The 115,057-nt window shown below is 64.0% G+C and carries 108 protein-coding genes and 1 pseudogene (1 of these 109 cut by a window edge); 38 read left to right on the top strand and 71 right to left on the bottom strand.

What is annotated here, in order from left to right:
* The 5 genes from ACAG26_RS19575 to ACAG26_RS19555 all read right to left on the bottom strand — a co-directional run.
* Window positions 1-620, bottom strand: the 5' portion of a protein-coding gene (locus ACAG26_RS19575; RefSeq protein ID WP_370484725.1) for an HAD family hydrolase. 55 nt of this gene lie to the left of the window's left edge; 620 of the gene's 675 nt are visible here — the first part of the coding sequence; it begins with the start codon at window positions 618-620; its stop codon lies beyond the left edge, outside the window.
* Window positions 621-726: 106 nt separating this feature from the next.
* Window positions 727-1,647 carry a hypothetical protein gene (locus ACAG26_RS19570; RefSeq protein ID WP_370484724.1) on the bottom strand — a complete coding sequence of 307 codons (921 nt, stop codon included), beginning with the start codon at window positions 1,645-1,647 and terminating at the stop codon, window positions 727-729.
* Complete coding sequence (locus ACAG26_RS19565) at window positions 1,644-2,207, bottom strand: LLM class flavin-dependent oxidoreductase (protein ID WP_370484723.1); 564 nt, start codon at window positions 2,205-2,207, stop codon at window positions 1,644-1,646. Before ACAG26_RS19565 ends, ACAG26_RS19570 begins: the two co-directional genes overlap by 4 nt.
* 128 nt (window positions 2,208-2,335) lie before the next feature.
* Window positions 2,336-2,857, bottom strand: a complete 522-nt coding sequence (locus ACAG26_RS19560; RefSeq protein ID WP_370484722.1) for a TetR/AcrR family transcriptional regulator C-terminal domain-containing protein — start codon at window positions 2,855-2,857, stop codon at window positions 2,336-2,338.
* 197 nt (window positions 2,858-3,054) lie between these two features.
* Window positions 3,055-4,059 (bottom strand): LLM class flavin-dependent oxidoreductase, encoded by a 1,005-nt coding sequence (locus ACAG26_RS19555; protein WP_370484763.1) that lies wholly within the window; start codon window positions 4,057-4,059, stop codon window positions 3,055-3,057.
* 249 nt (window positions 4,060-4,308) lie between these two features.
* Between ACAG26_RS19555 and ACAG26_RS19550 the strand changes: the two genes are divergently transcribed.
* From ACAG26_RS19550 to ACAG26_RS19530, 5 genes are all read left to right on the top strand, one after another.
* Window positions 4,309-5,373, top strand: a complete 1,065-nt coding sequence (locus tag ACAG26_RS19550; protein WP_370484721.1) for a hypothetical protein — start codon at window positions 4,309-4,311, stop codon at window positions 5,371-5,373.
* Window positions 5,374-5,420: 47 nt separating this feature from the next.
* Window positions 5,421-5,924: a limonene-1,2-epoxide hydrolase family protein gene (locus tag ACAG26_RS19545; protein ID WP_370484720.1), complete on the top strand. Its 504-nt coding sequence runs from the start codon at window positions 5,421-5,423 to the stop codon at window positions 5,922-5,924.
* A 57-nt stretch (window positions 5,925-5,981) separates the two neighbouring features.
* Complete coding sequence (locus ACAG26_RS19540) at window positions 5,982-6,413, top strand: limonene-1,2-epoxide hydrolase family protein (RefSeq protein WP_370484719.1); 432 nt, start codon at window positions 5,982-5,984, stop codon at window positions 6,411-6,413.
* Window positions 6,414-6,651: 238 nt separating this feature from the next.
* Window positions 6,652-7,656 carry a cytochrome P450 gene (locus tag ACAG26_RS19535; RefSeq protein WP_370484718.1) on the top strand — a complete coding sequence of 335 codons (1,005 nt, stop codon included), beginning with the start codon at window positions 6,652-6,654 and terminating at the stop codon, window positions 7,654-7,656.
* On the top strand, window positions 7,653-9,578 hold the full coding sequence (locus ACAG26_RS19530; protein ID WP_370484717.1) for an NAD(P)-binding protein: 1,926 nt from the start codon (window positions 7,653-7,655) through the stop codon (window positions 9,576-9,578). Before ACAG26_RS19535 ends, ACAG26_RS19530 begins: the two co-directional genes overlap by 4 nt.
* 46 nt (window positions 9,579-9,624) lie before the next feature.
* On the opposite strand, the gene ACAG26_RS19525 is transcribed toward ACAG26_RS19530, so the two are convergent.
* From ACAG26_RS19525 to ACAG26_RS19470, 12 genes are all read right to left on the bottom strand, one after another.
* Window positions 9,625-10,101, bottom strand: coding sequence for a 3,4-dihydroxy-2-butanone-4-phosphate synthase (locus tag ACAG26_RS19525; RefSeq protein WP_370484762.1), 477 nt, complete (start codon window positions 10,099-10,101; stop codon window positions 9,625-9,627).
* On the bottom strand, window positions 10,064-10,462 hold the full coding sequence (locus ACAG26_RS19520; RefSeq protein ID WP_370484716.1) for a 3,4-dihydroxy-2-butanone-4-phosphate synthase: 399 nt from the start codon (window positions 10,460-10,462) through the stop codon (window positions 10,064-10,066). Before ACAG26_RS19520 ends, ACAG26_RS19525 begins: the two co-directional genes overlap by 38 nt.
* Window positions 10,463-10,542: 80 nt before the next feature.
* The gene (locus ACAG26_RS19515) at window positions 10,543-11,199 is read right to left on the bottom strand and encodes a TetR family transcriptional regulator (protein WP_370484715.1); all 657 of its coding nucleotides are present in this window, start codon (window positions 11,197-11,199) and stop codon (window positions 10,543-10,545) included.
* A 57-nt stretch (window positions 11,200-11,256) separates the two neighbouring features.
* Window positions 11,257-12,108, bottom strand: a complete 852-nt coding sequence (locus tag ACAG26_RS19510) for an alpha/beta fold hydrolase (protein ID WP_370484714.1) — start codon at window positions 12,106-12,108, stop codon at window positions 11,257-11,259.
* Entirely contained in the window at window positions 12,105-13,694 is a 1,590-nt protein-coding gene (locus ACAG26_RS19505; protein ID WP_370484713.1) for a class I adenylate-forming enzyme family protein, read from the bottom strand. The genes ACAG26_RS19510 and ACAG26_RS19505 overlap by 4 nt, the downstream gene beginning before the upstream one ends.
* Before the next feature lie 17 nt (window positions 13,695-13,711).
* Window positions 13,712-14,719, bottom strand: coding sequence for an LLM class flavin-dependent oxidoreductase (locus ACAG26_RS19500; RefSeq protein ID WP_370484712.1), 1,008 nt, complete (start codon window positions 14,717-14,719; stop codon window positions 13,712-13,714).
* Window positions 14,720-14,830: 111 nt separating this feature from the next.
* Window positions 14,831-16,027 (bottom strand): alpha/beta hydrolase family protein, encoded by a 1,197-nt coding sequence (locus ACAG26_RS19495; protein WP_370484711.1) that lies wholly within the window; start codon window positions 16,025-16,027, stop codon window positions 14,831-14,833.
* A 216-nt stretch (window positions 16,028-16,243) separates the two neighbouring features.
* The gene (locus ACAG26_RS19490; RefSeq protein ID WP_370484710.1) at window positions 16,244-17,437 is read right to left on the bottom strand and encodes a cytochrome P450; all 1,194 of its coding nucleotides are present in this window, start codon (window positions 17,435-17,437) and stop codon (window positions 16,244-16,246) included.
* 79 nt (window positions 17,438-17,516) lie between these two features.
* Window positions 17,517-18,626 carry an NDMA-dependent alcohol dehydrogenase gene (locus ACAG26_RS19485; RefSeq protein WP_370484709.1) on the bottom strand — a complete coding sequence of 370 codons (1,110 nt, stop codon included), beginning with the start codon at window positions 18,624-18,626 and terminating at the stop codon, window positions 17,517-17,519.
* Between the two features lie 92 nt (window positions 18,627-18,718).
* Window positions 18,719-19,924 (bottom strand): cytochrome P450, encoded by a 1,206-nt coding sequence (locus ACAG26_RS19480; RefSeq protein ID WP_370484708.1) that lies wholly within the window; start codon window positions 19,922-19,924, stop codon window positions 18,719-18,721.
* Window positions 19,925-20,209: 285 nt separating this feature from the next.
* Window positions 20,210-20,638, bottom strand: a complete 429-nt coding sequence (locus ACAG26_RS19475) for a hypothetical protein (RefSeq protein ID WP_370484707.1) — start codon at window positions 20,636-20,638, stop codon at window positions 20,210-20,212.
* Complete coding sequence (locus ACAG26_RS19470) at window positions 20,601-21,365, bottom strand: phytoene desaturase family protein (RefSeq protein WP_370484706.1); 765 nt, start codon at window positions 21,363-21,365, stop codon at window positions 20,601-20,603. Before ACAG26_RS19470 ends, ACAG26_RS19475 begins: the two co-directional genes overlap by 38 nt.
* A 341-nt stretch (window positions 21,366-21,706) precedes the next feature.
* Here ACAG26_RS19470 and ACAG26_RS19465 point away from each other — a divergent pair, with 341 nt between their 5' ends.
* From ACAG26_RS19465 to ACAG26_RS19445, 5 genes are all read left to right on the top strand, one after another.
* A complete protein-coding gene (locus ACAG26_RS19465) occupies window positions 21,707-22,354 on the top strand; it encodes an NAD(P)-dependent oxidoreductase (RefSeq protein WP_370484705.1) in 648 nt (215 codons plus the stop codon).
* Between the two features lie 251 nt (window positions 22,355-22,605).
* The gene (locus ACAG26_RS19460; RefSeq protein ID WP_370484704.1) at window positions 22,606-22,758 is read left to right on the top strand and encodes a hypothetical protein; all 153 of its coding nucleotides are present in this window, start codon (window positions 22,606-22,608) and stop codon (window positions 22,756-22,758) included.
* Window positions 22,755-24,770 (top strand): FAD-dependent oxidoreductase, encoded by a 2,016-nt coding sequence (locus tag ACAG26_RS19455; RefSeq protein WP_370484703.1) that lies wholly within the window; start codon window positions 22,755-22,757, stop codon window positions 24,768-24,770. Before ACAG26_RS19460 ends, ACAG26_RS19455 begins: the two co-directional genes overlap by 4 nt.
* Before the next feature lie 137 nt (window positions 24,771-24,907).
* Window positions 24,908-25,348 (top strand): hypothetical protein, encoded by a 441-nt coding sequence (locus ACAG26_RS19450; RefSeq protein ID WP_370484702.1) that lies wholly within the window; start codon window positions 24,908-24,910, stop codon window positions 25,346-25,348.
* A gap of 25 nt (window positions 25,349-25,373) precedes the next feature.
* Window positions 25,374-26,633, top strand: a complete 1,260-nt coding sequence (locus tag ACAG26_RS19445) for an NAD(P)/FAD-dependent oxidoreductase (RefSeq protein ID WP_370484761.1) — start codon at window positions 25,374-25,376, stop codon at window positions 26,631-26,633.
* Here ACAG26_RS19445 and ACAG26_RS19440 read toward each other — a convergent pair.
* Together ACAG26_RS19440 and ACAG26_RS19435 are read right to left on the bottom strand one after the other, a co-directional pair.
* Window positions 26,596-27,996, bottom strand: coding sequence for an aldehyde dehydrogenase family protein (locus tag ACAG26_RS19440; RefSeq protein ID WP_370484701.1), 1,401 nt, complete (start codon window positions 27,994-27,996; stop codon window positions 26,596-26,598). The genes ACAG26_RS19445 and ACAG26_RS19440 overlap by 38 nt on opposite strands.
* 91 nt (window positions 27,997-28,087) lie before the next feature.
* On the bottom strand, window positions 28,088-28,690 hold the full coding sequence (locus ACAG26_RS19435) for a VOC family protein (RefSeq protein WP_370484700.1): 603 nt from the start codon (window positions 28,688-28,690) through the stop codon (window positions 28,088-28,090).
* 216 nt (window positions 28,691-28,906) lie between these two features.
* Between ACAG26_RS19435 and ACAG26_RS19430 the strand changes: the two genes are divergently transcribed.
* The 4 genes from ACAG26_RS19430 (at window position 28,907) to ACAG26_RS19415 (ending at window position 33,091) form a co-directional block, all read left to right on the top strand.
* The gene (locus ACAG26_RS19430; RefSeq protein ID WP_370484699.1) at window positions 28,907-30,463 is read left to right on the top strand and encodes an AMP-binding protein; all 1,557 of its coding nucleotides are present in this window, start codon (window positions 28,907-28,909) and stop codon (window positions 30,461-30,463) included.
* A 100-nt stretch (window positions 30,464-30,563) separates the two neighbouring features.
* A complete protein-coding gene (locus tag ACAG26_RS19425; RefSeq protein ID WP_370484698.1) occupies window positions 30,564-31,013 on the top strand; it encodes a nuclear transport factor 2 family protein in 450 nt (149 codons plus the stop codon).
* Window positions 31,014-31,163: 150 nt separating this feature from the next.
* Window positions 31,164-31,829: an EthD domain-containing protein gene (locus tag ACAG26_RS19420; RefSeq protein WP_370484697.1), complete on the top strand. Its 666-nt coding sequence runs from the start codon at window positions 31,164-31,166 to the stop codon at window positions 31,827-31,829.
* A gap of 167 nt (window positions 31,830-31,996) precedes the next feature.
* Entirely contained in the window at window positions 31,997-33,091 is a 1,095-nt protein-coding gene (locus ACAG26_RS19415) for a hypothetical protein (RefSeq protein WP_370484696.1), read from the top strand.
* A 158-nt stretch (window positions 33,092-33,249) separates the two neighbouring features.
* Here the strand turns inward: ACAG26_RS19415 and ACAG26_RS19410 are convergent, their stop codons facing one another.
* Both ACAG26_RS19410 and ACAG26_RS19405 read right to left on the bottom strand, forming a co-directional pair.
* Window positions 33,250-34,422 (bottom strand): cytochrome P450, encoded by a 1,173-nt coding sequence (locus tag ACAG26_RS19410; RefSeq protein ID WP_370484695.1) that lies wholly within the window; start codon window positions 34,420-34,422, stop codon window positions 33,250-33,252.
* On the bottom strand, window positions 34,419-34,751 hold the full coding sequence (locus ACAG26_RS19405; protein ID WP_370484694.1) for a hypothetical protein: 333 nt from the start codon (window positions 34,749-34,751) through the stop codon (window positions 34,419-34,421). Before ACAG26_RS19405 ends, ACAG26_RS19410 begins: the two co-directional genes overlap by 4 nt.
* Before the next feature lie 558 nt (window positions 34,752-35,309).
* Between ACAG26_RS19405 and ACAG26_RS19400 the strand changes: the two genes are divergently transcribed.
* Window positions 35,310-36,566, top strand: coding sequence for a cytochrome P450 (locus ACAG26_RS19400; RefSeq protein ID WP_370484693.1), 1,257 nt, complete (start codon window positions 35,310-35,312; stop codon window positions 36,564-36,566).
* Here ACAG26_RS19400 and ACAG26_RS19395 read toward each other — a convergent pair whose 3' ends face one another.
* The 4 genes from ACAG26_RS19395 to ACAG26_RS19380 all read right to left on the bottom strand — a co-directional run bounded on the left by ACAG26_RS19395 (window position 36,567) and on the right by ACAG26_RS19380 (window position 40,807).
* Complete coding sequence (locus ACAG26_RS19395) at window positions 36,567-37,361, bottom strand: enoyl-CoA hydratase-related protein (RefSeq protein ID WP_370484692.1); 795 nt, start codon at window positions 37,359-37,361, stop codon at window positions 36,567-36,569. It abuts the gene before it with no gap.
* On the bottom strand, window positions 37,352-38,377 hold the full coding sequence (locus ACAG26_RS19390; RefSeq protein ID WP_370484760.1) for an NAD(P)H-dependent flavin oxidoreductase: 1,026 nt from the start codon (window positions 38,375-38,377) through the stop codon (window positions 37,352-37,354). The genes ACAG26_RS19395 and ACAG26_RS19390 overlap by 10 nt, the downstream gene beginning before the upstream one ends.
* Window positions 38,378-38,406: 29 nt before the next feature.
* On the bottom strand, window positions 38,407-39,519 hold the full coding sequence (locus tag ACAG26_RS19385) for an epimerase (RefSeq protein WP_370484691.1): 1,113 nt from the start codon (window positions 39,517-39,519) through the stop codon (window positions 38,407-38,409).
* A 121-nt stretch (window positions 39,520-39,640) separates the two neighbouring features.
* Window positions 39,641-40,807 carry a CaiB/BaiF CoA transferase family protein gene (locus tag ACAG26_RS19380; RefSeq protein WP_370484759.1) on the bottom strand — a complete coding sequence of 389 codons (1,167 nt, stop codon included), beginning with the start codon at window positions 40,805-40,807 and terminating at the stop codon, window positions 39,641-39,643.
* A gap of 254 nt (window positions 40,808-41,061) precedes the next feature.
* On the opposite strand from ACAG26_RS19380, the gene ACAG26_RS19375 reads away from it, so the two are divergent.
* The 4 genes from ACAG26_RS19375 to ACAG26_RS19360 all read left to right on the top strand — a co-directional run bounded on the left by ACAG26_RS19375 (window position 41,062) and on the right by ACAG26_RS19360 (window position 44,267).
* Window positions 41,062-41,538, top strand: a complete 477-nt coding sequence (locus tag ACAG26_RS19375) for an SRPBCC family protein (protein ID WP_370484690.1) — start codon at window positions 41,062-41,064, stop codon at window positions 41,536-41,538.
* A gap of 8 nt (window positions 41,539-41,546) precedes the next feature.
* Entirely contained in the window at window positions 41,547-42,731 is a 1,185-nt protein-coding gene (locus ACAG26_RS19370) for a cytochrome P450 (RefSeq protein ID WP_370484689.1), read from the top strand.
* Complete coding sequence (locus tag ACAG26_RS19365; protein ID WP_370484688.1) at window positions 42,671-43,528, top strand: SDR family NAD(P)-dependent oxidoreductase; 858 nt, start codon at window positions 42,671-42,673, stop codon at window positions 43,526-43,528. Before ACAG26_RS19370 ends, ACAG26_RS19365 begins: the two co-directional genes overlap by 61 nt.
* Window positions 43,529-43,637: 109 nt before the next feature.
* A complete protein-coding gene (locus ACAG26_RS19360) occupies window positions 43,638-44,267 on the top strand; it encodes a TetR/AcrR family transcriptional regulator (RefSeq protein WP_370484687.1) in 630 nt (209 codons plus the stop codon).
* On the opposite strand, the gene ACAG26_RS19355 is transcribed toward ACAG26_RS19360, so the two are convergent.
* Together ACAG26_RS19355 and ACAG26_RS19350 are read right to left on the bottom strand one after the other, a co-directional pair.
* Window positions 44,260-45,093, bottom strand: coding sequence for a mycofactocin-coupled SDR family oxidoreductase (locus tag ACAG26_RS19355; protein WP_370484686.1), 834 nt, complete (start codon window positions 45,091-45,093; stop codon window positions 44,260-44,262). The two genes, ACAG26_RS19360 and ACAG26_RS19355, sit on opposite strands and share 8 nt — an antisense overlap.
* A gap of 63 nt (window positions 45,094-45,156) precedes the next feature.
* Entirely contained in the window at window positions 45,157-46,350 is a 1,194-nt protein-coding gene (locus ACAG26_RS19350) for a cytochrome P450 (protein ID WP_370484685.1), read from the bottom strand.
* 136 nt (window positions 46,351-46,486) lie between these two features.
* Between ACAG26_RS19350 and ACAG26_RS19345 the strand changes: the two genes are divergently transcribed.
* Window positions 46,487-47,242: an alpha/beta fold hydrolase gene (locus ACAG26_RS19345; protein ID WP_370484684.1), complete on the top strand. Its 756-nt coding sequence runs from the start codon at window positions 46,487-46,489 to the stop codon at window positions 47,240-47,242.
* Between the two features lie 118 nt (window positions 47,243-47,360).
* Window positions 47,361-48,086, top strand: coding sequence for a tyrosine-protein phosphatase (locus tag ACAG26_RS19340; protein WP_370484683.1), 726 nt, complete (start codon window positions 47,361-47,363; stop codon window positions 48,084-48,086).
* 136 nt (window positions 48,087-48,222) lie between these two features.
* Here the strand turns inward: ACAG26_RS19340 and ACAG26_RS19335 are convergent, their stop codons facing one another.
* Together ACAG26_RS19335 and ACAG26_RS19330 are read right to left on the bottom strand one after the other, a co-directional pair.
* Complete coding sequence (locus tag ACAG26_RS19335; protein ID WP_370484682.1) at window positions 48,223-48,960, bottom strand: glucose 1-dehydrogenase; 738 nt, start codon at window positions 48,958-48,960, stop codon at window positions 48,223-48,225.
* Window positions 48,961-49,060: 100 nt separating this feature from the next.
* Window positions 49,061-50,098, bottom strand: coding sequence for a hypothetical protein (locus tag ACAG26_RS19330; RefSeq protein WP_370484681.1), 1,038 nt, complete (start codon window positions 50,096-50,098; stop codon window positions 49,061-49,063).
* Window positions 50,099-50,282: 184 nt separating this feature from the next.
* Between ACAG26_RS19330 and ACAG26_RS19325 the strand changes: the two genes are divergently transcribed.
* Window positions 50,283-50,918 carry a TetR/AcrR family transcriptional regulator gene (locus ACAG26_RS19325; RefSeq protein WP_071019393.1) on the top strand — a complete coding sequence of 212 codons (636 nt, stop codon included), beginning with the start codon at window positions 50,283-50,285 and terminating at the stop codon, window positions 50,916-50,918.
* A 51-nt stretch (window positions 50,919-50,969) separates the two neighbouring features.
* On the opposite strand, the gene ACAG26_RS19320 is transcribed toward ACAG26_RS19325, so the two are convergent.
* From ACAG26_RS19320 to ACAG26_RS19310, 3 genes are all read right to left on the bottom strand, one after another.
* A complete protein-coding gene (locus ACAG26_RS19320) occupies window positions 50,970-52,286 on the bottom strand; it encodes an NAD(P)-binding protein (RefSeq protein WP_370484680.1) in 1,317 nt (438 codons plus the stop codon).
* A gap of 90 nt (window positions 52,287-52,376) precedes the next feature.
* On the bottom strand, window positions 52,377-53,477 hold the full coding sequence (locus ACAG26_RS19315; protein ID WP_370484679.1) for a homogentisate 1,2-dioxygenase: 1,101 nt from the start codon (window positions 53,475-53,477) through the stop codon (window positions 52,377-52,379).
* A gap of 29 nt (window positions 53,478-53,506) precedes the next feature.
* A complete protein-coding gene (locus tag ACAG26_RS19310) occupies window positions 53,507-54,055 on the bottom strand; it encodes a MarR family winged helix-turn-helix transcriptional regulator (RefSeq protein WP_370484678.1) in 549 nt (182 codons plus the stop codon).
* A 54-nt stretch (window positions 54,056-54,109) separates the two neighbouring features.
* On the opposite strand from ACAG26_RS19310, the gene ACAG26_RS19305 reads away from it, so the two are divergent.
* Complete coding sequence (locus tag ACAG26_RS19305; protein WP_370484677.1) at window positions 54,110-55,270, top strand: CaiB/BaiF CoA transferase family protein; 1,161 nt, start codon at window positions 54,110-54,112, stop codon at window positions 55,268-55,270.
* Window positions 55,271-55,297: 27 nt separating this feature from the next.
* Here the strand turns inward: ACAG26_RS19305 and ACAG26_RS19300 are convergent, their stop codons facing one another.
* From ACAG26_RS19300 to ACAG26_RS19290, 3 genes are all read right to left on the bottom strand, one after another.
* Window positions 55,298-55,492, bottom strand: coding sequence for a ferredoxin (locus ACAG26_RS19300; protein ID WP_083341491.1), 195 nt, complete (start codon window positions 55,490-55,492; stop codon window positions 55,298-55,300).
* Between the two features lie 137 nt (window positions 55,493-55,629).
* Window positions 55,630-57,192, bottom strand: coding sequence for an aldehyde dehydrogenase family protein (locus tag ACAG26_RS19295; RefSeq protein WP_370484676.1), 1,563 nt, complete (start codon window positions 57,190-57,192; stop codon window positions 55,630-55,632).
* A gap of 89 nt (window positions 57,193-57,281) precedes the next feature.
* The gene (locus ACAG26_RS19290; protein WP_370484675.1) at window positions 57,282-59,603 is read right to left on the bottom strand and encodes a pyruvate dehydrogenase; all 2,322 of its coding nucleotides are present in this window, start codon (window positions 59,601-59,603) and stop codon (window positions 57,282-57,284) included.
* 129 nt (window positions 59,604-59,732) lie between these two features.
* Here ACAG26_RS19290 and ACAG26_RS19285 point away from each other — a divergent pair, with 129 nt between their 5' ends.
* Window positions 59,733-60,254, top strand: a complete 522-nt coding sequence (locus ACAG26_RS19285) for an Lrp/AsnC family transcriptional regulator (protein ID WP_370484674.1) — start codon at window positions 59,733-59,735, stop codon at window positions 60,252-60,254.
* Between the two features lie 16 nt (window positions 60,255-60,270).
* Here ACAG26_RS19285 and ACAG26_RS19280 read toward each other — a convergent pair whose 3' ends face one another.
* A complete protein-coding gene (locus tag ACAG26_RS19280; protein ID WP_370484673.1) occupies window positions 60,271-61,050 on the bottom strand; it encodes an SDR family NAD(P)-dependent oxidoreductase in 780 nt (259 codons plus the stop codon).
* A 111-nt stretch (window positions 61,051-61,161) separates the two neighbouring features.
* Here ACAG26_RS19280 and ACAG26_RS19275 point away from each other — a divergent pair, with 111 nt between their 5' ends.
* Together ACAG26_RS19275 and ACAG26_RS19270 are read left to right on the top strand one after the other, a co-directional pair.
* Entirely contained in the window at window positions 61,162-63,513 is a 2,352-nt protein-coding gene (locus ACAG26_RS19275; protein ID WP_370484672.1) for an acyl-CoA dehydrogenase, read from the top strand.
* 148 nt (window positions 63,514-63,661) lie between these two features.
* Window positions 63,662-64,396, top strand: a complete 735-nt coding sequence (locus ACAG26_RS19270) for an enoyl-CoA hydratase-related protein (protein ID WP_370484671.1) — start codon at window positions 63,662-63,664, stop codon at window positions 64,394-64,396.
* Window positions 64,397-64,401: 5 nt separating this feature from the next.
* Here ACAG26_RS19270 and ACAG26_RS19265 read toward each other — a convergent pair whose 3' ends face one another.
* Entirely contained in the window at window positions 64,402-65,304 is a 903-nt protein-coding gene (locus ACAG26_RS19265) for a hydroxymethylglutaryl-CoA lyase (protein ID WP_370484758.1), read from the bottom strand.
* A 158-nt stretch (window positions 65,305-65,462) separates the two neighbouring features.
* Here ACAG26_RS19265 and ACAG26_RS19260 point away from each other — a divergent pair, with 158 nt between their 5' ends.
* Window positions 65,463-65,993, top strand: a complete 531-nt coding sequence (locus ACAG26_RS19260) for a flavin reductase family protein (RefSeq protein WP_370484670.1) — start codon at window positions 65,463-65,465, stop codon at window positions 65,991-65,993.
* Window positions 65,994-66,142: 149 nt separating this feature from the next.
* Here the strand turns inward: ACAG26_RS19260 and ACAG26_RS19255 are convergent, their stop codons facing one another.
* From ACAG26_RS19255 to ACAG26_RS19240, 4 genes are all read right to left on the bottom strand, one after another.
* Entirely contained in the window at window positions 66,143-66,877 is a 735-nt protein-coding gene (locus ACAG26_RS19255) for a cytochrome P450 (RefSeq protein WP_370484669.1), read from the bottom strand.
* Window positions 66,878-66,941: 64 nt separating this feature from the next.
* Entirely contained in the window at window positions 66,942-67,184 is a 243-nt protein-coding gene (locus tag ACAG26_RS19250) for a hypothetical protein (RefSeq protein WP_370484668.1), read from the bottom strand.
* Between the two features lie 24 nt (window positions 67,185-67,208).
* Entirely contained in the window at window positions 67,209-68,417 is a 1,209-nt protein-coding gene (locus ACAG26_RS19245; protein ID WP_370484667.1) for a cytochrome P450, read from the bottom strand.
* A 56-nt stretch (window positions 68,418-68,473) separates the two neighbouring features.
* Window positions 68,474-70,414, bottom strand: coding sequence for an FAD-dependent oxidoreductase (locus tag ACAG26_RS19240; RefSeq protein WP_370484666.1), 1,941 nt, complete (start codon window positions 70,412-70,414; stop codon window positions 68,474-68,476).
* Between the two features lie 171 nt (window positions 70,415-70,585).
* Between ACAG26_RS19240 and ACAG26_RS19235 the strand changes: the two genes are divergently transcribed.
* Entirely contained in the window at window positions 70,586-71,284 is a 699-nt protein-coding gene (locus ACAG26_RS19235) for a TetR/AcrR family transcriptional regulator (RefSeq protein WP_370484665.1), read from the top strand.
* Window positions 71,285-71,422: 138 nt separating this feature from the next.
* Here ACAG26_RS19235 and ACAG26_RS19230 read toward each other — a convergent pair whose 3' ends face one another.
* The 7 genes from ACAG26_RS19230 to ACAG26_RS19200 all read right to left on the bottom strand — a co-directional run bounded on the left by ACAG26_RS19230 (window position 71,423) and on the right by ACAG26_RS19200 (window position 77,815).
* Complete coding sequence (locus ACAG26_RS19230) at window positions 71,423-72,070, bottom strand: NAD(P)-dependent oxidoreductase (protein ID WP_370484664.1); 648 nt, start codon at window positions 72,068-72,070, stop codon at window positions 71,423-71,425.
* Between the two features lie 16 nt (window positions 72,071-72,086).
* A complete protein-coding gene (locus ACAG26_RS19225; protein WP_370484663.1) occupies window positions 72,087-72,893 on the bottom strand; it encodes an SDR family NAD(P)-dependent oxidoreductase in 807 nt (268 codons plus the stop codon).
* A gap of 89 nt (window positions 72,894-72,982) precedes the next feature.
* The gene (locus ACAG26_RS19220) at window positions 72,983-74,185 is read right to left on the bottom strand and encodes a CaiB/BaiF CoA transferase family protein (RefSeq protein ID WP_370484662.1); all 1,203 of its coding nucleotides are present in this window, start codon (window positions 74,183-74,185) and stop codon (window positions 72,983-72,985) included.
* A gap of 205 nt (window positions 74,186-74,390) precedes the next feature.
* Window positions 74,391-75,461: a phosphotransferase gene (locus tag ACAG26_RS19215; RefSeq protein ID WP_370484661.1), complete on the bottom strand. Its 1,071-nt coding sequence runs from the start codon at window positions 75,459-75,461 to the stop codon at window positions 74,391-74,393.
* Window positions 75,462-75,465: 4 nt separating this feature from the next.
* Entirely contained in the window at window positions 75,466-75,954 is a 489-nt protein-coding gene (locus ACAG26_RS19210) for a nitroreductase family deazaflavin-dependent oxidoreductase (protein WP_370484660.1), read from the bottom strand.
* Entirely contained in the window at window positions 75,951-76,961 is a 1,011-nt protein-coding gene (locus ACAG26_RS19205) for a hypothetical protein (RefSeq protein ID WP_370484659.1), read from the bottom strand. The genes ACAG26_RS19210 and ACAG26_RS19205 overlap by 4 nt, the downstream gene beginning before the upstream one ends.
* 41 nt (window positions 76,962-77,002) lie before the next feature.
* The gene (locus tag ACAG26_RS19200) at window positions 77,003-77,815 is read right to left on the bottom strand and encodes an SDR family NAD(P)-dependent oxidoreductase (RefSeq protein WP_370484658.1); all 813 of its coding nucleotides are present in this window, start codon (window positions 77,813-77,815) and stop codon (window positions 77,003-77,005) included.
* A gap of 73 nt (window positions 77,816-77,888) precedes the next feature.
* On the opposite strand from ACAG26_RS19200, the gene ACAG26_RS19195 reads away from it, so the two are divergent.
* The 3 genes from ACAG26_RS19195 to ACAG26_RS19185 all read left to right on the top strand — a co-directional run bounded on the left by ACAG26_RS19195 (window position 77,889) and on the right by ACAG26_RS19185 (window position 82,197).
* Complete coding sequence (locus ACAG26_RS19195) at window positions 77,889-78,509, top strand: TetR/AcrR family transcriptional regulator (RefSeq protein ID WP_370484657.1); 621 nt, start codon at window positions 77,889-77,891, stop codon at window positions 78,507-78,509.
* Window positions 78,510-78,853: 344 nt separating this feature from the next.
* A complete protein-coding gene (locus ACAG26_RS19190) occupies window positions 78,854-79,294 on the top strand; it encodes an MmpS family transport accessory protein (RefSeq protein WP_370484757.1) in 441 nt (146 codons plus the stop codon).
* Complete coding sequence (locus ACAG26_RS19185) at window positions 79,291-82,197, top strand: RND family transporter (RefSeq protein ID WP_370484656.1); 2,907 nt, start codon at window positions 79,291-79,293, stop codon at window positions 82,195-82,197. The genes ACAG26_RS19190 and ACAG26_RS19185 overlap by 4 nt, the downstream gene beginning before the upstream one ends.
* A gap of 50 nt (window positions 82,198-82,247) precedes the next feature.
* Here the strand turns inward: ACAG26_RS19185 and ACAG26_RS19180 are convergent, their stop codons facing one another.
* From ACAG26_RS19180 to ACAG26_RS19150, 7 genes are all read right to left on the bottom strand, one after another.
* Window positions 82,248-82,925: a TetR/AcrR family transcriptional regulator C-terminal domain-containing protein gene (locus ACAG26_RS19180; RefSeq protein ID WP_370484655.1), complete on the bottom strand. Its 678-nt coding sequence runs from the start codon at window positions 82,923-82,925 to the stop codon at window positions 82,248-82,250.
* Window positions 82,926-82,982: 57 nt separating this feature from the next.
* Window positions 82,983-84,089 (bottom strand): TIGR03857 family LLM class F420-dependent oxidoreductase, encoded by a 1,107-nt coding sequence (locus tag ACAG26_RS19175; RefSeq protein ID WP_370484654.1) that lies wholly within the window; start codon window positions 84,087-84,089, stop codon window positions 82,983-82,985.
* Between the two features lie 79 nt (window positions 84,090-84,168).
* Entirely contained in the window at window positions 84,169-86,706 is a 2,538-nt protein-coding gene (locus ACAG26_RS19170; protein ID WP_370484653.1) for a bifunctional FO biosynthesis protein CofGH, read from the bottom strand.
* Window positions 86,707-86,721: 15 nt separating this feature from the next.
* Window positions 86,722-87,597 (bottom strand): alpha/beta fold hydrolase, encoded by an 876-nt coding sequence (locus tag ACAG26_RS19165; protein WP_370484652.1) that lies wholly within the window; start codon window positions 87,595-87,597, stop codon window positions 86,722-86,724.
* 64 nt (window positions 87,598-87,661) lie between these two features.
* Window positions 87,662-88,807 (bottom strand): LLM class flavin-dependent oxidoreductase, encoded by a 1,146-nt coding sequence (locus tag ACAG26_RS19160; protein ID WP_370484651.1) that lies wholly within the window; start codon window positions 88,805-88,807, stop codon window positions 87,662-87,664.
* Window positions 88,800-89,918: a TIGR03857 family LLM class F420-dependent oxidoreductase gene (locus ACAG26_RS19155; protein ID WP_370484650.1), complete on the bottom strand. Its 1,119-nt coding sequence runs from the start codon at window positions 89,916-89,918 to the stop codon at window positions 88,800-88,802. The genes ACAG26_RS19160 and ACAG26_RS19155 overlap by 8 nt, the downstream gene beginning before the upstream one ends.
* Window positions 89,915-90,901, bottom strand: coding sequence for a phosphotransferase (locus ACAG26_RS19150; protein ID WP_370484649.1), 987 nt, complete (start codon window positions 90,899-90,901; stop codon window positions 89,915-89,917). The genes ACAG26_RS19155 and ACAG26_RS19150 overlap by 4 nt, the downstream gene beginning before the upstream one ends.
* 210 nt (window positions 90,902-91,111) lie before the next feature.
* Between ACAG26_RS19150 and ACAG26_RS19145 the strand changes: the two genes are divergently transcribed.
* Window positions 91,112-91,756, top strand: coding sequence for a TetR/AcrR family transcriptional regulator (locus ACAG26_RS19145; RefSeq protein ID WP_370484648.1), 645 nt, complete (start codon window positions 91,112-91,114; stop codon window positions 91,754-91,756).
* 44 nt (window positions 91,757-91,800) lie between these two features.
* Here ACAG26_RS19145 and ACAG26_RS19140 read toward each other — a convergent pair whose 3' ends face one another.
* The gene (locus ACAG26_RS19140) at window positions 91,801-92,259 is read right to left on the bottom strand and encodes a nuclear transport factor 2 family protein (RefSeq protein WP_370484647.1); all 459 of its coding nucleotides are present in this window, start codon (window positions 92,257-92,259) and stop codon (window positions 91,801-91,803) included.
* 34 nt (window positions 92,260-92,293) lie between these two features.
* The gene (locus tag ACAG26_RS19135) at window positions 92,294-93,919 is read right to left on the bottom strand and encodes a PEP-utilizing enzyme (RefSeq protein ID WP_370484646.1); all 1,626 of its coding nucleotides are present in this window, start codon (window positions 93,917-93,919) and stop codon (window positions 92,294-92,296) included.
* Between the two features lie 189 nt (window positions 93,920-94,108).
* On the opposite strand from ACAG26_RS19135, the gene ACAG26_RS19130 reads away from it, so the two are divergent.
* On the top strand, window positions 94,109-95,134 hold the full coding sequence (locus ACAG26_RS19130) for an AraC family transcriptional regulator ligand-binding domain-containing protein (protein WP_370484645.1): 1,026 nt from the start codon (window positions 94,109-94,111) through the stop codon (window positions 95,132-95,134).
* Here ACAG26_RS19130 and ACAG26_RS19125 read toward each other — a convergent pair.
* The gene (locus tag ACAG26_RS19125; RefSeq protein WP_370484644.1) at window positions 95,116-95,805 is read right to left on the bottom strand and encodes a TetR/AcrR family transcriptional regulator; all 690 of its coding nucleotides are present in this window, start codon (window positions 95,803-95,805) and stop codon (window positions 95,116-95,118) included. The genes ACAG26_RS19130 and ACAG26_RS19125 overlap by 19 nt on opposite strands.
* Window positions 95,802-96,569 carry a TetR/AcrR family transcriptional regulator gene (locus ACAG26_RS19120; protein WP_370484643.1) on the bottom strand — a complete coding sequence of 256 codons (768 nt, stop codon included), beginning with the start codon at window positions 96,567-96,569 and terminating at the stop codon, window positions 95,802-95,804. The genes ACAG26_RS19125 and ACAG26_RS19120 overlap by 4 nt, the downstream gene beginning before the upstream one ends.
* A 229-nt stretch (window positions 96,570-96,798) precedes the next feature.
* Here ACAG26_RS19120 and ACAG26_RS19115 point away from each other — a divergent pair, with 229 nt between their 5' ends.
* The 5 genes and pseudogenes from ACAG26_RS19115 (at window position 96,799) to ACAG26_RS19095 (ending at window position 103,783) form a co-directional block, all read left to right on the top strand.
* Window positions 96,799-98,499, top strand: a complete 1,701-nt coding sequence (locus ACAG26_RS19115; protein ID WP_370484642.1) for a phytoene desaturase family protein — start codon at window positions 96,799-96,801, stop codon at window positions 98,497-98,499.
* Window positions 98,500-98,653: 154 nt separating this feature from the next.
* The gene (locus ACAG26_RS19110) at window positions 98,654-99,865 is read left to right on the top strand and encodes a phosphotransferase (protein WP_370484641.1); all 1,212 of its coding nucleotides are present in this window, start codon (window positions 98,654-98,656) and stop codon (window positions 99,863-99,865) included.
* 596 nt (window positions 99,866-100,461) lie between these two features.
* On the top strand, window positions 100,462-101,490 hold the full coding sequence (locus ACAG26_RS19105; RefSeq protein ID WP_370484640.1) for an ABC transporter ATP-binding protein: 1,029 nt from the start codon (window positions 100,462-100,464) through the stop codon (window positions 101,488-101,490).
* Between the two features lie 125 nt (window positions 101,491-101,615).
* Window positions 101,616-102,683, top strand: a pseudogene (locus ACAG26_RS19100) (lytic transglycosylase domain-containing protein); the annotation flags it as partial.
* Window positions 102,684-103,261: 578 nt separating this feature from the next.
* Entirely contained in the window at window positions 103,262-103,783 is a 522-nt protein-coding gene (locus ACAG26_RS19095) for a hypothetical protein (protein ID WP_083341623.1), read from the top strand.
* Window positions 103,784-104,052: 269 nt separating this feature from the next.
* Here ACAG26_RS19095 and ACAG26_RS19090 read toward each other — a convergent pair whose 3' ends face one another.
* The 12 genes from ACAG26_RS19090 to ACAG26_RS19035 form a co-directional block, all read right to left on the bottom strand.
* Window positions 104,053-104,436 carry a hypothetical protein gene (locus tag ACAG26_RS19090; protein WP_370484639.1) on the bottom strand — a complete coding sequence of 128 codons (384 nt, stop codon included), beginning with the start codon at window positions 104,434-104,436 and terminating at the stop codon, window positions 104,053-104,055.
* A 143-nt stretch (window positions 104,437-104,579) separates the two neighbouring features.
* Window positions 104,580-105,092, bottom strand: a complete 513-nt coding sequence (locus ACAG26_RS19085; protein ID WP_370484756.1) for a hypothetical protein — start codon at window positions 105,090-105,092, stop codon at window positions 104,580-104,582.
* A 132-nt stretch (window positions 105,093-105,224) separates the two neighbouring features.
* Window positions 105,225-105,806, bottom strand: coding sequence for a hypothetical protein (locus tag ACAG26_RS19080; protein ID WP_370484755.1), 582 nt, complete (start codon window positions 105,804-105,806; stop codon window positions 105,225-105,227).
* Window positions 105,807-106,004: 198 nt separating this feature from the next.
* Entirely contained in the window at window positions 106,005-106,766 is a 762-nt protein-coding gene (locus ACAG26_RS19075; RefSeq protein ID WP_370484638.1) for a hypothetical protein, read from the bottom strand.
* A gap of 33 nt (window positions 106,767-106,799) precedes the next feature.
* A complete protein-coding gene (locus ACAG26_RS19070) occupies window positions 106,800-107,753 on the bottom strand; it encodes an MlaD family protein (protein WP_370484637.1) in 954 nt (317 codons plus the stop codon).
* Window positions 107,750-108,751 (bottom strand): MlaD family protein, encoded by a 1,002-nt coding sequence (locus ACAG26_RS19065; RefSeq protein WP_370484636.1) that lies wholly within the window; start codon window positions 108,749-108,751, stop codon window positions 107,750-107,752. Before ACAG26_RS19065 ends, ACAG26_RS19070 begins: the two co-directional genes overlap by 4 nt.
* Window positions 108,748-109,869 carry an MlaD family protein gene (locus ACAG26_RS19060; RefSeq protein WP_370484635.1) on the bottom strand — a complete coding sequence of 374 codons (1,122 nt, stop codon included), beginning with the start codon at window positions 109,867-109,869 and terminating at the stop codon, window positions 108,748-108,750. The genes ACAG26_RS19065 and ACAG26_RS19060 overlap by 4 nt, the downstream gene beginning before the upstream one ends.
* Complete coding sequence (locus ACAG26_RS19055) at window positions 109,869-110,840, bottom strand: MlaD family protein (RefSeq protein WP_370484634.1); 972 nt, start codon at window positions 110,838-110,840, stop codon at window positions 109,869-109,871. Before ACAG26_RS19055 ends, ACAG26_RS19060 begins: the two co-directional genes overlap by 1 nt.
* Window positions 110,828-111,889 carry an MlaD family protein gene (locus ACAG26_RS19050; protein ID WP_370484633.1) on the bottom strand — a complete coding sequence of 354 codons (1,062 nt, stop codon included), beginning with the start codon at window positions 111,887-111,889 and terminating at the stop codon, window positions 110,828-110,830. Before ACAG26_RS19050 ends, ACAG26_RS19055 begins: the two co-directional genes overlap by 13 nt.
* The gene (locus tag ACAG26_RS19045) at window positions 111,889-112,974 is read right to left on the bottom strand and encodes an MlaD family protein (RefSeq protein WP_370484632.1); all 1,086 of its coding nucleotides are present in this window, start codon (window positions 112,972-112,974) and stop codon (window positions 111,889-111,891) included. Before ACAG26_RS19045 ends, ACAG26_RS19050 begins: the two co-directional genes overlap by 1 nt.
* A gap of 22 nt (window positions 112,975-112,996) precedes the next feature.
* Complete coding sequence (locus ACAG26_RS19040) at window positions 112,997-113,803, bottom strand: ABC transporter permease (protein ID WP_370484754.1); 807 nt, start codon at window positions 113,801-113,803, stop codon at window positions 112,997-112,999.
* 65 nt (window positions 113,804-113,868) lie between these two features.
* Window positions 113,869-114,795, bottom strand: coding sequence for an MlaE family ABC transporter permease (locus tag ACAG26_RS19035; RefSeq protein ID WP_370484631.1), 927 nt, complete (start codon window positions 114,793-114,795; stop codon window positions 113,869-113,871).
* Between the last annotated feature and the right edge of the window lie 262 nt (window positions 114,796-115,057).

Here is a 115,057-nt window from a genome sequence, read left to right as displayed (position 1 = left end):
GCCAAGGCAGGGTCGGCTTCCACTAGGACGGCCTCCATCCCGTAGGTCCTAGCGGCAGCCAGGTTCACTTCCAGATCGTCGAATAGGATGGCCTCGCCGGGGGCGACTTCAAGCCGATTCAAGGCGATCTCGAAGATTTCAGGCTCCGGCTTGCGGGCGCCGACGGCACTGGAATCGACCACCACGTCAAACAACTCGCCGACGGGCAACATCGTCGGCCACACCGTGGCAAGCTCTCTGACGTTGTTGGTCACCAGTGCGGTGCGATACCCGCGCTCGCGCAAACCGCGAACCCGGCCGACCATGCCGGCTCGGACCGGCGCCGCGATGGCGGCGTAGATCAGGGGAACGAAGTCGAGCGTCCAACCGCGGGCCGCACCTTCTGCGCGGCCCCATGCAACGACTTCATCCATGGTGAGTTCGCCGCGTTCGAATCGGCACCAAGGGTGATCCGAGCCGACACCGCCCCCGGCCACCATCTCGGTTAGCTCAGCCGGATCAGCGCCGCTCGCGTCGGCGAACTTGAGGATCTGTTCCCCGACATTCTCGGTCATCGTGCCTACATAGTCGACCAGGACAGCTCGGATCACCTTGGTGCCCCCCGAGTCACGCCGTTGCATTCCTCGCCCAGCCACGTTAGCGGGGCCGCAACCCCGCGCCAGACGACGCTGGTGGCCTCCGCGCTCCCAGCTTCCGGTTGGCTCGATCTCTCCATCTGCATGAGGGTCAGCTCACGTTTCGGATGATGCCATGCTCCACCAGAGCGCTTGCCGGTGCATCGGCATCGGTGCGGAGTTCAAGGAACTCGTCGTAAACACTGCAGGTTGGGCCGTCGTGGCGGTCTGGACCGAGTGGGTTCCAAAAACCTCCGAGCGTTCGAGTGGTCGTCACGGTTGCCTGACCGCTGACAGTCTCCCACGCGGCCTCCGCGAGGAGCCCACTCGCGTTCCGCACGAAGCTGAACTCTCCCAACTCATGTTGACCGCCATCGTCGATTTGCCAGGCGCGCGAACGTATCCGGCCCGATGGATCGATGACCCTGTACAGCACAACGGCATGGTCGTCGAGGGTGATGCACGCGCACGTGTAGTCGACCCAAGAGACCGATTCGTCGCGAAACCCCCAGGTCCTATCCCGCCAGCCAAGACCGTTGAAATTGTGGCTCTCACCGGCCACGGTGCATGTTCCGCTAGCCCGGACCACGTGTTGGTAGTGATTCAACGGGTACTCATCGGAGAGCCCCGGGACCGCACGGCTGGTGGTGAAGTCGATCGGCGAGTACAGCGGCTCTTGCCGGAGTGTGACGCTGAGCTCCGGATGGTGAACGTACACTTCGCCGTCGAGGTCGAGGTCGACCGAAGGACTGTCGAACGAGCCGGCGTCGAGTGGCTCGATGATTTCGTGCACACGTCCTGGAATCGACACACTTACCCGTGCCCTGCGGCCGCCGCTGTTCGGTGAGGTCGAGAAATGCGCGATCCCGCAAACCCCCGAATCCACGTCCCACCAGCTCAAAAATGCGTTATCCCGCCAGGGATAGGCCGCCGAGTCCAATTCCGGGATCACGGTGTGAACCGGCGTCGACAGCGGTCCCCATTTCGCATCGGCACGGTTGCACGGTGCGCCGGCGTAGCCGTCGGACGTCATACCGGAGCACCTTCATGGGCCGACGCCCGGCTGCGCCAGGTCTGGATGAGGCCTTCGCACTGCTTCGGAGTCGCGGCGTAGAGCGCGATCTCGTCGACACCAACAGCGCGGTAGTCGCTCAGACGATCGACGCAGTGTTCGACCGTTCCAATCGCACACGACTCTTCCATCCATTCGTCGGGGACCAGCTCGGCAGGCCCGAGGAGCTCTGCCCGGTGGAAGTCCTGATCGGCGTTCTTACCGACGAGCTGCTTATGGGCTCGGAGCCGGGTGAGGACGGAGGGGTCCCGGCCCCGGCCGTTGGAGCCGGTGAGCGCCTCGCCGTGACCGGGCCACTCGAGATACGTCACCGCACGCGCGTGCGCGTATGCACGTGTGGTGAAGTCGTCGAGTTCGGGAGCGACGACGATCGGGTGGCAGATGTGTATCGAGTCAGGGTCGCGCCCGCGATCGGCGCAGGCGTTGCGAATCCGCTCGCGACCGGCGATCAAATAGATACTGAGGTCGTCGACGACTGGAGACAGTTCCGTGTCATCGGTGCTGGCAGAAGAGTTGTGCATGATGGCCTCGTTTCCCTAGTCGGTAGGCTCGAACCGCCACCGCGGCAGCGTCCGCGTACCAGGAGTCGCAGTCAGATTTACCACGTTGAGTACATGTACGCAACATGTCCCGCTCAATCGGTTCCGGGTCAGGCCGATGGTCCGGCGGCGCGGCGACTCAGCGCGTCGATCAGGATGTCCAGCCCGGCTTCGAAGTACTGGTGGGTGCCCAGCGCGGTGACCGCGTCGCCCAGCGACGCCAGCGTGGGGAACTCCACCTCATCGAGATGCCGGATGCGCGCAAGCCGCTCCTCTTGGACGGCGGCGTTGCGGCGACGCTCTGCCCTGCGCCGGACATAACCCGTCGCGTAGGCCGTCAAAACGGCGAGGCCGGACACCACCTCGTCATCGCCGAGACCGCCCCGACGTAATGCGCTGGCGCACAACTCCAGCGCCGCAAGGACCGCCGCAGCCTCAATCGGCTGCACCGACATGATGTCCGCCAACCGCGGGTGGGATTCGAATTCTTCGTCGAGCACCAAGATGACGCGCTTGATCGTCTCGTCCCACGACAGTTCGTCGACGACCGGAAACTGTACGTCGGTGAGATAGGTGTCGGGGACGGCGCGCAGCAGCTCTTGTTGGGTGGCGATGTGGCGGTAGAGCGACATCGGCGCCGCGCCAGCTTGCGGATCGACAACGATTCGACGCCGTCCTCCTCGATCATCTCGATCGCGGCGGCGACAATCGTGGCGCGACTCAACTGTCCGCCCGATTTCAGTTCAGCTGGCACAGCTTCATACTGCCGGCTTCCTCGGAACTCCCCGGCGTCATGCGGCCGGCGGGGTCCCGTCCCGGGTGAACGGTATCAGCGCGCGAAGGTCTCGATAATGTTCCGGTAGGCGTCGGCGCTCTCCTCCTGTCCGAGGGGAGTGACGTAGGGGGTATGGAAGATCACGTGGGGCAGCGTGTCGCCGAAGTCGCGTAGCTGTCGACGGCACTCGTCGGGAGTTCCCGTGATGGACAATGCCTCGACCAGCTTGTCATCCACCACGCGCTCGAAGCACCCGGGCCCTTCCTTCATCAAGGCGTCGAGCACCGCCAGGCGCTCCTTCTGCAGACCGTGTTGGGCGACGAGGGGCTCGCTGACCGGGTAGGAGGCATAGACCCCGACCTGGATCTTCGCGCGGCGCAATGCTTCTGCTCGATCGTTGCTGACCGAGCAGATGGTTTCGGAGGCGATGGTCAGCCGTTTGGGGTCGCGCCCGGCGCGTTGCGCACCGGTGCGAAGGTTAGGCCACACCACCTCGTCGAGGTAGCGACTGCTCATCATATAGCCGATCACGCCGTCGGCGACTTCCCCCGCGAGTTTGAGCATGGTGGGGCGCAGCGCGGCCAGATATATCGGGATCTCCGGGCGGACCACCGTGCGGGTACCGAACGGGTTGAACGGCGGGCTGGCAAAGTGCTGGTATTTGCCGTGGAACTCCACCGGTTCCCCGGTCGCGAAGTGCTTCCAGCACAGCTTCACCACCTCGATGTACTCGCGCAACCGGGCCGCCGGATGGTCCATCGGCGCACCGGTGTAGGCGTCGGCGAACCCGGCGGCGCCGATGCCCATACCAGCGACCAACCGACCGCCGGAGACCTCGTCGACGTCGGCGGCGGCGTTGGCGAACTCGAAGGGCGTGCGACTGGCCGTGATCGCCAGCCCCGTTGCCAGCTGAATCCGCTCGGTAGCATCCGCGGCCAGTGCGTGGATCAAGAACGGATTGCGGTAGAACTCGTAGTTCCACACCGCATCGAACCCGGCATCCTCAGCCGCCCGCGCCATCGCCGGGAATGCCGACAGCGGCTGGTTCAACATCGGCATACTCACGCCAAGTCGTGGCATCGTGGGCCCTCGCGATCCAAACAGTGGGATATTTCATGGTTACGACCGCAGCCACCACTAAACCATCGATGTTTGGTTAATGCAATGGCAACTCTGTCGAGCGACAAGGGTTGTCCGGGATGGTCGCCCCGGCGTCCGTTTCGGTCAACGCCGGCAGGTCCATCCGCCCCTAGTGTCTGCCCGTGGCCGGCATGGCGCGCGTCCAACCACAGGGAGAGCACTCATACGATGAGCTACAAAGTAATCCAATGGGCCACTGGTGAAGTCGGCTCACTATGCCTGCGGGAAATTCTGCGCCGTCCCGATTTGGAGCTGGTTGGGCTGCGCGTCTATAACCCCGATAAGGCCGGTCGGGACGCCGGCGACCTGGTTGGTCTGCCACCGTCCGGGGTCACGGCGACGACCAGCCGGGATGAGATTTTGGCCTTGGAGGCCGATTGCGTGATCCACTCCCCGCTTTCGCAGTCCATGACCGAACTCGACGATGACGTCACCGCGTTGCTCGCATCCGGAAAGAACGTCATCTCGACCGCCGCCTACTACGCGCCCGAGTTCCGCGGCGCCGAGGTGGTCGCCCGGCTACAACACGCGTGTGCAGCGGGCTCGACGACGCTACTGGGTACCGGTGTCGAACCCGGGTTCATGTTCGAGCGGGTCATGCCGACCATCACCGGCATGTGCACCGACATCGACCACATCACCCTCACCGAAGTGATCGACGCCGCCGATCACCCGGCCGCCGTGATGGTCACCGAAGCGCTCGGCATCGGCAAACCTCTCGATTCGGTGAGCAAGGATTCTCCGTTCGGTCAGTACTTCACCAGTTTCTTTTCCGAAATGACCACCGCGGCGGGCCGAGCGATGGGCGTCAGATTCGACAGCCTGGAAAGCGGCCTCGACGTGGCCCCCGCCTCACGCGACCTGGATATCGCGGTGGGACATGTCGCCAAGGGCACCGTCGCTGGGAACAAGTACTGGGTCAAGGGCCTGGTCAACGGTGCCGTCTTCATGACCGTCGAGGTCTACTGGCTGGTCGAACCCGGTGTCGCCGGCTGGCCCTCCCCCAGGCACCGGTACCAATGGCACATCAACATCGAAGGTCGCCCCGCGGTGAACACGACCCTCGACGCCCTACCGCCAGCTGGCGATTCCACGGGCACCTTCGACCCCGGCTTCTACGCCACGATGGCCACCGCGATCAACGCGATCCCGTTTATCTGTGATGCAGAACCAGGCATCTTCCACCAGCCGGTGTTCGCGCCTTGGCGTCCGGGTACCACCAGCGCCGGCTGATCGGATGGTGGACTGCTCCCGGCGCGAGCTCGCGCGGGGTGGTTGGCTTGCAGCCGGTCGCGATCACCGCTAATCTAACATCATTCGGTAATGGCCGCGCCGAGCTCGATGACTGCGCCCCGCATCCGGGGTGCAGCGAAAGAAAGGCAGGCACCATGCTCGAGGAAGAGCGCCTGACGCGTCAGATGATTGCGCTGTGGGAATCCGGTGTGGACGGCATCATCGAGGCTTTCCAATGCTATTGCGCACCCGATGTCAAATGGATCAATACCGGCATCCCCAGCGTCGAGGGGCTCGACAACTGTGTTGAATTGCTGCGCGTGCAGGCGCGAGCATGGAAGTTTCACAGCACACGGGTGGACATCCGGTCGCTGCTAGCGGCACCCGGCCTTGTCATGATCGAGCGTGTCGACCGCGTTTTCGACGCCGACGGCACAGAGATTTTCGGTGCACCGGTAGTCGGAGTCCTGGAATGGGCAGACGGGAAGATCACTCAGTGGCGCGACTACTTCGACCCCGGCCCACTTCTGAGTATCGGCCAGCTTGAATGACCCTCATGCGTCCCGGCATTCGGCCCGGGTATGTGGAGCTCAAACCGACGAGAGTTGATGACCGTGAGCGGTGAAGAAGCGATCGTGCGAGACGTTCTCGCGATGTGGAGCACGGGCGTCGAAGGGGTCAAGGAGTCCTTCCGACAGCACGGCAGCCGGAATCTCGTGTGGTGGAACAGTGCCCGTGGTGCGCTAACTGGTCTGGATGTGTGCCTGCAGGCACTTGACCAGATGTTCGACGGCCTGGAGATCGCCGCCGTTGCCGTTCCGATTCATACCTTGTTCACCGCACCGGGTCGGGCAGTCGTCGAGAGATCCGACAACCTTTATCGTGGCGACGGCACCCTGATCGCTGAAATTCCAGTCACCGGAGTCATCGGGTTCGACGGCGCCAAAATGGTCGTTTGGCGAGATTACTGTGACGACTGGATGACGAAACTTTCGCTTGGCCAACCCGTCATGCCGGTGCCGGCGTCGGCCGTACTGTGATAGGGGAAATCCGATGAGTGATCGTGCGACCAGATCCGCCGACCGACCTCCGTCGACCGGATTCGATCATGGTGATCCGGAGTCGCCGTCGCGGATGCATCAGACACTGGCGGCACTACGAACTCGGTGCCCGGTCGGCTGGAGCGACAACTATGGCGGATTTTGGACACTAACCCGCTACGACGACGTAGTCGCCGCCGCCCGCGATCACACCATATTCACCACGACGCAAGGGATCATGATCCCGCCGACCGGGACGTCAATGCGGTTGGTGCCGGCAGAGTTCGACCCACCCGAGCATTCCGCATACCGCAAGATGGTGATGCCGTTCTTCACCAACAAAGCGATTGCGCTCAAGCAGGACATGATCACCGGTCTGGTTCGGGAGTGCTTCGACAGCTTTGCCGCCGAAGGACACGTCGACTTGGTTCCTGCTGTCTCCGACGCCGTACCACCGGCGATTCTGGCGCATTACCTGGGGCTGGACCCCGACCGAGCCGATGCCATGCGTCGGCTGATGATGGAGTATCTGTCGTCGGCGCGGACCAGCCACGATGTGAAGGTGGCCAGCGCCCAGCGGTTTGAGGCATTCGTACAGCGGGAAATCGACGAGAGAATCGACAATCCCGGTGACGACACCTTGAGCCAGATCATCCGCGTCGCACTGTCCGACGAGAACGGTGGCCCGCTGACACCCATCGCCATCCTGGGAATGATTCGGCTGATTATCTCGGCCGGTCACGAAACCACGGTGCACGGGATCAGCAGTTTGTGCTATCGGGTGCTGGCCGAACCGGGCCTGCGGGATCGTCTACTGCAGGATACATCACTGCGTACCACGGCGGTCAACGAGGCGCTGCGGCTGGACGCCCCCGTGATGCACATGGCCAGGACCGTGGTCGACGACCACGACATGCGCGGGCAACACCTTCGCGGCGGTGACAAGGTGATGCTGTGTTTCGGTGCCGCTAACCGCGACGACGAGATGTTCCCCGAACCTGACGCGTTTAGCCTGGAACGTCCACGCACACCCGCTGACGTCACGTTCGGCACCGGACGGCACCGCTGCCTCGGCGAGCACCTGGCCATGGCCGAACTCTCCGCTGTGCTCGACGAACTACTGACCAGGTTGCCTGATGCCACGATCGCTCCGGGCACCGAGATCCGCTGGACAGGTGGCGGCAACACCAGGGGGGTCGAATCGTTGCCGGTGATTTTCACACCGGAGAAATCCACTCCGTGACCGGGTTCCCTACTCTCCTGTCCCCGCTGCGGGTCGGGAAAGTAGAGTTGCGTAACCGCGTCGTCATGACCGCAGCGAGCATTAGCGAGCCGTGGCGCAACCCACTGCTGCCCGCCGACCCGTATATCGAATTCGCCCGGCGGCGGGCTGCAGGTGGCCTGGGACTGCTGATCACTCACCCCTTCTACGTCAACCCGTTCGGCGAATACCCCACCGAGCTTTTGGACCGACATGCACGGTTGGCAGCAGCTGTACACAGTGCGGGGACGCCACTCATCGTGCAGCTGATCCACTTTGGCGCCACCTTCCGTACCGATAACGACGTTCGGCGTCCGGCGCTGTGGGGCTTCGGTAATACCCAGACGCCCGAGGGCGAGCCCGTCCACAAAATGACCGGCGACGAGATCGAGCAAGTCCTCGATGCATATCGACGTGCCGCGCGACTGGTCGTGGATGCGGGCTGCGATGGCGCGGAAATTCATGGTGCGCATGGGTATTTGGTTCAGCAATCACTCACCCCGTGGAACAATTCGCGTGACGACGAGTGGGGGCCCACCGACACCGGCGACCGGACTCGGTTTGCGCGATGCTTGATCAGCCAGGTTCGCGCGGAGATCGGCCCTGACCGGATCCTCGGATACCGGACCGCGACCGACGACTTACGGGCCGTCGACGACGGGGGCCAAGGCCGCCAAGGCCTCACCACGGCTTTGCGGAGCCTGCTCGACACCGGCGAAATCGATTTGCTCAACACCACAGTCGGCTACGGAGGACCGAGCTACGACCGGGCGATCCCCAACTACCGGCAGCCCGAGGGCGCGAACATTCCTTACCTGCGGCGGCTGCGCGAAACACTGAACACGACGGTCCCGATGATCGGAACGGGGCGAATCGTCTCTCCCGGCACGGCCGAGGCGCTGCTCGCCCGAGGCGACTGTGAGCTGGTGGCAATGACCCGTGCGCACATTGCGGAACCCGATCTGGTGCGCAAGCTGCAGACCCAACAAGCGCACCGCATCCGCCCCTGCGTCGGAGCGAACGTCTGTGTCGACCGCAAACTCGGCGGTTCGCCCACCACGAGTTGCTTTCACAATCCGGAGGTTCTACGCGAAGAAGAACTGCGTGTACAGCCCAGCGCACACCACAAACGGGTTCTGGTCGTCGGTGCGGGACCGGCCGGTCTCAAAGCCGCCGAGGTCGCGGCGCGGCGCGGACACCATGTGCGCATCGTCGATGCTGGAACACGCACCGGGGGGCGATTGCGTGCGGTCGAACTCACCGCAGCAGCTGACCTGGCCAGCTCGCTGGATTATCTTGTCAACGAGTTAGCCGAGGCGCATGTCACGGTCGAGTTGGGTGTCGAGGTCACCGATGCCATGCTCACCGATCTCTGGCCAGATCACGTCATCCTGGCCACTGGTGCGACTTTCGCGCCGGATCTTGTCGGTGCCGCGCACATGATTAGCACTACTGCCGCGCTCACCGGCGACGTCGAGGACGATGTGCTGGTCTATGACTCGCTCGGCACCAATGAGGCTGCACTGGTCGCCGAGGCATTGGCCGTGCGCGGAAAGCGCGTCACCTTTGTCACTTGCTACGAGACTGTGATGCCCTTCGGGGGAATGCTTCATCGGTTCGAAGCTCCCCGCACTTGGCATCGGCGACTCACACGCATCGTCACCCAAGGAATACTCGGCGACCTCGACAATGGCGTGGCCACGATCGTGCGGCCAGACGGGCACACGATCACCGAACTCGAGGTCGGCTCGGTAGTTGCCGCGGTGCCGCTGCGCCCGGCGATAAGTTTGCTTCCGGTCGTGCGGGCACTGAAAATTGCGCACTCAATGGTCGGGGACGCCGTTGCCCCGCGGACGGCATTCGACAGCTTCAAAGAAGCTCATCAGGCTGCGATGGCGATATGATCTTGAATGACCTGCCAAGCGATCAAGCGGTACTGCCACGAAGTGTTCATCGGCTGCCTGCCGGCGCTAACGGCCCTCGCCCCCGCCCAGTCGCCCGGCCACGCCGACGCGAAGCGTTGATAGTCACCGCGTCGGACAGTTCGATGCATTCGACGATGTCCAGGCCGAGGTCACGCGCGATGGCACCGGATACCGGCGCGGACACCAGCGCCCGGAACCGCTGCACCCCCAGGTCTCGCAGGATCGCGGCGGCAACGGAGAAGTCGTGTTCGCCGCGCGCAGCAACGGTGTGGGATGCCCCGCGGCGATGGGCGAGCACCTGATCGATCGTCACCACGGGGAGCCCGTGCTCGACGGCGAAGTCGAAGACCTGCGCATCCCGGGCGAGATCGCCGTGCGGGCCAATGAGTTCGGCGAGCACCGCGGCCGGCCGGAGGCCAGCCAGCGTACACAGGTCCATGCCCGCCTCGGCTGGGCCGACATGGTCAAGCACGCCATGCGGTCGTGCCCGCAGCCGCAACACATGTCCGGGCCGGCGCAGGTCCACCGGACCGGATCTGCAGGTCAGCCAGGATGCGGATCGCCCGGGCACGGTCGGCGGCAGAAATACCCGTCGTGACACCGACGGCCGCGTCCACGGCGACGGCGCTGGCCTCACTGCGCGGCAACGTCGCCATTGGCGGCAGGTCCAGTTCGTCGCACCGGTCCGCGGTCAGCGCCGCCTGGATCATTCCGGAGGTGTGGCGGACGTAGAAGGCGATTCGACCGGTCCTCGCGTGTTCACCCGACATCAGCAGATCGGCGGCCCCATCGGGTAGCAGCAACACGACGATGCCACCTGACTGCAGCTGCCGCAGGGCGGGGTTGAGGTCCGGGATGCTCACCCAGCCATATTATCAAACGCTGTTTGGTAACGCCATGTCCAATAATTAGCCCCGCATGGCAAACCGGCGTTTCACAGCCGCTAAGTCGTGCCGGCCTCCACCACCGCTGGCAACCAGCGCGCCTGGCGCTCCTGCACCGCTGTGTCGATCGCATCCAAGATGCTGGTGATGACCAGGTCGTAGATCTCATCGGAGGACAGACCCCGCTCGGACATCGCCTTGGCCAGCGCCGGATACTGGCCGGTGTCGATATCGTGGCGGAGCTCGGGCGTGTAGCCCTGTGTCTCGTGCAGCACGCTACCGATGGCGAACAGTTCGAGTGCATCCAACAATGGCATCACCGCCGCACTGGGAACACCTTCCTGCATCAAACGCTCCGCGGAAGTGTCCAGCATGTGCGCACCCATCCCCAGCGAGCGCTTGCCGACGATTAGCGGGACCAGCGCCGGATGCTGCAGTAGCGCTGCGCGCAGCTTGCGGGCATTCTCGGGCAGCCAGTGACGCCAGTGCTCCTCAGACTTCTCTGGGGTGCGCACGTCGGCCAGGGCGAATTCCGCAGCGCCGATGAGGATCTCGTCCTTGTTTTCGAAGTGGTGGTAGAGGGATGCGCCGTTGACGCCGAGCTCGCTGGCCAGCCGACGGATACTGAGTGCCTCGAGTCCGTCCTCGTCGATGATGGCCAACGCCGTTTCTAGGACGTTCCGCCGCGAGATCAGCGCCACCTTCGGCCGGCCCATACGTACCCCTCCCGTGGTTCGCTACCAGAGTAACCAAACGCGGTACGCCACCGCCACTCAACACAGCCTGCAGATAAAGTCGAGGATGGCTGATGTGAATGGGTCGTTCGCATCGCCAGCAACCATGTGTCCGGCCCCGGGTATCTCCGCATACTCGGCATGCGGTACCGAGTCACAGAAGTCGGCCACTCCGGTTCGGCTCACCACGTCACTGAGTTCGCCACGCAGAAGCAGTGTCGGTACCCGGACACCGGCGGCCGCCCGTGTCGCCCGCCCGGTCAGCTCCTTCCGCATATCGGCAGATGGGGCAGTGTCCATGATGGCCGGGTCCCAATGCCAGTACATTCGCCCGTCGGAGCCTTTCCGAAGGTTCTTCGCCAGCCCCGACGTTTCAGTACGACGCGGCCTTCCGGGTAGGTAGGCGGCCACCGCCTCGGCGACGGCGTCCACGTCATCGAACCCGTCCGGGTTCGCCCGCATGAACGCTGCGATCCGGTCCACGCCGTGGTCCTCGATCCGCGGCACCACATCTACCAAAACCAGAGCCGCGACGGTGGAACGACCACCGTCCGGTTGTTCGCCGACGTGGGTCAACGCCGTTATACCGCCCAACGACGCGCCAATCAGGGTCGCGGGGCGACCCAGCTGTGCCGTCAGGGCAGCCAGGTCCGACACATGCGCATCGATGCTGTAGTCGCGGTCGAGCGCACGATCACTATCGCCGTGCCCGCGCAGATCCACACAGATGGCCTCCATGCCGATGGCCGCGATTCGCTCCGCGGTCATTCCCCAGGAATGGCGCGTCTGCCCACCTCCGTGCAGCAGCACTACCGGCGGGCCGTTGCCGAGCCGCTCGCCGACCAGGCGGATGCCATTCGCACCTATCCACCCGAACCGTCGGGCCGTCATTGCTGCGACGTCACGGTCGGTCGATCCGACCCGTACTTCCTCTTCAGCTCGGCCTTGGGGAGTTTACCGGTGACGTTGCGTTCGAATGGCTCTACCACCACAAAGTCGGCGGGCACCTTGTACTTGGCCAACCGCGTTCGACAGTGCTCGGCGATGGCCACGGTGTCGACGACCACGCCGGGTTTAGGAATGATTAGTGCGCGGCCCACTTCGCCCCAGCGCTCATCGGAGATCGAAATTACCGCGGCGTCCGCGACGTCAGGATGCTCTTGCACAACACGTTCGACCTCGGCCGGATAAACGTTTTCCCCACCGGACTTATACATGTCCTTGAACCGGTCGACCATGGTCAAAAAGCCGTCCGCGTCCTGCGTGAGCGCGTCTCCGGTACGAAACCACTCCCCGACGAACGCTTCGTCCTCGTCACGGTTGCGTCGCCAGTAGCCCGGCGTGACAGCCGGCCCGTGCGCCCACACCTCACCGGTCTGGCCTGGCTCGACATCCTGGCCGTCCGGACCGACAAGCCGAAGAGCTGTGTATTGCACCGGAAGTCCGCAGGAACCGAATTTCGTCAGGCTAGCCGCAGGCGGGACCACACTGACGATCGGACCCATCTCGGTGGAACCATAGCCTGTACTCAGCGGCCAACCCCGATCGTGGAACGCATTGAGAACCTCCCAATTGAGGGACCCACCGCCAATCTGGCCATGCCGCAGGTGACTGAAGTCGGCGTCGGCGAATTCAGAAACCGAGCTCATCACCTGGTACATGACGGGCGCCGCGGAGAAGTGCGTGATACCCCTGTCAGGGTCGGCAAGCAGCTCGACAACGTGAACAGGATCGAAACGGTGCGCCACCACCACCGTACCGCCCAGCGCCAGAACAGGATTCGTCATACTGTTGAGTCCGGCGGCATGGAAGAACGGCAGTACAGCGAGGTAGCAGCTTGTCGAAGACAATTCGTAGGGCTGTAACGAGTTCAACGTCTGGTAGTGGAGCGTCTGGTGGGTGCAGATCGCGCCTTTAGGTCGGCCAGTTGTTCCCGAAGTGTAGAGCAACTGAACGGGGTCGGTGAGGCGGCCGACCGAAGCCGCGGCGCGGGGGGCGGCAATGGCCGCACCAGCGACGAGGTCGTAACAGGTATCGAGCGCAGCCCCAGTTGCAGCCGCACCTACCGCACCGTGAAACGAGGCCAGCTGCCGCACACCCGCGGCAGCGGCAACATCGACCGCGACCTCGCGCATGCCGACGTCGTAAATCAAAACAGCCGGTTCCGAGTCAGTGCACAAGAATTCCAATTCGGCGCGCGCCAGCCGGAAATTCAATGGCACGAAGATAGCGCCGAGGCGCATGCAGGCGAACTGCACGATCAGCACCCAGGGATCGTTGTTCGCCAGTACGGCCACCCGGTCGCCCTTGCTGACGTCCAGGTCGTCGGCCAATGCACCGGCAAGCCCGGCAACCCTCTCTTCGAGGGCACGCCACGTCAGCACCGCACCGGTCTGGGCGTCCTCAATCGCGGGCGCATCGGGTCTGCTGCGGCGGTGATAACTCACGACATCGGCGGCAAAATGATCAATGCTCATTATTCGTCCCATACGTTTCACTGCAGCTGCGGAATCACCGCGCTACCAATAAGTTCGACCATATCGCGGTACTCGCCGGCGGGCTGGCCCCCCATGTCTATGTAGACCAGGTTGGTGTCGCTGGACAGTAACTGCGACCACGCGTTCAGCCGGTCGGCGACCTCAGCGGGACTGCCCACAATCGCGGGGCCACGAGTGGTGAGAAACTCGAAGTCGAAAGGCTTCTTGATGAACGGCGGCGGGTCGGGGTTAACGCGAGAAATGATTGTCATCATCAACTCGAAGTAGTTGCGGTAGCGTGGTTCCCACCGCTCCCTGGCCGCCTGGCTGGTGTCGGCTACGTTCACATGCCAGCAAGCGCCGATCCGGGGCGGACGCGGATGGCCGTAGGACGCGAATTTCTCCCGATAGCTGTCTACCACCGGCTTGAACATCTCGGGGTTGCCGAATGCCGAGGGCAGCATCAGGTCAAGGCCGAGCCGGGCCGCCAGTTCCGTCGAAGACTCCGATGCGCCACCGCCGATCCACACCGGCAGTGGACCCACCGGCGCGGGTTGCACCGTGAAGTCGCTAATCGGCGCACGATGCCGCGACCCAGGCCAATTGATCTCCTTGCCAGCCCACAATTGGGTGAGCAGCTCGACGTTCTCGGCAAACAGCTCATGGGAGTCGGCCAACTGCTGGCCAAACAACGTGTAGGTGGAGACGAAGAAATTGCCGCGTCCCACCACAACCTCACAACGCCCACCCGACAGGGCATCCACGGTCGCGTAGTCCTCGGCCACCCGGATCGGATCAAGGTTTGCGGCCAACGTCACCGCGGTGGACAACCGCAGCCTGGTGGTCCGCTCCCCGATCGCCGACAGGATCACCGGTGGAGCCGACGTCGTGTAGTCCAACCCATGATGTTCCCCGACGTGCACACCGTGGAAGCCGACTTGGTCGGCCGCCACTGCTGCCTCCACAATCGCACGGTGTCGTTCCGCCGCGGTCTCGGTCCTGCCGGTGACCGGGTCGGTGACCACATCTCCCAACGACATCAAGCTCAGTTTCATCTCGCCCTCCTGTGAAATCAGATCGATAGCGGTTTCGTTAACGCGAGCACGGCCCCGGCGCGCACGGTATGCCAAGGGCGTTCACAAAGCCGCGAACCCGTGCCGTTCCATCCAGTCGTAGACGTGGTCGACGGCATCCGACAGATGCGATCGCTGGTCCTGACCGCTGAAATAGTGGTTGGCCTCCGGCAGATCGACGCGTTCCTTGTCCTGATGAGCGACGGCGTCAAACACCTGCGACTGGTGGCTGGTGGGAACGGCGTCGTCGGCGCCGTTGCACATCAACAGAACCGGGATCGATACCCTCGGCGCGGCGTCGCCCGCGTCGACCTGGGCGGTGTCCAGCCCCCACTGGGACAGCCAGCTACGCGCGGTGGTGAAACGCATCAGCGCGCCCGGGCTGGTGTTGGCGACTTCGGGGTCTCCAAGGTAGCTCCAACGGGGCCTGCGCCCATTGGGTTCGATCGTGGGGTCCAACCAGCGCGGGTCAGCCATCGTGCCATGGACCACGAACGCATGCTCCGCGTGCGGGCGGCCCGCTCGACCGAACTCGTCCAGCTTTTCCTGGGCGAACGCGGTGATCCGGCGATTTCGCTCCCGCTGCCGCTCGCGGTAGGCGGCTAGGAAGTCTGCCGAGTACGGCGGCTGGTTCGGGTTGGCCGGATCGTACAAGTCAAATTCGACATCCCGATTGCGCTCGGGCGCCAGCTCGTCGGTAACCGAAGCATCCAGGAACTCCGTCAGCAGGCGGTGGCGGCTGCGCGGGGCGGCCAGCAACAGCACCCCGTCAGCGGGTGCAAGCGCTGTCTCGGCCAGCGGCGTCGGCTCGCCGGCGGCAGTCTCGGCGATGGCCGGCTTCTCCGCTTCGGCCTGATAGCCCATCATCGGCGAGCCACCACCACTCCAGCCGGCCAGCACAACCTTGGCGTATCCCAGCCGTTCCTTGGCGTCGCGGACGCAGGCCCCGACATCGAGGAGGTGGTTCTCCATCTGCAGCGCCGAGTCTCCTAACGAGTACCGGTTGGCGCACCCTATGACGTGGACCCCGGTGCGAGCCAGTTCCGAGAAAAACGGTAGGTAGCCCGGCGAGCCGATGGGGTGGGACGCCACGACCACCGTGTCGGAGTCATGTTGCCCACGCAGCAGTTGAGCCTGACGTACCACGTTGTCGCCGATGGTCCCGTACACGTCTTTGCGGACGGACTGCTCCTTTGACACCACTAGGTACGGGGTGCGCCGGTAGCTGGTCCGCGCGACCCGGACTGGTTGGGCGCTCATGCACCCCTCGCTTCCACAACGCTGCGCATCCGATCACCTCAATCTTTCGCTACGACCGCTCGGCTAATCTTAACCATACATCGTTTGGTTTGGGAAGGCCGCTACCGCTCCGCCGCCCCCTCATCCGGGCGCTTGTCGAGAAAGTCGCGCACCACCGCGCGGAGCTGCCCGGCACCCTTCCCCGGCAGCAAACGTCACATGCTCACCTACATCTCGTCAGCCGATAACGTCGAAAGTCAGCTCCAGACTTTCGGGGCCGTTGGCAATGCCTGGGGCCCAACGGACCTCGGTATCGGGGTTGGCAAAGCGCAGGTTGGTGACTCTCTTGAAGAGCTCTTCGAATGCGACAGCAATCTGGATCCGCGCGAAATGAACTCCCAGGCAACGATGCAACCCTAGCCCGAACCCGGCGTGTCCACCGCGCCGCAGGTCGAACCTCAGGTTTGCGGGATCGTCGAACTGCGCCTCGTCGCGGTTGGCCGAATCGTACCGAAGGAGTACCTGTTCGCCCTGTTTGATCTGCACCCCGCCGAGTTCGACATCCCGGGTGGCCCGTCGCCCAAGACAGCCGACGGGCGACTCCAGCCGGATGAACTCATCCATGTCCTGGCGGATCCAGGCAGGGTCCCGCACCCGTTTTTCCAGCTCGGGCTGCTTGGCGAGGTGGTAAGCGATCGATCCCAACGCGCCGCGCGTGGTGTCGAGGCCACCAAGGAACAGGACGGTCACTACCCCGAGCCGCTCCGCATCCGTCAGGTGCCTGCCGCCCTCCACCGTGCCCGTGGAAATAGCGTTCAACACGTCGTTGGCATCGGTAGGGTTTTGCGCACGTTCAGCGAGGTACTGTCCGGACAGAACAACAAGCTCGAAGTAGGCCTCGTCGGTACCCTCGATCGCCACTCGGACCACGACCTCGGCGGCATGCGCCATCTTTGCCGGATCGTCTTCGTTGAAAACGGCTCTCGACAACGCGTTTCCGACGAATGGGCCGGCAAACTCCTGGATAAAGTCGAATCGGCCGTTGCGAATGAAGGACTCGATGAGGTCGACGGCATTCTTCCGTAGTTCGGGCTCGAACTTCAGCAGGAAGTTGCGGCCGAACAGCGGGTTGAGGATCTTGCGCAGATCGGGTTGGTAGGGCGGATCGGAGTCCAGCGGATTCAGTCCCACCGGAGACGGCCGGGGCGCGACGCCGGTCGACGAGAACAGCTCCGGGTCTTCGAGGACTCGCCGCACGTCCTCGTAGCGGGTTACGGTGTACTGTCCACCGCCATCACCATCGGTATGCGCGACAGGGCATTTGCTGCGAGCATACGCGAAGACGTCCCACTTGATCTGCTCGTGCTCCGGGTCCCACATGTTGTAGTGCGGAAGGATCTCGGCGGGGTTGACACCAAAGTTGGACTGCATCTGCCTACTCTTTCCTTCACTTGAGAGATGAACATGCGGCTCGCCAGCTAGCCATCGTTGTTCGGTTAGGGCAATATCCTCAGAACGTGATCATGCCGCGCATGATGGTTCCACTGAGCAGGTCGTCATAGCCCTCGTTAACCTGGTCGAGGGTGTAGGTCTTGGTGACTAGCTCCTTGAGTTTGAGTTGCCCCCGTTTGTACAACGAGAGCAGCCGGGGCAAATCGGCGTGCGGATTACACCCGCCGAATACGTTGCCGACGATCTCCTTTTGACTGAGGATCACATCCACCAGCACGACATCGACGTTAGTGACGTTTGGATTCGCGACCGATGTGAGGCATGCCCGCCCGCCCTTGCGGGTCAGCAGCATCAGCGGCAGCAACATGTCGCCGGTCATCAGACTCGCCGTCATGATGGTCTTGTCGGCCATCACACCGTTGGTCAGCTCGCTGACCAGTGGCATCGCGTCCTCCATGGACGCGGCCGAATGGGTGGCGCCAAGCAATTCAGACTGTTGTCGGCGGAACGGAACAGGATCGACCGCGACGATGATCTCCGCGCCGGCGATCCGTGCCCCCTGGACCGCACTCGACCCGAGTCCACCGCAACCGACCACAACCACGGTATCTCCCGGACCGACCTGGGCGCGGTTGACTGCCGCCCCGAATCCCGTTGCCACACCGCACCCCACGAGCGAAGCCAACTCCAGCGGGATGTCATCATCGATCTTTACGCACGAGTCTTGGTGGACGACGGCATACGGGCTGAAGGTTCCCAGCAGCGACATCCGACCCAGTCCCTGCCCGCGGGCATGGGTGCGTGGTTTGCCGTCCGCGATGGGCAATCCAGCCATAATGACGGCGCCGTGGTCGCACAACACAGAGTTGCCGCTGGCACACCAACGGCAATGCCCACACGCCGGCATGAAGGCCATCACCACATGATCGCCCGGCTTGAGCCGTGTCACCCCGGCCCCAACCTCCTCAACTACCCCCGCACCCTCGTGGCCGCCGACGAGCGGGAGACCGATCGGCATGTCTCCCTTCACCCCATGGTCGTCGGAATGGCACAGGCCGCTGGAGGCCAGCCTGACACGCACCTCGCCGGGCATCGGATCGTCGAGTTCGACTTCCTCGACACTCCACCTCTGTCCGACCTCCCACAGGATCGCCGCCGTTGTCTTCACTGGTTCTCCTTATATGAGTAGGGAAGCCAAGAGCGCCAAGCAACTGCAGACCGGCGGTGGCCGGCAGGTGAGAACACCTTCCAATGCTGGCTCTACCGGGCATCGAACTCGATCGGCAGTGCATTGAGGAGACGACTCATCCCGGGCCGTCTGGACAGTTCCGTCCCAGGAGCGAGCCGGATGTTCGTGATCCGTTCGAGTAGCGTGTCGATCGCGATGCGAATCTGTTGTCGCGCAAGGTGCATCCCGATGCAGCGGTGCACGCCCATTCCGAACGCGACATGCGGATTTCGTTCGCGGTCGAAGCGGACTTCGTCTGGGCGCTCGAAAACGTCAGCGTCCCGGTTGGCGCTGGCGAAGTGCACGAGTACCCGGTCACCCGCGTGCAGCTGGGCACCGTTGAGGTCCACATCGCGAGTCACGATGCGTCCCATCGCGCCCACCGGTGAGCTGTGGCGCAGAAATTCGTCCAAGACGGTGCGCTCCCATCCGGGCCCACGAAGTCGCTGCTCGAATGAAGGATCGACAGCGAGTTGTAGCAGCATGTCACCGATCGCGACCTTCGTGGTATCCAAGCCGCCGATGAACAGAACTTGCACCACGCCGACGCGTTCGGCATCGGTCAGCGGACGGCCCGCCACCGTGCCGGTCGTGATGGCTTCGACGATGTCTCCCGGCCGCGAACTAGCGGTGCGTTCTTCGACGAACCCGACCATGAGCTGATAAAAATCCAGAACCCCTGAAATGTCGCCGGTGATGAAGCGCTCGTTGCAGGCTGCGGCCTCGCGGAAGAGTCCCCCATCGTGATCTTCGAAGATCACCGATGCCAACACGTTCGTGACGTAGGGATTGGTGAAGTCCTGCATGGCTTCGCACCGGCCCGACCCGATCCACGTCTCCATCGCAGCGACCGCGATATCGCGTACCCGCTCATCGTTGGCCGCGAGCTGCTTCGGATGGAAGAACGGGTTCAGCAACTGCCGGAAGTCGTGCTGCAGGGGCGGGTCCGTGTCGAGAGGGGGCAGCAGCACGCCGCCGTTACCGGTGATGTTGGTGTACTCCGTGGAGGAAAAGGTCTCGGGGTCGGTGAGTACCCGCCGAACGTCCTCGTACCGGGTCACGATGTAATAGCCACCGGTGGCCGAGGTGTGTGGCACCGGGCAGTGCTGGCGCGCGTAGCCGAGTATCTCCTCCCACCGGTCGCTCTGTTCCTGCTGGAAGAAGTCGAAGTCGGGCAAGAGGGCAGCGATCCCACCTTCGTCGGGCGGCTGAGCATCGCGGCTGGTCGTGTCGGCCATCGCGCGTCCTCCCTGATGTGCTGTACCGCCGGTGTCTCTACGAAGCCCATGAGCTGGCTGTGTCGCATCCTTGCGAACCGAGTAACTGGGATCACATAGGCGATTAATCTAACGATGATTGTCTACATGCACAACCCGCCCCCGCCTCGGCTGGTGGTCGCGTGAACCGGCCCGGCACCTACGAGACACTTCGAGCGGCTCGTCCGCGGCGGAACGCTCGCCAGCCACCGCCCCGACGCAGGTCGCGCAATATCGCTCGGGCACCAAGCAGGCCCGGCGTACCGGTCACCGCGGCACCGGGATGGGAACCGGCACCGCCCAAGTACAGGCCCAAGACGGGCGTCCGGGAGCCGCTAGACCCGCGGCCGGGCGCAGTGGTCCCATTCGGTTGAGCGTCCAGGCTACGTGGCTCTGGGACTCGGCTCCGATCTCGGCAGCCATCTCCTGGTTGGTAAAGCTCGAGCGCCCGAGTTCCAGCTCCAGCAGGTCGCCATAGAACACCGCGGCACGGTCGACCGTGTCGGTGACCGCCCGTTGTCGCAATTCGGCCGTCCAGCCGCGCTCCGGGTGAGCGGGGGTAGTGATGTTGATGAGGTAGACGGCATCCTCGCCCGGAGGCGCCTGAGTGGGGTCCGCCGCGGTCGGGATCGCGTTGTAGAAGCCGATGTCGGCGACGTCAGGCAGCAGGCCCGCCGCGGCACGCCGGTAGCGCATCGGGGATCCGTTGGGTGCCGCTGAGGGGGCGCAGGCAGTCAAAGCGGTGCACGAACGCGAGGATCAGCATCTGCACAGCGGAGCCTGGATACGACGACGGGTACAGACAACCCGACGCGACATGCAGCGCGCTGCGCACGACTGGGTGCTCGAAGTCGGCGATGACATCGCGCCCGGAGCCGACGAGGAACGCCGCGACGTCTGCCAGCCGCCGACGGTGGCGCAGTGCGCCGCGGGCCGCGCCCGCTAGCGCCGTTACATCGGGCCGCGGTGGGTTCGTCGCGAACAAGGGCAGTGCAATATCACAGGCCGCCGTAAAGAGTGCGGCCAGCTCGAGATAGGCGTCGGCATCGGCGCGCGAAAAGCGGCGGATGTCGGCTACGGTCCGTTGCGGATCGCGCCAAAAGGCGATCGAGGCACCGTCGGGATGCAGGTAAACGAAGGCTGGATCGATCGTCACCCAGCGCAAGCCGTGCTGGTGGAGCGCCAGCTCGGCGGCCGGGACGCTATTGCACCAGAAGATGGGGTCGACTGCGCAGTGGTTAATCAAGTGGTGCGGCGCCGTCGGTATCGCGTAGTCGGAACGTGTCATGCCGCCGATCACTGGCCGCCGCTCCAGGACGACGACGTCGAGCCCGGCGTCAGCCAGGTAGTTGGCGGCGACCAGCCCGTTGTGCCCGGCCCCGATCACCACCACGTCGCAATCCGGTGACGGCGCAGCATCCATCGGAGCGACCCCACCCGGTGCCGCGCTCACGGGCCGCCCCCCAGGTCGGACAGCAGTGCGCGGCCGCGCAACAGATCAACGTCGATACCCGGATGCAGTTGCCGATCCAGTCGTCGGCCACCATAACGAGGACTCCCAGGCTCGCTTGGGCCCCGCAACCGGCGAAGACGAAGGCGTTTGTCTCCGTAGCGGATCACAATCGCCTCAAGACTGCGCGCACCGCTCATTTGACGAGTACGATTGATACTCTACGTTACCGTCAATCATGGGTCGGCTAGCTGTTGGCCCTGCAGTTTCAAGCGGCGTTAGGTTGAAAGCTCGGCGACGGGATAGGGGCCTCTATGCATGTGCTGCTGTTAGGTGCAACCGGGAAGGTCGGCGCGCCAATTCGAGAAGAGTTACGTCAGCGTGGCCATGAGGTGACGGCGGTGGCACGGGACGGATCCAGCCTACCTGCTGCTGACGCGGCACTACATCACCGGATCGGAGACCTCTTCAATAGCAGTTTCCTCAAGGACGCCGCGCAGGGCACGCAGGTCGTGCTGTGCTCAGTGGCACTGCGTGACGCCGCCCAGCGTAACCGGACCCCTCTAACGCTGATGCACACGGCGGCTTGCGCCGCCCTTGGCGAGGGCGCACGGCTCGTCGCCCTCGGAGGTGCCGGCAGCCTCCGGGGTGCCGCAGGCATCGACCTGGTAGACACCCCAAATTTCCCCGAGGCCGCCAAGCGGGAGTCGCTCGGATTCCGTGCGGCGCTGCGCGATTTGATCGACGTGGCCCCGGCGGAACTGGAGTGGACCGTCGTCTCGCCCCCCGCCTCGATCGAGTTCGACAGACCACGCACCGCCAACTATCGAACCGCCGATGACGACCTCATCGTCGATGCGGCAGGTGTCTCGCACATCTCCGCCGCCGACCTTGCCGTCGCCGTGGTGGATGAGGTGGAGAATCCCAAACACCCACGCCGACGCTTCACCGTCGGATACTGAACCAGCCATAGCCTGAGTATCCGCGTGGGGTTGACTTGTCCTCTTGACTCCGCAGGCCAAACATCGTTAGATTACTGCCATCCGGATCATGGGCAAAGTGCTGAACCCCACGATGTCGTAGCCGTCGATGATTGGCGGTGACGCGTTCGGCGGATGTCTCGATCGAGATCGGTGCTCACGTCGCCTGGCCCGAAACCGGCCTAACTCAATCACGCGTCCCAGCTGGAGTATCGCAGCCCGAGGAGAAATTGATGACAGCTGACGACCCGATGACCGTTCGCTGTCCGACGATCGACTACGCCCTCTCCGGCGAGGGTCGCGCCACAGCTACCGAATGGAGTGGCGGCGGCAACACCCGTGGGCCCGCGAAGCTCGAGGTGGTGTTCACTCCGGTTCCCCGATGAGCGCTTACCAGCATGTCCTGAGCCCAATGCGGATCGGCCCCGTGCAGCTACGCAATCGGGTGGTGCGCACCTCCCAGGGCAGTGGACTCGCAGTGGACCAGTTGGTGAGCGACGACATGATCGCGTTCTTGGTCGCCCGTGCTCAGGGCCGGGTCGCGCTCGCGTTCGCCGACGTCGCGCAGATCCACTGGAGTTCCCCCGCGATGCTCGACCTGAGCAGTGACCGCGTCCTGCCAGGGTTAACGAAGCTCACCACTGCAGTTCATGCGAAGGGGATGCGGCTGTTTCAGCAGATCTGGCACGGCGGTCCGACGCAGATAGCGTTGGATAGCTCGGCGCCCTGGGCCGCGTCGCATGTCCCCGACCCGGGGCTGGGCATGCTGCCGATGCCAATGACCCACTGCATGATGGACGAGTTGACTGAATCCTTCGTTGGCGCCGCTCTCCGTGCCCGCGAAGGAGGGATCGACGGCATCGAACTGCACGCGGGGCACGGCTACCTCTTCTCCAGCTTTCTGTCGCCTGCGACCAATCTGCGTAACGACGACTACGGTGGTCCGTTGGAGAATCGCGCGCGCTACCTGGTGGAAGTCCTCGAGGCGGTACGGGCCGCGGTTGGTCCGGATTATCCGGTTGGCCTGCGGATATCCCCCGACGGTCCGAAAGACCAAACCACTCCGTCGGATCTGATCACACTCATCTCGATGCTGGAACGTGACGCCCTGATCGACTTCGTGGACGTGTCGCTCGGGTCGCATTACGCACGCGACCTGCTGATCGGCGGCGCCCATCTGGCCCCGGGCTACATGCTGCCCATCAGCGAGCAGATGACCCGCGCTACCTCCCTGCCGACGATCGTCGCCGGCCGGATCACCACCTTGCAACAAGCCGATCAGATAGTGGCCTCCGGCGTCGCTGACCTCGTTTCGATGGTCCGCGCCACCCTGGCCGAGCCCGAATTGATCACAAAGACGATCAGCGGTCGTAGCGCCGAGATCCGCCCCTGCATCGCATGCCTGCAGAGCTGCGCCGGAGGACTCAACACCCGTGGGCGGGCCATGTGCACCATCAACCCCGCCGCCGGCCGTGAGTTGACGCACGGTGACAATGCCATTTCACGGCACGCGCCGGGCCTGCGGGTGGTCGTGGTCGGGGGCGGCCCGGCGGGCCTGGAGGCGGCGCGCAGCGCGGCGATCGCGGGTCACCGCGTGACTTTGCTCGAAGCGGACGACGCGCTGGGTGGGCAGCTGCGGCTAGTGCCGCCCACCCGACCCGAGGTCGCCGGCTTGCTCGCCTTCTACGCCAACGAAATGCGGTTACACGCCATAGATGTCCGGCCACGCACCCGCGCCGACGTCCAGACGGTACGGGGGCTGTCACCCGACGCAGTGGTCGTCGCGACGGGCATTACCCCCCGCCGTGATGGATTCCAGACTTTGCGACCCAACCTGCCACTTCCCGGGATCGACCAGGTCACTGTGCACACCGGCGGCGACGTCCTCCGTGGAGCCGACCTCGGACATACCGTCTTGCTGCTCGACGAGAACGGCCACTACGAAAGTACCGACGTCGCACAACGGCTCATCGACACCGGTCACCGCGTGCTGATGGTGAGCCGATACGCCGTGGTGGCGGCAAATCTGGAGATGCGCTGGGAGATGATCGGCAGCCCACTTCTAGCGAAGCTGTTGCAGGGCGACTTCACGTTTTTCCCACGAACGGTGCTCCACCAGCTCGCGCCCGGATCGGCCCAAGTGGCCCCAGTTGAGGCCCCGCACCGGATGCAGGCGCTCGCCTTCGATGATGTGGTCCTGATGAGCGGAGGGATCCCAGATCGGAAACTGCAGCAGGAGCTGGCGGGGATTTGCCCTGTGGTGCGAGTGATCGGCGATGCAAACTCGCCGCGGCGGCTGGAGATCGCCATCGTCGAAGGGCGTCAGTCAGTCGATTCGCTGCACCTCGACTGGGTCCGCCCCGTCGCGCGCTACGGCTGGGGCGGAAGCGCCACATGAAAGATGCTGCCGGGACCCAAAACCACCATAACCGAGCACCGCTTGGTAAGCTGCTGGAACGGAGATCCGCACACCGGTGTGACCATTCGGTCGCGTGTCCGCGATCTTGGACCAGATAGTCCGAAGGTGAAGTCGGTGTGGATCATCCGACGATCCACAGACAATTTACCCCGCATCATGTCGCGCGCGGAGAGAAGGAACTCAGCATGCCTACCCCTACAGTGAACGCCCTGGCCATCATGCGATCGGCGATCGGGGCCAGTAGTTGGCTAATGCCGATCACCGTCGGCAAGCTGTTCGGCATCGACGCGTCAAAAGACGTCAGTGCGGCGTTGTATCTGCGCCTGGGTGGTACGCGTGACTTCGCTTTGGCCGCAGGCCCCCTTGTCACCAATGGGCTGCATCGACGCAAGATGCTGGGAGTCGCCGCGGCCTGCGATGTCGCCGACATCGTGGCCACCGGGATCGCGAGGCGGCGCGGCAAGATCTCGTCGTTGGGTGCGGTCCTGATGGTCAGTGCCTCGCTGGCATGTCTGGGATCAGCGGCGAAGGCGATCACCGAAAAGGGACCGGCCTGAACCAACCCGGGATGGAGGCGACCAAGTGGTACAGCGATACGATCTGGTGGTTGCTGGCGGTGGCCCGGCGGGTTCGGCGGCGGCATGGCAGGCCGCCCAGGCCGGGGCTCGGGTGGTTGTTCTCGACAAGGCCAGCTTTCCGCGTGACAAACCCTGCGGTGACGGCCTGACCCCGCGCGCCGTCAGCTATCTGCAGAAAATCGGCCTCGCCGGCGAAGTCGCCAAGTTCCACCGCGTTAACCGAGCCAAGATTTTCAGCCCGACCGAATGGGATTTGTCGTTCCCGCGTCGCCCGGGAATGCCCGACCACGGTCACGTCGTCCGTCGCAGCGCGCTGGACGCTTTGCTGCTCAACAACGCCGAGTCCGCGGGTGCGACAGTGCGCCAGTCCGCTGAGGTCATCGGACCGATCGTGGATGGCGAAGGCAGGGTCAGCGGGGTGACGCTCAAGAGTGGGGAGAGGGTGGCCGCCGACGCGGTGATCGCCGCCGACGGCGCCTACTCACCCGTCCGGCGGGCGCTCCGGTGCGACTCACCGCACAAGAGCTACACCGCGATCGCGATCCGCGCCGAGATGTCGGCCAACCGGCCCGACGCTGACAGCCTCGACATCTATTTGAAGCTGAGGTTCCAGGGCGATCAGCTCCCCGGATACGGCTGGGTGTTCCCGCTCGGCGGGGGCCGCGTCAATATCGGGCTCGGCTACGTCAACAGCTACAAAAACTGGCAGGCCATTAACGCCACCGAATTTCTGGGTGATTTCCTCGACACTCTGCCCACTGAATGGGAGCTGCCGCCGATCGAGGAGCTGAAGAAATCTAAAGTCCTGCAAGCCTGGCGGCTGCCGATGGGCTTCACCACGTGGCCGCCGTGGCGACCGGGTGTGCTGTTCGCCGGCGACGCGCTCGGTGCTGCCAGGCCGGTGTCAGGCGCAGGTATTTCCAAGGCGCTGCAGTCCGGGCTGGCTGCCGGTGAGTGCGCTATCGCGGCGTTAACCAACGGCGGGCCCGACGACTTCACCAACTATCAGCAGCGCGTCCAGGCGACGTGGGGTCGTGAGTACCGGCGCGGTCGGTTCTTCCACAAGCTGGTCGGCATCCCGGCGATCGCCAACGCAGGGCTCACGGCGCTGGATCGGGTGAGCCACCCCGGTTTCCGTGCGCGCCTGCTCTTCTGGGAAGAATGGCGTGACCCCGACCAGCGGTTCGACGAGAACTCCAAGACCAACCCCGCCGATACAGACCGCATCAGACGCGATCGGTATGAACCACCTGCGACTCCGTGAACGCCAACAATCCTTCCACCCCGTTCTCCACACCGACGCCGCTCCACTTGGCGCCGCCAAAAGGCACTGTCGGCAGTAATGCCGCATGGGTGTTCACGAACGTTGTACCGCATTCGAGGTTCTCAGCGATATCGCGCGCCGCATCCTCGTCCGCGCCCCACACCGAACCGCACAGGCCGTACATCGTGCTGTTCGCCCGCTCGACCGCATCCTCAATCCGCGAGTAACGCAGGATCGGCAACACCGGGCCAAACTGCTCCTCATCGACGACGGGCACACCCTCGGTGACATCTGCCAGGATGGTGGGCTGAAAATAGTAGCCCGGTCCGTTGATCGCGCTACCGCCGGTGACGACGCGTGCCCCCCTTGCGACGGCGTCCTGCGCTAGGCCCTTTACTCGTTCGTATTGCGGCCGGGTGGAAAGTGGCCCCATCTGCGTGTTCGCATCTGTCGGATCGCCCACGGCGATCGCGGAGGCCCCCGCGCCAAACGCCTCGACCGCCGCGACGTAAAGCGAGTCAGGTACGTAGACCCGTTTGGGCAGCGCGCATGCCTGACCCGTGTTGAAGAAGGCGGTGCCGAGAATCTTCGGGACCACCGATGCCAGATCAGCATCGGGCAGGACGATAGCCGCGTCGTTGCCGCCAAGCTCCAACGTCACTCTCTTGAGGTCGGCGCCCGCCGTTGCCGCAACACTCTTGCCACCGGAGACCGAACCAGTGAAGGTGATCTTGCGGGGAAGTCGGTGGGCGACCAGTGCACGTCCAAGATCGTCTCCACCGGAGACCACATTCACCACGCCCGGCGGCAGCACTTCGCCCATGATCTCACCCAACAACAGAGTGGCCATCGGCGTGAAGGGTGAGGGCTTGACGACGACAGTGTTGCCGGCGAGTAACGCGGGTGCGATCTTCCACATCGCCAGGCCTAGTGGGAAGTTCCACGGCGTGATCGCACCAACAACACCGATCGGTCGATATGCGACTTCGATCAATGCCTTGCTGTCGTCCTGCAGTACGCGTCGCGGAAATTCCATTCCGGCGAACACCTGCAACCAAGCAACACATACGTCCGGCTCAGTGACTGCCAGCGATGCAGGCTTGCCCGTCTCTGCGATCAGCGCCGTCGTAAGATCGTCGCTCGCGGCAGCAATCGCGTCCGCAAGCCGCAGCATCGCTTTGCGCCGCTCGCCTTCGCTCACCCGCCATGAATTCCCGGCGGCTTCCGCAGCTTCGAGCGCTTCGTTGAGTTGTTCCGCCGAGCAGTCCGGCGCTTGAGCCTGCACTTTGCCTGTCGCAGGATTGATGACATCGTAGGTCGACTGAGCGCGGACTCTGTTCCCGTTGATCGTCATCGTGACCATGTTTCGCCGTCTCCTTACTGGATTCGTTGCCAGGCAATCCGGAACCAGCCGAGCTAGCTGACCTCGGGGGCCCACCGACCTCGCAACTAAGCTAATGTTGATTAATTTTTGGGGAAGATTCGGCCGCGGCCAACTCTGCGTCCCGCTTCTCCAGTTCGAGGCGCGCGGCGAAATACGGCGACCGGTGATTCACGCTCTCGTAATCGGGAACCTGGGCCGGGGTGTCGTCCGCAAGCAGCTTGACGGCCTCCTGCTCATCCGCCTCAGTCAGCGGCTGCGTGTCGAAGGTCCACTCGACCAGTGTGCCGTCAGGGTCCCGAGTGTAAATGGAGTGAATGAACTCGTGCTTGACCTCGGCCACGTTGTAGCCGTAGTCAAGCCAGCGCTGCTTGCGTTCCTCCAGGGCGCCGATGTCGCCGCAGTCAAAAGCAATGTGGTTGATCCAGTAGGGCAGGCCGCCGCCCATGCCGCCCTGCCACTGGCCTGCTTCGACGACGACCCCCTCGATGCCCCGGAGGTCCCAGATCGCGAACAGTTCACCGTCCCCGGTGTCGTAGAAGATGTGCTTGGTCCAGCCGCCCTCCGGAGTCTGGCGCTTGACCACTTTCTTCAGCGTGAAGCCCATTACCTCGGTATAGAACTTATGGGATTTCTTGACGTCCTTCGACGCGACGGCGACATGATGAAATGCCATGACGAGATCCTTATCCGTGTTGGCGACGCTCGGGTGCTACGGCGGGCAACGAGGCGTTTGCGACAGCTTCGATCCCGGTCCTGCATCCCGCCCGCGAACGCAGCCGCTAACCAGGCGACGCCGCTAGGCAAACCTAACAACATTAGGCTAGTTTGAGCAAGGGGAAGTGAGCCCGTCGGCGCTGGACGTTCGTCTAGTGAAACCTGCCAAACACAGATGATCGGAGAACAGGGCATGGGATTCGGTGGTCACGACTGGGTCTCCTATCACGCCGACCACCGACCCGACGCACTGGTCTTGGGCTGCGTCGAGGACGGCCGGCGTATTACGTGGAGCGAGCTGGATGCCCGCGTCGGCCGCATCGCCGCGGTTCTCCGCGATCTCGGTGTCGGCAAGGGAGACCGTGTCGCCGCCATCGCCGAGAATGACCCCCGCGTCTTCGAAGCCCAGTTCGCGGCGATGCGGCTTGGAGCACTCTTCGTACCGCTGAATTGGCGGCTGACGGCCCACGAGATGGCGGAGATCTGCGTAGACGCCGAACCCACCGTGATGATCCACGACGCTGTCTGGGCCGAAACCGCCGCGGCGGTGGCCGACAAGGCACACATCCGGCAGCGGCTCGCGTGGTGCACGGCCTCACGCGCCGGGATCGTCGATTTCGAGGACGCCGTCGCGACCGCCCATTACCTGCCGCCGCGCGCCGATATCAACCTCGACGATACGACTCATATCCTCTATACGTCCGGTACCACCGGCAAGCCGAAAGGCGCCTTGTCCACCAACGGCACACTCGCTTGGCAAGCGCTAAACGGCGCCCACACCACCGGTTTCTCCCAGCCGGACTGCCACCAACTGAACCCCATGCCGCTGTTTCACGCCGGCGGTCTGAACGTGCTGGCTAACCCGATCCTGTACTTCGGTGGTGCAGTCACGACGATGACCAGGTTCGTACCCGACCGGGTGCTAGCTGCGCTTACCGGTTCCACGCCGCCGGTCACTCACTTTGCCGCGATCCCACTAATGTACGAGGCGATGGCGGGTCTGCCGGAGTTCACCGAGGCCGACTTCAGCCATGCGCGTCACTTCCTCATCGCCGGAGCAATCGCAACGCCCCAATTGCTCCAGACCTGGGCCGACCGTGGCATCCCACTCCAGCCCCAGTACGGCGGCACCGAGATGGGGCCCTTGGCAACGGCACTGGACGACGAGGCGGCTTCCTTACCCAAAGCATTGCAGGGTTCCACGGGTCGTGGCGCGGTCCACACCGATATCCGCTTGGTCGACTCGTCGGGCAACGATGTGCCCGACGGCCAGACCGGTGAGATCTGGCTGCGCGGACCGAGCATCACGGTGGGTTATTGGCGTAAGGATCGCGAAGACTTTTTTACCGGCGACTGGTTCCGTACCGGTGACGCAGCCTGGCGTGATACCGATGGCTTCTACTATCCGGTCGGTCGCACCAAGGAGATGTACAAGTCAGGCGGGGAGAACGTCTACCCGGCCGAAGTGGAGGCCGTCCTTGGCCTGCATCCCTCGGTGGCCGAGATCGCTGTCGTCGGCGTACCCCACGACAAATGGGGCGAGGTCGGATTGGCGGTGGTTGTGCCGGTCGCCGGTACCACCCCAACCCTTGCGGATCTGCATACCTTCGCCGGCGACAAACTGGCGCGGTTCAAATTACCCAAGCAGCTCACGCTCGTTGCTGAGCTTCCCCGCAACGTCACCGGCAAGGTCTCCCGGCAGCGGTTGCGCGACGCCTACCTCGACAACTAACGCTGAGGTGAGGAATGCACGCGGCGCGGCGGCCGGGCCAATTACCTCGTGTGCGCCGACGATCGCCGCCCGCACCGCACACAATGATGAATGAGGAACCATGACATTACCGATCCAGGACCGAGTTGAACTGCGAGACCTCATCTCCGACTACGCATTTGCCATCGACCTCAGGCAATGCGACGCTTTACGCGACGTCTTCACCGTGGACGCCCGGATCGAATACGACGGCTCGACCCCCCATCATGGCATCGACGCCATTGTGAACTTTTTCCGGACGTCGGCATCGTCCTGCCAAGCGACCCAACACTTGATTCACACCTACCGTTTTCGCGGCATCAATGCCGATCAGGCCGACGGCCTGATACACGTGACCGCACACCATGTCGCGAACGAAGTAGCACTTCCTGTTCTGGAAAACGACACGTTCACCGTGACAGGTACCTACACCGACCATTATGAGCGAACGGAGGCAGGATGGCGTATTGCGTCTCGGAAGCTTGTGCTCATCACCCGCGCCGGAAACCCAGCGGTAATGACGGTTTACTGAGGTCTCCTCAACCGGGCCCCTTCGCGGCAGCGGGCGCCACTGCTCCGATCGTCGCCTCTGCAACACGGCACCTACTGGACAGCCTCACTGAAACTGGCCATGCCCCGATGACCACAAGGCCTTGGGCATAATGGAAACTACGGTGGTGATATGAAAAGTCCTACATCAATCGGTCGGTTATTGATTTCTCCTGTTGATGATCGCAAGGATCTGATCGCCTCGCTCAGCACAGTCGTACAGCAGCGAAGCAAGACCCAATTGCAAGCGTCGGTTCGATTAGCCGATGACCCCACCAGAACTGACCACCGCTCTGGTGGCGGCGCGGCCCCATCGTTTGAAGCGGTCGTTGACATCCTCGAAGGAGATCCTGACGTGACGGCAGCCGTTCTCGCCGACATCGACGGCGTTGACCTCGCTCGCTCTGCGGTGATTGTCGGGCACGAACATCGGTTGCTTTCCGAAGAACCTGACGCCCGACTGAGGCTTGTTCTGGCACTTCGACGACAACCGACGCTGTCGCGAGGACAATGTCACGACTATTGGCTGAATCACCATGCACCCTTGGCGATCACGATGCCCGGGCTGGCAGGCTACCGGCAACTGCACACTGACCCGGATGCCACCGCCCAGGTGGCAACAAGATCCGGAATCGGGCACGCGGACTTCGATGGCGCTGCTTCCATTTCCTTCACTTCCCTGGCGGCGTTCACCAGCACGATGGCCCAACCGGAGATCGCCGAGACCGCCTACGAGGACGAGAAGCGATTCATCGATCACAGTCGATCGTCACTCGGCCTGTTCGAGCTCCTCATCTGAGCCATACGGCACAATGCCGCCGCGCTCCCGACCAGCGCGCTGCATGGGCCACAATGATTTTCACCCCCGCTACACGTCGAGGAACAGTATTGAATCATCCTTCGAAAACACTTACACTCTTCCCCGAGTCCGGATCCGCGCTGTAGCAGCTACGAGGGGGGTATGTCATGCGAGCTCCGTACCGGGTCGCAGTGTGGGGACCAGGCGATGTCGGGTCTATTTGCGTGCGTGAGGCGATCCGGCTTCCGGAGTTGGAGATTGTCGGCGCATTCGTCTACTCCGATGCCAAGAGTGGGCGGGACATCGGCACCGTTGTCGGCGTCGAGCCAATCGGCGTGACGACCACCACGAACCGCAAGGAGTTCCTTGACTTGGGTTGTGACGTGGTCATCCACACGGCGCTGGACTATCCCGGCGCCAACACCATCGACGACTTGGTCGATTTGCTCGAAGCCGGCCACAACGTGATCACTTCGCACCCGTATAACAACCTCAAGGCGCGTGACCCCGAGTTTGAGAAGCGAATTCAGCAGGCCGCTGAGAGCGGTGGTGGCACCTTCTATGCCGGCGGAGCGAACCCAGACTTCGTCACCCACCGCCTAGCGATGACGCTGACCGGCTACTCCAACGACATTCGGCAGATCAAGATCGAGGAGTACTTCGACTGCGTCCAGCAGGCCAATCCCGGCATCCTGCAGGTGATAGGCCTAAACGGTGATCCCGCACAGGCTATGACGGAGGACAGCCCCGCGCTCTGGTATCAGAAGCAGTATTGGTTCCAAATGATTGAACACGTGGCGGAAGAGGTGGGAGTCGAACTCTCGCGTATCGAAGCCACATCCTTCTCCGAACCTGCTCCTCAACGTCTGGAGTCACCGATCCTAACGATCGAACCCGGTCGCGTAGGTCGAGTCGCCTACGAATCCACAGGCTACGTGGGCGATGAGCCGTTCATCGTCATGCGCGTCGGCTGGTATCTAACCCCAGTCATGAAGCCCGAACATGTCACCGCAGAGTGCCAATGGATCTTCTCGATCGAGGGGCGGCCCTCGACCAAGACCGTCCTGAGCATCGAACCCACCCTCACTAACTTGGACAACATGGCCGGCGAGACCGGCGCTCCCGGTTACGTGGGCTTCGCTATTTGCCTCATCCAGTCCATCCCCGGCGTCGTCGCCGCACCTGCCGGCATTAAACCTACAGATATCCCACCAGTACATTGGCGTAGAGACATGCGCCTCGCCGACTCGGCCCATCACTGATCGGACGCCGGATGCAGCAGTGAAATCTGCCGCGTCGGCGCACATGCGGTATGAAAATTGGTGACTCGTCTTACTTACAGTAAGCGGGAAGAACTACGAGCCTGGATCATGCGCTCGTCACCATGGCAACCCGACCGTCCCCAAATCCATAAGCCTGCTTAGACTCGGTCGAAGACGATCGGTAGGTGCTCGGGGCCATGGACCTGACCTGTGGCGTACTCGATCTCAGTGCCTGAAGCCAACCGAAAGTTGGTACACCGCTTCAGAAGTTCGTCCCAGGCGATCGTCAGCTGGAGGCGGGCCAGGTTCGAACCCACACACCGATGAATGCCGAGACCGAATGCGGCGTTGCCACCGCGGCGATGGTCGAACCGCAACTGATCGGCGTCGGCGAATTGTGCCGAGTCCCGATTGGCGGAAGCGAAGTGGACCAATACCCGATCCCCCGGACTCAGCGGAATATCGCCGAGGACCGTCTCGCGGGTGACCACCCGTGCCATGAACGTCACCGGCGATTCGTACCGAAGGAACTCGTCCATGTCATGGCGCACCCATGACGGATTTCGTATCCGACCCTCCAGCTCAGGATTCGCCACCAGGTTGACCATGATGTTGCCGATGGCCGCACGGGTGGTATCGAGGCCGCCGAAAAACAGCACGGTCACCACGCCGAGCCGCTCATCGTCGGTGAGTTCTCGCCCCCCGACCTGCGCGTCGAGCAGCGCACCGAGCAGATCATCTCGTGGCCGGTCGTCCTCTTCCCGGCGCGCGAGATAAGTCGCGCACAACATCGCCATGTCGAACATGGCCTCCGGCGACTGGTCTTTCACAATCCGGTTGATGATCCGCACCCCGATGGCGATCTGTCCTTCGTCGCCTTCATCGAATATGAGACGGGAGAGCACACCCGAGGAGAACGGGATCGCGAAATCGTCGATGAACTCGCACCGACCGTCATCGATCCACCCGTCGATCGTCTCGGCGGCGAGATCCCGCATTTCCTGCTCCCTAGTGAGCAGGTATTTCCGCGACAGAAACGGGTTGAGGATCTGACGAAAATCCGGGTGCAGGGGCGGGTCGGAATCGAGCGGCGGCAGTCGGACGGGAGCGGGATTGATCGACGGCGACGATGAGGAGTAAGTATCGGGGTGCTCGAGGACGGTGCGTATGTCGGCGTAACGTGTGATGATGTGGTACCCGCCGTCCGCGTCGGTGTTCATGATCGGGCACTTTTCGCGCGCCTGACTGAGGATCTCCCACTTCCGACGGGAATGGTCGGGGTTGAAGACGTCGAAGTGGGACAGGATCTCGTTGTCGGGCGACTCGGTCATACGGTGGCTTCCTCGCTGACGGGGACGAACTGGACGGGCAGGTGGTGCACGCCCCGGCGGCCCACACCAGACCCCCGGATGGCCGCCGATCCGTCGGCGAGGCGCAGATCGGGGAATGTGGCGAGCATTTCCTCGATCGCCTGGCGCATATCAGCGGGGCGCTCTCCAGCACAATCGTGTGGTCCGGCACCGAAGATCCGTCGCCTCTCGTCGCAACCGCCGTTGGGGGTGGTGGGGTCATCGCAACGATCAGGGTGGAGATTCGCTGCGTCGTTCGGAACAGTCACGCCAGCTAGTTCGATGGGTCCGCGGACCATGTTCGTGGTCATATCGTTCCCATCTATCGCGCAGGAGTGCAGGACCACAGGCTCCCAGACGTCGAGCGTTCGGCCTACCGCGTTAGCAAACGCCATCAATCCATCATTGTTCGATTAAACATAATCGACGTCAATCGGGGCCGTCAAGCGATGAGAACGACGAAGTTGCCATCCCCGTCTGCGTGTGGTCATGCAGCACTGTTCGCGCCCACATCGAACACCTGACGAGGCGTGTGTGTCAGATGGTCGGTGGTAAGAAGCGTGGGTGTTCACGCCCTGGCGCCCGAATCCCGCAAGCACCAGCTGATCGGTAACTAGCCTTTGCTCGCCGACTGCCCAGAGACACTCACGACCGACAGTCAACTCGCCACGAACAGCCTTCTGCCAACCGCGATGACGGAACGCCGAGCACGCACGGACATTGTGGCGGCCGCGGGGGGGTGCACCAACATCAATTCGTCGACGTTTGACGAAGGCACGAACCTTGTTATATCTAACGCCGTTCGATACTGTGGCGACATCACCTCTCGCACTCGGACGAGGGGACCCTATCGATAACCGGAGATCACTGTGGAGCAGTTCGACCACCATTCTGAAGAGTTCGCGGAGCAGTGGCGGCAGATCTACGCCGGGATGCGCCACACCTGCCCCGTGGCGCACAGCGACCGGCACGGCGGCTTCTTCATCCTGACCCGGTACGACGACGCCAAACGTGTGCTGCGGGATCACGACACATTCGTCTGCGGGCGCGATCTGACGTTCGGTGACAACGTCGTACGCGGCGGTGTCACGGTGCCGACCAACCCGGTCCGAATGGGGATGATGGAGATGGACCCGCCCCAATCGCAGAACTACCGACAGGTCTTGGCTCCCTGGTTGTCGCGTAAGGCCATTGACAGGTACCGGCCGCGGATGCGCGAGATCGTGTCCTGGACCGTCGACCGGGTCATCGAGGCCGGTAACCTCGACTTCGTCGACGACGTCGCCAATCCGTTGCCCGCGATGATCTCGCTGGACTACTTCGGCCTGTCACTAGAGAAGTGGAACGACTACGCGACAATCCTGCACAAGGCCGTCTACCGGGAGAAGGGCTCAGCCCACCAGCTCGCGGGATTGCTGGACGACGTGCGCGACACCGTCCGGGAGCGCCGGTCGACGGCAGGCACCCGGGGTGATCTAACCGACGCGCTGCTCACCGCGGAGGTCGACGGCGCACCCATTGACGACGAACTGGTCACCGAACTGCTGTTTATGTTGCTCAACGGCGGTATCGATACTTCCACCGCGCTGATCGCCAGCATGTTCCTTTACCTCGACGAGCATCCCGACGAGCGAACCGCATTGGCGGCCGACGCCACCCTGATCCCCGCCGCCGTCGACGAGATGCTGCGCTACTTCACCCCCGGCCCCGGCGTCGCCCGCACGGTCGCGCGGCCGGTGGACATCGGCGGCCGGCACCTCGAGCCGGGAGACCGGGTATGGCTGGCGCTGGGTTCGGCCAACTACGATCCCGACGTCTTCGCCGACCCGGAGCTGGTCAAACTCGACCGCGCCAACAACAGCAAGCACCTGTCCTTCGGGTTCGGGATGCACCGCTGCCTCGGGGCGTTTCTCGCACCGGTGGAGATGGCGGTTCTGCTGGAAGAAGTGCTGCGCCGGCTTCCGGACTATCGCATCGACAGAGACCAGGTGCGCCACTACCCCACCATCCCACTGGTCAACGGCTACGTCGCAATGCCCGCGACCTTCACACCCGGACCACGGGTGCTGAGCGGCTACGCCGAGTCGTTGCCGATCCGGTTGGAGCCCGTCACCGCGGGCGGTTGATCAGCGCGGCGCGGCGGTGTCACCCAGATAGCCGTCACGGACACCGTCCAAGAAGGTCTGGCGAGCCTTGCTGGCGTCACCGAGCATGTTCAGCTCGAAGGTGTAGCTCATTTCCTGCCGATAGAGTCGGCGCAGGTCGCGGCCCGCGGTGTTGTTGAGCGCCAACTTCATGGCCCGGATGACCCGCGGCGCCTTACCCGCGATCGTCGTCGCGACTTCCACCGCCTTGGCTACCGCGGCGTCGGCCGTCGCCGCCACGTGGTAGACGCTGCCGTAACCATGCAGCTCGGCGATGTCGAACGGCTCGCCGGTGAACATCGCAGTACGCATCCGGCGTTCCGGCAGCAGGCCGAGCGCCTGTACACCGCCGGTGGTCGCGCCATTGTCGACCTCGGCGAGCACGAATCGTGTTCCCTGACAACCGACGAGCACGTCACAAGTGCCCGCCAGCAGCACCCCGACGCCGATGCAGTAGCCGTGCACGCAGCCGATGACCGGCACCGCGCAATCGGCGATGGCCAGACTGGCGTCCTGGGATCCCCTGGCCTGGCCCAGGATGCCGTCAAATCCCGGCAGACCCTGGACCTCCTTGAGGTCACCTCCGCCGCAAAACCCCTTGCCTCGTGCCCGCAACAGCACCGCGCGGACTTCATCGCGGTTGTCGTAACTGCGCAGTAGGTCGGCCAGCCGGGCGAGGTCGGTGATCGAGTACGCGTTGACCGGCGGGCTCTCGACGACCAGTTCCGCGACGCCGGCCAAGCCGCCGCTGTCGTGGACGGTCTCAGTTACCGGCATGCCGGTTCCTCCAGCGCCACCGCCGCCTCGCCGAGCAGTCCGCGGGCCCGGGTGATGATCCGCTCGATGAGCTCGGCGACCGTCGGGATGTCATGCACAGCCGCGGCGACCTGGCCTGCCACCATCAGGCCGTTCTCGACGTCGCCGTCGCGCTGAGCCTTGCGGATCTGCTCTTCCTCCCATACCTGGAAATCTTCGGGCGACATGGTCTTTCGGTTATCCTCCATGCTCTCCAGACCCCTGTTGCGCAAGCCACGAATGGGGGCGTAGATCCCGCCATAGACGACATCCTCCCACTCCTGCGAATCGACGATGCGCTGCTTGTACGCCGAGTGCCATTGGTGCTCTTGGGTGGCGATGAAGCGGGTGCCCATCGCGGCGGCGGCACCACCCATCGCCAGCACGGCGGCCAGTCCCCTACCATCACAGATCCCGCCTGAAACCACGACGGGAATGTCGAGCGCATCGATCACCTGGGGGGCCAGCACCATGGTGTGGACGGCCTTGGCGTGGGTGTGCCCACCCATTTCGTAGCCGGAGGCGATGATGACGTTGGCCCCGTGTTCTGCGGCCTTCACCGCGTGCCGGACCGAGCCCACCTTGGCCATGTGCACCAGGCCGGATTCCCGGATGGCCGAGCCGAACTCGCCGGCGAAGCCGGCCGAGGTGACCAGTGCGCGGAGCTGCTCTCCGGTCCGGCCGCCGTCGCGTTTGACCGCGATGGCCTCGTCGATGCAGATGCGGCTCACCAGCAGCAGCTCACCGTCGGCGGTCCGACCGACCGGCACATTGACGGCAAACGGCCGATCGGTGCTCGCCGCCACCTGCTCGATCGCCGCCCGAAAGCCTTCGCGCAGGAACTGCTCGGAGCTGTTGACGATGGAAGGACAGCTGACGGTGCCCAGACCTCCGGCGGCCGACACGGCGGCGGCCAGCTGCGTGGTCGGAGACGGGCCCATGCCATCCTGCATGATCGGGTGCGCGATGCCGACCAGATCCTGGAATCGACGCCACATGGTGCTCACGGATACCTCCTGGTCACGGGTCAGCGGCCGCCTTCGTCTCGGCCGACCGAAACGGTCTTCGGGTGAGGCATCGGGTGGCGGACGTCGGGGGCCTCGTCAGGAGCCTGGTCACGCACCCAGGCCACCGCCTGCGCGTAAGCTTCGATCAGCCGGTCCTCGGCTGCGTAGTCGAACCTCGCGGGATAAAGCGGATAATCCTCCGGGGTGACCGGGTGCGCCATGAGCCACTCGACGGCCTCGATCATGGCGTCGCGGGCCGGGATGACCTCGCGGTAACCCAGCTCCCGCTTGGCCTTGGTGTTGTCCAACAGGATGTGCGGCCGGCCGGTGGGCGGCAGCAGCTCGACGAGCGCCGAACCCGCCAGCTCGCTGGGGATCCCGACGAATTCAAGGTCGCCGCCCATGATCTGCGCGACCGCCTCCGCCCACTGCCGCACGGTGAATTGGTCATCGTCACCGGCGTTGTATGCCTGGCCGTTGGCGATCTCGGGGTTGTCGACGGCCCTGAGCACCAGCTCGGCGGCGTTTTGCCCGGCGGACCGCGAGATGATCCATAAACCGTTGTCGGGAAGGATCATCCGGGCCCGGCCGTCCTGGACTCGACGTATCACGGACCATTCCCACGGCACCAGGTTGCGGGGCCCGTAGATGGCCGGATAGCGGATGACGGTTCCGCGGAACGCGCCCGCCGCGGCCCGATCGAGGACCGCGCGCTCGGCCGCGCGGATCAACCCTGCGAAGCGGGGCACCGGTTCCGTTCCGTCGGACAGCGGCCCGTCCTCGCGCGCGTTGAGCGCCATGCCGTAGGGGGTGACCGTCTCCGGTTGCAGGCAACCGCGATAGGCGGGCACCCCACCGATGCTGATCAAATGCCCGCACCGGCCCGCAAAGACCTCCGCGATCGCGGTGACTCGGCCGTACATCGCTAGCACCACGTCGAAGGAACGGTTGCCAACCGCCTCGGCGAGGGTCTCCGGGAAATGCGGATCGGCGTGGATGTGCGGAACGTCGGGCAGCTCAGCGGGTTCATGCACCCCGCGATGCAGCATCGTCACGTCGTGACCGCGTTGAAGCAGGCCCTGCAACACCGGCACCCCCGTGGCGCCGCTCCCACCGATGACAAGCGTTTTCATGCAAACCACCCATCGCTAAACCAAACAGTAATTGGTTGCTGTCATCAAACCACATACCGGTCGCCGTCGCTACCCGCCGTGATCCGCCAGCGCTGCGCCGCGCACGTGGTTCCACCAGCCATCAGCTGCCGATGACTCCCTGGCGTCGAGCCGCCACGATCTCCTCGGCCTGTAAGCCCCAATCCAACAACACCTCGTCGGTGTGCTGGCCACGTCTCGGCGGCGGCCGTCGGATACTCGTCGGCGTTTGGCTGAAGCGCGGAGCGGGTGCGGGCTGCAACACACCATCAACCTGGGTGAAGGAACCTCGGTGCCGATGATGCGGATGCGAAGCGACCTCGCCCAGAGCGAGCACCGGAGTCACGCAAGCATCCGCGCCCTCGAAAAGCGCACACCACTCGTCCCTGGTGCGAGACCGAAATATCTCGGCCAACCGTATCGTCATCGCCGGCCACGTCGTCTGATCCATCTGGTCGGCCGGGTCCACGTCGTCGATCCCAAGTCGGTTCAAGAGATTCCGGTAGAAGCGGGCCTCCAATGCTCCGACGGCGACGTGCTTGCCGTCGGCGGTCTGGTACACGTTGTAGAACGGTGCGCCGGTGTCGATGAGGTTCATACCGCGCCGGTCCTGCCAAGCCCCGACCGCGCGAAGCCCGTGAATATAGGTCGTGAGCAGCGATGCGCCGTCAACCATCGCCGCGTCGACGACCTGGCCTCGGCCCGACCGGCTAGCATTCGCCAGAGCAGCCAGGACGCCGATTGTGAGCAGCATCCCGCCTCCGGCGTAGTCACCGAGCAGATTCAGCGGCGGAACCGGCGCCTCGCCTCGACGGCCGATCAGGTCCAGTGAACCCGAAACCGCGACGTAGTTGATGTCGTGTCCGGCGTCTGCTGCCAGCGGCCCGCCTTGCCCCCAACCTGTCATCCGGCCGTATACCAGCCGAGGGTTTCTAGCAAGGCACTCGTCGGGCCCGATTCCAAGACGCTCGGCCACGCCCGGCCGGAAGACATCGATCAACGCATCCGTGGACTCGACGAGGCGGAGTATCAATTCATCTGCATTGGGCCGCTTGAGATCGACGCAAACCGAACGACGATTCCGTCGGGTCGGATCCAGCTCCGGGGAGATCGCACCTTCCGGTCCGCCCGGACGATCCACACACAGGACATCGGCACCGAGATCCCCGAGCAGCATCGCGGCGAAGGGGCCCGGGCCCATTCCGACCAGCTCGATGACCCGTATCCCGGCGAGCGGCCCGGCCTGGCCCGCGTCCTGGCGCCAACCCATGATCAAACCCTTTCGTGCGGTCACGGCATTTGTCGGTTGTTCGGTCAAGCTACCGGTACGCCACCGGTCTAGACATGGACGTGACGGAGCGTATATGGCACGATAATACGAAATACCTAACGTCGTTTGCCTAAGGCTGCCCGTGGAACTAAATGCGTCGCCCTTTGGAGCTGTGCAATGACCGCTACACCCCGTGACCGCGGCTACGCTGCTCTACCGGCACCGTATGCCCCGTTCGATCGCGGACATCTCGCATGCCGTCCCGTGTCGGCTACCGACCGGAGGACGAGATGACACTCGCCTACGTCAGCACTGTGATCAGCGCCGATATCGATGCCGTCTGGTCGGTGCTCGGGGACTTCCACGGGCTGGCCGCGTGGGTCAACCGGATCCGCTCGAACGAGCCCGAGAACGGTGCCGGCCGGGGTGCGGTGGGGTCGGTACGCAATCTCACGCTCGAACCGGACGGCGACACCGCCCGCGAACGACTGGTGCGCTATGACGCCGCGGACCGCAGTTATTCCTACGAGTTCGCCGGCGCGATACCGTTCCCAGCGTCGAGCTACCGCGGGACCGTTCACGTGCTGCCGGTGACCGACGCGAACACCACGTTCCTCGAGTGGTATGGCGAGTTCGACTGCGAACCAGATGTTCTCGACGAGGTAGCCAGGACGTTTTGTGCGATCTACAGCGAATTCATCAACGACCTCCGCGCATATCTGAACGGCTAAGAACTCCTGTGACCGGAAAGGCCAACCCCGTCCACTTCGACACCAGCGACCCCACGCTGTGCGAGAACCTGTTCGATTCGCTCAACGAGCTGCGCAACGTCTGCCCCGTGGCGTGGAGCACCGCGCACAACGGCTTCTGGGTGCTATCGCGATACGCGGACCTTATCCGGGCGGCATTGGACACCGATTCGTTCACCTCGACGAATGGGATCATGATCCCGCCGAATGTGAAATCGGTTCCCGCGCTGCCCGCTGAGGCGGACGGGCCGCGACACAGCCAGATGCGGCGGGCGCTGCTGCCGTTCTTCAACGCCGCCGCGGTCGAGCGATTGACCCCGCAGATCAAACAGATCGTGGCGGATGCGGTGGCCGAGATCGCCCCGCTCGGCCGTGCCGACCTGGTGCCTACGCTTGGGTTGAAAATCCCCCCGCTTGTCCTGGCCGCCATGCTCGGGCTGCACAGTGAGCAGGCAGCAACCATCCACACCCTGACCTCGAATCTGCTGCAGTCGGTGGGCCGCGATATGACGGCGGCGATCGCAGCCGCACGCGAGCTCGAGGGATGGGTCCACGAGCAGGTCGACAAGCGGTTCGGGAGGCCACCGAGCGACATCCTGGGCGAGATCGTCAACGCGCCGCTTGACCCGCAGAACCCGTTGAGCCGCAAGGAGATCGCCGGGGTGGTGCATCTGCTGATCATCGCCGGGCATGAGACCACCACCAATGGCATCTCCACCATGCTGCACCGGTATATGACAGTGGAGGGCCTGCGCGAGCGGCTGCTCGCCGACCCAGGGCTGATCGACGCGGTCGTCGAGGAGTCGCTGCGGCTGGACCCACCGATCTACAACTTCGCCCGCACCGCCCGGCGCGACACCCGACTCGGGGACACGACGATCGGCACTGGTGAGTGGGTGATGTTGCTCTACGGAGCCGCGAATCGGGATCCCGCGAAGTTTCCCGACCCGGACTCGTTCGTCGTGCCCCGATCGTCCAACCAGCACGTGTCGTTCGGCTGGGGGCGCCACCGCTGCCTGGGCACCGCCCTCGCCCGATTCGAGCTACGCGCGGTGATGGAAGCCGTGCTCGGCGCCATCCCCGACATCGAGATCACCGAGCAGCCAAGCCGGTCGTGCGGCAGCGTCACGCAGGGCTTCGCGACCCTGCCCGTCATCTTCGCTCCACGGCGGTGAGCAGCAATCTGGGCGGCCGCGTCGCGCTCGTCACCGGTGCCGCATCCGGGATCGGTGCGGCCAGTTCACGGGCGCTCGCCAAGGCGGGAGCGGCGGTCGCGGTCACCGACGTGGACATCGACGCCGCCGCCGCGGTTGCTGCCGCGATCAAACAGACCGGTGGGCAAGCTCTGGCGCTACGGCTCGACGTGGCCGAGGAGCAGCAGTGGGCTGCGGCGACAGCGACCGTACGCGACCAGCTCGGGCCTGTAACGGTTTTGCACAGCAACGCCGCTGACATATCAATCTTCGGCCGTGACAACAACTTACTCAATTTGGAGGCCGAAGTATGGGACAGGGCGTTCGCCGTCGCGGCGCGCGGATCAATGCTCGCCGCCAAACACACCCTGCCGCACATGATCGAGGCTGGTCGGGGCAGCATCGTTTACACCTCGTCGGTAAAGGGACGCACCGGCTCGAGCACTCAGATCTCCTACTCATCGGCCAAGGGTGCCATCGATTCGCTGACTCGGGTGATCGCGACGACATACGGCCAGTTCGGCGTTCGGTGCAACGCTGTCGCGCCGGGCGTCGTTGACACCCCGGCTGCTCGCGCCAGCGTACCCGACGAGCTACGTCGGCAGATCATCGACAGCCAACTGCTGAGCAGGCTCGCCGAGCCCGAGGACATCGCGCACACCGTGGTGTTCCTGGCCTCCGACGCTGCCGCCATGATCACCGGCCACACTCTCGTTGTCGACGGCGGGATGACCGAACACGTGCCGGTGCTGTCGCCGCGGAATCAGCCGATATCGTGAGTAGCCCAAGATAATGCCGAGTGAGTCAGCCCGCCAGCGCGTCGTAGATCCCGGTGGTCTCCGCGTGGTTCGTCACCGACGTGCCCCCGCACCTCGTAGAGTCATGGCGATGAGTGAAGCTGTCGCCAAGCGGGGGCCCGGCCGTCCGCCCGGCGCCGACGGCGCCGAAACCCGGCTCAAAATTCTGCACAGTGCCCGTCAAGTGTTCAGCACCATCGGATTCGACCGCGCCAGCCTCAAACAGATCGCCGAAGACGCCGGCTTCACCCGCAACGCGATCGCGAACTACTACCCGAGCAAGGTCGCGCTGTACCGGGCGGCCCTGGCTTCGGTGCACGACGTGGTGGCCGGGCAGATCCTCGACCCGGCCCGGCGGCAAATCGGCCCGATTGACCGCCAGGTCCTGGCGGTGTTCGACCTCGCCGTGGCCACCATCCGGATCGACCAGACCTTTGTGCGCTTCTTCGTCACGTCGACGGGCGACGCCATTCATCACCCGGACCTGCAGGAGCAGGCCATGCAGCCCATTTCTTTGGTGCGCGAATATTTCGGGGAGGTGCTGGCCGCCGCGCGCCGTGGCGGCGAGATCGACACCGCCACGGACACCGAGGCCACCACACAGTTACTCGTCGATCTGCTGTGGGGCCTTGCCGTCGACGCCGGCTTCTACTCCGACGAGCATCGGATCCGGAGAACGTTGGCGGCACTTGACCGTATCGTTGCCGCCGCGCTCACTTGATAGTGGCTCCCGCGTCTATCGGCAGCGAGACTCCGGTGATGTAGCGGGCCTCCTCGCTTGCCAGAAATAGCACGGCGTTGGTCACATCGTTGCTTTCGATCCACGGGATAGGCAACGCGTTCATCTCGCCGGCGGGAACCGCGAACTTCTCCCGGGTCGGATTGGGGTCGTCAGGCAGAAAAATCCGGTAGGTCGCTTCGTTCTGGATCATCTCGGTGTCGACATTCGTCGGATGCACGCTGTTGACCCGAATATTCAACGGGGCCAACTCAAGCGCGAGCGTCTTCATCAGCCCGACGACGCCGTGTTTGGCCGCAACGTAGTGCGCTAGCCCAGGTTGGCCGATCAGACCCGCGATGCTGCTGGTCAACACGATCGATCCGCCGTTGCCGGCTGCGATCATGTGCGGGATGGCGGCCTTGGTGGTCCGCCACGTTCCGCTGAGGTTGATGTCGATCGTCTCCGACCAGGTCTGCTCACTCAACTCAAACGACGCGCCAATCGACAAGATGCCCGCGTTGGCCAGGACAATGTCGAGGCGGCCCAGTTCGGCGACCCCTTCGTCGACCGCCGCGGTCAACGCCTTGCCATCGCGCACGTCCACCTGGCGGGCCACTACCCTTCGACCCCGTGCTTTGACTTCGCGGGCTGTCTCATCTAGGTCGGCCGGGGTGGCCAGCGGGTAGGGCGCCGATTCGACCTGTGCGGCAATGTCGAGCGCGATGATGTCAGCGCCCTCATCGGCCAGGCGCAGGGCGTGGCTGCGGCCCTGCCCACGCGCCGCGCCGGTGATCAGCGCCACCTTGCCTTCAACGCGTCCGGTCATGATGGTTCTCCTTGTCCGGCGTTCAGATTGGGACAAAAACGTTGGGTTACAACCCTCTTCGAGTCAGATCTTGTCGAAGGTGAGAGGAACGCGATCAGGGTAGTTGGCGATTCCGGGTACCCACTTCAAGCTCTCCGGGTCAGCGTCCAGCCGCAGATTGGTGACGCGGGCGAACAACTCCTCCAAGGCGACCACGATCTCCATCCGTGCAAAGTGGATGCCGATACAACGATGGATACCCAGGCCAAAGCCGGCGTTGCCGCCGCGGGGCGGATCGAACTGCAGCTGCTCGGGGTTGGCGAACTTGTGCTCGTCGCGGTTGGCGGAGTCGAACCGAATGAGCACCCGGTCACCTTTCTTCATCGGGCACCCGGCGATCTCGGTGTCTTTGGTGACGGTGCGCCCGAACGTCCCCACCGGCGATACCAGCCGAATGAACTCGTCCATGTCGTTGCGCACCCACCGTGGGTCCCGGACGCGGGCTTCGAGTTCGGGCTGCAATGCAATGTGCATCGCGATTGTCCCGATAGCCGAACGGGCAGTATCCAGCCCACCCAAGAACAGCACGCAGATCGCGCCGAGCGCCTGCTCGTGGGTTATCGGTTCACCGTCGATCGTTCCGGTGGCCAGCGCCCGCAGGATGCCGTCTTCCTCAGGGGGATTCTCGATCGCGGCCATCAGGTATTCCGAGGCCAGCATGCCGAGGTTCATGAACGCTTCCTCGGTGCCGTCCTCGGTGACGCGGACGACGATCTCCTTGGCGCGTTCCATTTTGGCCAGGTCGCTCTCGTTGAACACCATGCTGGCCAGCACCCGCGAGACGAATGGACCGGTGTACTCGCTGAGCAGCTCGACCCTGCCGTTGTCGATAAACCCGTCGATCAGTTCACGGGCGTATCGGCGCATCTCGTCGGAATAGGTCAGTGCGACCTTACGCGTCAGGTACGGGTTGAGCAGTTTACGGAAGCCGGTGTGCAGCGGCGGGTCGGAGTCCAGCGGGCCTAACCGCACCGGCGACGGGGCAGGTGATCCGCCCACCGAGGAGAATGTCTCGGGATCTTCACACACCTGCCGCACATCGGCATACCGGGTCACCACCCACATCGGTCCGGCCACCGGGGACTCGGCGCGCACCACCGGGCAGTGTTGACGGGCATGGGCGAACGCGTCGTATTTCCACTCGACATGTTCGGGATTGAACAGGTCGTACGACCTCAGCAGTGCAGCATAGTCGCGGTCAACAGGGGTAGAGGTCATCGCACAGCTCCAAAGGTCGGCGCGGCAGTCCACCGGCAACGTTGGTCAAACGGCGTTCGGTATTAATTGGCCACGATGCCATATAATCTGCGTCACGTCCAGACCGGATCTGCGCTCGGTAACCTAGGAAACGCCTATGACGTACGACGCTCCCAGTCTGTTCTATAAAGAAGCTGGCCAAGGCCCTGTAGTAGTACTGCTACATGGCGGCGGTGTTGACCACACCTACTGGAAGCATCAGTTCAACTGGCTCGGGAGCCAGTACCGAGTCATAGCTGTGGACAGCCGGGGCCACGGCCGATCCCCTGACAGCGACGAGCCGTTCGGCTACCGCAGCTTCGCGAGGTCCACTGCCGCGCTTGTGCGTCAGCTTGGGGTGGAGACGGCGACGTTCGTCGGCCACAGTGACGGCGGATGTGTTTCCATCGCCATTGCGCTACAAGACCCCGATTTGGTGGCAAGGCTGGTTTTGCTCGGCACACCATGGAACATCGACAACTACCGCCCCGGGGTGTCCGAGATGATGGCGAACCTGGGCCCCGATGACATGTTCGGCCTTCTTGGCGCCAACTTCGATAAGGCACTGCGCGCCAATAGATCCAACCACGTTGACGACGAGTCGTGGGCCCGATACATGCGAAAGCTTGTCGACATGTGGGCCCGGCAACCGGACTTCACCGCTGACGAGATCCGCACGATAGACATCCCGACGCTCGTCGTTCACTCGAACAACGAGATCATGTACGGAATAGAAGTCGCAGAGGAGTTTGTAGCGTTCCTTCCGCACGCGGAACTCGTTGTCATTCCTGATTCGGATCATGACGCGGCTCAGGATAATCCGTACGCGGTGAACGCAGCACTCGACGCGTTCCTCCGGCCTCAGCATCTGTGATCGCGCCGCTCGTCGATACACCGACAGCAGTTGCAACATGTGGCCCTCGGTTTGCGGCGGGCACCAGCATCTGCCAATGTTGGCGGTAGTCGTTGGGCTACAGGAGGTTTAGCAAAGAATGGATACCGTGCCGGGGCTCGCTAACTTCCGCGATCTGGGTGGTCTTCCGACCGACGACGGTGCGGTGACGAGAAGTGGGGTGCTCTACCGTAGTGATGCGCCGCTGCCGGGTGACCCTTGCCCATCGGGCCCGCCGTGGCCACCGGTGACGGTGATCGATCTCCGGTCGCACGACGAGCCCATCGAGCCTCACCCCCTACGCACTCCGACCACCCTGCTGGCGCGGTTCCCGCTGCTCGGTGAAGCGCGTCCGAAGACGTTGCGGGAGCTTCTGGCCGGTGGAAATGTCAGGCTCGAAGCGATCTATCGCGAGCTCGTCGCCCGTGTGGGCGAAGTAGCGGTGGCCGTACTCGAGCTGCTTGTCGCTGCCGACGGCCCTACACTCATCCACTGCGCCGCCGGCAAGGACCGCACCGGTGTCCTAATCGCGACCTTGCTACGCGCCGCGGGCGTAACCCGCGACGCGATTGTCGCAGACTACGTGCGGACCGCCGCGGCTATGACCTCGGTGCGCCGACGCATGTCCAGCAGCGATGAGGAAGTCGCCGCGCTAATGGCTCAGTTCCCCGAAGCGACTCTGGCTCCCGCCGAAGCGATCTCAGGCGTGCTTGAGCAGGTCGACGGGTCGCTGGGAGGCAGCGGAGGTTGGTTGACCTCACGAGGTGTGCCGATCGAGCTAATCAACGCCTGGCGCGACAAGCTGGTGGACCGGACCACCACCTGACCACCAAACGTCCGATACGATCAGCGTCACGGCTTCGTCTGCTGATTTCGCGGAGTCGGCAAGCTGACTTCACTCACTGTCGCAGCTGAATTTGACTGAGATGTGCGTAATGAGCCACACCGCTCACGATGCCGCGTTACTGGGAGGTCCAGCCACCGTCAGCGAGGAACTCCGCACCTGTCGAGTAGCTCGATTCGTCGGAGGCCAGGAACAAGATGAGGTTGGCTATCTCGCCAGCCTCACCAGCGCGGCCGAGGGGCAACATCGGCAGCGATGCTTCGATCACATCGATGTTGTCCAGACTTGCCAGCATCGGGGTTCGGATCGCGCCGGGATGGACCGAGTTGACACGGATCTTGTCGGGACCGAGTTCCATCGCAGCGGCTTTGGTTATCCCGCGCACAGCGAACTTGCTCGCGACGTAGGCGAGCGCGGTCGGAACGGCAACAAGGCCGGCCGCGGAACTAATATTGACGATCGAGCCGCCGCCGGATCGGCGCATTGCGGGCACGACGGCCTTGATCCCCAGAAAAACGCTGGTGGCATTGATCGCCATGACACGCTGATAATCATCAAGGGTGATCTCGGCAATCGGTCCGGTCTCTTGGATCCCGGCACTATTCACAAGGATGTTGACCGGACCAAACGCTTCCTCAGCCGCAGTCATCACGGCCGCCCACGCGTCAGCGTCTGTGACGTCATGGCGAACGAAGCGCCCGCCGATCTCATCCGCCGTTGCTTTGCCTTGCTCATCGGCGATATCGGTGATCAACACGTGTGCGCCTTCGGCCGCCAGAGCCTTGGCCGCCGCGCCGCCGATACCTCCAGCACCGCCCGTCACCACCGCTACTTTGTCTGCAACCCGTTTACTCATAGCGTGTCACCTTCATCCACATCGGAGCCGGCAGGCTCAAAAGACGAAAGCCAGTGGGCTGGTCCGGGATTAACCCCGGACCAGCCCACCGCAGCAATCGTCAGACCGAGGCTTCGTCTCGGCGAGATATCGGGCTCACGCCATTTGCGACAATGGTTGGGCCGCACGCCTGCGCCTGAGACGGATCCTCGGGATCGGTGGCGAGCCCGTCGCTGGGACGAACCCCGCCTTCCTCGCACATCTTCTGCCACATGGCTAGCCGCACCGCCCGGCTCGGCGTGAACTTGCCGTACACGAAGGTCCGCCACACGGTCCAATTCGGCGCTGGAAGCGATTGTGGCCGCCCGACGAGGTGATGCAGCACGAACATCCAGCCAACCATCATCGCCATCATGATTGTCGTGGCCACCCAACGCACCGCCGTCGGCAGGGTGGAGTTATGTGCGAGAAGGTGCACCCAGCCCACCCCGAAGTAGTTGATCATCATGCCGGTTGGCGCCACCAGTAACAACCACAGTTTGTTGGCGCCTTTCAAACGTGGCACCGCGAAAGCCAGCATTGCGCCAATTGTGACGAACGAGCCGCCGTTGATGAAGCCCCACCAGTACGGGAAGTTGAGGAAGTCGTACGGTTGCACGCCGTAGTAGGTGTAGATCCCCAAGTTGATGCCAATTGTCTCCATCACCGCATCGGTCAGGATCCCCAACCCGAGCAGCATGAGGAAGTGCTGGACATGCGCGCCGTTGCGGATGACGAAGTAGCAGAAATAGGCTTCCAGGCCCAGGAATGCCACGTAGCATAGCGGGATCAGGGCCGGCACGGTGATACCGAAGTTGGTAAAGGCGGGCACCAGGTTCTTGGCCCAGTGTAGATGGCCCAGCATGTCGAGCATGGGTTCCAGCAAACTGCAGATCAGACCGCTAGCGATCACCAGCAAAGGTACGTAGTTCTTGCTCCGCATCGCCGCCCTGATCGCCCATGGCAACGCGAAGATGACCACGGCCGCTCCCGCGACGAAGAAGAAGATGATCTGCGACGTGGTGCTGGCGGTGAAGTCGCCGGGACTCGGCACAATGTTGGGGGGCCACCCCTCGTCGTCGACCAGCGGCCACCCACTGGTACTGAGCATCAAACTCATCAGTTCTGCCCTTCCTTCTCTCAATGACTTGCTGTCAGTGGCACCGACAACCGTCTCCGGCAGTTGTGTACCGGCTCACACTAACACACTGTCCATACACTGCGTATAGTCTTTTGAAATTGGGGTAGATTCTTAGTCTGGGTGGCGCGGCAAGACGCGCAGACCGGAGGTAAGGTGGCGGGCGATGACGGAGACGGCGCGGCGAGGGGCCGGTCGACGGCGGAGCGTGGACATCGATGGAGCGTCGGCGGAAAGTATCCTCGCGGCCACGGCGCGGCTTTTGGCGTGGCAGTCGTTTAATGACATCAGCGTTGCGCAGATCCTCACCGAGGCGAAAATCTCTCGGGCGACCTTTTACTTCTACTTCGCGTCTAAGTTCTCCGTACTGAGTGGCCTGCTCGAGACCGCGATGGGTGACATCTTCGAAACAGTGCAGCCATTTCTGGCGCGCTCACCTGAGGATCCGCCGACAGTCGCCCTGCAGCGCAGCATCCGTGCCGTCACACGGGCCTGGCACCGTCACCGCCTGGTGCTGCAGGCTGTGAATGATCACTGGCACTCCGAGCCCGAGTTGCGCGGTCTGTGGTTGGGCATCGTTGAGCGCTTCGTCGCCGCCGGCGCTGTCGAGATCGAACGCGAACGTGCTGCCGGGATGATCGCGTCCGCCGTACCAAGCAGGACTCTGGCGTCAACCCTGTTCTGGGGCACCGAACGCGTGCTCTACATCGCCGGGCTGGGGATCGAGCCGACTCTCGCCGACGAAGAAGCCGCCGTCGACGCATTGGTGGCCATGTGGCAAGGGACCCTGTACGGGCACTGAGGAGTGGATGGCGTCGGCCAAGCGTAGTGGCCATGCCAGGTGGATTCACGCTTAGCGCTCAACCGGGTGTAACTCCCGGATCGCGTCCACTGCGAGACGTGCCGACTCGACACACCCGCTCTGGCCGGCGCCCATCCAGGGTCGGGCGCCGTCGCCGACGTTCCAGATGTTGTCCACCGGGGTATCGTTCGGCCAGTCCCGGCCGGGGATGGCGCGCTGGCCGGGCCAGTCTCCGGTGCACACCGCGATCGACAGGATCTGAGCGTGGGCAAACTCGGGAAACTGTTCGAGTGCTTCCCGCTTGAGCAGCTCGATCTCGCCGGCCACGTCGAATCCGCTGCTCGCCGGGTGCGGTGTGCTCGTCGCGCAATACAGATGCCGACCGTACGGCGCCAATGCCGGTGACGGACCGCTCATGTACGACGCGTACGCGAGCCGGTCGGTGAAGCCGAAGAACACGAGTGTCTTCAGTCGAGCGATGGGCTTGTCAGTGGCGAAGTTCACCGTGATCAGTGTGCCCGGATAATTCTCTGCTTCCAGCTTCTGGACGTAACCGGCGGGCCATGCCTCCGCCGGGACCAGCTTACCGGTGGCAACGGGACCGACGTTGCTGACGACCGTGCGCGTCGTCACCGTGACCTCAACATCCTCGCGCAGCACGGTCACGCTGTCGGCACGACCGTCGGAGCCGATCCCGATGCCGGTAACCCGGCTGTCGAGCCAGATGGTCCCGCCGGCGCGTTCGATGTAACGGGCGAGGTCGCGCCACGGCCCAATCGCGCCGTCGGGGTGCGCCCCGTACGGGTTCATGCCGCCCTTCTTCGTGAGGTAGTCGAAGAATAAGGTTGCCCAGACGTCTCGTGGCTCGGCCGCGAACATGGCGCTGGTCAGGTTACGGGCCAGCTTGCGCAATCGATTGGGAGCGTGCGATCGGTCCAGCCATTGCTCCACGGTGAGGCCCTCGGCAGGGCGAAAGAAACCGAACCGCCGTGCTGCGCCACCGACGACCGGGATCAGGAGCTTGTTGATCAGCAAACCGGTGGGTCCGCTCATGACCGGCAGGTCGAGGCGACCGAGGCGCAGGACTAGCGGCTGAGCTTGCCGACGCGCAAGGATGGGCACCCCGACTTCGTCGAACAGCGCCTTGTTGGCGCCGCCGAGCTCGAAAACCTGGGCACCGGTGTTGACTCCGAATCCGTCGATCTGTGCGGTTGACGCCCGACCACCCACTTGCGGTTCGGCCTCCACCAGCAGCGTCCGGTATCCGTATTTGACGAGCAGCGCCGCCGCGGCCATACCACCGGCTCCGGCCCCGATCACCACCACGTCTACGGCGTCGACGGACTTGTCGTTTGTCTGCGTAGCCAAGGTGTCACCTCTTAGTGAAACTCCGAGAATCAAGCAATGTTAGGTGCTGATCCGGTTGGCAGATGCATTGGTCGCAGCGCGGCGGATGCCTTAAGCCTGCAGGACCGAATCCAGTTTCAGTGGACGTGCGGCCTCGACCATAATGATTTCCCACTCGATGCGCGGGTGGTCGTCCCATTCGCGGCGGGACTTGATCCGCGCCCGGTCGGGGAATCCGTGATGGATGCCCTGTGGATCGTGGCTGACCAGGCCGGCCTTGAGCGGCCGGCCCAGCGATTTGCCACCGTGGATCAGCGCGATCTCGTCGTAGTCGGCGTTGCGGTGAAACCACGGGATCCGTTCGACCCCTTGGACTGACTCGAACGGCCGCGGCAGCAGATTGATGATGTTGATGCCCTCAGCAACCAGGAAGCAGTGCATCGACGGCGGCAGATGCAGACTGTCGGACATAATCACGTTCCAGTCGCAGATATTGAACGCGAACGGGAAGTAGTCGCCCTTCCAGCCCTCCACATCACAGGGGTGGTGGTCGACGTAGATCGACGAATACTCACTGTCGTACTTCACGCGGACCTCGTACTCCGGTTGGTTGGACGCCACCAGCGCTGGCTCCGGGACGCGGACCAAGTCAGGGTCAAACGGCGCGTGGCGACCCAGACCGACATAGGTGGGTGCCCGCAACTCGCCGACGGTCTCGATGCCGAATAGCATCGTCTCGCCCGAATCAACCACCCAACGATGGGTGATCGCCTTGGGGATCACGACGTAGTCGCCCTGCGCGTAGCCGATCGGTCCGAACTCCGTCTCGACGGTGCCCGATCCTCTGTGTACGAACCAGCATTCGTCGCCGTCGACGTTGCGCCGGTAGAACGGCATCGGCTCGGTCCGGCGTGACAGCCAGATCGTGGCATCGGCGTTGTAGTACAGCCGTTGCGCCGAGCCGCGCGGATCGGTCATGTCGGTGGTAGCGACCTCGGTCAGCACCGCCGACGTCGATCTGAAACGCCCTTCGGTGCGGAACACCGTCGGGTCGTTGGACCGGTACAGCACCGCCTCCCGACCGTCGAAGCCGTGCCGGGTCAACTCGTCGTCCTTGAGTAATGACCCGTTCGAACCTGAGCCCGGCAGGTCGCGATGGGCCTGCCGACTGGTCTTGCCTTTGCTGAATTGAATGAGCGTACGCGGTGGCATGACAGCAGATTAACACAATCGTTAGACCCTTAACGATCTTTGTTAGATTGAGGGTGTGTGGGGGTTTTCCGATCCGCGATACGCGCCAACAGCCGGGACAATCGCTGCTGGTCGGCGAGGTCGAGCATCGACAGCCAGGCTCGCTCGCGATCAGCTTGCTCACGCATAGCGTCCCGCAGCGCCGATCGGCCCAGCTCCGTCAGCTGCAGCCGGACTAGCCGGCGGTCCGCGGTGTCTCTGGTCCGCGACACCAACCCGTCGCGTTCGAGCGGGTTCATCGCACTCGACACGGCGGCGCGCGAGGCGCCCGAGAGCCGCGCGACGTCGCGCAACTCGGCGGCACCGAGGACCCACAACACGTTCATGATGCGAAAGCCCGCCCAACTCCAGCCCCGCCGCCGGTGCAGCACCTCGAAATCCTGAGTTAATCGGTGCAGCAGGCGTGTCAGGTTGAATACGAGCTCGGCATGGTCGGCGGTGTCCGGGCCAGCCGTTACGTCGGTACGAAGCCGCTGCGCCAGCAGCTCCCGGTAATCCTCAACGCTGATCGTCCGAGCCGAGACGGGCTGCCTGGTCATTGATCGATTATCCCGCCGCTGTCAAAAACAAACCACGTTTGATAGCTTGGCGCGGTGACTACTAGTTTGGGGTCAGCCGCAGCCGCGCCACCGCTGACCGGTATCCGGGTGCTCGACCTCAGCGCCCTTGGTCCTGGGCCGTTCTGCTCGATGTTGCTGGCAGATTTCGGCGCCGACGTAATCGCTGTCGAACGACCCGATACCCCGGCCTTCGATCCCGCCAAATATCTGTCACGCGGCAAACGCTCGGCCATCGTCGACCTGCGCGGTCCTCGCGGCGCCGAGGTGATTGCGCGGTTGGCCGACACCTGCGACGTCCTGCTGGAAAGCAACCGCCCGGGGACGATGGAACGCAGAGGCTTGGGTCCCGATGTGCTGTGTGCTCGCAATCCGCGGTTGGTCTACGCACGGCTGACGGGTTGGGGGCAAGACGGCCCCTACAGCGCCCGGGCCGGGCACGACATCAACTACACCGCGGTATCGGGCGCGCTCGGCGTGGTCGGCGGTGAGGCGCCGGTGCCGCCTCTTGCCATGGTCGGTGACTTAGCCGGCGGGGCGCTGACGACGGCCCTGGGGATCGTGATGGCATTGTTCGAGCGAACGGTCACCGGCGAGGGACAAGTGGTCGACGGCGCGATCGCCGACGGCTCCGCGCTGCTCAACATCACCAACCTCGCCGAGCTGAGCACCGGCATCTGGCCAGGCCGCGGCAAACATCTGCTGTCCGGCGTGGCACCCTTCTATGGCGTGTACGCCTGCGCTGACGGCCTCTACTTCGCCGTCGGCGCGATTGAACCCAAGTTTTACGCACGGTTCCTGGCCGCGCTCGGACTCGACGACGTCGACCCCTCGCGGCAGCTGGATCCGGCGACCTGGCCCGCCCTGCGCGAGCGTGTGGCGGCGGTATTCCGGACCAAGCCACGCTCACACTGGACGGCCGAGTTCGCCGAAATCGATGGCTGCGGCTCGCCGGTGCTGGAACTCGACGAGCTTGCCGACGATCCGCATCTGCGGTCCCGTGGCACGATCATCAACAGCGCCGATGGCATCGTCACCGCCGCCCCGGCTCCCCGACTATCGCGCAGCCCGGGACGCATCCGCCCGGCTCCGGCGGCGCGGGGTGCCGACACCCGAACAGTCCTAAGCGAGGCGGGTTTTGGCGCCGACGACATCGAGGCGCTGGTCACTGAAGGCACGGTTGTCGCGGTGGGTTGAAAGCGGGCCGCTGCGGCTAATCGCGGGTTAATCGGTCAGCACGATGGCGCTCTCAGGGCAGCTTTGGACCGCCTCACGAACATCGACCAAATCGTCCTCTGCCACATCCTCACGCAGAACGTGTGCATAACCGTCGTCGCCGACCTCGAAGTGCTCCGGTGCGATTAGCTCGCATCGGCCATGGCCCTGACATTTAGCGCTGTCGATCGACACCTTCGTCACGCGTATCCTCTCGTCCAATGCCGTGGCGCTGGAAACACCTTGCCCATTAACCTAACGCCATTTGGTGATTCGGGTCAACTGCGGACTGCTCGTTAAGCGGAGGTCTGCCCGAAGCAGTGCCGACCAGCGGGCCGAACCTACTTCCTGCCCCGAAGACCGAGCCGCCGACGCCAGTCGTGCGCACCGACCAGACGCATCAGACGCGCCTGCAGTCGACTCATCCGCGGGACGTATGGGTACCAGAACGGCTCGGACTTGAGCCGGAATCGCTCCGACACAATCGCCTGCTGCCGGCAGAACTTCAGGATTCCTGCGGCTCCCCCATTACGGCCGCCAACACCCGAGGATTTCCACCCTCCCATTGGCAAGACCAGCAGCATTGTGGCGGTGAGCGCGCTGTTGATGTTGACCGCTCCCGTTTCGAGTCGCCGAGCGACACGATCGGCCCGCTCGGCACTCCCGCTCCACACGCTGGCGGCCAACCCGTACGGCGAGTCGTTGGCGAGCCGGATGGCTTCCTCTTCGTCGCGGACCTTCATCACGGGCAGTGTTGGACCGAAGGTCTCCTCGCGCATGCACAACATCGAGTGGTCGACGTCGGTGAGCACCGTGGGTTCGAAGAACAGACCTTCAGACGTACGCTTTCCGCCGGTCACCGGACTAGCGCCGCGCTCGACGGCGTCGGTGACGTGTCGCTCGACGATCTGCACCTGGCGCTCGGTCGCCATCGCACCGATCTCGGTGGCATAACTGCCGTCGGGATCCATGCCCTGCCGCAGCCCCTTGACCTTGCCTGTCAGCTTCCGGACAAACTCGTCATAAACATTGTCCTGCACGTAGATTCGCTCGACCGACACACAGATCTGCCCCGAGTTCCACAACCCGCCCCAGACCGCACCGCTGGTCGCCCGATCGAGGTCGGCGTCGTCGAGCACGATCATCGCGTCTTTACCGCCCAACTCAACACTGTGCGGGATCAGCCGCTCACCGGCCCGCGCGGCGATCTTGCGCCCGGTGGCGGTCGACCCGGTGAACTGGATCATGTCGACCTCATCGACCACCGCGGCACCGGTGGCGCCTCCGCCCGTCACGCAGGCCATTACCGGCGGCGCCTTTACCTCCTCGATCCAGCCGCGGGTGGCCTCGGTCCAGGTCAGTGGGGTGACCTCGGAGGGTTTGAACAGCACCGCGGCACCCGCCATCAGCGCGGGGATCCCGTCAATGATCGGGGTGGCCAGCGGCCCGTTCCACGGCGTGATGATGCCGACCAGCTGGTGTGGTCTCGTGAATATCCGGAGGTTCTTGGTGAGAGCAGTCGGCCCCCACCGCTTGACTCGGCGATCGGCGAGGAACCCGCCCGCATGCTGGGTGTAGTAGTTGATCGTGTCCACGACGACCGCGGTCTCGACGGCGGCATCTCCCCACGACTTCCCGGTTTCCTCCTGCATGATCCCGATCAACCGGTCCTCGTTGTCGAACACCCAGTCCAGGAACCGCCGGATGTGCTTCGCCCGTCCGGCCGGGCCGAGATCCTCCCATTCCAGCTGCGCCGATCTCAGGCCGGCGGCCACCTCGTGCACCTGCGCCGGCGTCATGTCGGGCACCGTCCCGACCACGCGCCCATCCGCGGGGCAGCGCACAGTGATGAGGCTCGAGCCGCCAACCGGGTAACGCGTGGCTTCCTGTGTCTGCGTCGTCATTGACGTCCTCTCCTTAGCCTGTACCAAGTATCCTAACAACGTTTGGCAAACATATGACCACCGACGGCAAATAGGATTACCGGCAGACCTCAAACAGCCAGATCGAGCGCGGCACGCACGATGCTGTCGGCGTCCAGGCCGTGGTGGGCGTAAACCTCGGCCGGCGAACCGGACTGGCCGAAGTGGGTGACACCCAACGCGGTGGTCGGAACCCGGCTGATCGTGGCGAGGAACGCCAGAGTGTGCGGATGCCCGTCCAGCACTGTGACCAGCGGTGTCGCTCGGTCGCACGGAAACACCTGGTCGAGGATCCACGACTCTGCGTTCTCGTGCCCCTGCCGGGCGCGCACGGCCCGGTACAACAGGTCGGGACTCGTTATGCAGACGACGTCGGCCGGAACGCCGATACGGTACAGCCGGTCGGCGGCCAACAGCGCTTCGGGTACCACCGCCCCCATCGCGGCGACGGTGACCCTCGGGTCGTCGGCGCGCCGCAGCGGATAGGCACCCGCAACCACCTGCCTGCGGCGTCGCTCCCGTGCCGCCGGATCGGCGGGTACCTCGGCCAGCGTCTGGTCGACCGCCCGGGTGGACAACCTGAGGTAGGCCGACGTGCCGTCCGGCCTACCGAGCCGCGCCAGGCTCGCCAGCAGTGTCCATTCGGTGTCGATCACGAATGCGGGCTCGTACGTGACACAACCGGGTTGTTCCAGCCCTATCGAAGGTGTCTTGATGGATTGGTGCGCCCCACCTTCCGGCGCGAGCGACACCCCGGAAGGGGTACCGATCAGAATCGACTGTCCGCCGGCGTAGATACCGTAGGACCACGGTTCAAGGGCCCGCTCGACGAACGGGTCGTACACGACGCCAATCGGCAGCAGCGGCTCTCCCCACCGGCTCCAGGTCGCGCCGAGCTCGCCAAGCAGGCTCACCAGGTTGACCTCGGCGATGCCGAGCTCGATGTGCTGACCGTTCGGATCCTCGCGCCAGTGCAAGATGGTCTCCGCGTCGTCGGCGAACCAATCCCGGCGTTCACGGGCCGACCAGACACCGACCTTGTTCAGCCAGCCCCCGAGATTGGTTGTCGAACTGACATCTGGACTCACCGTCACGACGCGGCGCGCTGCCTGCGGAGCTTCCCGAGTCAGGTCGAGCAGCACCCTGCCTAGCGCAGCTTGGGTGGTCGCCATGCCGGCCGGGGTCCGGCCTATGTCGCTGGGCAGGGACGGGGCCGACCGCACGGGGATCGGCGACCGCGCCAGCCGTTTCGCGGTGTTGCGGCACAGATCCGCCTCGACGCTGCCGTCAGGGAACTGCTGCCACGGGTCATCGGGATCGGCGCCGAGCCGGACCGCAAGTTCTCGAATCTGATCGTCGGTCAGCAGCGACGAGTGGTTCTGTGGGTGACCGTGGGTGGCGAGCCCGTATCCCTTGACCGTGTAAGCGAAGACGACTGTAGGCCGGCTGTCGTCGATCGTCGAGAGCGCCCGGTCGAGAGCGCTCAGGTCGTGACCGCCAAGGTTTGCGATCGCCTGGACCAACGTGGCGTCGTCCACCGCTGCCGTCACGCGCGCGATCGCGCCTGCGTCCGGTCCGGTGCCCGGCAGGCGGTGCCGCAGCTCCGAAGCGTCGCAGCGCAGCAGCCGCTGGTATTCCGGGTTGGCCATCTCGTCGATTCGCCGGCGCACCGCGCAGCCACCGGGCCTGGCGAACAACTGCTCCATCGCCTGCCCGTACTTGACGACGATGACCTGCCAGCCGGCCGCGTCGAACATCCGCTGCAGCTTGTCCGCGGCGATATTGGGTACTACTCGGTCCAACGACTGTCGATTCAGGTCGACGATCCAGACCACCTCGCCGAGTTGTGACACCGCAGGATCCAGCACCGCCTCCCACACCGCGCCCTCGTCCAATTCCGCATCCCCGACAAGGGAGTACTGCCGGCCCGTGCCGCCGGTCCCGAATGCGTTGCCGACGTAGCGGCGCGCGATCGCCCCCCAGATCGGCGCCGTGGCACCGATGCCGACCGATCCCGTCGAGTAGTCGACCGGGTCCGGATCCTTGGCGCGACTCGGATAGCTTTGCAGGCCGCCGAATTCACGCAGCCGCGGCAGGTAGGAGGCATCGAGCATGCCGAGCAGATAGTTTATCGCGTGCAGCACCGGGGAGGCGTGCGGCTTGACCGAGACCCGGTCCTCGGCACGCAGATGGCGAAACCATAGAGCGGTCATGATCGACACCATGGACGCCGACGACGCCTGGTGACCGCCGACCTTCAGGCCTGATGGGTTCGCTCGGACCCTGTTGGCGTGATGGACGATTGCGGTTGAGAGCCACAGCACACGGTTTTGGATCTCGCTCAGTACGTCGGACTGGGCGGTCGCTGGCGACCCGATCGTCGGGGTATTCATCGTTAACTCCGGAAATTGACGTGTTGACGCGAAGCCAAGCACGGTGTTGAACTTCTGCACAACCCATCACCAATTAACTACGCATTCTGCGTCATCTAGCAGGTCAGCTGACCGGAAAAGGAGGGCACTTTGCTCAGCGCCGGACCCATCGACTCGATCGACGCACGCATCCTGCTGCTGCTCTTTGAGCATCCGAGGGCGACAACGATCGCGATAGCTGACCGCGTGGGCATCTCTCGAAATACGGCGCAGAGCAGGATCGCCCGCCTCGAAGCGAGCGGCGCGCTGGACTCGTTCGAGCGACGCGTCACCGCGGAGGCCCTGGGCTATCCGCTCACCGCATTCGTCACGACCCAGGTGACCCAGCGTAGACTCGACGAGGTCGCTGCAGCGCTAGCAGAGATCCCAGAAGTCCTTCAGGTTCACGGCATTTCGGGTCCAGTCGACCTGCTGGTGCATGTGGTCGCCGCCGACGCGGAGGACCTCTACCGGGTGGCGGGTCAGATCCTCGCCATCCCAGGTGTCGAGCGCACCAACACGTCGTTGGTCATGCGCCGGCTCGTCGACTACCGGATCGCGCCCCTGGTCCGCCATCGGGCGATCAGCGGTTCGGCTACTCGACGTCCCAGCGGCGAGGTCACAGCCCGCTAACTTCGCCTTGGGGGCCTCAGCGACCAGGTTCCGACCCCGCGGTCAGCAACTCACCCCCGTCGATGGGCACAGTGACTCCGGTGAGGTAGCCGGCCTGATCTGACACCAAGAACGCCACCAGGTCAGCCACCTCCCCATCGGTTCCGATCCGGCGCATCGGGTTGAGCGGCATCTCGTGCTTCTCAGTCCAGGCCACGATCGGCGCCACCATCTCTGTGTCAACCTTTCCGGGCGCCACGCCAACCACCCGCACGCCCTCCCGTGCCCATTCCAGGGCGAGCACCCTGGTGAGCATGACCATTCCCGCCTTGCTGACGTTGTAAGCCGCCAGGCCACGGGAGGGGAAATACGCTGCCGTGCTGGCGTTGTTCACCACCACGCCCCCGCGCCCCATCAGCTCCTTGGCCCGGCACGCCAAAAACCAGGGTGCCGAGAGGTTCAACCCCAGCGTGGCGTCCCATGCCTCCCAGGCCATGTTCTCAGCGCGGCTTGCCGGTGGCAGGACGCCGGCATTGCTGACCAGGATCTCCAGCCCGCCGAACTCCTCGCTGACGCGGTCGATTAATGCCCGCAGCGCGTCGCGGTGGGTCATGTCGGTGGGCACAGCGAGCGCCCGCACGCCCGCATCGCCCAACTCCTCGGCGAGGGTCTCGATCGAGCCGGCGGTGCGTGCCGCGAGCACGATGTCTGCCCCCTGCCCGGCGAGCTTGCGTGCGATCGCCGCCCCGATGCCTCGGCTTGCGCCGGTCACGAGTGCGCGCCGGCCCCGCAGCGGCCGCGCGATGTCGTCACCCATGGCATGCTCCTCGTCTGCCGGATCTGCGGCCGCGAATACCCTTCTCTAATCAAACATCATATGGTTACGGTGAGCGATGCCCCATGAGACCCCGGAACGGCGAGGTGCGAGTTGAGTTTCAGTCCCGGACAGGAAGCCGAAAGCCTGCGTGCGGTGGTCCGCGGGTTCCTCGAGAAACACTCGACCCAGCGGGATGTCCGCCAGCTCATGGAGACCGACCCTGGCTTCGATGCGGACGTGTGGGCCCGCGCCGCGCAGGAGCTCGGCCTGCACGGACTCGCGCTCCCCGAGGAGTTCGACGGTAGCGGGGCGGGTCCGGTCGAGCTGGGTGTGGTGTTCGAGGAGATGGGTGCTGCCTTGTTCTGTGGCCCGTTCCTATCGACCGTCGGTCTCGCCGCCACCGCACTGCTGGAGGCTGGTGATCTCGAGGCGGCCGCCGCATACCTGCCCGGCATCGCAGCGGGCAGCACGACCGCGACACTGGCCTGGGCCGGTCCGACGCCAGCGGAATCCACCCTCACCGCCGAGCGCTCCGCCGACACCTGGCGCGTGAGTGGTCGGGCCCCGCTCGTCGTCGACGGATCAACGGCGGACCTCGTTCTGGTCGCCGCGACCACGTCGGCCGGTTCGAGCCTGTTCGCTGTACCGGGGCTTACCGAGGGCCTCAAGCGCACACCGCTCACAACCATGGACTCCACCCGCAAACTCGCGGAGCTGCGGTTCGCAGCCGTGCCGGCAAGCATGATCGGCACCGACGGCGCAGCCACGGGCGCGCTCGCTCGGACGCTGGATCTGGCGGTGCTCTACCTCGCCGCCGAGCAGCTCGGCGGTGCCGACCGTGCGCTGGCGATGGCGGTGGAATACGCAAAGACGCGCGTCCAGTTCGGGCGCGCCATCGGCTCCTTCCAGGCGATAAAGCATCGCTGCGCGGACATGCTCATCGACGTCGAGTCAGCCAGGTCGGTCGTCCACCACGGCCTCTGGACAGCGATGCACGAACCGGCGAACCTGGCCGTGGCCGCGAGCCTGGCCCGTGCGGTCGCCGCCGACGCATACCAGCGCGTCGCCGCCCAGACTATCCAGATCCACGGCGGCATCGGGTTCACCTGGGAGCACCCCGCACACCTGTACGTGAAGCGGGCCAAGTCCAGCCAGCTCCTGCTCGGCTCGCCGACGCACCACCGCGCACGGCTCGCCGAGCTGCTCGACCTCGCCGGCGGCACCGCGAATGACGCCGCCGTCGCGGAAGATACCGCGGACAGGACACCCGATGCGACTGCCCTCAACGAGGACATCACCCGATTCCTGACCGAGCATCCGGTGCCCAATCCCAGCGACACCGCAGCAGACCGAGCGTTCCGGGACGCGCGCTTCGACGCCGGACTCGCGGTCGTGAGCTGCGCGTCCGGCCACGGCGGCCGCGGGCTGGATCCTTCTCTGCAGACCGTTGTCGAACAACGGTTTACTCGTGCCGGTGCGGCCGACCACATGGCACGTAACGTCATCGGACTCGGTATGGCGCTGCCGACCATTCATGCGCACGGCACCGAAGAGCAGAAGAGCCGCTACCTGCGGCCCTGCTTCACCGGTGCGGAGATCTGGTGCCAGTTATTTTCCGAGCCCGGCGCCGGGTCCGACCTCGCCGCCCTGGCAACGCGCGCCGTCCGCGACGGTGACACCTACGTCGTCGACGGGCAGAAAATCTGGACCTCACTGGGCCACGTCGCTGACTGGGGCATTCTCATCGCCCGCACCGACCCCGACGTGCCCAAGCACCGCGGGCTGACGTACTTCCTGCTCGACATGCGCAGTCCCGGCATCGAGGTCCGGCCACTGCGCCAACTCACCGGGGAAGCCGAGTTCAACGAGGTTTTCCTCACCGGCGTCCGGATCCCGGTGGAAAACGTGCTCGGCGAGGTCGGGCAGGGTTGGCAGGTCGCGATGACCACGCTGGCCAACGAGCGGGTATCGCTCGGCGGCAGGCCGGCCGAACGTGGATCGGGGCCGATCGGCCAGCTCGTGGACGTATACCGGAAGGCGCACGGCGCCGGCCTGATCGACGCTGCCGCTACGGAGCGGGTCATGCTGCTGTGGACCCACGCCGAGGCGGCCCGGCTCACCAATGCCCGCGCTGCCGCCCAGCTCGGACGCAAGCCGGGGCCGGAAGGCTCGATCGCGAAGTTGCAGATGTCCGAGCTGAACAAGGCGATCTACGAGCTGTGCGTCGATCTTTCCGGCGATCCTGGGCTACTAATCGACAGCTATGCGGTGACCGCACCGCATTTCACGGCCGTCCACGGGGGTACCGACGTCCGCAAGGCGTGGCTGCGATCGCTGGCCAACTCGATCGAGGGTGGTACATCCGAAATTCTGCGCAACGTACTCGGGGAACGTGTACTCGGCCTGCCTGGCGAACCACGGGCGGACCGCGACATCGCCTGGAAGGAGACCCGTCGCTCGTGAGCATGTCATTCGACGGAAGCGGGGTACATCACCGGCACCGTGCTCGCAGTCGACGGCGGGATGTCGATGTGAGACTCCTTAGCCTCAGCACAGTGGTCAGCAGCGAAACGATCCGGTTGGGCCGTGCAACGACGACGGCGGCGCACTAGTGGCTGAGGTGGAGGTGAGCACCTCCGGCGACGTCGTCACGATCCGGCTGAACCGGCCGGACAAGCGCAACGCGATCACAGCGGCGATGTACACGACACTCGCCGACGCGCTGATCGCCGCCGAGGCATCAGCCGCGGCCGTCGTCGTCCTGACCGGTGCGGGCGGTACGTTCACTGCTGGCAATGACTTGCAGGACATGCGGGAGAACCCGCCTGTTGGTGACAACCCGTCGCCCGTCCGGTTTCTGGCCGCGCTCACCGGTCTCCATGCCGTGCTGGTGGCCGCGGTCGACGGACCTGCCATCGGCGTGGGGACCACGGTGCTGCTGCACTGCGACCTCGTCTATGCCACCTCCCGCAGTACCTTCCGACTGCCATTCGTCGACCTCGGATTGGTGCCCGAGGCCGCATCCACGCTCCTGCTGCCCCGGCTTGTCGGACACCTGCGCGCGGCCGAGCTGATGCTATTCGGTGAGACCATCGACGCTGACACTGCCGCGAACGTAGGGATGGTCACCGCGGTAGTGGCAGACGGAACGGCCTTGGATCAGCTCGTTGCTGAACGCACGGCGGCGTTGGTCGATAAGCCTCGGGCGGCCGTGCGCGCGACGAAGGGCCTGCTCATCGACTCGACTACGCATACCGTGCCAGCGCGGCTCGCGCTCGACCGCCGGGTGCTCCAGAGCCTGCTGCCGCCCACTCCGGACCGGGCCCACGACGACGACCGGCGGTGAAGGTGTCACCTGGGTATGGGCAGCGCGGGCGATCCTGGGAAGCTACCGGCCCGGGGCAGCAACGCTGGCACCTGCTTTCCGAGCGCATCGCTGAGGAAGCCCGCCGCTTCGATCAGGGCCTGCAGGTCGAGTCCGGTGTCCAGCCCGCTGCGGTGGAGCAGGTAAACGAGGTCCTCCGTCGCGATATTGCCAGTGGCCTTCGGCGCGAAGGGACAACCGCCTATGCCACCAATGCTGGCGTCGATCCGCGTCACGCCGAGGTCCACCGCGGTCGTCGCGTTCGCGTAACCGGTGTTGCGGGTGTTATGGAAGTGGACTCGTAGCGGGGTAGCCGACAGTGCCACCCGCAGGTCGCCCACGAGTCGCCGAACCTGCGTGGGCACGCCGACGCCAATCGTGTCGGCGATCGCAACCTCCACCGCTCCGGCCCGCGCGGCCCGCACGCCGAACGCGACAACCCGTGCGGGGTCGACCTCACCCTCGAACGGGCAACCGAATGCAACCGCGAGCGTCACCGAGCAGGGCAGGCCTATGCGCGCCGCGTCTTCGGCCACGCCCTCGGCCATCACCATCAGCTCCTCAGCGCCCGCATTCTGGTTCCGTCGGGAGAATGCCTCCGTTACCGGCACGACGACATTGACCTCGTCGACCGAGGCGGCCTGCGCGCGTGCGTAACCCCGCTGGTTGAGCACCAGGCCGCTGTAGGAAACCCCCTCGGATCGCGGGATCGCCTCCAACAACGCCTCAGCGTCCGCCATGGCAGGAACGGCGTCGGGCCGGACGAACGACACTGCCTCGATTCGGCGCGCACCAGCCGCCACCGCGCGCCGAATCAGCTCGACCTTCGCCGCCGTGGACAATAGCACCGACTCGTTCTGCAGCCCGTCGCGCGGGCTGACCTCGATCATGTCGATCAAAATTTCTTCTCCCTCTCCTGGCCCAGAATAACCAAACGGTGACCGATTATCCTTCATCGGCCGGTCAAGCCCACAGCGAGCGTCGCGCTGAATCAAACAATGATTGATATCCTGGTGTGCGGGTTACCGACGACTAGGAGACAGCAACCATGAAGTTGAGCCCGATGGCGCAGGGCGCGCTACCGCACGTCGACTTGCAAAGGCTCCGGCGGACCCTCGGCAACTACCCCACCGGCGTCTCGGTCGTCACCGCCATCGATGCCGACGGCGCACCAGCCGGGATGGCCGTCGGCACCTTCACGTCAGTCTCCCTGGATCCACCGCTGATCGCTTTCCTGCCCGCTCGCAGCTCGACCAGCTTCCCCCGTATCAGCGCGGCGACGTCGTTCTGCGTCAACGTCCTCGCCGCCGACCAGGATGACGTCTGTCGCACGTTCGCCACCCGCGGCGGTGACAAGTTCGCCGGTGTGGCATGGAGCCACGCGCCGTCGGGTGCTCCGCGACTGCATGGAACGGCGGCCTGGATCGACTGCGATCTCGAAAGCATCACCACTGTCGGCGACCACTATTTCGTGCTGGGCCGGGTCAGAACGTTCGACAGTGGGTCCGACGCGCTGCCGCTGGTGTTCTTCCGAGGTGAATACGGGCATCTCACACCGCGCTCGATGAGGGGGCGATAGAGCCGCTCAATCGCACTCGGCCCTCCGCCCGCCTTGGCGCCGATGGCGGCCGTACCGTCGGCGCGACCGTTTATCGCCATTGTGGACATTTGGAATCACTACGGAGGTGGAGGGTTGCTGTCACGAGATACATTCCCCGACTGGGTTTCTCATCCCAGCCGTTCGAACCTGATCGGCATCCGCTCGGGTCCGTGGACCTGACCCGTGGCGTACTCGATCTGCGCGCCAGGCTCTAGCCGGAATGCCGTCATACGCTGCAGCAGCTCGTCCCAGGCGAGTTCGATTTGGACGCGGGCTAGGTTCGAGCCGACACAACGATGAATCCCGAGACCGAAGGCGGCAGTTCCACCACGCTGGAGGTCGAAGCGCAGGTGATCGGGATCCTCGAACTTCGCTGAGTCACGATTCGCGGAGGCGAAGTGCACCAACACCCTGTCGCCCGCCGCCAGCGCCACATCACCGAGGACGGTGTCTTTGGTGACGACACGAGCCATGAATGTCACCGGCGACTCGAAACGCAGGAACTCGTCCATGTCCTGGCGGACCCAGCTCGGTGAGCGCAACCGTTCCTCCAGCGACGGGTCGGCCACGAGGTTGGCCATGATGTTGCCGATGGCGGCGCGGGTCGTGTCCAAGCCGCCGAAGAACAATACGATCACGACGCCGAGGCGCTCCTCGTCGGTTAGCAGGCGGCCGTCGATCGTGCCAGTAAGAAGGGCGCCCAACAGATCGTCGCGCTTCTCCCCCGAGCTCCCGCGCCGTTCGAGGTAGCCGGCGCAGAGCATCGCCATGTCGAAGATGGCCTCTGGGGACTGGTCGTGGGCGATTCGGTTGATGATCGAGACGCCTTCGGCGATCTGGGCGGAGTCGGTTTCATCGAACACGACGCGTGCGAGGATCTCCGATGAGTAAGGGACCGCGAATCCGTCGATGAACTCGCATCGCCCGTCATCGATCCAGGAGTGAGGGCTTCACCGAGGGGATCGAGGAGGAGAAGGTCTCCGGGTCCTCTAATACCCGGCGGACGTCGTCGTACCGGGTGACGAGGTGATACCCGCCGTCGGCGTCGGTGTGCGGGACCGGACACTTGGCTCGGGCGTAGGCCAGTAAGTCCCACTTCTGCCGCGAATGCGAGGGTTCGAACACGTCGAAGTGCGGCAGTAACTGCTCATAATCCGCAATTGATGTCATGACGGGCCTCCTGAGTGATGTGTGTTAGCGAATGATTGGAGTGAATCGAACGGGAAGTTTGCGGACTCCGCGACGCACGGCCCCTGAGCCCCACACCGGCGGGTCGTCCACAGGGATGTGTAGGTCGGGGAATGTGTCGAGCATCTCCTCGACGGCGACCCGCATCTCGACTTTCGCGAGGTGCTCACCCACACATCGGTGGGGTCCGCTGCCGAAGGCGACGTGGGAATTCTCGCGGCCCATCCGGAATTCGGTAGGTTCCTCGAACCGCTCGGGGTCCAGGTTTCCGGCACCGAACACCAGGATCACCTTGTCGTCCGCCGCGAGCTGCGCTCCCCGCATCTCGGTGTCGGTGACGACAGTGCGCGCCATACACATCACCGGGGATTCGAGCCGCAGCGACTCCGCGATCATGGCGGGGATGAGGCGGCGGTTAGTCCGCACTCGATCGATGAGACCCGGAATCGTCAGCAGGTGGTACATCACGTTGGCGATGCCATTGATGGTCGTCTCATGCCCGGCGCTGATCAGCACATGAACCATCCCGAGCAGCATCGGCATCGGGATCGGCTCACCATCGATCTCACTGTTGACGATGGTGCCAAGCACATCGGTAACCGGCACACCGCAACGTACCTTGATCAGATCGTGTAAATACTCCTCGAACGCACCCGCGGCCCGTTTCTTCGCGTCGGCGCCCTGCGTGTTCGCGAGCAGGTAGTCGTCGACCAGATCGCGGATGACGCGCCATTGCGTCTTGTCCAATCCGAGGATCGCGGCGATGGTCATGGTCGGGACCGGGTGAGCGAGATCCCGGGACAGCTCAGCCACCCCACGGTCGGCGAACTCGGCGATGGCCTCCCGCACGATCATCCGGACCGTGTCTTCATAAGCGAGCACAGCTTTGGGGTTGAAGAAGGGCAACAGAAGCTTGCGGTACTTCGAGTGAGCTGGCGGATCCACCTGGGCGGGTGGGATCGGCGTGGAGGCACCCAGCGACGGGACGATCACCCCCTGCTCGACCGTGTACGTCTCATAGTCACGGGCCGCGGCGACGATGTCATCGAACTTGGTTAACGACCAGAAGCCACCATGTTTCTCACTCCAGGAGACTGGGCATCGCTCCAACAGGTCGGTGAGGATCTTGTGCTGACGATTCGCCAGCGACGGGTCGTGCGGGTCGAAGCCCGACACGGGTGTTCTGGTGATGCCGTGGTGCGAGTCGCTGCTCATCGCCGTCTCCTTGCTCGCGCTGAATTGGTGGTGGGGTCCGTTAAGGCGGAGCCATGTCAGATGGCGAGGGCGGCCTCGTAGCCTTCCTTGAACGCGTGCGTGGCTCCCCGCGGTGCTAGGGCGTCCCCGACGACCTGGTAGACAATGCCGAGATCCTCCAGTGCGGGGACCAAATCCGTGACCGGGCTGGGGGGACAGACGGCCACAACCGTGTCGACGTCCACTTCGGCCAGAGTGTCGCCATCGGAACGCACGACGATTACGTGAGTGCCGTCGATATCGCCCACCGTCCCGCTGGTGATTATCTGCTCGGTTCGCCTGTGCAGGATCGGGAGCATCTCTGCCCGATGCAACGCACCGCCCCAGGGCATGACCGTCTCGCAGCTCGTCACGAAAGTCACCCTCTTGCCCCGCTTCGCGAGTGCTTCGGCGACGAGCGCCCCCTCATTGGCGCCGACGGTGTCGTACACCAATACCCGGTTCCCGACCTCCCCAGCCAGCGCCTCATGACTGGACAGCACCAGCCCGGCTGCCGCATCCCGGAACAGCTGACGACCGACGAACCGGCCACCCGTGGCGAGCACGACGTGGTCAGGGGCCACGGTCCGCAGCAACGCCGCATCCACAGCCGTCCCCAGCTGCACCGTGACCCTGAGTTCGCCGAGCTCGCTGACAAGGTGTTCAACGGAGCTGACCAGCCCGAGTGCCTCGGTTCGCTCCGCGGACCGCAGCAGCCCGCCGGGCCGGGCCGCTGCCTCGATGACCGTCACCTCATGGCCGCGCCCCGCCGCTGTCGCCGCTGCCTTGAGCCCCGCGGGACCGGCCCCGACAACGAGCACGCATCGCGGCACGTCGGTTCGGTGCAGCTCTAGCGACCGCTCGCGGAGGACCTCGGGATTGTGGAAACAACTAATCTCGGAAAAGCCCTGCAGCTTGCGGTTGACACATACGTTGGCACCGACACAGGGCCGGATCCGATGGGTCTGGCCCGCTCGGGCTTTGACGAGGAGGGCAGGGTCAGCGATGTGTGCACGGGTCATGGCGACGAGGTCGCAGCGACCGGCAGCGAGCAGGGACTCCGCCAAACCAACCGAGAGGATGCGACCCACACCGATCACCGGAGGTGTGACCCCCAGTGCCTCACGCATTTTGACCAGCGGCGGGATATTAGGCGCCTCGTCATAGCGATAGCTGGGAATCGCCCGTGCGTAGCTAGGACCGCCATCGCCGATCGTGGTGTTTAGCACGTCGATCTGACCGGTCTTGAGCAGTGCCCGCACAACTTCGACAATCCCGGGCGCTCCCAACCCGCCGTCCTCGGCGGAGCGCAGGTCGTCGGTTGGGGTGCGGTAGCCCAGGATCCTGTCGGGCCCAATGGCCTCACGGACCACCGCCAGCACACTGCGCACGAACAGCGTGCGGTCGGCACCCCACCTGTCCTGACGCGAGTTGAACGACGGTGTCAACGACTGCTGCACCAAATAGCCGTGCGCGCCGTGCACCTCAACACCGTCGAATCCCGCTGCGACGGACATCTCGGCGGTGCGCCGGTAACCCTCGATCATCGCCTCGATCTCGCCATCGGTCATGGCGTGTGCCGTCTCACCCATCGCCGACTGTGAGTTCTGGAAGCCCGGCAACGGCCCGCGACGTAAATCCGCGTCCGTGCGCGCATACACACCAAGATGTGTGACCTGTAACAACAACACCGCGCCCTCTGCGCGCACGGCGTCGGCGAGCACCGCATGCCGACGTAGGATCTCCTCTGGGATACCCGCGGAGGGGTCCGAAAGCACGGGCTGGGTGATGATCAGACCGACACCAGCGGCGGCCCGTCGCCGTAAGTATTCGATGTAGGGGTCGGGCGACGCGAGCGGGTTACGGAACGCCTCACTGGCCCCGTGAGACGTCAGAACCACCCGGTTACGAACCTCGACCCGACCGAGTCGGATCGGGGATAACAGGCGCGAGAAGTCTTCCATGTTCTCCGACTCCATCCGTGGTGAGCCCATGTTTCACCGGGTCCACCGGGCAGGAACGTCGAGCTAAGCGATTCGGCTTTACAGATTCCATAACCCATCGACGTTAGATACTTTGTACTGCAGATCACACAGGCCGGTCAAGCGGGTGTCCACTCGCTTGATGCATTCGGTCAGTAGGCTGTGCCCATGGTTCGTGCGCCCGACCCAACGGTGAGCAGCGGGGCGCCGGCGGCGGACAAGCCGGCAAAGCGACGTAGCTCGACCGAGGTGCGGAAGCTCATCTTGCAGGCCGCACTCCACCTCTTCGCCGAAAAGGGTTACGCCGCAACCAGCACGCTGGAGATTGCTAGGCGGGCCGGCGTAGCCGAGTCCGTCATATTTCGGCAGTTCGGCGATAAGGCAGCTCTGTTCTCTCAGGCTGCGTTGGAGCCGTTCGGTCAGTTCGTCCAGAAGCTGGAAAGCGTCTGGGACGAAGTCGACGACGCCGGTTCGGGCGATGAAGCGTTTATGCTTCAGCTGATCACCGAGTTGCACCAACACGTGAGAGTTCATAAGGACGAGCTCCGGTCGCTATTGCTTACCGGAACCGGGAATGGTCAGCCGACCGAGATTTCCCAGGCGCAGCAAGCGTTCGGCCAATCCATGAACGAGGCACTTCCGGTGGGTGCTGCGTGGGAAACCGACCGAGGCCGGCAGATTCCTCGGCTCTGGCTGCGAATTCGGCTCGCGATTGCGATGGTCACCGCCATGGTGCTGTTTGAGGACTGGTTTCTCGCGGCACGGCCCGACGGCGCCGAACCGCTCGATGACAACGATTTAGCCAAAGAGATCGCCGGGGCCGTCATTAGGGGTCTCATCACCGAGCAACGCCCGCCTGGAGGCTGACGTGCGCAGTTGCCACGGCGTGTACGCTCGCCTCCGTTACCGCATCAACCTTCATCACGACACGACCGCCGGCTGCGTAGGCCACCTCGCCAGATCGGCGATGAACTCCTGGTCGGTGGCGGTCGCCAGGCTCGTCGGTTAGTAAGCGACCGCAAATCGCCGTCGCGGGTGTTTCGGATTCTCGACCTCGTCGACAACAGCCACTGCCAGGTCGGCCGCCGAGATCCGCGAAACACCTGCGGCATCGATGAGCAGTTCGTCATCGGCAGTGCGGTAGGCACCCGTGCGGGGACCGTCGACCTCAATCGCCGGGGGCGGCGAGACGACCGTCCACACCAGGTCCGCCGGCGCGGAGCCCGCAAGGTCGTGCAGCGCAGCTCGGAAGCCGAGCGACTCGGGCTTGGCAACCTCCGGGAATCCCGGAGTGTCGACCAGGTCCACCCCGGTGGACGTGCGCAGGCTTCCTGCCCCACCCATTGCCACCAGGCGCGCGCCAGCGGCCAGGGCGGCCTGCCCGACACCCCGCATCAAGGCGACAGGCGTCCGGTCGTGCTGCGCGGCGTCCCGCAACGCCACCGCGCACACGACAACCTCGGCACCGCGCGCCGATTCAGCGAGGAAAGCGGCGTCGAATACGTCGCCGGCGCGATGATGCAACGACGCCCCCGCCGCGGGGAGGCGAGTCGGATCCCGGACGACCGCCGTCACCTGGTGCCCCCGGTCGAGCAACTCGTGAAGGATGGGGGCGCCCACCTTCCCGGTCGCGCCCAGCAACAGTACACGCATGAATCCTCTTTTCTATTCAGCACTGTCCCCGGCTACCCGCCGGGGACAGTGCAGCGGTATGCGCGATAAGGCCGCCGTCTACACAGATCACCTGTCCTGTGATGAACGCGGCGGCCTCCGATGCGAGGAATACGACAGCCTCGGCGATGTCCTGCGGCCGACCTAGCGATGGAGTCAGGTGGGCGTCCTCGAGCACGGCGCGGTGGGCGGCCGGAATGCCCGCGATAGCGTCGGTCATGACAATGCCGGGCGCGACGGCGTTGCAGCGCACACCGGCCTTGCCATAGCCGGTGGCGACCATGCGCGTCAGCGCGTCGAGACCGCCCTTGGAGACCGAATAGGCAGTGCGGTGAGCACTGCCGGTTAACCCTTTGACCGAGGACGTCAGCACAATCGAGCCGCCGCCGGAGGCGACCATGTCCGGTATGACGTGTTTGCAGCCCAGCACCCCACCCCGCAAGTTGACCGCGAGCACGCGGTCGAACACCCCGATGTCAAGATCCACGACGCCGAGATCGGCGGCGTACGCCGCGGGCGAGGTCAGCGCCGCATTGCTGTGCAGGACAGTGACCGGACCGAGGTCGCGATGGATGTGATTGATCGCGGTAATCCAGGCCGTTTCGTCTGCAACGTCGAGGCGAACGGCGATGGCCCGATACCCGTTTTCCGCGATGCTGGCCGCGACGGCCTGCGCGGACTTCAGGTCGACATCGGTGACGGCGACGGCCGCACCGGCCTCGGCCAACTTGGCAGCACTGGCGGCACCGATTCCGGACCCCGCGCCCGTCACGACGGCCACCCGTCCGTCCAACCGTTCGGCCATGCCGCCCTTCCGAGAGTTATACGCCGTCCACAATCTAACGATGTTTGAATCACTGGTCAATAAATACGCCCACTGGCCGCGCGGAAACGTCAGATGATCCCGGCGAGCTGCAGCTCCTCGATCTGGGATGCTCCAAGCAGCGCACCAAGCACTTCGTGGTTGTGCTCGCCGAGCAAGGGAGCGCCGCGGGTGAGCGCACCCGGAGTGGCCGACAGCTTCGGCACGACACCGGGCATCGGCACCGTCTCGCCACCGAGGCCGGGATCGGGGACATCGACGATCATCTCGCGGGCGGCGTAGTGGGGGTCGCCGACAATGTCACGAGCGGTGTAGATCCGGCCCGAAGGCACCCCCGCTTCAGCCAGCAGGGCCAACAACTCGTCGGCCCCGAATCCGATTGTCCAGGCGCCGACCGCCTCGTCCAGCTCCATCTGCGCTGCTCCCCGCAGCTCGTGGTTGCGGTAGGGCGAGTCATCGGCCAGCCAGGCGTCACGGCCCATCACCGCAGCCAGCCTGCGGAAGACAGAATCCTGGTTGGCTCCGATGATCAGCCACTCGCCGTCGCGGGTCGGGTAGACGCTCGACGGTGCTACTCCAGGAAGGAGTGCACCGGTCGGCTCGCGGGTACGCTCCAGCTTGGTGAACTCCGCCGCCAGGGACTCCATGTACATCCACATGGCCTCGTACAGCGCTACGTCGACGACTTGGCCGCGCTCGGTGCCTCCGGGGCGGTCTCGCGACCAGAGCGCCATCAGCGCGCCGACCAGGCCCTGGGTACCGGCCAGCGCATCGCCGATCGAGATTCCTACCCGCACCGGGGGCCTGCCGGGCTCGCCCGAGAGGTATCGGAAGCCGCTCATGGCTTCCGCGACCGAGCCGAAACCCGCACGGTCACGGTATGGTCCGCTCTGCCCGAACCCCGTGATACGCACCATGATCAGGCGCGGATTGACCTTGGACAGGTCGTCAGGGCCGAGGTTCCAGCGCTCCATCGTGCCGGGCCGGAAGTTTTCGACCACTACGTCCGCGGTGGCCGCGAGTTCGCGGAACGCGCGCTGACCCCGTTGCCGACGCAAGTCGACGGTGACCGACTTCTTGCCGCGGCCGATGATCGACCAGTAAAGCCCAACGCCCTTGTACAGTCCCCCCCAGGTGCGCATCGGGTCTCCGCAACCCGGGGGCTCGACCTTGATGACATCGGCCCCGTGGTCAGCGAACAGGTGGCCGCAGAACGGGCCGCCGATGATATGACCGACCTCCAGCACCCTGAGTCCGTGCAGTGCGCCCGGCACCCCTTAGCGCGCCCTGCAACTGAGTGCGGCGGCCGGCTCCGCGCGGTAGGCGCAGTTGCGCCAGTGATCGAACTGTTCCACGGCAACTCCTGCGTTCGAGCGACTGGAGGTGGAGGCGCTTCGGCGACACCGGCCTGAAACCGTATCTAACGACATTTGGTTTGGCAAGCAAGCGCGCCACTCCGGCTCGATCTCTGCATAGTTTTCAGGCGCTGCCTTCCAGGTCGAGAACTTGCTGGGCGTACCGCCGGAAGGCAGCCAGGTACAAGTCCTCGCCACGGGGGGTGACTTCGACGTGGATGAAAGATCCGACGAATCCAAGCATCCCGTACGTCGCGTAACGGGCGTAGTCGCGACGGCACTCGTCCCATGAGTACGTGGATACGCCCGCGGCAACTAGCCGGTCATGGTAGTCGCGCAGCAGTGCTATTTCGTGTTCACGGCGGTCATCGATCGACAGGCAGCCACCGAGGTAGAAACCCGCGTCGACGAGCGGAGGGCCGAGACGGGCGGTCTGCCAGTCGAACACGATGACCTTCGTCGGGGGACCGTCGTCGAAGAGCATGTTGTCGAGGCGGTAGTCGCCATGTTGGACAACGTTAGGGCCCGACCACTCGTCAAGCCACGTCACGGCGCGCGGCAGGATGCGCTCGCAGACGGTGACCTCCTCGGCGGTCAACGCATCTCCGAAACGCGTCAAGAAGGGCCCTAGGGCGGTGGGGAACGTTTCTGAGAACGCACGCCACCGCACCGGCGAGAGCCAGGCTGCGCCGGCGAGCTGGGGGTCGTTCCAGATCGGCGCCTGGAGTTTGGCGAGTTCTGCAAGAGCGGCGGTGGCTTCATCCACTGTCCCGCCGGCGATCATGTCCCCCACGCGAAGGTGCGGGCGATCCTCGAGCAGCAGGGTGAAAGCCCCATCGACGCGGTCGATCGACGCAGCGATGCAGCCGGGGGTCGCGGCGTCGACGCGGGGGGCGATTTCACGGTAGAAACGGACCTCGGCTTCATAGAAGCCCATTGCGTTTCCCGCTGCGCGTGCGCTCGCATCTTCGGACGCGAGCTTTGCGATGAGCGAGGTAGGTGCACTGGGCTCCCGGGTGTCGTAGGTCGGCGTGAGCCGCAGGACACCGCTCATTTGGCCGGTACCGATGGGCTGCGCATCAATGACCACGACGCGCGCCCGGCCGAGGCGGCCGGCGTCGCGAAGCGCTGCGGTCAGCCAATCTGGCGTGAAGTCGCTGACCGTGCGGGCGACGGGTGGTGTGGCTGTGGTCATCGGCTCAGCGGGGCTCCAGAATCATGACCGGAAACTTCCGGTCGGTGCGGGTCATGTAGGTCTGCCAGGCGGGCCACATCTCGATCAAGCGAGGCCAGAGCTGCTCGGACTCCTTATCGGTAGCCTGCCGCGCGTGGACGCGACGGCGGCCTCCACGAACGTCGACCTCGACATCGTCCGGGTGGGCGCGGAGGTTGTGATACCAGGCGGGGTTTTGGGGGTTGCCGCCGATCGAGGCGACGACCACGAGATCCTCGCCGTTAGGCAAGTAGATCATCGGTGATTGGCGCCGCTGGCCGGTCTTCGCTCCGGTGTGATTGAGGATCAAAAGCGGTGCGCCATCGAAAGATCCGAGCAGCCGCCCGCGTGTGCGCTGGAAGACGCGCACGTGAGTGCGGGTCACGGCCTGCTCAAGCCGCCAGGCCCACCCGCCGGGCTTCGCCGGCGGGACAGTCGCGGTGATCCAGCCCCACATGCCTTTGTAGTGCTTCATACCAGCCACCTCGGATTCGGTGGAAGTGTGCTGTGCTCAAACTGTCCGACGCCGCGTTCACCGGTCTCCTCGATGAGAAGCTCCCCGAACGTCTCGTAGTCGTTGAGCCGACTCTCGACATCGTCCTCGCCGAGCATCCGCAGCTTCGCGACCCACTTGGGCTCGCGCATGACCACGTGGATCGCCTCGCCGTCCTCGAACTCGATGCGCCAGCGCAGCGGTATCTCCCGTCCACGCGGCTCGACGAGACCCCCCGCTTCGGGCACTGCCGAACAGGCGACGATCCGCCGCGCACCCTCGGTTGTCGACTCGAACCCGCCGACCCTGTCGATCGGCCGCTCGATGCCCAGCGGGGACAGGTCGAAGAACCCCGTGACGTTCAAATTGCGCTCGGGGAACTGCAACACGTGCCAAAAGTGCAGCGCGGCCTCCACGCCCTCGGGGTAGGCCCACGGCGCGGACCCGGCAAATCGATCCGACCAGGTGTGGTCGCGATGGGCGATCGCCTCGATCGCCCGTGGCTGGCCCGCGTCGGGGCCGCCGCGGATGTCGAACGTCCCACGCACGTCCATCGCCTGTTCGTAGTGGCCGCCGTGGACGCCGGCTGCCGGCTTGAGCCCGTCCAGCGGGCTGCCGCCCACGCAGTCGTCGTAGTCGAAGACGACGTGGCGGGCGGTGTAGGTCAGGTCAAACCCGAAGCGCGGGCAGTCAAGCTGGACGCCGATACGCTGGTAGGGCTCAAGCACTTGGTAGGTCATTCGTCCGTCCGACCAGCGCATGTCCCCTACGGACAGTCCGCCGGTGGTCTTGCCGGCGTAGACATGTTCAACTCCATCGATCAAGACATACGCAGCGAACCGCCCGTACCGGCGGTTGGGGCAGATGTGGTTATGGATCATGCCCCATACCCCTGCGTGGGGGTCGATCAGACTCAGCCAAACGGTGTCGCCGAACAGCCGCCCGGCGGCCTCGGCCGGCGGCGCGTGCAAACCCTCGTCGGCGGGCACTCGGTGGACGGGGTGTTGCAGCCGCGGGATAGCGGATCGGGTCATGAGTAGCTCCTTGGAAGGCCGGCGAGCACGAGGTCCGCCAGGGTGGACGGTAGGTTCCGCAGCAGCATGAGCGGTGCGCCGGCGGCCGGGATCGCCAGCGTTCGCTGCCCCGACTCCACCGCGTCGAGGATCTTGTGCGCGACGACCACGGGATCATCGGCGGGGATCGCCGACAATCGTTTGGCCGCGGGACCGGCCACCGGGTCAACGTCGTTCTCACGAATGAGCTCGGTGTCGACGCCACCAAGCAACACCGGAAGGGCACGCACACCCGTTCCCCGCAGTTCGCGCTGCAGGATCCGCGTCAAATGGGTGATCGCACCCTTGCTCGTCGAGTAGGCGCCGATGTTCCTGAGCGCCATCTCGCCGGCGAATGACGACACGGTCACGATGACCCCGCGTCGGCGCGCGATCATCGAGCCGGCTACCGCGCGTGCCAGCTCGGCCGGCGCAAGAAGGTTCGCCGTGAGGGTATCGCGAAGGGTCCGCGCAGAAAGATACGCCAGCGGACCAGTGCCCATCATCGCCGCATTGTTGACCAGGACATCGATGGGCCCCTGCTCGGCCTCAGCCGCCGAGATGACCCGCGCGACCGCGTCCAGGTCACGTAGGTCGGTCGGAATCTGATGGGCGTCGAGCTGCTCGGCCACCGCCGTCAGCTGCTCCGACACGCGGGCCAGCAAACTCAGCCGCGCACCCCGACGTGTGGCCTCACGCGCGACTGCCTCACCGATGCCACGACTTGCACCGGTGACGAGCACGTGGGATCCGGCGAGTTGCAAACCATTCTTAGCTCCAAGCCAGTTCATTGTGAACACCGTACACTTTGGGTCGTGTGGATGACAAGAAGGCCGTCCCGCGGCTCCCGTAACCTGACCTGACATGGCGCGCGCCCGGATCGTGCATACGGACAAGATCGTCGCCGCCGCGCTCGCGATCGCCGACGAGCGCGGCCTGACGGCCGTGAGCATGCGCAGCGTCAGTGACCGTCTCGGGGTCGTCCCGACCGCGCTCTACCGCCACGTCGCGAGTAAGGATGAATTGCTCGCTCGGATGGCCGACTCCGTACTCGCGACGTTGCCGCCGATGCGCGACGATGTCGATCTGCAGACCGCGGTCGTCGATCTATTTGTCGCGCTGCGCGACCTCATGATCGAACACCACGGCCTGGCAGAACTCATGCTGTTGCGGACCAGCGGCACGCCGACCATGCTGACCGCCGCCGAGAGCGTACTGAAAGCCATGGAGGCTGACGGTTTCAGCGATCACCAGGCAGTCACGACCTTGGCGATGCTGCAGTGGTCGACGCTGGGCGCCGCGCTGCATGGCGCCGCACGCCGGGGCCGATCCAAAGACGAGCTGCCCCCCGCAATCGCGGCGGTCGAGGCCGAGTCCTATCCGGCCATCACCCGAGCGGGCCAGGAGTTTCCCGAGGGAGCCCGCCGCGAGCAATTCCGCGAAGGCCTCCACCAGCTCCTCAACGGACTCGACCCCAGGAGGTAGCGGCCGGGCGCGGAGCCCTACGTGCTCCACGGCCAAAATCTGGCTGCATTGCCGACCATGGATATCCGTGCACTTTCATGGACAGGAGTGCATCGAAGCTTGACACCCCTAGTAACCTAACACCGTTGTTGGTAACACGTTACTAACCAACTGCGGGACCAGTGCCCGGCAGTGGCCGTGACGACCGACGCAACAACCAAAGTCCTGTTACTGCTGATCAGAAAGGCACGTTGGACGCCATGGACTCCGCTGTGGCACCGAGGCAACCATCCGCTGCGGCGAGTGACGTGAAGGTACCTAGGTGAATGACGCGGCAGATCCCGAGTGGCAGAAACGGCCAACCGATGCGGACGGCGGTTACCAAGGCGGTGAAACGGACGTGGATACCATTGGTCATCGTGGTCGTATCGGCCATCGCGACCTTGGTCGTCGGCCGGTTGCACAAGGTCTTCGGCTCGGAGGATTTGAACGCGCACGCCGGCGCCGGAATCGAGATCGTGCAGTTCAACCCCAAGATAGTGACCTATGAGGTTCTGGGGCCGCCCCAAGCCACTGCAAGCATCAATTATTGGGATGCCGACGCGAACACACATCAAATTGATGCAGCCGTCTTGCCGTGGTCCTACACAATATCAACGACGCTGCCCGCGGTCAGCGCCAACATCATGGCACAGGTTAACGCCGACTATATCGGTTGTCGTATCACCGTGAATGGCGTGATCCGCGATGAGAAAAAAGTCAATGGGATCAACGCTCAGACCTTTTGCCTGGTGAAATCGGCATGACCAACGTGGGAACCATGGGGAACACGAACGACACGGGCACCATGCACGCCAAGCGTCCTATCGCCCCCCACCTGATCCGCTGGTTGGCGGTGCCAATCATTTTGTTCTGGGTTGTGCTAACGGTCATTGTCAACGTCACCGTTCCCCAGCTGGAAGTGGTTGGCGAGCAGAATGCGGCGCCGATGGCCCCGATGGACGCGCCGTCAATGCAAGCGATGATGCGTCTGGGTCACAACTTCAACGAATTCGACTCCAACAGTACGGTCACGGTTGTCGTAGAAGGTCAGCAGGAGCTGGGCGAGGCTGCACACCGCTACTACGACCGCATCGTCCAACAGCTGGAGCAAGACGCCGATCATGTGCAGCACATTCAGGATTTCTGGAGCAATCGGTTAACCGCGGCAGGGGTCCAAAGCGCCGATGGCAAGGCCGCCTATGCAATGTTGAACATCGCCGGTCAGCAGGGCACGACGTTAGCAATGGAATCCGTCGAAGCTATTCGCAAAGTCGTAGTTGAGACGCCGCCGCCGGTGGGGGTAAAGGCCTACGTCACCGGTTCAGCGGCACACAGTTATGACGAGTTCACGATCGGGAACGCCAGCATGGACAGGATCACGGTGTTCTCCCTCGCCGCGATCGCGCTCATGCTCTTTCTCGTCTACCGCTCTGTCGCGACGATGCTGATTCAGCTTTTCATGACCGGCATCGAATTATCGGTGTCCCGGGGGGTTGTCGCGGTGCTCGGGAACTACGGGTTCATGGAGCTCGCGGTATTCGCCACCAGCATCCTGACGATGTTGGCCATCGCGGCCGGAACCGATTACGGAATATTTCTGATAGGACGCTACCAAGAGGCACGCCGGGCCGGCGAGGACCGCGAAACCGCCTACTACACCACCTTTCACGGTGTCACGCCGGTAGTCTTGGCGTCGGGTCTGACCATCGCCGGAGCGACGTTTTGCCTGAGCTTCACTCGGCTGCCGTGGTTCACCACCATGGGAATTCCGGTCGCAATCGGCACGCTCGTCGTCGTCGCCGCCGCGCTCACGCTGGGCCCGGCCGTTCTCACTGTGAGCAGCCGATTCGGACTGTTGGACGCCAAGCGAACGCATCAGGGCCGGCTGTGGCGCCGTGTCGGCACCGCCATCGTCCGCTGGCCGGCGCCGATCTTGGCCGCAAGCACAGTGGCTGTTCTGATCGGCATGGTGGCGTTGCCCGGCTACTCACCGCTGTACAGCGAGCGTCACTACTTGCCGGACAGCGCGCCCGGCAATGTCGGGTATGCGGCCGCCGAGCGCCACTTTAGTCAAGGCCGAATGGACCCCGACATACTGATGGTCGAGGCCAACCATGACATGCGCAACCCCGCCGATATGCTGGTTCTCGACCGAGTCGCAAAATACATCATCCGCGTCGACGGCATCGCAATGGTCCAAGGCATTACCCGACCCTTAGGGGTCCCGATTGAGCATAGTTCGATACCCTTCCAACAGAGTATGCAAAGCCAGACGTTCATGCAGAACCTGAGCTTTGTCAAACAACGCCTGGCCGACATCATTAAAATTTCTCATGAACTCGGAATCACAATCGACACATTAGAGCGTACGTATGAAGTTCAGAAGCAGCTCAGTGCGGCAACGCACCGCACCGTCCTCGATACCCATGAACTGACTGAGATCACCGATGAATTGCGCGACCACATCGCCGACTTTGTCGACTTCTGGAGGCCGATCCGCAACTATTTTTATTGGGAACCACATTGCTTCGATATTCCGATGTGCTGGTCGATTCGGTCCATTTGGGACTCGTTGGACGGCATCGACCAACTCGACGAGAAATTCCATCAACTCGCCAACGACTTCGATGATGTTGATGCACTGTTTCCGCAGTTGACCGAATTACTGCCGCCGCAAATAGCCTCACTGAAAGCCACTCAAGCACTGACGCTGACACTACACAGCACGTTCCAGGCGATGATCGATCAGCTTGAGAATATGAGCGACACTGCCATCGCCATGGGACAAAGTTTTGACAAATCGCGAAATGACGACTTTTTCTACTTGCCGCCAGAGGCATTCGACAACGCCGACTTTCAGGTCGGGCTTAAACAGTTCTTGTCGCCGGATGGCAAATCAGCCCGCTTCTTCATCACCCACGAGGGCGACCCGGCAACCCCGGAGGGAATCGCACGGGTCCCGTCCGAGCGAAAAGCAGCACAGCTGGCCCTAAAGCAGTCCTCGCTGGCCGACGCCAAGGTGTATCTGGGGGGCGCGGCCGCCACCTATAAGGACATGCACGACGGCAACACCTACGACATCATGATCACCGCGATGGCCTCGCTAACCCTGATCTTCATCATCATGCTGGTGTTGACCCGCAGCCTGGTGGCCGCGTTGGTGATCGTCGGCAGCGCATCCAGTTCGATTGCCGCGGCCCTCGGACTGTCCGTGCTCATCTGGCAGGACATCTTCGGTATCAGACTGCATTGGGCTGTCATACTTTTCGCGGTCATCATTTTGTTGGCTGTCGGATCCGACTACAACCTGCTCCTCGTCCATCGCATCAGGCACGAGATCCACGCCGGGATCAAGACCGGAACAATCAGGTCGATGGCCGGCACCGGTACGGTGGTGACCGCTGCCGGCCTGGTATTCGCCGTCACCATGGCCGCCATGCTGGGCAGCGATGACGTGATCGTCGGCCAGATGGGCGCCGCCATCGCCCTTGGCCTCCTCCTTGACACCTTGATCGTGCGCGCGTTGTTCATGCCGTCGATCGCGGTGCTTTTGGGCCGCTGGTTCTGGTGGCCGCATCTGCCCCCCGTTCGCGGTACCGACAACGCGGGGCGACCCGAACCGCTGGCCGACAAGACCGAGCCGGTACCCGCATCACCGTCTACGTGAGATCAGCAAGAACAGGGTGGTTCTGGTGCCTCCCAGATAAAGCCTTCGGGTCAACCCGAGGATCCGGGTTGATGGTCGTCGGTGGCAGACAGCACCTGCTTGGAAAGGTCGTCACGTAGTCCAGCCAGCAAGAAATCCAGTCCTCGCTCAAAGGAGCTGTCGGAGACGTGGATCCCATAGTCGTCGGCACTGCGGTGCAGCAGCGGGAACTCGCTGCTCGGCAATGTTCGCACCCGGCGGGCGAGGTCGTCATCGACGGTCGCGGCGACCCGGACTCCCGCGAAGCCCTGCGCATAGGCGGTGAGGATACCCATCGCCTCAAGCGCTGAGCGCGGTGCGAACCCGGCACGTTCGAGCGTCGCGAGCATACTCTCCCGGACTCGGAACAGGCTTGGATTCGGCGACCGCTGTGCCCGTAGCGCATTGGCTGCCCCAGGGTGGCGGACCACCACTGTGTGGATGGTCAAGCTCTGGCGCCGCAGTTGCTCGTCCCACGGCAGATCGACGGAGATATCGGCCAAGATACCTTCGAACAGCACGGCTGCCACCCCTTCGAGCAGCGCCTCCTTGTTCGCCACGTAGCCGTAGAGCGTCATCGGTGCGATGCCGAGCCGCGCCGCCAACCGCTTCATCGTCAGTGGGACCTCTGGTTCCTGATCGAGAAGCTCCACCGCGGCCGCCAGAACTTCGTCCCGCGCGTAGCGGGCGGGATATCCGCGTTGTCCCATCGGTACTTTAGCTCCGCATCCCTGTCAGCGACCCCCGGACGGCACAGCTGGGCCAGGTCAGCGCTTCTTGCGGTCTCGCCATGCCGCCACCAGTTCCGCGTTCTGCCGCGGCGTACTGCCGTAGGTGGCGATCTCATCGGCGCCGGCGTCGATGAAACGTTGCAGGTTCTTGACGCATTCATCGACGGTACCGATCGCGCAGCTGTCGTGGATCCATTCCCGCGGCAACACTGAGGCCGGGCCCAACATCTCGTGGCGGTGAAACGTCAGATCGGCGGCGCGGACCAGTCCCTTGAATTGCTCGTGGTTGCGCATCTCGTTCACCGGTCCCAAATCCCAGCCGTTGGCAGTGGCCAGCGCATCGCCGTAGTACGGATACTGCAGGTAGGTCACCAGTCGACCGGCACTGATCGACATCGCCTCCACCTCGTCCATGTTGGGTGCGGTGACGACGGGGACCACCACACGGATTTCGCCGGGGTCGCGGTCGAAGCGGTCACAGGCCACCCGGATTCGTTCTTTGGCAGCAGCCACCATCACGGGGGTGACGACCGGGGGCAGGATAATACCGTTGAACCCGGCCTTGACGAGACATTCCGCGCCCATCGCATGGGCGTATCCGGCCAGCCAGATCTCCGGCTGCTTCCCGACATAGGTGTCAGCGAAGGCGAGATGGCTGAACTTGCCGGCGGGCCCGTCGTAGTTGACCGCCTCACCGGCCCACAGCCGCCGGTAAATGTCGACATAGTCAGCCATCGCCTCAAAGGTGGTGACCTTGATCCCCATACCTTTGAAGGCATCTTTCTCACCGCGTCCGAGACCCAGGATGAACCGCTCACCGTGCACTGCGTGGAAGGTAGCGCCCAACGATGCCGCCGACCAGGCGTGCCGGGTGGAGGGCACGACGATTCCGGTCCCGATTTCTAAGCGAGTCGTCTTCGCTCCGACGGCACTGAGAATGACATCGGCCTGCTTGATATCCCAGCGTTCGGACAGCCAGACTCGACGAAATCCGAGCTGTTCGGCATCCACTCCGTCTTGGACACCCTGCGCCGGGGTACGCCCCTCGGTTTCGCGCTCGTAGCGGTCGGCCTCCGAACTGACCTGTCCCGCAATGATGAACGCGCTCATATCTTCGGCTACAGGTTGCAGTTCCGCAGTCATAGAAAGACCGTATGTCGTACGGTCTTATTGTGTCAAGGGGGTTGTCGGTGTGGTGATCGCGGGCTGCGTGGCCGCGGGGTTAGGCCAGCAGCCGCCGGTAGTCGGTGGTGCGTTGACGGGCCGGGCGGCCGATGCCGTCGGCGATCGCCACCAGTTCGGCGACCGTTTTCGCCGACCCGTATTCGGAGCCGGCCATCCGCGAGATGGTCTCCTCCATCAGGGTGCCGCCCAGATCGTTGGCGCCGCCGTTGAGCATCACCTGGGTGTGGGCCACCCCGAGTTTGACCCAGCTGGTCTGGATCTGGGGGATGCGGCCGTGCAACATGATCCGAGCCAGCGCGTGCACGGCCCGGTTGTCGCGGTGGCTGGGCCCCGGCCGGGCGCCGCCGGCCAGATACAGCGGCGAACTCTGGTGCACGAACGGCAGCGGCACGAATTCGGTGAACCCGCCGGTGCGGTCCTGGATGCCGCGCAGCACGTTGAGGTGCCCGACCCAGTGCCGCGGCGAATCGACGTGGCCGTACATCATCGTCGAACTGGAACGCAGCCCCACCTCGTGCGCGGTGGTGACGACCTCGATCCACAGCGAGGTGGGCAGTTTGCCCTTGGTCAGCACCCAACGCACCTCATCGTCGAGGATCTCCGCGGCGGTGCCGGGGATGGTGTCCAGCCCGGCCTCGCGCAGCCCGGTCAGCCACTCCCGGATGGATAACCCGCTCTTGGTGGCCCCGTTGGTGATCTCCATCGGGCTAAACGCGTGCACGTGCATCGAGGGCACCCGGGCCTTCACGGCCCGCACCAGATCGGCGTAGCCGCTGATCGGCAGCTCCGGGTCGATGCCACCCTGCATGCACACCTCGGTGGCACCAGCGACGTGGGCCTCCCAGGCCCGGTCGCCGACCTCCGCGGCCGACAGCGAATAGGCGTCGGCATCCCCTTTGCGTTGGGCGAACGCACAGAACCGGCAGCCGACGTAGCAGACGTTGGTGAAGTTGATGTTGCGGTTGATCACGAACGTGACGTCGTCGCCGACCGTGTCGCGGCGCAGCGAATCAGCCAGTGCGGCAACCGCATCCAAGGCCGGTCCGTCGGCGGTGGCCAGCGCCAGGTATTCGGCGTCACTGCAGCCAGCCGGATCGCGTTCGGCCGAACGCAGCGCGGCCAGCACGTCGGTGTCGACGCGTTCGGGTGCGCGCGCGGCCAGTTCGTGCACCTTGTCGCGGATCGACTCCCAGTCCCCGAACGCGGAGTCCAGATCGCTGCGGGTCTCGGTGGCCCGCCCGTCGGTGTCGATCGCCGCGTGCAGGTCCACCCGGCCGGCGGAGGCCGCCTCGTCGGGCTCCTGCCACACCAACCCGACCGGGTTGACGTCGCGGGCCCAACCGGTGGCGGGGTCGGCCAGCGCGGCGACGTGGCCGGCCACCCGCGGGTCGATCCACCCGGCCCCGGCCTGCACGTAGGCGGGCTGGGCGGTCAGCCGCTGCACCAGGTCGTAGCCGGCTTCGGCGGTGGCGTCGGCCAGCTCATCGAGGGCCGGCCACGGGCGCTCCGGGTTGACGTGGTCGGGGGTCAGCGGCGACACCCCGCCCCAGTCGTCCACGCCGGCACCGATCAGGGCCAGGCACTGCGCGCGCGACACCAGGTTGGGCGGGGCCTGCACCCGCATCTTCGGGCCCAGCACCAGCCGAGCCACCGCCACGGTGGCCAAAAAGTCATCGAAGTCGGCGTCGGGCGTCGCGGCCATCGCGGTGTGTTCTTTGGCGCGGAAGTTCTGCACGATCACTTCCTGAATGTGCCCGAACTCCTTGTGCACCTTGCGGATCGCGTGCAGGGTGTCGGCGCGTTCGGCCAGGGTCTCGCCGATGCCGACCAGCAGACCGGTGGTGAACGGGATGGACAGCCGGCCGGCGTCGGTCAGGGTGCGCAACCGCACCGCCGGGTCCTTGTCCGGGCTACCGTAGTGGGCCAGCCCCTTGGTCTCGAACAACCGCCGCGACGTGGTCTCCAGCATCATGCCCATCGACGGCGCCACCGGCTTGAGCCGGGACAGCTCCGACCAGCTCATCACCCCCGGATTCAGGTGCGGCAACAGGCCGGTCTCCTCGAGCACCCGAATGGCCATCGCCCGCACATAGGACAGCGTGGAGTCATACCCGCGCTCATCGAGCCACTGCCGCGCCTCCGGCCAGCGGTCTTCGGGCCGGTCCCCGAGGGTGAACAACGCCTCCTTGCAGCCCAGCTCGCCACCGCGGCGGGCGATGTCGAGGATCTCATCGGGTTCCAGATACATGCCCGCCCCGGCGGCGCGCAGCTTGCCGGGCACGGTGACGAACGTGCAGTAGTGGCAGGTGTCCCGGCATAGGTGGGTGACCGGGATGAACACCTTGCGCGAGTAGCTGACCGGCAACCGGCCGCCGGGCCCCCGCCGGCCGGCCGATTGCAGCCCGGCGTCGCGCACCCGGGCCGCGCTGGCACACAGGTCGGCCAGGTCGTCGCCGCGGGCGGTCATCGCCAGGGCGGCCTCGTCGACATTGAGCACCACACCGTCGCGGGCGCGGCGCAACACCCGACGCAGCGCCGAGGAGTTCGAGGCCGGTATCTCTGCCGGATCAGCCATGCCGGCGTTGTCCGCTCATACCATCCCTGCGGGTGGCTCTGGCTTATAGCAGACCCGAGCGGCCACCCACCGCGTGATGTCGATGATCACCTGCTCGCCTCCGGGCTCATTGCACACGTCGTGTCGCATCCCCGGGTAGGTCAGCAAGGTCTTGTCAATAACGGTTGCGGCGCCGACCAAGTCGCGGCTGCGCTGTGGATGGGCAGTCACGTCCGCATCTCCGTGAACCACCAGTAGCGGCGTGCCGAGCTTAGGGATCTCGTTGGGCACGGCGCGCATGACAGCAGTGAACTCACCGATCAGCCGGGCGGTGAAGAATCCATGGTGCACCAGCGGGTCGGCCTTGTAAGCCGCCAGGACCGCCGGGTCGGACATCATCGAATCAACGGGCATCCTGAAAACCGGCAACCAGGGCGCGATCAACGACATAACGCGCGCAGCACCGAACACTGCAGACGGCGCTTTGTCGCCGGGCCCAAGGGCAGGCGCGATCAGCACGAGGCCGGCAAGTTCACCGTCGGCAACGCGCGTCAGAGAATACGACGCACTAATCAGTCCGCCCAGGCTGTAGCCGACGAGAAACAGGGGTACCCCGCCGCCCCGCCTGCGGGCCAGGTCCAGGATGAGGGCGAGGTCGTCTAGATAGTCGCTGAATCGCTTCAAGCCTCCCCGGCGCCCACCTGAACGACCATGCCCACGTAGATCGGGAGCCACGACCGCCCACCCGCACGACACCAACGCGGTGATCAACCGCGGATAGCGCCTGCCGTACTCAGCGCCACCGTGCAGGAAAACGATGCTTGCCCGCGGGGGGTTATCGGAGTCCCAGACCTGCCAAGCCAACGGTGTACCGTCATCGGCGGTGAGGACCCCCGTGTGTGTCGGTAGCATTCGTCTTCCTCGCGATCGTTCCCGAGCTACGATCCGGCAGCCGCCCCGGCTGGCGTGCGGACACTTACGCGCCCGCCGATTTCTTGAGCGCACTGCACAGCTCGACCATCCAGCTCACCGAGGAGGGTGCGTCGGCCGGATCCCCAACGATCGGCAGGTAGTCGATGGGCATCACCCAGTCGATCCCGGCCTCCAGGTACGGAACGATCTGCTCGGCGACTTCGCCTGGCGTACCAGTGATCCAGGCCTTCCGGACGTGCTTCTCGGTGGTCGCCGCCACGATGGCGTTAACCAGCTCATCCGGCGTGGCGTAGGGCAGCAGGTCCTTGAAGTACGTCCAGCCGGGCGGGAACGGCAGCCCGAGCCCTTCCTCTTCCCACTGTCGAGACTCGACGCGGCCGGTGGCGGCGCTGACGAATTTCATCACCGGGTTGTGGCAGGCCCGCTCGATGGCGGCAGGGTCGGAGTGCATCAGCACAGTCGCCCACAGCCCGATGCGGAAGCTCGCGGGGTCGCGGCCCTTCGCATCCACCTGGCGCCGGATACCGGTTACCGCCTCGTGCACGGCCTCCGGAGTGGTCAAGGCGTTGGGGATGGCGACCGCCAGGCCGTCGGCCCAGGAGGTGACGTAATCGGTCAGCTGGGGGCCGCCGCCGAGACCCCACACAGTCGGCAGGTGTTGCCGCGCCCCGCCCAGGAACGCCCTGTTGAACGTCCAGCGCTTGCCCTCGTAGTCGAAGGGGCCATCGTGCTCCAGCATGGCGCGGTAGATCCGGAGCAGGTCGCGCAGCCGGGACATGCCCTGGTTGGTCGGGTGCCCGAAGGGCGCTAACTGTTTGGCCTCGCCGCCGCCGATCTGGAAGTTGGCTCGGCCGCCGGTGAGATGAGCCAGCGTCAGCATGGACTGGATCAGCTCGGCCGGCCCATGGCGCACACTGTCGGTGGTCAGGTGAAGGTTCAGCTTCGGCGCCGCGGCGTGCACGTATGGAGCGACCATGAACGCATCCATCGCCGAATCCGGGTCGCCGATCACGGCAGCCATGGGGGTGTTTTCCGGGGTCCACAGCTGGCGGGGGATGAACCCGGCCAGCTGGTCGGGGATCAGCACCCCGTCCACGACGCCGCTGTCTTGCAGTGCGCGGCACTGCAGGGCGAGGGTGTCGGCGGGAAAGTGACGGTCGGTCCAGACGCCGACGCAGGTCTCAAGCATGCCGGGCTCCGTTGGCCCAGGCGTGCGCGAGGGTGGCGTTCTGGCCGGGTGTGCTGCCGTAGGTGACGAGTTCGTCGGCTCCGGCATCGCGGAACCGTTCGAACATCGTCAGGCAATCACCGATCGAGCCATACGCGGCCGACTCGCGCATCCAGCCCTCGGGCACCAGTTTCGCGGGCTCCATCAGCTCGGAGCGGTGGTAGCGCGCGTCGGCGATGACGTCGGCTCCCCGCAGTTGTTCGTGGGCGGCGATGGTGTCCAGCACCGCCGGGTCCCAGCCATTGAGCCGGCACAGGGATCGGCCCCAGCCGGGGGACTCCAGGTAGGTCAGCGCGCGGGCGTGCACAATTTGGCGGGTCTCGATGTCGTCGAGTTCCGGGGCTGTGACCACGCACTGGGCGATGCGCAGGGTGGCGGGATCGCGGCCGATGCGTTCGCAGGCCTCGCGCAGCCGCTGCACCGCCGCCCGGGTCGCGTCCGGGGTCATGTTGGGCACCAGGAGGATCCCGTCCATGCACTCGGCCACGACCTGGGCTGCCTTGGGCAGACCGAAGGTGCCGAACCAGATCTGCGGATGCGGGCCGTCGTGCAGGTCGGGTAGCGCGAGCTTCGGATAGTGGCCGGCCGGTCCGTCGTAACTGACGGTCTCGCCGTCCCACAACCGCCGAACAATGGAGACGTAGTCCCGCAGGGCGTCGAAGTTGGCCGCCCACATGCCCAGACCGCGCATCACATCGTTGTCGCCTCGGCCCAGGCCGAGCACGAACCGGGGGCCGTACGCGCCGTGCATGGTGGAGGCAAATCCGGCAGCGTGCAGCGGGTGTCGGGCCGCCGGGGGTATCACGCCGGTACCGACCCCGATCCGGGTGGTACGCGCCGCGATGCCGCCCAGCAACGCGCCGGCCTCCTTCAGATTCCACCGCTCGGACAAGAACACCCGGCGGAACCCGATCTGTTCAGCCTGCACCCCGTCGTCCACCCCCTGGGCGGGGGTGCGGGCCGCGGTCTCGGATTCGGGGCTTGGGCGGGCTTTCACCCGACCGGCGATCACGTACGCCGAGAGGTCCTCGATGACTGGGGCCGTGGCGGCGGCGGTCGTCGGCGCGGTCACGCCGCCGCCACCGTGTCGAAGGAGTTCAGGTCGTGGCAGTGCGTCAGGGCGCGCAGCAACGCAACGTCGGCGAGTCCACGGTCGTCGGCTTGGGCGAGGGCACCGATGAGGGCGATGCCCTGGCCGAGCGGGTAGAGGATGGTCTGGCGGTAGTGCGACACGCATTCCTGCCACGGGTAGTCGCGCACGCCGTGCTGACCCAGCCGGGCGTGGTAGCGGCGCAGCAGTGGTTCCCAGTGCTGCCGTAGGTCGTCGAGGTTCATGCTCCCGGCGAGCAGGTTACCCAGATCCTGGGTGCCCCGGCTGACCCCGATCATCTGCCAGTCCACGAAGATCGGGGCGCCGTCGGCATCGAAGAACACGTTGTCCAGCCGGCAGTCGTTGTGGATCACCGTGCGGGGGCCCTCGGCGCAGGCGTGCAGAACGTCCAGCCAGCGCGGGGCGAGCCGCTCCACGGCGTCGATCGCCCCGGACGGCGCCCGATCGGCATACCGCTCACGCAGCACGGGTACCCCGCTACCCACCATCTGCGCGATGGCACCGGCCAGCTCCGGCTCGGTGGGTGAGACCAGCCACGGCTCCTGACAGACCGGAGAGTTCCAGAACGCGGCGTGTTGGTCGGCCAGTGCATCGATGACCCGCTCGGCGTCCGCGACCGCGAGCCCGACCACCTGGTCGCCGGCGCGTAAGCCGACGAGGTCTTCCAGCAGCAGCGGGGTGGTCCAGCCGTCTCCGCCACCGAGGCACCGGGGGCTGCGCAAACGGGCCCGGTCCGCGAAGCCGGCGTAGAACCGGGACTCCCGCTCGAAGAGGTGCATGGCCGCATCGATCGTGGCCCGCCGCTCATCGGCGGCCCGGATCTTGGCGATCGCGCTCGCGGGGCCGGGCGGGGAGCCTGGCGCGTATGAAAACCGGACCCGGGCGATGTCGCCCATTGCGCCGGTCACTGCCAGCGGCTCGCTGCGCACCTCGGTGACCCTCACCCTCGGGAACCCGCGGGAACGAAGCTCGCGCTCGCACCACCTTGGATCAAGTGCGCGCAGGCTCGGTGCCACAGCGGAACCCACCGCGTCCGACGCAGTTTTTTGACCAGCCATAACACGACTCCCGTTGCTGCCGCGGGTCGTTCTCGGACACACGTCCGCGCGGTTAGTAACTTGTTACCAACATTCGTCGCTGCTACGTTACTACGGATGTCAAGCCCTTCACGGCGGCTGTCCATGGAACAGCGACGAAGCCTGATCTTGGCCGTAGCGCGCGAGGAGTTCCTCGCTCAGGGGGGCTACGCCGGAGCCCGCATTCAGGCCGTCGCGGACGCCGCTGGCGTCACCAGCGCGCTGATCTACAAGCATTTCGAGTCGAAAGAGATGCTCTTCGAGGAAGCGATCATGGCGCCGGTGCACGAGCTGCTGGCGGCGCGCATCGAGGAGGTCCGCACCCTGCCGCCGGACCCGACGGGTACCGCGCAACGGGAGAGCACCCGCCGGTTTATGCGCACCCTGCTGCGCACCTTCGCCGAGTCGGTCCCGGCGCTCGGGGTGATCTTGTTCGGCGAGCGTGACGTGGCCCGCCGGTTCTATGCCGTCCATTTCCAGCCGCTGATCGACGCCGCCATTGAAGCCAGCAAGGCCAACTTGAGCCGTTGGCCGCACCGCGACTTTGACCTCGACACCGCCATCAGCGCGGCCTTCGGAGCGGCGTTTTGGACCGCACTTGACCTGTCCATGCGTGGGGGCACGCCCGACCAATTGGACCTGCCGGCGCTCGATGTCCAGGCCGATCGACTCGCCGACTTGCTCATCGACGGTATCAGCGCACCGCCGCGACCCCACGATTAGGACGCAGCAGCGCGACCCGGACGGCCATGCCAGCCGCTGGGCCCTCAACTGGGGGCGGCTGGCGCGTCGGCTTGTAGAGCGTCAAGTCCCACCGACGGCGCGATCTCGACGAGTCGACGGCGCGCAAAGAGCCACCGGTTGTGCTGTTTGACGTAGTCGTCGGTGTAGTAACCGAGGACCTGCAGGTCGGTACCGAGGTACCTGCCGAGGACGTGAACGTGCACCGTTCCGGTGGCCTGGTCTCCGTCGAAGTCGCTGATCCGGTGGTTGCTGGTGAGGTGGATCAGGTAGTCAATCAACCCCTCCATGCCACGGAAGGTGGTGTCTATGGCTGGCCGACCGTCGCAGAACGGGATTCCGATGACGGTCTCGTCGAACTGGCCCTCCTCGGCGAACAAGCCCGCACACTTCCGATACTGCTGAGTGTCGCAGTAGTAGGAGTAACGGGCAACCAGATCCTGGATTGCTAGCCGGTCGTCGATCGGAACGGCGGTCGCTCCCATCGGTGCTCCTTTCGTCACAGTGCGGCGGTCGGGTTCACTGCTGCGGATCGGAATGGTCTGCAGCCCGGATGATCTCAAGCGTTCCGTTCGACCCGTCGACCCGGCACCAGTCACCGGTGCTAATCCGGCGGGTGCCGTCTCCGGTGCCCATGACGCACGGGATGCCGAGTTCGCGGGCCACTACGGCGGCGTGGCTAAGCACGCCGCCGATGTCAACGACGAGGGCGGCGGAGGTGAACATCACCGAGGCCCAGCTGGGGTCGGTGAATGGTGCGATCAGGATCTCGTTGGCGTCGACGTCGACGAAGTCCGGGTTCAGCACGACCCGTGCGCGGCCTTCGATGACACCAGCGCTCGCGCCGACGCCCCGCAGCACGAGCCCCTGACAGGACGGGACGACACTGCCGGGCGCGATTGCCGGCAGACCTCGCCACGAACCGGGCAGCGCCTCCGTGAGGTACTGCTCGTGCAGCCGCCGGCGCTCGGCGACAACCGTCTTGGCCCGGTCGGTGCGCCCTAGCCGGAGAAGCTCCCGTGCGGTGAGGTACGCAGCGTCATCGGGGTCAACGAGCACACCGGCACGGGCCAACTCCTCGCCGGCCCGCCGGGCGGCGGCCCGCGCGACGTCGAGAACCTGCAGATACGCGATCTTCCCGACACCACGCAGCGGTACGTAGCGCGCGGCGAGCCCGAGCGCTAACCGTGCACCGGCACGCCGCGACCGGGGTATCCGGGCGAGCAGCCTCATCTCGGCGGCCCGCCGCTGCTCGACGCGGCGGCGCATCGCAGCCTCAGGTCGTTCGCGCTCGGAACGGCGCGCGTAGCCGTTGGCGAGGCTGACCACGGGGGCAGCGTCCTCGCGCCAGACCCGGCTGGCAATCTCCCCCTCGTTGGGCCCGTGGTAGCCATGCCGCCGCAGGAACTCTGTGAGCGCCAGCCGGTCGCGCGACAGCTCCCACAGATCGTCCACCATGTCCAGTTCGACGTGCATGCCCTGGCCGGCCAGCACCTGGTCGGCCAGGTCTGGTTCGCCGACGCGTTCGGCCAGCCGGTGGATCTGATCGTAAAGCGGCTGCACCACGGCGAACGTACAGGTGATGTGGGTGTACATGGCGTCGTCGAAGCGCTGCAGCGCGGCCTCGAACCGTGCCCGGGCTGCGCCGAGATCCATCCGGCCCACGGAACTGACCTGGTTCTCCCACCATCGGGTTGTGGTGGTGCGCAACCGTCGTACGCGCGTTGGCGCCGACAGGGCGGCGGCGGGGAGCCTCGCCGCGATGATCGGTAGCCGGCGTCGGGTGGGCCGGCTGCGGAAGTCGTCGGGCAGCGTTCCGAGGATCTGTTCGGCGACCGCCGCCCCGGTCGTGCCGGGAAGACGGTCGCCCATGTCCCCCAGGAAGCTGACCTTGGCAGCGAGGCGCCCGTGGAACACGCCCATGATCCGCTGGGCCGAGTCGATGGGGACCTGGACGTGCGCCTTTTCGAGGGCACCGAACGACACGAAGGCCCGGCGCAGCGCATGTTCGCTGCTCTGGCCCCAGAACGTCCAGTTCAGCGGGGTGAGCACGCCGGGGACCGCCTCGCCCATGTTGGAGGTGCTCCACCATGCCTCGTTGTCCCACTCGCCGTCCACGACCCCGACCGGGTCCAGCGGAGTCATTGCCGGCCCTGAGGTATTCCGGCAAACATCAGATTCCCAGCAGTCAACGGCGGGCGCCCAAGTGGATCCCGAACCGGGACGACTGCGCTCGCCATGCTGACTGATGCTAGGGACGCTCGTGGCCTCCGAACAGGACATCCAAGGACCCAGTCATAGCATTTTCGGACATCGGCGGCTAACGTCCCGGCCATGAGCACCACCGCCGCCTCCTGGGACTTCCCACGTGGCGTGTCCGGCATCCGTGTCCTGCTCGAGGTGGCGCGCGAACTTGGCATCCCGATCGCCGACCTGCTGGATGGCAGCGATCTGTCCCCGTCCTCCCTGACGGACGCGGACACAATCGTCGATGCTGCCCAAGAGATGACCGTCATCCGCAACCTGGTACGCCTCGGCGGTGATCGGCCCGGGCTGGGGGTGGCCGCCGGACGACGGCTGACCGTCGGCATGCTCGGGGTATGGGGTTTCGCCATGCTGCTCAGCCCCACCGTCAGCGATCTGCTCGACATCGCGCTGCGCCATGGTCACGGCAAGCTGTCCTGGATCTTCATGCGACCGACGCTCGTCCGCCGGCCCGGGTCAGCGCGACTCGAGCTCGACGCTTCCGAACTGAGCCCGGCCGTCTACCACTTCATCCTCGAACGGGACCTCACCAGCACCGCCACGGCCATCGGGCGCATCGTCGGACAGCAGCTGCCGCTTCTTCTCGAGACGAGCTTGCCGGCCGAACGGCGGCAGGCTCTGCGGGCTGCCCTTCCGCAGGCGGTTAGCGTCGGCGGCAGCCACCGGAACGCGTTCGTGTTCGACACGGCCACGCTCACCCGCCCGCTGCCGATGGCGGATCCCCTCACCGCCGAAGCCGTGGAGCGGCAATGCGTCGATCTCGCGGTACGCCGCGCCCGCCACGCCGGACTCGCGGGCAGGATCCGGTACGCGCTGCACCGCAGGCCCGCATCGGCACCGACCCTGGCGGACGTCGCCGCGGACCGCCACGTCGACCCCCGCACCATACGCCGCCAGCTCAGCGCGGAAGGGACCTCATTTCGAGCCCTTCGTGAAGAGGTCCGTCATCGCCTAGCCCTCGAACTACTGGACACCGGCGAACTCACTGTCGCCCAGGTGTCCCACCGCTTGGGCTATTCGGACCCAGCCAGTTTCAGCAGAGCTTTTCGCCGATGGACCGGCCACTCCCCCAGCGCCTACCTTCTCCGCAGCTGACGGCCCGCCGCCGGTGCTGCGGATGGACAACCCCCAGCGAGATCTCGTCGATTCGGAGACGCGTAGAGCGTCCGCCACACGATTTCGGCGCCTGTGTCGATCAGTGACGTTGCGTCACCACAAGTGGGGACCACTTGCTGCATGACGCGATCGACCATCGATATCAGCCATGCCGCCGTTGCATCCGGGGCGAGGTCGGCATCTATCCAATTCTCCCGTTGACCACGCATGATATGCCGTCTCAGCTCCCCCCGTTTGCGCTGAAAGGCTTCGACGCGCTCGTGACGAAGGTGGGGATCATGCGCCGTCATTTCCTGTATCGCCGCCAGTACGGTCCGACTCTTGCGATGAATTACGGCAAGTTCTTCGAGCGCTCCTGAGACGGCCGAGCGACCTGGGCTGGATACATTCAACCACTCGGCGTAGCCGGCGGTCACTTGAGCGTCGAATTCCTGGTGCCAACCACGAACTAGTTCGCCTTTGTCTTCGAAGTACAGATAGAAACTCGCGCGTGAGATACCGGCACGTCGAGCGAGGCGCTCGACGCTGAGTTCGGCGAAGCTCGTATTGTCCTCCTCGACGCACGCGGCCGCCGCATCGGCGAGTGCCCCGAGCGTGTCGACCCGGCGAGCAGCACGGTTGGGTAGTTGGCGCCGCGCCTCTCTGCTCATGGACCGGTCAGTTCTGAATACAGCGCTCTCCAGACGACATCCGTCACAGCGGAGGTGTATTTTTTCAAGTCACGGTCGACCGCGGGTCCGACCAATTGCAACTGGCCGTACTCCAACATCCACGTCAACCACAGGGCGAGATCATGCGCCGAGTGATCGGACGTGATGGCATTGGCCTCTTGCCCCAACCGAATATGTTCCTCGATCGCGGCCACAAACGCTGCCATCATTCCGGTGAAATGATCCCGGATCACCGGATCTTGGTTGGCCTGTTCCACAATACAACGCATGACGACCCGGTGGGATCGGTAAGCGTCGAATATCGCCGCGAACGCCGCTTCGTAATCAGATTTAGAGGCTCCGGCGGTCAGCTCCAACCATGCGTCGGCAGCGTGCAGGAAATCGTCTTGAACAGCACCGACGAGGTTCGACAGGAGCCCACTTTTGTCTCCGAAGTATTTATAAAATGTCGAACGCGCAATGCCGGCTTCGCCGACGAGTCGTTCAACGCTCAATTGTGCGTAACTCGCGCCCTCGTCGACCAACCGTTCAATCGCATCGGCGAGTCGACGCTGGAACTCCGAGGCAACCGTCTGGTTCCGCCGGACGACGCTGTCAGCGCGTTGCCGTCGACTCGGAAGCGCTGCTGACACGCCATCGATCATAACGGCGGGGCGCGGTGTACCGGCCTGCCCCGGATCGCGTCGCCCGTCCATGGGGCGCACGCCGGCCATGGGGATTGTGTTCTGGATCGCATTCTGCATACAGTGTGTCTAGTCGCTACGACTTCGCCGAAAGCGCCGCATCGCCGAGATCCACGAAGTGCTGCGCAACATCGAGGTTGTACAGCTGGTGGCACCGGAAGGCCACCGTCGCTGATGGCAAAGCAGGACAGGACAAGTCGTCCCCCAGCCCAGCCCGCGGCTTAAAATTTAATAAACATTAGATTCATACCTGAGCGCGTCACCGCTCCCGGCAATCGAAGGACAGATCATGCAGGACTCTTCCGTGCCACGCGAAGCCGATGTCATCGTCGTCGGATCCGGACACAACGGCTTGGTCGCGGCCGCGTATCTGGCCAAGGCTGGCCTCGACGTCCTGGTGGTGGAAGCCTCGCCGACCGCCGGCGGCATGACGTCGACCAATCCGTTTGCGCCAGAGGCGCCGGAGTACATGATCAACGAGGCATCGATCCAAGCGTCGTTGTTCCGCACCACGACCATCGACCGGGATCTGGGGCTGTCACGGAACTATGGCCTGCGTCAGACGGTGATCGACCCGGCACATTTCCAGCTGTCGGCCGACGGGGCCTCGCTGGGCCTGTGGCGTGATCCCCGCAAGACCGCCGCCGAGCTCGCGTACTTTTCCAAAAAGGACGCCCGCGCGCTGATCGAGCTCTACGAGGTGATCGACGCCGCTGTGGAGATCGGGCTGCCGATGATGCAGACCAGCGTGACCCAGCCTGAGATCAAGAACATCCTCAAATCGGCGCGCGCACTGGCCAAGAACCGCAAGCAGCTCTCCGCGCTGGGCCGCTGGATGAGCAGCTCCCAAGCCGAGGCCGTCGAGGAGAGCTTTGAGCACGACATGATCCGCGCACCGATGCTAAGTAGTCTGCCGTTCATGCCGTTCGACGCCGACATGTCGGGCTGGTCGCTGATCTATCTGGGGGTGCTGTCCAAGTACGGGGTGGCGATGTTCCACGGCGGCACCGGCTCGCTGCCCAAAGCCCTGATCGGCGTCATCAAAGACAACCACGGCGACGTGATCACCAGCTCACCGGTCGAGGAGCTGATCGTCACCAACAACCGGTGCACCGGTGTACGCATCAAAGGCGGCGCCGAAATCCATGCCCGCCGTGCGGTGTTGACCGCATGCAGCCCCAGGACCACACTGACCCGGCTGCTGCCCCGCGGTGTACTTGAGCCCAAGAAGCAGAACGCCGCCGACCACATCCCGACCCGCAAACGCGGGATCGCCGACGCCAAGGTCAACGTGGCACTCTCAGGCCGGATCGATATGTCCAAACATGAGAAGTGGCGCGACGACGGGATCGACCTGCGCCAAGCGTGCAACTGCTACCACACCTACGCACAAGCACTCGAAGCCGCCAGGGCTTGTGTGCGCGGCCAGGTGCCCGACGCGATCCCCGGACTGGCCCAAGTCACCAACTCCTTCGACCCGTCGATGTCGCCGCCGGGCAAGGATCTGTGGTGGTTCTGGACCGGCCTGACCCCGTCCTTCCCTGAGGAGGGTTGGGATGTGGCCCGCAAGAAGATCACCGACAGCATCATCAAAGACGCCGAAATCTATTACAAGGGCGTCGAAGACATGCAGGTCGCCGTGCGACCGCTGGTACTGCCGGATATCGAGGAACGATTCTGGGCCATCGACGGGTCTGTCTATCACGTGGACCCAACCATCAGCCGCTTCGGCCCCAACAAGCCGGTCGCCGGCTTCGCCGGCTACAAAACCCCGGTCGAAGGCCTCTACCTCACCGGATCGGGCACCCACCCCGTGGCTGGTATCAGTGGTATGCCCGGCCAGAATGCAGCACGTATCATGCTCAAACACTTCAAGATCCAGGACAAGGGCGGACGCCTCGGCGCACTCAAAGACTTGCTGACCACCCGCAAGAAAGCTGATGTGGACCCGTACTCCAGCGGCCAGAACGACCCCTTCCCCACCGGCTAGGCACCGGAAAGAACTTCGGGATGATCGCCTCGGCGGGCGCCTGAGGTCGGTTTGTTTGACGATGAAATATGTGCGTGGCTGCAAGCGGCATGGCGGTATCCAGCCCATTACATTCCCACCAGAACCAAAAAGATTGGATAACAAAATGACTGCCATGTCTGCTTTCGGCTCTTCCGTGAACGAGTTTCTGCAGCGTGACCCGCGGGCAGCCCTCGGCGTGCAAGCGATGGGGGTGCTGGGCTGTGCGCTGGCGGAAAAGGTTCACCCGCCGACCCCGCGCACGGCCGACGACGTGCCGATCTCTGGTGCCCACGTCACACCGGAGTGGCTGACGGCGGTGCTGTGCCGGGGAGTGCCGGGTGCGAACGTGGTGAGTTTCAGCAACCCTGGCGGCAGCAGCGGTAGCACCGAGCGTCTCGCGCTGCGGGTCGTCTACAACGACGCAGGACAACGGGCGGGCCTGCCGACCGAACTGTTCACCAAGGCGGGCACAAAGGTCAGCCAGCGCCTACTCACCGGTGGCGCCGGCGTGCTGCACGGCGAAGAACACTTCTACATGTCGCTGCGCGACAAGACCACGATGGAAGCTCCCCGCGGGTACTGGGCCAAGGCCGACAACCGCTCGTGGCGCTCGATCACGATCATGGAGGACATCGTCGCAACGCGGGGAGCGCGATTCGTCGGCCCGACCGAACGGCTCACCGAAGATCAGATGCACGACCTCGTAGGCACGCTGGCCTGTATGCACGGCCAACTCTGGGAAGACCCGGCCATCACCGTGCTACGCACCCTTCGTCAGTACATCGACCGCGCGTCCGCGATGGTCGCCGCGCGCGATCGAGCCGCGGTCGGCATGGACCGTGCCGCGCAGGAAATCCCAGCACGGCTGCACGGACAGGCGGACCGCATCTACGAGGCCACCGTGCGCTCGCTGAATATCGGCACCGATGAGATGCCGCAGACCCTGCTGCACGGTGACGCCCACGTCGGGCAGACCTACGTCACGGCCGAGGGCAAGATGGGCTACGCCGACTGGCACCACTGCCTTCGTGGCGGCTGGGCCTTCGACTTCGCCTACGCCGTCAACTCGGCCTGCGAACCGGAGGATCGCCGCAAGTGGGAACGCGGGCTGATGGAGACCTATCTGAGGGCACTGTCCGAACACGGCGGTGTGGCACCGAGTTTCGAGGAGGCCTGGCTCAGTTACCGCCAGCAGAGTTTCTGGCCGCTGACCGCTTGGCTGTTCACGATCGGACGGGCCTGGTACCAGCCGGAGATGCAGCCCGTCGACCGCTGCAAGGCGATCATCCGGCGCACTGCCGCGGCTGTCGACGACCTCGACGCATTTGGCGCGCTCGGCATTTGACTTCAACCCAGGCACACCGGCACTCGGCCAACATTCGGCCCCATCCGACCAGTGGCGGATTCGACGTCGACGGCGAGATTGAACCGCGTTCTTCTTCTTGAAACTGACGTTGGTACATTCTCTTACGAAACCTGCCCAGTGTTGCGTTGGAATACGTTGTATAGTCCGGTATTTCGATCGCATGCGGTAGATGCGACTCTGCCGCCGCGAGTAACCGATCCATCGCCGAGGTTTCCGCCCCGGTAGCCACCGCCGCGCCGTCAGGATGCTCGACTGGCTGCTACCGGGCGATTTTTATCTAAACATCAGAGCGATACCGTTGTTCCGGGAACAGACGTTGACATATGCGCGAGCGACCGGAGCTCAGCTAATCAGCGCGTGACACAGTCAGTATCGGCCGCCATGACAAGGCAGCGACCCGGGCGATCTAGTGATTGCGGAGGTGACCGCTGACACATATATTATTCGTGATTAGATTTAACTGGCAGCCGGGCGAGTGAGGACCGAAGGCGATGTCAACCACGTCGACTACGGTCACTCACGCCGCACACCCAGGCGCTTCCGGGTGCTGAGCGACGTTGGAGGAAGGGTTTCCCATGGGTGTCGCCATTGAGGTAGAAGGACTGACTAAATCCTTCGGTTCTGCGCGGATCTGGGAAGACGTCACGATGACGATCCCGCAGGGTGAGGTCAGCGTGTTGCTGGGCCCGTCGGGTACCGGCAAATCGGTGTTTTTGAAGTCGCTGATCGGGCTGCTGCGGCCTGAGCGTGGTTCGATTTTGATTGACGGCACTGACATTATTGAGTGCTCGGCCAAGGAGCTCTACGAGATCCGCACCCTGTTCGGGGTGTTGTTCCAGGATGGCGCGTTGTTCGGGTCGATGAACCTGTTCGATAACACCGCGTTCCCGCTGCGGGAGCACACCAAGAAGAAGGAGAGCGAGATCCGTGACATCGTCATGGAAAAGCTCGCCTTGGTCGGTTTGGGTGGGGATGAGAAGAAGTTCCCCGGTGAGATCTCTGGTGGTATGCGCAAGCGTGCCGGGTTGGCGCGGGCGTTGGTGTTGGATCCGCAGATCATCTTGTGCGATGAGCCGGACTCGGGTTTGGACCCGGTGCGTACCGCGTATTTGAGCCAGTTGTTGATTGACATCAACGCCCAGATCGACGCGACGATTTTGATCGTGACGCACAACATCAACATCGCGCGCACCGTGCCGGACAACATGGGCATGTTGTTCCGCAAGCAGTTGGTGATGTTCGGGCCGCGTGAGGTGCTGTTGACCAGTGATGAGCCGGTGGTCAAGCAGTTCCTCAACGGGCGCCGGATCGGGCCGATCGGGATGTCGGAGGAAAAGGACCAGGCCACCATGGCCGAGGAGCAGGCCATGATGGACGCCGGTCAGCACCACGGCGGTGTCGAGGAGATCGAGGGCGTGCCCCCGCAACTGTCCGCGTCGCCGGGGATGCCGGAGCGCAAAGGGATCGCCCGGCGCCGGGCCCGGGTCCGCGAGATCCTGCACACCCTGCCCAAGAACGCTCAGGCCGCGATCACCGACGACCTGGAAGGAACCCACAAATACGAAGTGCACGACTTCCCCGACGACGAACCGCCCACCAACTGATCACTATTCAGCGAAACCCGAAGCCGACGCCGGTTGCGGCGTACGCGGAAAGCAGGTTGCACACATTGGCGCGTCACCGTCGGATGCCGCACGCTAAAGAGCCCGCCTTGGTGCGCAAATTGCTGATGACGCTGGCCGGTTGGTCACACCTCGGCCTTCCGCTGATATGCCAAAGGGCAATTCGGGTGAGACGGGCACCGGCGTTGAGCGTCGCCGTGCTCACCCCCCTGGTCCTGGTCGGTGCGGGCGGCGCAGCTCCGGTCCCCATACTGCCTGTGCGCGACGCAGCCGTTGCCCCGGCGGCTGCCATGGTCGGTAACCGTGACCCGTCCGGCCTGTCGGTAGTCACGATCCAGCGTCCGCCGGCCAGCGTGCATATCGGGTCTGCATCCCCGTCGGCTCCACCTCCGCCGGTGATGGTCATGAACCACGTTGGAGCCCTGGGCATCCCGGCCATGGCGTTGTCCGCGTACCGCAACGCCGAGCAGCTGATGGCGGCCTCCGACCCCGGTTGTGGGATCAGCTGGAACCTGCTGGCCGGGATCGGTCGCATCGAGTCGATGCACGCCAACGGTGGTGCCACCAACACACGCGGCACCGCCGTCCGGCCGATCTACGGCCCGCCGCTAGACGGTACGTTGCCTGGCAACGAGACCATCGTCCAAAGCAGAGCTGGCGGTCAGATCACCTACGCCCGTGCCATGGGACCGATGCAGTTCCTTCCCGGCACCTGGGCGCGCTATGCCTCCGACGGGGACGGCGACGGCAACACAGATCCGCAAAACCTGTACGACGCCGCGCTGGGTGCTGCCCGGTACCTGTGTAGTGGCGGGCTGGACTTACGGGACCAGTCGCAGGCTCTGTCCGCAGTGCTGCGCTACAACAATTCGATGCCGTATGCCCGCAACGTGTTGGGCTGGGCAGCGGCCTATGCCACAGGCGTGGTGCCAATCGATCTGCCCCCGATAAGCGGGCTCGCTCCGCCACTCGGCGACATTCACTTGGAGAATCCGGAGGGGCTCGGTCCAGGGCTGCCGCTCAACATGCACGGACTGCCATCCACCGATCCGCTGGCGCAGATGCCGCTGATCGACGTCGGACCGCCTGACGCCGTCGATCGACCGCCGGCCCCGGGGCCCGGTTGCACGGACTGCGTCCAACAACAGGACCCCCTGCCCCCGCCAGCAGGCGCCCAGGCTTAACAGCTCGCGCCAAAGCCACTGAGTCTCATGGGCTTGACTGACCGATGCGTCCTTCCGATCCGCTCGGCGATCACCGTCGCCGGCATCCACGGATATGCCCGCAACAACTCCCGTCTGCAGCTCGACGGCGTGGACTTTCGACACGCGAGCCGGCCGCTGAACTTGGGCGGCCCCGCCAGCTGCCAGCGCTCGCCGCACCGTATTGCGGCCCGCCCCCAGCGTTCGCCTTGATCGGCATAATTCATTCCGACCGCCACAACCACCAGATCTCTGCCCAATCCTCCACCGACATCGCATCCTCAGCGCCAATGAAGGGGATCCAAATTGGACCGACACCCAGCGGTCAATCTTCACCCGGGGCCGACACGGATCTCGGCCCAACCCGCCACTGTGATTACTCTTCCAATCGGACGCTGCCGGCAGCCCACCTTTCGACCGGAACTGACAGAAAGACTTAACGGTTTGCTCTACTTTCTGATACCGTCATCTGCGTGGGTCGTTACGTCCATCGCCGGGGAAAGCGGACAGCAAAACGCCTGTACCGCACCGCGACAGTTGTTGGTGTAGGCATTCTGGCGCTGAGTAGCGCAGCAGCGGCTCAGGCCGACCCGGACCCAGCGGGCGCAGGGCCCAATCCTTATCCAGATATCCGGTTTTACGACGACGTCGACGCCGGCAGTTACGCCCTTCCCGGCGGGGTGTGGTTCGTGTCCCCGACGGGACAGAATTGCGGGATCTGGCGCCGGGGTAGCTTCGGCTGCGCTGGCGATATCCCCGGAGCCCCACCAGGAGTCAGCCACCTTGGCTGGATCGACGGAGACCGGGCAATGCACTACGACTGGACAGTAGCGGCACGGTTCCCGAATACCCAAGCGGAACGGCCGCTACCAGCGCACAGTCGTATTACGCACGAAGGGACAACTTGTGCAGCGACGGTGGATAACAGGACCTATTGCGAGCGCGGTCCGCTTCGTTTCGTGATTGAGCCCACCAAAACCTGGCTATCGGCGCCTTGGACGGATCAGAGCTGGGTGACGCTGGGGCCCGCAGCGTGTAACCCGCCAGACACCGGCGGCCCATGCTACAGCTAGTCACGCACTAATAGTGAAAGTTGGTGCACAAAGCGGACACCGGCCGCCGGTCTAGGTCTAGGTCTAGGTCTAGGTGCGGGATCATCGGCTACCCAGCAGGGCACTGCCGGTAGCCGATGATGGTGGCGGCCATCATCGGAACTTGCCATCACTGATGCGGACCGCGCGACGTCAGCGTCGTGGACACGCTCGCCCGACGAGCGATCCGCCCATTCGTCTGGACCACGAAACCGGCCCGCACCCATAAACTCGCGGCACTAGTCACGAGTTTAGGTAATGCGCGGGGTGATCCCGTAACAGGTGGCGTTCCCAACGTCTAAAGTATTTTGGCAGAGCAGTTTACCCTGGTAGATGATGCGTACACTCACCCACTTGGCCGGCCCAGCGACCGGACGCCAATCCGCCCGGACCTGACTGCCATCTGGTGGCGGTTTGCGTACCGCATGAACCATGACGTCCGCGCGCCATGGAAGCATCACACCCTCCTGCGCTACCCGCCCGGTCGAATCCTCATATTCAATATTCGCCATTCCGATGTCTTCGGAAACCACCTCATACGTCACGAGTTCGTCGGCCGAAGCGGTAGATGCGTTTACGAGTGCTGCTATGCAGACTGTTACGCAGGCGATCATCACTTCTATGACCCGCAGCATGCGGCCTCCTATAGCGGCTACGACGATAGATTCAGCTGTGACGGCCGACCGGGTGCGGCCGGGCCCACCAGCGGCTACCACCGGTTCTCGTGCACGCAGACGATCCGGCGGAGATATGTTCCGCCGCGTCCCACTCTCGCCGGTCATATCGTTGCCAGGACGACCGTGGCGAGGCTGAAACCGTGCTCCACATTGTGAATCATGCTGACACCGAAAGTGTTCAAGGAGCAGTCCCCGAATGGGGGGGCGCCTAACTCCTCCAAAGGCTTGAACACACCCACGCCCTTGTGTAAGACCTTGCCGACGCCCGGGGTAATCCCTTCCAATACCACGCCATGGATGGCGTCCTTGTCGCTGTTGTGGCCAGCGCCTTGAAGCGACAAAGCCGCGGTCGCACTGCTACCAAGATCCTTCAGAATAGGCAGCGAGTCCGTCGGCCCGTCGGCTGGCACGTTCTTCGTTCTGTGGCTTACAAAGTCGTCGGTTGAACGATTCACGATCTCCGCGGCGTGTTCGACCATGGGGTCGTATCGAAGCGGCTGACATTGCGTCTTGGCCCGCTCCGAAACCACCGTGTCCTTGAGATTCGGATCAGCCTCGGCGGCAGCCGGCGGCGTGAACAGGACGCCGGCGGCTGCGACAGCAGCCACCGCCATGACTGCATTGCCGACTCTCGGTGTGCAGCATCGACCACCCGGAGATGCAGCGCCAGTGTCGGCGTAGGTTCTCAGCACCTATCCCTCCTCATCCAAATTTCTTCTGCCCACTACGCGTCTGTACGCCGATGCTCACTTGCAGACACGGGACCGATTGATCCTGCTGCCCCAATGCAACACTTCCTGGAACGATGGGCCGGTAAACCAGGTCGGCTGACGGGCCCTAATGCCATTACCGAGGTTGTACAGATGCTGGTACAGGCGGTAGAAGGCCTGACCCTGGTAGATCGGGAAGTACATGTCTCCCGCGTGGTCATAGGCCTGGGTAAGCGATTCAGCACGTGGAGCGAGGAAGTCCACCGACTGGTCAATATTCGCCGTCACTGCGTCAACCCGCTCCTGCACACCATCGGCGTCCCATTGGCCGTTCCTGCGCATCAAACTGTTATTCAATCTCTCGATCTGGAACCTCAGATCGGAGTATTGCTCATTGAACCACTGGCACATTTCGCGTTCGGCGTTGATATCCGTCTCGGTAACTTGGCCTCGAGTCTGATCAAACGGGAATGGAAACTTCGGCTGCCAGTTGCTGGCAGTCGGTATCACCACCGGCAGCCGCGGCGCCACCTCATCGCGTCCGGGCGGATCCAGCGGATCGGCCCCTGCACGACCGACCAGGACCGTCCCAGAGACCACGATCAAGGCGCACAGCATCATCACGGCAGGGCCTCGGGAAGAAATGCTCCTCTTTACCAACGCTCGTCCAGTTGAGATACGCATACCCCACCCTCCGCAACAGTTATCGTCAGCCGGGCAGGGGATAGCTGCCCGGCTGACGCCTCCGAAATCCACTCACCCATCACCGCCGCACTTTCGCCGACACCGAATACTCCATCCTCTAACCGCTTCTCGCTATCTTGGGCCAGGAGTTGCGCCGATCCCGCCGACATCGCTGATCTGCCAGTCTTTGTTGCTGTCAATTGTCAGGCTGTACGTGGCAGTGGACTGTAGCCCTTCCGGGGCTTGCACCGTCTTGGTCAGCACACTGACGAACGCATCGACGATATAGATGCCGCCGGTATCTGAGCGTACTTTCGCCGCCAATGGCCGCGCCGTCGAAGTCCATTGAAGCGGAGCGAGGATCTGCTCCATATCGTTAGCCGCCTTGCTCAGCTTTTCCTTCAGCTCGGGAGAAGTCCCCTTGACCAACTCGACCTTCCAGCCATTGAGGTCCTGATAGTTCATCTGCGCGGCACGCACGGCATAGTCAAGCGCGATTTCCTCGGCACGCTTGTCGTTGCCGGCCTCGCGGGCTTGTGCATCCAATTTGCTGTGTGCACCGATATACAACCACGCCAGCACGCCGATAGCACCAACTAAAACACAAATCACCGCGGACAATATCAATCCGCGCACCGAAATCGACACACGCCGGCGGGCCTTCTGGACCGGCGACTCCGGACTGGACGCCTCGGACTCGACCGCCTTGGAGTCCTCCTCGGTTGCCTTCGAGTCCTCCTCGATCCGCTCGTCATCGCTCGAATCAGACCCGACCGGCGGCCCAGACCCAGACGCTTCGGCAGATGTCTTCGAGTCCCTGGTGCTCATCTCGGTCTTCTCGTCATCAGTAACCTCAGATGACGTCTTCTTGGTTCCGTTATCAGTCACGGTCACGGGTTCCCCTTACAATTTCGATGGTGACCCGGCCTAACGGTCGGGAATGGTGACATGCAGTTCAATCGCACCATCCTCTGGGATGTGCTGTAGTACGTTGGATAGGATCTGCGCACTGTCGAAATTCATAAGGGCTCCCCCGATACCTTGGAAATGCGGCAGCAGCGCTTCCGTGATCACCTTGAGGTCGGGGCCCCTCGAGTCCAAGAAGTTCTGAACCCTGTCGAGGAAATCTCCGAACAGCTGCATGTCTCTCGGGTTATTCCAGTGAATGGTGTGCATCATGCCCTGATAGGTTCCCGCGATACCCAATCCCGCGTACCAGGTCGGTGACACCGAGTCAGCGAGCTTGGGCCCAACCCAGCCCGCGTTCTGCAGGAGCGTCTGGAAATTACCCACTACTTCCTGTCCCCGTCCCTGCATGCCCATCACCTGCGCCCGGAGCAGCATGCTCGACCGGGCCAGGTTAGGCAGCACCTGCGCGGGAGCCGGCAGGGCTGCGTCGGCCTCACTCAGGATTCGCTTGAGTTCTTCGGGGTCGAGTTGGTTGAGCACTCGGACGACAGCTGTTGCCAGCTGCGAAATCGAGGGCGGCACCTTTATCGACTCCGTTGCGATGCGCTGACCGTCCTTCAACATCGGCCCCCCGCTCGTACGTGGCATCAGTCCGATGAACGCCTCGCCGAGCGCGGATAAATTGTCCAGCCGCACCTCAGAGTCGACGGGAATGTGGCGGTCGCCCTCAACATAGAAGTCGATGGTAGCGTCGCTGACCGTAGACTTGATGTTGGTCACTTTGCCCACGGCCACACCGCGTAGCAGCACATTTGAACCGACAACAAGCCCCTTTATGTCGGGCACTGCCATGGAAAGATTGGTTCGTTTAGCGGGCAGCCCGGTCCGCACACCGAACGACGCAATAATGCTGACCGCAACGACAATAATCGCACCGAGCATAGCGAATGACAGCAGGTTCCGTATTCTCATGGCGTTGCTCCGAGCATCCGTAATACATCTTGAACATTGCCCAACAGTTCCCGTCCATCAGGTCCGACCACTGATGTGATGTTTATCGCCGGGTACTTGTCCACAGGGAGGAAGAAGTCCGTGAGCAACCTTTGCCATGCAGGCGCCTCCTTCTCGAACGCCCATTTGCTCTTCTGTAGGGCCTCCGTTGTAGCGCCGAGCGACTCCAGAAGTGGCACCAACCAGAAACCACCACTGTAGATCGAGCCGATAGATGGAAGCACGGTCGCCACATACCATGCGGTCTGTGTTGAACGGTCCCATCCCTGCATACCGTCCGGTGACCAAAAGTACTCATATTTAGGAATATTTCTGTACATCACATCGGCTGTTCCGGATACGCCGTCAAGCCATTTGTCGACCGTGTCGATGTTGTCGCTTAGATCCGAGAGGTCTCCCGCAACACGCTTCACCAGATTCGGGAGCTCGCCAGTAGTTCGTGACGGCGTCACCCTGTTGATCCCGATTATTGTGTTCTGGGCGCGCTGTATGGACCCGCTGCCAACAAAATTCGCCATGTTGGCGATCGTGTCTTCAAGTTGGGGAGGAGAGGTTGTTTGCGCCAACGGAATTCGCCCATTCGGCCTCAACGATGGGGCCGTCTCCCCCGGCTTGGCGCTCTCGAGTGCTACATACGTGTCGCCGAGCACGGTGGCCTGCTGCATCGTCGCGCGAACGTTCGACGGCACCACCACCTCGGAACCAATCCGCAATGTGACGTCAACATGATCGCTCTTGAGGTCGATGTTGGTAACCGTACCGACGACGGTGCCATCCTCCACGACCTTTGCTCGGTCGGGCAGGTTGAGGACGTTGGCGAATTCCACAACGATGTCGTAGCCGCTGCGATAGCTCCGACCCGGCTGCGGCAACGAGTTCACGGTGATCGACGCACACGATGAGAGCAGCATGGCACCAGCTACCGCAGCGGCGACAACCGCGCATCCCCGGCGGCTCATTGGTTCGCCGCCTGGGTGAGTACGTACTGCAGTAGCGCGACATCGACTGCGAACGGCTGACCGTTCACATCGGCGCAGCTGCCGGGCGACGCTGCGTTCATCATGCCGCAGAGCGCGAGCCCGTTGTGTGTTGGGATTCGATACAACGGAGGCCGGTAGGCGAGGTTGAAGGTGTGGAAATCACGCCTGTTGAAATGGTTAGCTACCGTGTTGATCCACCACGGCGCGACGACGAACAGATCCGACAAGGCGTTGATGTGGGGGGTTACCTTTCTAATGGTGGCACTTGTGTGATCGAGCAATATCTGCGTCGGCTCGCCTAACCTGGATTCCAGAATAGCTACCAGCTCGGCCAGCGGTCCGAGCGTTCCAACTCCGCCGCCCGGCCCGGCGAGCCCCGCGGTACCGTTCACAGCCTGTCCGGCGTTTTGAATTGCCACGGGCGAATCCTGCAGGATCTCCTTGAGAGGGTCCCGAAGTTCGACAAGCGTCGCAGTCAGCTCGGCGGTGTTACGGACGATCGATCCGATCTCGCTGATCGCCTGGTCGGGACTATCAAGCATCGATGACGTTCTGGTCAGAAGCTGGTTGACTCCTGCCCCATTATTGTGCACCAGCTGATCGACTCCGCGAACGGTATCATCGATATTCGTTGACCCATCGGGGTTAATCGAGTTAATAAAGTTGTACGCCGATCCAACAACTTCGGATATGGTTTTGGGCGAAAAGGAGTGGTCGAGGGAAATACAGCTACCGCCGTCCAGGCGCGCGCCCCCACTGTAATTGCCGACCAGTTCCAACGCACGGTCAGCAAGGATCGACGGTGATCGGATGACCGCCTTGACATCATGCGGAAGTGGCCGGCCCTCGGCCACAGAGAAGTCAACCCGGACCTGGGTGGGATTGGCGTCGATGGACGTTACCTTGCCGATTTGGTACCCCATCTGGGTGACCGGGTTACCCACATACAATCCGACAGTGTCCGGCAGGATGGCACAATATGCGGCGTCCTCCCGCGAACTCGATCCGCTGCACGAAGCCGTCATCGCGATGATTGCCGCGGCCGTGGCCATAGCAATAGCGATGCGGAATATCCGACGAACTATTACCGCGGCCATCAGCACGGACTTTCCGGCATCGGGATGCACAGATCGGTGGCGAGCAGTTCCGGTGGCGCGTTCTGGGCATCAAGGACGCGCTCGATCTTATTTCTGATCCGGCGCAATCTGGGTACGATTCTGCTGTTGTTGTCTACCCATCTGGTAATCCTGTCCTGCCAATCGCGTACCTTCTCGATAAATTCCTCTCGATTGTTGACCCAAAATTCACCGAGCGGCCGGAGGAACATATCACCGATGTCACCCATACCCATGAGCGCACCGCCAAAACCCTTACCGTATAAAACCAATGTCTGCTCCAAAATGGAGAGCTTGGCGACGAGTCGTTTGAGCTCTCCGCTGAAATCACGCAGGGATTCGATATATTCGTCAGAAAGATCGAGGATCGACGAGATCTGACCCCGCTGTTTCTCTATGGTGCTCGTGAGGGTGTTTCCAGCATTGATGACTGCGGAAAGCGTATCTACGTTTGTACCGGTAAGCCCTTGCTGGAGTTGGTCCAGTGATTCACGAATCGGCTTGGGGCTGACGCGGTCCGTGATCTTCGTCGCATCGGTTAGGGCACGCATAAGGCTGTAGGGCATCGTCACGCGTTCCATCGGAATGGAATTTTTCCCTAATGATTTGTTGCCCAGTGACACGAGATTCACATAATAACCGCCGACCACCGTGAGCATGCGCACCTGAACCTGCGATTGGTCACCGACAAACACGTCGTCGTCCACCGTAGTACGGACCTTTACCCGGTTCGGCTCGATCGCCAAGTCCTTTACCTTGCCAACTGTGATTCCGGCAATCCGCACGGTGTCACCTGGACGAACCGCCGCCGCGTCATCGGTGTAGAAGACAACCGTCCTTTGGCCCGGAGGGCTGATATAGACCGCGGCGGCGGTGATCGCCAGCAACACCACCATCACAAGCGCGCCCACCCCCCACAACGTTGAGCTGCCCAGCGCTTTTATTGATTGCATAAGATCACTCTCTGGCCATTCAGCAGTACATCCAAGGAGTCGGGTAGTTGGGCGCGCCCCCGCGAACAAGGTTGTGGCACGTCCGGCGACGAGGGCGGAGGGATGTTGTCCCACATGACAGGTATCAACTTCTCGACGTCGCGAATATAGTCGTCGAAGACGGTAACTGCGCGGTCGAGCCCCTCTGCGATATCACCGCCCGAGGAATCGACGATATCGATCCTTCCGTCGGGTTTTTGCACGATTTTATGGTTCTCGCCGAGTGGGAATCCTACGTTCTCAAGGACTCGGATGGCATCCGCTGTGAATCCGGGCCCGTAAAGCTCAGACTTGCGGAATTCGTCGATTACGCTGATCGCGGCGTCTACGGGCCGGTTCAGTAAGTCCAGCACCCGAACAAAATCCTTGGAATGCCCCCCGAACACTTCAGCCACGGCATTGAGATTGCGCATCAGGGTCGCGATAACCTGCTGGCGGTTGGATGCGAATTCGGTCAACTTCCGGATGCTATCGAGCATCGGCCCGAGCCCGCCCTCACCGGACAGATAGGTCGCGGCGTTCTCCGTAAAGATGTCGATATCTTCGGGGCTTAAAGTAGCGATCACGGGCTGCAGGCCGTTGAATAGCGTGGTTATGTCGAACGACGGCTGCGTCATGCTGGCCGGGATATGCGTCATAATACTCGCTGCAGGAGCGGTTTCGGATGAATCGACAACGTCGACGTAACGCAACCCGGTGAGCGCCTGGTATTTGATAGCGAGCCGCGTCGCGGACACGACTGCGTAGTGCTTGTCGAGACTGAAGTCCACCACCGCAATGCTCTGTCCGGCTTTGCGCTGAAGCGCGAGCGATTTGACCTTCCCAACGCGCACCCCCCGAACCCTTACGTCTGCGTCGATGTGCAGGCCTGACGCGTCAGTGAATTCGGCGGTATATGAGCGCGTCTCGGCCGCAATTGGCTGTCTAAGCACATTCACCAGCACGATAAACACGACGAGCGCAGCGACCGCAGCAGCCGCAAAGCGCCACAACGCGGCTTTAGGTTTCATTACGGGCCCCCCATCGCACTGACTGGAGCTGCCACACCGGGCAGATTGTCGAGCACGATCTGCACCTGTACCGCGCGCTGTTCGGGTGATCCACCATATAGCTTTTCAAATCGTGTACGCAATTCTACTAGGTCCGAAGCGACATTTTCTGGCGTTATTAGGCCCGGCACCACATCGGTCAGGGTTTGGACCAAGTTAACGGCAGGAATGAGGTCGTTGGGGTGCGATGACAATAGTTTGCCCAGTGCGCCGAAAAACTTGACGGCGAGTAGGTCGAGTGTCTCCATAGACCGCTTGTCCCAATACTCCTGACTTTGGCGCTGACCGACAGTAGCAGCAACGTCAACATAGTCCTGGCCGGGAAGAGCGCCATCGGCGTCTTGCAGGAACGTGACGAAGCCAGAATTATGGTTGAACTGATACCCCGCATCAGTCACCGCGTCGAGAATCGGCGGGAACGCCACGCTGACGCCCGTTGTATTCCTCAGGAGCTGCTCGGTACTCACCGTCTGCACCTTGGCGACCGCATCGGCCGCGATCAGCATTGTCTCGATCAGCGGATTGAGCCCGTCTGTGTACCGCGTGGCTCTATCGATCACCTGAACCAATTGCGGCGTCACCACCCCACCGGTGATTTCACCGAGGCGATAAAGCAATGCTTGCAGCGTGTAGTTGCCCTTTGGCACTGTGCCGATTCGTGTGCCATCTCGAAGTGGTTGGCCGCCCGTGCCGGGAATCAGGTTGATGCCGGTGACACCGAAGTAATTGGAGGGCCGAAAGTCGACACCCAACGAGTCGGTTAGACCCGCGATAGGGCCCGGTTGCAAGTCAGCCTTGAGCCGAACACCGCCACTGGCCTGGCTTGAGACGGCAGTGACCTCCCCCACCTTGACCCCGTGCATCGTCATCGCAGTGCCCGTGGTGACACCCTCGCCTAGATACGGCAGGTCCATAACGATGGAAATGCGGTCAGCCCCGCGACCACCGAATGGGTTGATGACAATCAGCCCCCACGCCCCGACCAGGCACAACGCGAGGACCACACCGATGATGGTCAGCCGACGCGCCTCGGCTTCCGCCGACATCCGGAATAACAACGTTGCTCACCTAGCCCTTGAACTCGAAACTTGGCGTCCAACCCCAGATCATGACGGTCGTCATGATGTCCAGGACCATGATCACGACAAGGCTTGCACGGATAGCGCGCCCAGAAGCCTGACCGACACCAACAGGGCCGCCCGACGCAAAATAGCCGTAGTAGCAATGAATCAACGTAGCGGCGGTGCAGTAAACTACGGCCTTAAGCAGAGAATATCCGATATCCGTCGGCGAGAGGAACTGAACAAAGTAGTGATCGTATGTTCCGCCTGGCTGGTGGTACGACAGGCCAATCACAGCGTAGGACGTAAAGAAAGCCACTATCAGCTCGAGCAGAAACCCCGGCACCACACACAGCATTCCGCCAACGAGGCGAGTACCCACGACGAACGGTATTGCTCGGAGCCCCATTGCCTCGGTAGCGTCGATCTCTTCGGCGATCCGCATGGAGCCGATCTCGGCAGTCATCCGACAGCCAGCCTGAGACGCGAATGCGACTCCGGTCACCAACGGCGCCATTTCACGAACGTTTCCCCATCCACCAATGATTCCGGACAGCGCTCCCAGCCCAATCAGATCGAGGGTCGCATAGGCCTCGATAGCGACCATGGCGCCGATCGTGACGCCTAAGATCGTCAAGACACTGATCACGCCACCGTCGACGACGAGTGATCCCCGCCCCCACGCCAGACTATTCATCACCCTCAGAGTTTCCCGCCCGTACCGGCGGACGGTTACCGGCAATAACCACAGGGTCTGTGCAATAAACGCCGCCCACTGACCGGCAGTGGTGAACGGCTTTTGGAGAGATCCGATCGGTATCAGGCGCAGGTTGAGATACTTTGATGGTGCCGCATGGAGATTTTTCGATGACAGTGCCACTATGCCACCGCCATCGGGAAGAACATCGTCTCCAATTGGGTGATCGCGAGATTCACGGTCACAATACAGACGACGTTGAGCACGACCGATGCGTTCACTGCATCTGCCACACCTCGCGGGCCACCCTTGGCCTCCATACCGCGCAGCGAGGAAATCACTGCGACAAATCCAGCAAAGCTAACGGTTTTGATCATCGCAAACCAAACGTCAACGATCTTCGCGAATGCCCCGAATGACAGCCAGAAGCTTCCTGGAGTGACGTCATTAACGGTCACCGAGATTATAAAGGCCGCCAGGACTCCTGATGCGATGACAATGGTGCAAAGAATCGGCGCAATGAGCACAAGCGCTAGAAACCGCGGCACGACCAGACGCCGCACTGGGTCGATTCCCAGCGTCCGTAACGCATCGAGCTCCTCACGGATGGCCCTTGCCCCGAAATCTGAGGCGATCGCCGAGGCCGCGGCGCCCCCCATCAACAGGCCCGCGGTCATTGGTGCACCCTGCCGAACGACGCCGACCCCGATTGCCGACCCGATGAGCGAGTTGGCTCCCACCTCGTTGACGAGGCCCGAGACCTGAACGGCGATCATCGCCCCGAAGGGAATCGCCATCAGCACCGCCGGCACCGCGGTGACTTTGAGCAAGCTCCAAGCTTGGACGATAAGCTCGCCGACCGGTAGCCGCAACGTGAGTGTGTCGGTCACGGCGTAGCGCAGAACCTCGGCCGCCATGAGAACGGCGCGCCCCGTTGTCGCAACACTGCGCGCAGGAATGCCGCCAACCTGCGACGCCGTCTTAGTGACGCTGGCGCGGAGCGGAGTCAATGCCGCGGAGCGACGATCGCTCCCGGCGCTGCCGGGCTCGCGAAGGCCAACCGTGCTTGTCGCTGCCTGACCCGCTTCGCGCGTGGTCTCCGTTGGCATAAAACGCTCAACCTTCCCCTAGTCGACCAGGGTGTTCTAACTGTGCTTCGGCTCACAGCTCCCGTGGTTCCTGTCGAAAGGTACACCATGCCTACCGCATTTTTGAATAGGATCTCAAAAAATTTCTGCCAGCCGGGCGGCGGCTGGCTGGCGGATGGAGAGCCAGGCGTAGCCGTACCGTCAGGGTCTGCTGCATGAACAGGTGACATCTGAGTTGGCTTGCCCCGTGGGGTGGGCTGGAAGGATGTCAGCATGGCAAGGC

Origin of the sequence: Mycobacterium sp. pUA109 (assembly GCF_041287095.1) — a bacterium.
Taxonomy (GTDB): Bacteria; Actinomycetota; Actinomycetes; order Mycobacteriales; family Mycobacteriaceae; genus Mycobacterium.
This window is presented reverse-complemented; position numbering and strand designations above follow the sequence as displayed.

Coding starts and splice junctions, on each gene's coding strand:
- ACAG26_RS19570 (WP_370484724.1), bottom strand. CDS start 1,647: ATGACGTCCGACGGCTACGCCGGCGCACCGTGCAACCGTGCCGATGCG.
- ACAG26_RS19565 (WP_370484723.1), bottom strand. CDS start 2,207: ATGCACAACTCTTCTGCCAGCACCGATGACACGGAACTGTCTCCAGTC.
- ACAG26_RS19560 (WP_370484722.1), bottom strand. CDS start 2,857: ATGTCGCTCTACCGCCACATCGCCACCCAACAAGAGCTGCTGCGCGCC.
- ACAG26_RS19555 (WP_370484763.1), bottom strand. CDS start 4,059: ATGCCGATGTTGAACCAGCCGCTGTCGGCATTCCCGGCGATGGCGCGG.
- ACAG26_RS19550 (WP_370484721.1), top strand. CDS start 4,309: ATGAGCTACAAAGTAATCCAATGGGCCACTGGTGAAGTCGGCTCACTA.
- ACAG26_RS19540 (WP_370484719.1), top strand. CDS start 5,982: ATGACCGTGAGCGGTGAAGAAGCGATCGTGCGAGACGTTCTCGCGATG.
- ACAG26_RS19535 (WP_370484718.1), top strand. CDS start 6,652: ATGATCCCGCCGACCGGGACGTCAATGCGGTTGGTGCCGGCAGAGTTC.
- ACAG26_RS19515 (WP_370484715.1), bottom strand. CDS start 11,199: ATGGGCCGGCCGAAGGTGGCGCTGATCTCGCGGCGGAACGTCCTAGAA.
- ACAG26_RS19510 (WP_370484714.1), bottom strand. CDS start 12,108: ATGACGGCCCGACGGTTCGGGTGGATAGGTGCGAATGGCATCCGCCTG.
- ACAG26_RS19505 (WP_370484713.1), bottom strand. CDS start 13,694: ATGAGCATTGATCATTTTGCCGCCGATGTCGTGAGTTATCACCGCCGC.
- ACAG26_RS19495 (WP_370484711.1), bottom strand. CDS start 16,027: ATGAGCGCCCAACCAGTCCGGGTCGCGCGGACCAGCTACCGGCGCACC.
- ACAG26_RS19490 (WP_370484710.1), bottom strand. CDS start 17,437: ATGCAGTCCAACTTTGGTGTCAACCCCGCCGAGATCCTTCCGCACTAC.
- ACAG26_RS19480 (WP_370484708.1), bottom strand. CDS start 19,924: ATGGCCGACACGACCAGCCGCGATGCTCAGCCGCCCGACGAAGGTGGG.
- ACAG26_RS19475 (WP_370484707.1), bottom strand. CDS start 20,638: ATGCGCTACCGGCGTGCCGCGGCGGGCCTGCTGCCTGACGTCGCCGAC.
- ACAG26_RS19470 (WP_370484706.1), bottom strand. CDS start 21,365: ATGGATGCTGCGCCGTCACCGGATTGCGACGTGGTGGTGATCGGGGCC.
- ACAG26_RS19465 (WP_370484705.1), top strand. CDS start 21,707: ATGCATGTGCTGCTGTTAGGTGCAACCGGGAAGGTCGGCGCGCCAATT.
- ACAG26_RS19460 (WP_370484704.1), top strand. CDS start 22,606: ATGACAGCTGACGACCCGATGACCGTTCGCTGTCCGACGATCGACTAC.
- ACAG26_RS19455 (WP_370484703.1), top strand. CDS start 22,755: ATGAGCGCTTACCAGCATGTCCTGAGCCCAATGCGGATCGGCCCCGTG.
- ACAG26_RS19440 (WP_370484701.1), bottom strand. CDS start 27,996: ATGGTCACGATGACGATCAACGGGAACAGAGTCCGCGCTCAGTCGACC.
- ACAG26_RS19435 (WP_370484700.1), bottom strand. CDS start 28,690: ATGGCATTTCATCATGTCGCCGTCGCGTCGAAGGACGTCAAGAAATCC.
- ACAG26_RS19430 (WP_370484699.1), top strand. CDS start 28,907: ATGATCGGAGAACAGGGCATGGGATTCGGTGGTCACGACTGGGTCTCC.
- ACAG26_RS19425 (WP_370484698.1), top strand. CDS start 30,564: ATGACATTACCGATCCAGGACCGAGTTGAACTGCGAGACCTCATCTCC.
- ACAG26_RS19420 (WP_370484697.1), top strand. CDS start 31,164: ATGAAAAGTCCTACATCAATCGGTCGGTTATTGATTTCTCCTGTTGAT.
- ACAG26_RS19415 (WP_370484696.1), top strand. CDS start 31,997: ATGCGAGCTCCGTACCGGGTCGCAGTGTGGGGACCAGGCGATGTCGGG.
- ACAG26_RS19410 (WP_370484695.1), bottom strand. CDS start 34,422: ATGACCGAGTCGCCCGACAACGAGATCCTGTCCCACTTCGACGTCTTC.
- ACAG26_RS19405 (WP_370484694.1), bottom strand. CDS start 34,751: ATGACCACGAACATGGTCCGCGGACCCATCGAACTAGCTGGCGTGACT.
- ACAG26_RS19395 (WP_370484692.1), bottom strand. CDS start 37,361: ATGCCGGTAACTGAGACCGTCCACGACAGCGGCGGCTTGGCCGGCGTC.
- ACAG26_RS19390 (WP_370484760.1), bottom strand. CDS start 38,377: ATGTGGCGTCGATTCCAGGATCTGGTCGGCATCGCGCACCCGATCATG.
- ACAG26_RS19385 (WP_370484691.1), bottom strand. CDS start 39,519: ATGAAAACGCTTGTCATCGGTGGGAGCGGCGCCACGGGGGTGCCGGTG.
- ACAG26_RS19380 (WP_370484759.1), bottom strand. CDS start 40,807: ATGGGTTGGCGCCAGGACGCGGGCCAGGCCGGGCCGCTCGCCGGGATA.
- ACAG26_RS19375 (WP_370484690.1), top strand. CDS start 41,062: ATGCCGTCCCGTGTCGGCTACCGACCGGAGGACGAGATGACACTCGCC.
- ACAG26_RS19360 (WP_370484687.1), top strand. CDS start 43,638: ATGAGTGAAGCTGTCGCCAAGCGGGGGCCCGGCCGTCCGCCCGGCGCC.
- ACAG26_RS19355 (WP_370484686.1), bottom strand. CDS start 45,093: ATGACCGGACGCGTTGAAGGCAAGGTGGCGCTGATCACCGGCGCGGCG.
- ACAG26_RS19350 (WP_370484685.1), bottom strand. CDS start 46,350: ATGACCTCTACCCCTGTTGACCGCGACTATGCTGCACTGCTGAGGTCG.
- ACAG26_RS19345 (WP_370484684.1), top strand. CDS start 46,487: ATGACGTACGACGCTCCCAGTCTGTTCTATAAAGAAGCTGGCCAAGGC.
- ACAG26_RS19340 (WP_370484683.1), top strand. CDS start 47,361: ATGGATACCGTGCCGGGGCTCGCTAACTTCCGCGATCTGGGTGGTCTT.
- ACAG26_RS19335 (WP_370484682.1), bottom strand. CDS start 48,960: ATGAGTAAACGGGTTGCAGACAAAGTAGCGGTGGTGACGGGCGGTGCT.
- ACAG26_RS19330 (WP_370484681.1), bottom strand. CDS start 50,098: ATGAGTTTGATGCTCAGTACCAGTGGGTGGCCGCTGGTCGACGACGAG.
- ACAG26_RS19325 (WP_071019393.1), top strand. CDS start 50,283: ATGACGGAGACGGCGCGGCGAGGGGCCGGTCGACGGCGGAGCGTGGAC.
- ACAG26_RS19315 (WP_370484679.1), bottom strand. CDS start 53,477: ATGCCACCGCGTACGCTCATTCAATTCAGCAAAGGCAAGACCAGTCGG.
- ACAG26_RS19310 (WP_370484678.1), bottom strand. CDS start 54,055: ATGACCAGGCAGCCCGTCTCGGCTCGGACGATCAGCGTTGAGGATTAC.
- ACAG26_RS19295 (WP_370484676.1), bottom strand. CDS start 57,192: ATGACGACGCAGACACAGGAAGCCACGCGTTACCCGGTTGGCGGCTCG.
- ACAG26_RS19290 (WP_370484675.1), bottom strand. CDS start 59,603: ATGAATACCCCGACGATCGGGTCGCCAGCGACCGCCCAGTCCGACGTA.
- ACAG26_RS19280 (WP_370484673.1), bottom strand. CDS start 61,050: ATGGGTGACGACATCGCGCGGCCGCTGCGGGGCCGGCGCGCACTCGTG.
- ACAG26_RS19265 (WP_370484758.1), bottom strand. CDS start 65,304: ATGATCGAGGTCAGCCCGCGCGACGGGCTGCAGAACGAGTCGGTGCTA.
- ACAG26_RS19260 (WP_370484670.1), top strand. CDS start 65,463: ATGAAGTTGAGCCCGATGGCGCAGGGCGCGCTACCGCACGTCGACTTG.
- ACAG26_RS19250 (WP_370484668.1), bottom strand. CDS start 67,184: ATGACATCAATTGCGGATTATGAGCAGTTACTGCCGCACTTCGACGTG.
- ACAG26_RS19245 (WP_370484667.1), bottom strand. CDS start 68,417: ATGAGCAGCGACTCGCACCACGGCATCACCAGAACACCCGTGTCGGGC.
- ACAG26_RS19240 (WP_370484666.1), bottom strand. CDS start 70,414: ATGGAGTCGGAGAACATGGAAGACTTCTCGCGCCTGTTATCCCCGATC.
- ACAG26_RS19235 (WP_370484665.1), top strand. CDS start 70,586: ATGGTTCGTGCGCCCGACCCAACGGTGAGCAGCGGGGCGCCGGCGGCG.
- ACAG26_RS19230 (WP_370484664.1), bottom strand. CDS start 72,070: ATGCGTGTACTGTTGCTGGGCGCGACCGGGAAGGTGGGCGCCCCCATC.
- ACAG26_RS19225 (WP_370484663.1), bottom strand. CDS start 72,893: ATGGCCGAACGGTTGGACGGACGGGTGGCCGTCGTGACGGGCGCGGGG.
- ACAG26_RS19215 (WP_370484661.1), bottom strand. CDS start 75,461: ATGACCACAGCCACACCACCCGTCGCCCGCACGGTCAGCGACTTCACG.
- ACAG26_RS19210 (WP_370484660.1), bottom strand. CDS start 75,954: ATGAAGCACTACAAAGGCATGTGGGGCTGGATCACCGCGACTGTCCCG.
- ACAG26_RS19200 (WP_370484658.1), bottom strand. CDS start 77,815: ATGAACTGGCTTGGAGCTAAGAATGGTTTGCAACTCGCCGGATCCCAC.
- ACAG26_RS19195 (WP_370484657.1), top strand. CDS start 77,889: ATGGCGCGCGCCCGGATCGTGCATACGGACAAGATCGTCGCCGCCGCG.
- ACAG26_RS19190 (WP_370484757.1), top strand. CDS start 78,854: ATGCGGACGGCGGTTACCAAGGCGGTGAAACGGACGTGGATACCATTG.
- ACAG26_RS19185 (WP_370484656.1), top strand. CDS start 79,291: ATGACCAACGTGGGAACCATGGGGAACACGAACGACACGGGCACCATG.
- ACAG26_RS19180 (WP_370484655.1), bottom strand. CDS start 82,925: ATGGGACAACGCGGATATCCCGCCCGCTACGCGCGGGACGAAGTTCTG.
- ACAG26_RS19175 (WP_370484654.1), bottom strand. CDS start 84,089: ATGACTGCGGAACTGCAACCTGTAGCCGAAGATATGAGCGCGTTCATC.
- ACAG26_RS19170 (WP_370484653.1), bottom strand. CDS start 86,706: ATGGCTGATCCGGCAGAGATACCGGCCTCGAACTCCTCGGCGCTGCGT.
- ACAG26_RS19165 (WP_370484652.1), bottom strand. CDS start 87,597: ATGCTACCGACACACACGGGGGTCCTCACCGCCGATGACGGTACACCG.
- ACAG26_RS19160 (WP_370484651.1), bottom strand. CDS start 88,807: ATGCTTGAGACCTGCGTCGGCGTCTGGACCGACCGTCACTTTCCCGCC.
- ACAG26_RS19145 (WP_370484648.1), top strand. CDS start 91,112: ATGTCAAGCCCTTCACGGCGGCTGTCCATGGAACAGCGACGAAGCCTG.
- ACAG26_RS19140 (WP_370484647.1), bottom strand. CDS start 92,259: ATGGGAGCGACCGCCGTTCCGATCGACGACCGGCTAGCAATCCAGGAT.
- ACAG26_RS19135 (WP_370484646.1), bottom strand. CDS start 93,919: ATGACTCCGCTGGACCCGGTCGGGGTCGTGGACGGCGAGTGGGACAAC.
- ACAG26_RS19130 (WP_370484645.1), top strand. CDS start 94,109: ATGAGCACCACCGCCGCCTCCTGGGACTTCCCACGTGGCGTGTCCGGC.
- ACAG26_RS19125 (WP_370484644.1), bottom strand. CDS start 95,805: ATGAGCAGAGAGGCGCGGCGCCAACTACCCAACCGTGCTGCTCGCCGG.
- ACAG26_RS19120 (WP_370484643.1), bottom strand. CDS start 96,569: ATGCAGAATGCGATCCAGAACACAATCCCCATGGCCGGCGTGCGCCCC.
- ACAG26_RS19115 (WP_370484642.1), top strand. CDS start 96,799: ATGCAGGACTCTTCCGTGCCACGCGAAGCCGATGTCATCGTCGTCGGA.
- ACAG26_RS19110 (WP_370484641.1), top strand. CDS start 98,654: ATGTCTGCTTTCGGCTCTTCCGTGAACGAGTTTCTGCAGCGTGACCCG.
- ACAG26_RS19105 (WP_370484640.1), top strand. CDS start 100,462: ATGGGTGTCGCCATTGAGGTAGAAGGACTGACTAAATCCTTCGGTTCT.
- ACAG26_RS19090 (WP_370484639.1), bottom strand. CDS start 104,436: ATGCTGCGGGTCATAGAAGTGATGATCGCCTGCGTAACAGTCTGCATA.
- ACAG26_RS19085 (WP_370484756.1), bottom strand. CDS start 105,092: ATGGCGGTGGCTGCTGTCGCAGCCGCCGGCGTCCTGTTCACGCCGCCG.
- ACAG26_RS19080 (WP_370484755.1), bottom strand. CDS start 105,806: ATGCTGTGCGCCTTGATCGTGGTCTCTGGGACGGTCCTGGTCGGTCGT.
- ACAG26_RS19070 (WP_370484637.1), bottom strand. CDS start 107,753: ATGAGAATACGGAACCTGCTGTCATTCGCTATGCTCGGTGCGATTATT.
- ACAG26_RS19065 (WP_370484636.1), bottom strand. CDS start 108,751: ATGAGCCGCCGGGGATGCGCGGTTGTCGCCGCTGCGGTAGCTGGTGCC.
- ACAG26_RS19060 (WP_370484635.1), bottom strand. CDS start 109,869: ATGGCCGCGGTAATAGTTCGTCGGATATTCCGCATCGCTATTGCTATG.
- ACAG26_RS19055 (WP_370484634.1), bottom strand. CDS start 110,840: ATGCAATCAATAAAAGCGCTGGGCAGCTCAACGTTGTGGGGGGTGGGC.
- ACAG26_RS19050 (WP_370484633.1), bottom strand. CDS start 111,889: ATGAAACCTAAAGCCGCGTTGTGGCGCTTTGCGGCTGCTGCGGTCGCT.
- ACAG26_RS19045 (WP_370484632.1), bottom strand. CDS start 112,974: ATGTCGGCGGAAGCCGAGGCGCGTCGGCTGACCATCATCGGTGTGGTC.
- ACAG26_RS19035 (WP_370484631.1), bottom strand. CDS start 114,795: ATGCCAACGGAGACCACGCGCGAAGCGGGTCAGGCAGCGACAAGCACG.